This is a genomic window from Caballeronia hypogeia (genome assembly GCF_001544875.2).
GTDB lineage: Bacteria > Pseudomonadota > Gammaproteobacteria > Burkholderiales > Burkholderiaceae > Caballeronia > Caballeronia hypogeia.
Genome location: NZ_FCOA02000003.1, coordinates 1 through 113,506 on the forward strand (window position 1 = coordinate 1; position 113,506 = coordinate 113,506).

Sequence of the window (113,506 nt, forward strand, 5' to 3'; positions counted from 1 at the left end):
GACATCAAGGACCCGACGCAGAACATCGTGTGGGTCACGCCGGAAGGCGGCGGCGGGCCGAACTATCCGAATATGTAATTTCTGCTTCGCCAAATAAAACGGGCGCCGGGTTTCAAACCGGCGCCCGCTTTTTTATGGGTCGATTTACTTCGTGGGCGCCTGCGCCGCGATCTTCGGCGTGCCGACCACCACGTCGCCGCATTGCGCGCGATGACGCAGCGCGTGATCCATCAGCACGAGCGCAAGCAGCGCTTCGGCGATCGGCGTGGCGCGGATGCCCACGCACGGATCGTGACGGCCGAAGGTTTCGACGGTGGCGGCAATGCCTTCCTTGTCGATCGACTGACGCGGGGTGCGAATGCTCGACGTCGGTTTGATCGCGATGGACACCGTGATGTCCTGCCCGCTCGAAATGCCGCCGAGAATGCCGCCGGCGTTGTTCGTCGCGAAGCCTTCGGGCGTCATCTCGTCGCCGTGCTGCGAGCCGCGCTGCGCGACGCTTGCGAAACCCGCGCCGATCTCGACGGCCTTCACGGCGTTGAGTCCCATCATCGCGTGGGCGATGTCGGCGTCGAGCCGGTCGTACAGCGGTTCGCCCAGGCCGACAGGCACGCCCGTCGCGGTCACTTCGATGCGCGCGCCGACCGAATCGCCGTCGCGGCGCAGATTGTCCATGTATTCCTCGAGCTGCGGCACGATCTCCGCGTTCGGCGAGAAAAACGGGTTCTCACGCACGTGCGACCAGTCGATGAACGGAATCTCGACTTCGCCAAGCGCGCCCATGCAGCCGCGCGTTTCGAGCCCGAACTTCTCGCGCAGCCATTTCTTCGCGACCGCGCCGGCAGCGACGGTCGGCGCGGTCAGACGCGCCGACGAACGGCCTCCGCCGCGGTAATCGCGCACACCGTACTTTTGCCAATAGGTGTAGTCCGCGTGACCCGGACGGAACGTCTGCGCGATGTTGCCGTAATCCTTGCTGCGCTGATCCGTGTTGCGGATCAGGAGCGCGATGGGCGTGCCGGTCGTCACGCCTTCGAAGACACCGGAGAGAATTTCGACCTGATCCGGTTCCTGCCGCTGCGTTACGTGGCGCGAGGTGCCGGGGCGGCGGCGGTCCAGTTCGATCTGGATGTCGGCTTCCGTGAGCGCCATGCCCGGCGGGCAGCCGTCGATCACGCAGCCGATCGCCGGACCATGCGACTCGCCGAAATTCGTGACGGTGAAGAGCGTGCCAAGGGTATTGCCGGACATGAGCGTCGACCTGAAAAAAGTGTCGGGGGAAACCGTTATTATGCCAGCGGCATCGTACTCAGCGCCGCGCGCCGCGTAGTTCGGCCACCACTTGCTGCAGATGCTCGGGCGTCGCATCGGCGGGCGCGATCGGCTGGCCAACCGCGAGCGTGAGGCGCGTCATCGCGCCGCGCCGGATCGGACGCGGCCATTGCGCGTCTTCCTGATGCGAGAACACGCTGCCCCACAGGCCGCGCAGCGCCATGGGCACGACGGGCGCGGGATGGCGCCGCAGAATCTCCTCGATGCCGTGGCGGAACGGATTGATGTCGCCGGTGCGCGTCAGCTTGCCTTCGGGAAAGATGCAGACCAGATCGCCTTCTTCCAGCGCCCGCCCGCATGCGACGTAAGCGCGTTCGAGCATGCCGGCGTCCTCGTGCGCGGGCGCGATCGGAATCGCCTTCCCATGCCTGAACATCCAGCCGATGAACGGCGTGCGAAAGATACGGTGATCCATCACGAAGCGGATCGGGCGCGGGCTCTCGGCCATGATGACGAGCGCATCGACGAAACTCACGTGATTGCACACGAGCACGGCCGCGCCGTGCGCCGGAATACGCTCCGCGTCGACGAGACGAATGCGATAGAACGTGTGCACCAGAATCCACGCGATGAAACGCAGCAGAAATTCCGGCACGAGCGAATAGATATACGCGGCGACGACGACATTGAGCAGCGCCGTCGTGAGAAACAATCCCGGAATGCCGACGCCGAACGACGTGAGCGCGAGCGCCATGACCGCCGAGACGATCATGAAGAACGAGTTGAGGATGTTGTTCGCCGCAATGATGCGCGCGCGATGCGTCGGCTGACTGCGCGCCTGGATCAGCGCGTAGAGCGGCACACTGTAGAAGCCGCCGAACATCGCGAGCAGGAACAGGTCCGCGAGAATGCGCCAGTGCGGCAGCGCGATCAGGAATTCGCCCACATTGAGCAAGTGCCCCGCCGGCGCGATGCGATGACTCGCGAAGAACAGATCGATCGCAAACACGCTGATGCCGATCGAGCCCAGCGGCACGAGTCCGATCTCGACGCGCCGTTTCGACAGGCGCTCGCACAACAGCGATCCCGTGCCGATGCCGATGGAAAACGTCGCGAGCAGAATGGTCACGACATCGGGATCGGCTGACAACACATCCTTGGCGAAATTGAAGAACGACGTGAGAAAGGTCGCGCCGACGAACCACAGCCACGAGATGCCGAGCAGGCTCAGAAACACTGTGCGGTCGCCTTTCGCGAGCCTGAGATTGCGCCACGTCTCCGAGACCGGATTCCAGTTGATGCGCAGATCCGGTTGCGACGCCTCCGACTTCGGCACGAACGCGGACGCGATTCGCCCGATGATCGCGAACCCGATGCACGAGACCGCGAGCAGCATCGCGCCGTGTTCGGATGCGCCCGCCGCCGCCCCGCCGATGATCGTGCCGATGAGAATCGCGACGAACGTGCCCATCTCGACGAGCCCGTTACCGCCCACGAGCTCATGCGAATCGAGATGCTGGGGCAGGTACGCGTACTTCACCGGCCCGAAGACGGTCGAATGCACGCCCATCAGGAAAGTGCACGCGTAGAGCAAAGGCGCGCTGTGCAGCAGAAAACCCGCGCCGCCGATCAGCATCACGACGATCTCGAAGCTCTTCACGAGGCGCGCGAGCACGGCCTTGTCGTACTTGTCGGCAATCTGGCCGGAAGTCGCGGAGAACAGCACGAACGGGACGATGAAAATCGCGGAGATCAGGAACGCGGCGGTCTTCGGATCGACGCCGGAGAAGCGCGCGGCCTGAAACGTGACGAGAGACGTGAAGCCGACCTTGAACACATTGTCGTTCATCGCGCCGAGAAACTGCGTCCAGAAGAACGGCGCAAAACGCCGCTCGCGCAGCAGGCGGAACTGGCTTTCGCTTTCTGTGGGGGCGCGTCGGGAGGCGCGCGACTGTGCGCGCAGCGGATTGTCACTCATGTCGTTCGGGATTGTGATGTCCGGTGTTGACCGCTTGATGAAGGCGCATCGAATGCGCGCTGCGATCGAATCCGGATGAAACGGAAACCGTGCCTTCTGTGCCGGACGAGGCCAGACGAAAAAAAGCGCGCCGATCGGGCGCGCTTCGGATGATGTGTAGCGGTCGGATTCAAACCTGGACGGAACTCAGGCGCCGGCCGCATAACGACAACGGCGTTGCGGCGAATCTCAGCGCGCCTCTTCCGGCTGCTCGGGCCAGTCGCGAATGTAGGCCTTCAGCATGCGGTTCTCGAAACCCTGCTCTTCCACGACGGCCTTGGCCACGTCGTAAAAGGAGATGACGCCCATCAACTGACGCTTCTCCATGACCGGCAGATAGCGCACGTGATGCTCGAGCATCATGCGGCGCACTTCGTTGACGTCCGTTTCCGGCGTGCACGTGAGCGGATGGTCGTCCATGATCTTGCGGATGGTGGTGGTGCCGACCGAGCCGCCGTTGTCGCGCAAGGTCAGAATGATCTCGCGGAACGTCATCATGCCGACCAGGTCGCCGTACTCCATGACGACGAGCGAGCCGATGTCGTGCGCGGCCATCGTGTCGATCGCGTCGGAGAGCGGCGTATCGGGTGTCACGGTGAACAGCGTATTGCCCTTCACCTTAAGAATGTCGCTGACTCGCATGACTGTCTCCTCGCGAAATGCCCGGCACTGATGCCTTACGTAGATGAAACCACTATTCGATGCTATCGGAAAGGCCCATAAAAGGAAAGTCAGCACGCCCGGATCGGCCGGTCGGACAAGCCTCTGCGCGATTTTTGACAAGCGTTCGCCCTAGGTTTGGGCCCGCGCATCCGATGTTACGATGATTGACCCTCATTTCCGCCGCATGCCGGCGCTCAGGCGCCGGCCGTCAACGATGCCAGCCAACCGTTTCGACACGCTCGCGCTGCACGCGGGCGCCGCGCCCGATCCCGCCACCGGCGCCCGGGCGACGCCGATTTATCAGACCACCTCGTTCACCTTCCGCGACTCGGATCACGCGGCCGCGCTCTTCAACATGGAGCGCTCCGGGCATGTGTATTCGCGCATCTCGAATCCGACCGTCGCGGTGTTCGAGGAGCGCGTGGCGGCGCTCGAAGGCGGCGCGGGCGCGATCGGCACGGCGAGCGGCCAGGCCGCGCTGCATCTCGCGATCGCCACGCTGATGGGCGCGGGTTCTCACATCGTGGCATCGAGCGCGCTCTACGGCGGCTCGCACAATCTGCTGCATTACACGCTCAGACGTTTCGGCATCGAAACCACCTTCGTGCCGCCGCACGATCTCGACGCCTGGCGCGCCGCCGCGCGACCCGACACGCGGCTGTTCTTCGGCGAGACGCTCGGCAATCCTGGCCTCGACGTGCTCGACATCGCGGGCGTCGCGGAAATCGCGCACGAGCACGGCGCGCCTTTGCTGGTCGATTCCACCTTCACGACGCCCTATCTGCTGCGTCCGTTCGAACATGGCGCGGACCTCGTCTATCACTCCGCGACCAAGTTTCTGGGCGGACACGGGACGACAATCGGCGGCGTGCTCGTCGATGGCGGCACGTTCGACTTCGCGAGCGGGCGTTATCCGGAATTCACCGAGCCCTACAATGGTTTCCACGGCATGGTGTTCGCCGAGGAAAGCACGGTCGCGCCGTTCCTGCTGCGCGCGCGACGCGAAGGTCTGCGCGATTTTGGCGCATGCCTGCATCCGCAGGCCGCCTGGCAACTGCTGCAAGGCATCGAAACCTTGCCGCTGCGCATGGATCGGCATGTCGCGAATACGCGCAAGGTGATCGAGTTCCTGCTCAAGTCGCCAATGGTCGAAAGCGTCGCCTATCCCGAATTGCCGACGCACCGCGATCACGCGCTGGCCGAGCGCCTCCTGCCGCGCGGCGCGGGCGCGGTATTCAGCTTCGACCTGAAGGGCGGCGTGCCGGCCGCGCGTATGTTCATCGAATCGCTCGCGCTGTTTTCGCATCTGGCGAATGTCGGCGACGCCCGCTCGCTCGTGATCCATCCCGCGTCGACGACCCATTTCCGCATGGACGCCGCCGCGCTCGCCGCGGCGGGCATCGGGCCGGGACGCATCCGCCTGTCGATCGGGCTGGAAGATCCGGATGATCTCATCGACGATCTGAAGCGCGGGCTGAAGGCCGCGCAGAAGGCCATCGAACGCGGCCAGGACGCGAGCGGCGCCGCGCCGCTCGGGAGCCGCACATGATCCTCGACCTCGATGGCCGCGCCGCTTACGCGTACACCGGCGGCAAGCCCTTCGACGCGGCGCGTCCCGCCGTCGTGTTCCTTCACGGCGCGGAGCACGATCACAGCGTCTGGGCCTTGCAGACGCGCTATTTCGCGCATCACGGCTTCAGCGTGCTGGCGCTCGACCTGCCGGGCCACGGGCGCAGCGACGGGCCCGCGCTCTCGAGCATCGGCGCACTCGCGGACTGGGTCATCGCCGTGCTCGACGCGGCGAAGGTGCAAAAGGCGATCTTCGTCGGCCACAGCATGGGTTCACTGATCGCGCTCGACGCTGCATCGCGCCATTCCGCGCGATCGATCGGCCTCGCCCTGCTCGCCACCGCCGCGCCGATGACGGTCTCCGACACGCTGCTCGACGCCGCCCGCGAGCACGAGCCCGAGGCGATCGACATGGTCAACCAGTGGTCGCATTCGACGCTCGCCGCGAAGCCGTCGAGCCCCGCGCCGGGCTTCTGGCTGCAAGGCGTGAATCAGCGGCTGATGGAACGCGTGAGCCTGCTCGGCGAAGCGCAGCTTTTCCACACCGATTTCAGCGCGTGTAATAACTACGCGGATGCGGTGGAGCGCGCCAGCGCCGTGCGCTGCCCGGTGTGCTTGATGAGCGGCAAGCGCGACGTGATGACGCCGCCGCGCGCCGCCCGTCCGCTGGTCGATGCGTTCAGGAAAGCAGGAGCTTCCGTGCAGACGGTGGAACTGGAAGCCGGTCACGCGCTGATGTCCGAACAGCCCGACGCGACGCTCGACGCGCTTTTCGGCTTCGCGCTCGCCTGCGCGAAGCCACCAGCAAAACCGGTCTGAAAGCGCGCGTGCGGCAGGCCGCGCACGCCCTTCTCGCGCGCTTGCGTGGCGCCGGTTGCGGTCGCAGAATGATTCTTGCTGCGTGATTGTCAGGAAGCGTCAGGCATCGACGGGCAGCGTCAGGCAGGCGTCACACAGGGAGGCCGTCATGGCTCATACCGCACACGGAGAACATTTCGCGAACTTCGCCGAGTTCTACCCCTTTTACCTCGGAGAGCACAGCAATCTGGTCTCGCGCCGGCTGCATTTCGTGGGCTCGCTCGGCGTGATCGGGTGCCTCGCGATGGCGCTCGCGACGGGCGACTGGCTCTGGCTGCCCGCGGCCGTGGTCTGCGGCTACGGGTTCGCGTGGGTCGGCCATTTCTTCTTCGAGAAAAATCGCCCAGCTACGTTTCGCCATCCGATTTACAGCCTGATGGGCGACTGGGTGATGTTCAAGGACATCTGCATCGGCAAGGTTTCGCTCTGACCCGAAGCGAGCGCTTTCAGGCCGGCTGCTCCGGCATCGACGGACGCGGCGCATCGCGCAACCGCGCGCTCGTGAGCGCCGACGCCCGCGCCGCGATCAGCGAGCCGAGCGTGATCTCCAGCTTCTCGTTATCGAGCGCGTCCATGAGCGCGACGCAATCCACCTGCGCCATGTCCAGCTTCAGTTGATACGTCAGTTCCGCCCGGTCGATGACGAACTGCTCGAAAAGCATCGTCACCGTGATCTGATTCGGATTGGCGATCAGCACATAGCGCGGCATGCGCGAATCCTCCAGTCTGCCGATCCAGCCGAGCGCGTCGAGCCGCGCGATCAGGCGCGTGGAGGTGTCGAGATCGCAGCGCGCCATGCGCGAAAGCTCCATTGCCGTGTAGCCGGGCTTGCCCTCCTCGCGCGCCTCGACGAGCCGCGCGAGAATTTCCAGCGCATCGAGCAGATCGCTGCCGGGAAAGTCGCGGCGATGATACTGCCCGGTGCGGATCGCGGGCAGCGCGGAGGTCACCATCGCGCCGACGAGCGCGATCATCCAGCACAGATACACCCACAACAGGAACACGGGCAGCGCCGCGAACGCGCCATACACGGCGGTGTAAGTGGGAATGCGCCGCACGTAATAACCGAAGCCACGCTTGCCGAGTTCGAACGCGACCGCCGCGATCAGGCCGCCGACGAACGCATCGCGCCACTCGACCTTGCAGTTGGGCATGTACACATAAAGGATCGTGAAGGCGATGACCGTCAGCGGCAACGAGACGCCCGTGAGCGCCCATTCGACGATCGGCGGCATCAGGTTGTGCGACCCTGCGAACGCGACCGAATGCGCGAACACATAGGAGGAGATGGACAGACTGCAGCCGAAGAGAATCGGCCCGAGCGTGATGATCGACCAGTACACGAGCACGCGCTGCGCGAACGGGCGCGGCTTCTTCACCCGCCAGATCACGTTGAACGCGGATTCGACCGTCATCATGGTCATGACGGAGGTCACGAACAGGATGATGAGGCCGACGGTGGTAAGCCCCTTCGCCTTCGACGCGAACTGGTTCAGATATTTGAAGATCTGGTCGTTGATCTGCGGCGGCATCAGATGCACGGCGAGGAAATCCTGCAGTGACGCCTGGAACGAGCCGAAGATCGGGAACGCCGTGAAGAGCGCAAACGCGACCGTGGCGAGCGGCACGATCGACAGCACACTCGTGAACGTGAGGCTGCCCGCCACTTGCGCGACGCGGTCCTCGCCGCTGCGCCGCGCGACGAATCCGGCGAGACGCCGGACCGCCGCGAAATCGATGGAAAGGTGCTGCAAACGCTTCTCCCGTCGTCGCGGTCCGGCACACGTCGAGGTGCGCGCCGCCACGATAATCACTCAATACCTATAATAGCCGTTCACTGAAAAAGCCTTATGAACGACATCCTCGTGCTCTATTACAGCCGTCATGGCGCGACCCGCGAACTGGCGCTCGCAATCGCCCAGGGCGTCGACAGCGTGCCCGGCATGCAGGCGCGCGTGCGCACCGTGCCGCCCGTTTCCACCGTCTGCGAATCGACGCAGCCCGACATTCCCGCGGACGGCCCGCCCTACGCCGAACTGCGCGACCTCGAAGAATGCGCGGGCCTTGCGCTCGGCTCGCCCACGCGCTTCGGCAACATGGCCGCGCCGCTCAAGTATTTCCTCGATGGCACCACGCCCCAATGGCTCTCGGGCGCGCTCGCCGGCAAGCCCGCCAGCGTATTCACCTCGACCGGCAGCCTGCACGGCGGCCAGGAAAGCACCCTTCTCTCGATGATGCTGCCGCTGCTGCACCACGGCATGATGATCGTCGGCATTCCGTACACGGAGTCGCGCCTCACTACGACGCAAAGCGGCGGCACGCCCTACGGCGCGTCGCATCATGCGCGCATGGGCGATGACAGCCAGCGCCACGGCATCTCCGCCGATGAAAAAGCGCTCGCGATCGCGCTCGGCGCACGGCTCGCGCGCACCGCGCTCAATCTCGTGCGCGGCGCCCGCGCGGCGTGAACCAGCCGATGAACGCCCCCGCCACCTCGGACTCGCAGCCCAACGCGGCGTTCGCATTCGCCGCGCTCGCGAGCCTGCTCGCGCTGATCGCGCTGTCGCTCTTGTGGGAGCTCTGGCTCGCGCCGGTGCGCCCCGGTGCGTGGGCGCTCGCGCTGAAAGCGCTGCCGCTCGCCTGCGCGTTGCCGGGCGTCGCACGCAAGAGCCTGTACACGCTGCAATGGGCGTCGATGCTCGTACTGCTCTACTTCGCGGAAGGCATCGTGCGCGGCATGAGCGATGCGGGTCTTTCAGCAACGCTCGCGTGGCTCGAGGCACTGCTGGCGCTCACGTTCTTCGTCTGCGCGCTCGTCTACGTGGCGCCATTCAAGCGCGCGGCCCGCATGAACGCCCGTGCGAAAAAAAGCTGACTCGCTCGCTTTTTTGACGTCTGCGTGCTCCAGACCTGATGCTTTTTAGCACGGAATGCCATACAGCGCGCGTGCCTATGCCATTCGGACGAGGTTCGCGCGCCAGCGCGCTGCGCGATACTGTCGACTATGCCGCACCTGAATCTCAAGCCCTAGCCCATGACCGCATCTCAAGCATTCATCGCTGCCTGCATCGACCTGCTCGGCGCGCCGCACGTTCTGACCGACGATCACGACGCCGCGCCCTATGTCACCGACTGGCGCAAGCGCTATCGAGGTAGCGCCTGCGCCGTGCTGCTGCCCGCCGACACCGGGCAGGTCGCCGCCGTCGTGCGGCTCGCGCGCGAGCATCGCGTAGCGCTCGTGCCGCAGGGCGGCAACACCGGCCTCGCCGGCGGCGCGACGCCGGATGAGAGCGGCGCGCAGGCGCTCATCAGCCTGAAGCGGCTCAATCGCGTGCGCGGCATCGACCCGCACAACAACACCATCACGGTCGAAGCGGGCGTCGTGCTTGCCGAGATTCACGCGCACGCAGCGAGCGCGCAGCGGCTCTTTCCGCTGAGTCTCGCCGCAGAAGGCAGTTGCACGATCGGCGGCAATCTTTCGACCAACGCGGGCGGCACCGGCGTGCTGCGTTACGGCAATACGCGCGAGTTGTGCCTCGGCCTCGAAGTCGTGACGCCGCAAGGCGAAATCTGGGACGGGTTGCGGGGCTTGCGCAAGGACAACACCGGCTACGATCTGCGCGATCTGTTCATCGGCGCTGAAGGCACGCTCGGCATCATCACGGCGGCGGTCATGAAGCTGCATCCCGCGCCGGTCGCGAAAGTCACGGCGCTCGCCGGACTCGCGTCGCCGCACGCCGCGCTCGATTTCCTTTCACTCGCGCAGGATCACGCGGGCGCGCTCCTCACCGGCTTCGAGCTGATGTCCGATTTCTCGATGCGCCTCGTCGGCCGGCATTTCCCGCAGTTGCGTTATCCGTTCGGTGAGCCGCACGGACAGACCGTGCTGCTCGAACTCTCCGACAGCGAAAGCGAAGCGCACGCGCGCGCCCTCTTCGAACGGCTTATGGAAGAGGCGCTGGAGAAAGGCATCGTGGAGGATGCGGTCGTCGCGGAAAGCCTCGCACAATCGCGGGCGTTCTGGGACTTGCGCGAACACATCCCGCTCGCGCAGGCGGAGGAAGGACTGAACATCAAGCATGACATCGCAGTGCCCATTTCGAGCATCGGCCGCTTCATCGACGAAACCGATGCGATCATCGCGAAGGCTGTGCCCGGCGCGCGCATGGTGACCTTCGGCCATCTCGGCGACGGCAATCTGCACTACAACGTGCAGGCGCCGGAAGGCGTCGATCAGAAGCAGTTTCTCGAACAATGTCAGACGCCGATCAACGCGCTCGTATACGACCAGGTGCACCGGCATCGTGGCAGCATCAGCGCCGAGCATGGTCTCGGCCAGTTGAAGGTGGATGAAGCGATGCACTACAAGTCGCCGGTGGAAGTGCGCCTGATGCAGACCATCAAGGCCGCGCTCGATCCGGACAACCTGATGAACCCGGGCAAGGTCGTGCGCTGGAACGCGCCTCAGGCCGAGGAGAACGCAGCATGAAGATTCGCGTGCTGTCGGACCTGCATCTCGAATGCGACGAGCCGCTGGCGATTCCCTATGCCGAAGCCGATCTCGTCGTGCTCGCGGGCGACATTCATAACCACGCAGAAGGCCTGCGCTGGGCAGCCGAGAATTTCGATTCCGATGTGCCTGTCATCTACGTGCCCGGCAATCACGAGTACTACGACGCGGAATTCGGCGCGATGGAAGCGGCGATGCATGACGCCGCGCGCAGCGTCGACAACGTGCACTATCTGAACAACGCGTCGCTGGTGGATCGGCGTGGCGCGTGGCGCGTGCTCGGCACGACGCTCTGGACCGACTTTGCGCTGTTCGGCCCGGACGACGAGGCGATCGAAAAGGCCAAGCAGGCCTGCACGAAAGTGATGCTCGACTACAAGGGCCTCATTCAACTCGCGTGGCCCGAACCTGACGGCGAGCCGCGCGAATTCGCACCCGACGACTCGCTTGCGCTGCACGAACAGTCGCGCGCGTGGCTCGAAAGCGAGCTCGCAAAGCCCTTCGCGGGACAGACGATCGTCGTTACGCACCATGCACCGATGCGCCAGAGCCTCGCGCCGAAATACGCGGAAGATCTCGTGTCGGCGGGCTTCGTCAATCATCTGCCGACGCTCGCGCGCGCGCCCGCATCGCTCTGGATTCACGGACACACGCATACATCGTTCGATTACGAAGTGAACGGCACGCGCGTGGTGTGCAATCCGCGCGGATACTTCAGCCGGCGCGAACAGCGCTGGGAGAATCCGGACTTCGCGTGGGACAAGGTCGTCGAAATCTGAAGTAGCAGATCATAGGCATCATCCCGAGGTTGGACTTTGCGGAGGAACGCCATGTGCGGCCGAATCAGCCAGTACCGACTGCCGATGCATTATGCGCAACGCCTGCATCTGAAAAATCCGTTCGTGCTCGTGGATGCCGCAGACCGGCGGCCCGGCTATAACCTGTCGCCCGGCACGCATCCGCTCGCCGTTTATCCGGACGAAACCATCCGCGCGGTGCATTGGGGCTACTGCCCGCCGTGGGCCATCCAGAAGAAGCTGCCGCAGACGATCAACGCGCGCGTCGAGACCGCAGCGACGAGCGCGTACTTCAAGCATTTGTGGAAAAAAGCGCGCATTCTCGTGCCGGCCGACGGCTGGTTCGAATGGCGCACCGAGCCGCAGCCGGGCGATGCGCCTTCGAAGCCCTTCAAGCAGCCCTACTTCATTCAACGCGCCGACGGCGAGCCGATGTACCTGGCGGCGCTCACCAGCATCATGCGCGACGAAGATGCCGCAGCAGCGGGCGCGGGCTTCGTGATCGTGACGGCCGCCGCCGACGAAGGTCTGATCGACGTGCACGACCGCCGCCCGCTCGTGTTCTCACCGGCCGTCGCGCGGCGCTGGCTCGATCCGGGCGCATCGCTCGACGATCTCGCGGGCCTCGTCAAATCGGACGGTGTGCCGGCGTCGCACTTCGTCTGGCATCGCGTGTCGAGCGACGTGAATCGCGCGACCAACGACGAGCCGCGTCTTATCGAGCCGCTCGAAACGCTGCTGTAAACCCGGTCAGCGGTTGTACGGATCGCGCATGCGGCGCGCCCGAGCGTCGCGGTCGTCGTCGATTCGAATCGGCATGAGACGCCGTTTCGCGTCGCGTTCGGACTGGGCGCGCATGGCGTTGAAGAGATCGCGTGACGCCGGAACGGCGATCAGCACCAAGAGCGCGGCAAGGGCGAGCAAGAGTGGCGTACTCATGTGACTTATCCCGGTAAAAGATGCGAATGTTCGAGTGCTGAAAGTATCAAGCTGCGGACAATCTGTGAGTAAGCAAGTGTTGCGCCGCGCCTTTTTTCGTAACCGAACGCTCCTCGCGTCTTCTTGCGCACATTACGTGACGACGAATTCCTTCAGCGATTCCTCGTCGGCGGCCAGCGTGTCGGGCAGCGCCTCGCGCAGAAACTCCACCCATGTGCGAATTTTCGCGTCGAGATACTGGCGCGACGGATAGAGCGCGTACACGTTCAGCTCCTGCATCGTGTATTGCGGCAGCACGCGCACCAGCGTGCCCGCGCGCAGGCCCGGCAGCGCCGATGAAGTCGGCAGCACGCCGATCCCCATGCCCTCGCGGATCGCGACCACCATCGCCTCGGCGACATTCACCGTAAACGTCGACGGGCCGAGGCTCACGGTTTCCTGGCCGTTCGGGCCGTCGAAGATCCAGCGGTCCGGCGGAAACACCGGTGTCATCAGATGCAGGCACGTGTGGCGCACCAGATCCGACAGCACGTGCGGCGCGCCATGCTGTTCGATATACGCCGGCGACGCGCAGGCGATGCTGAAGATCGAGCCGAGGCGCGCGGAGACGAGTCCGGAATCCGGCAGATCGGAGGCGAGCACCACCGACACGTCATAGCCTTCGTCGAGCAGATCCGGCACGCGCTGCGCGAGCGTCAGATCGACCTGCACCGACGGATGACGCTGCTGGTAGCGCGAGATCATCGGCACGACGTAGTGCTGGCCGAAGCTCGTCATCGAGTGGACTTTGAGCTTGCCCGACGGGCGCGCGTGGGCGTCGCCCGCCTCGGCTTCGGCCTGATCGACATAAGCGAGGATCTGCTCGCAGCGCTGCAAGTAGCGCTCGCCCGCCTCGGTGAGCGCGATGCGGCGCGTCGTGCGGTTGAGCAGGCGTGCGCGTAGATGCGCCTCCAGATCCGACACGGCCCGCGATGCGTAGGCCGTCGTGGTGTTGAGATGCTGTGCGGCTGCCGTGAAGCTGCCCGCTTCGACGACCCGCACGAATACGCGCATGTTTTGGAGCGTGTCCATGGCGCTTTCCCGGCTTCAAGAACTGTTCGTGGGTCGAATTGTTGCACGTCTGGCAACAACGATTATCACAGCCACTGTAAAAATGCTTTGCATTCTTACCGGTTATTCGACAATCTCCGCAAAAATATAATCACTTCCTTGAATCTAATTCGTTTTTGGGAGTGAATCGTGCGAGGGCGAGTGATCAGTAAGACTGCTTCAGCCACGGTTCTTACAGCAATCTTAACAATTGCCGGGTGTGCCAGCACGGGCCAGGTCGCGCCGCAGGATTCGCTCAAGGAAGCATCGACGCTAGACGTGGGCAGCGCCATCCGCGCCGCCAATGCCGACGCGCAATGGCCCGCCGAACAATGGTGGCAGGCCTATCGCGATCCGCAGCTCGATCAGTGGATCGCGCGTGCGACCGCCGGCAGCCCGACGCTCAAGATGGCCGCGGCGCGCGTGCGCGAAGCGCAGCAGCAGGCGGGCGTCGCGCATTCGGCGCTGCTGCCGCATGTCGATGCCGGCATGAGCATCGCGCGCAAGAACTGGCCCAACAACGATTTCTACGGCCCTGGCCCCTACGCCGACACGACGACCTGGGACAGCACCGCCGCCCTCACGCTCTCCTACGACCTCGATCTCTGGCATCGCGACGACAACGCCGCCGAAAGCGCGCTCGATGTCGCCCACGTGCGCGCCGCCGATGCGCGCGCCGCGCAGCTCGAACTGGAGACGAACATCGTGCGCGCGTACATCGGCTTTTCGCAGGGATTCGCGCTGCTCGACATCGCGCAGGACACGCTCGCGCAACAGGAACGCATCGCGGATCTCGCACGGCGGCGTCTGAAGGGCGGCCTCGGCACGCAGCTCGAAGTGAGCCAGGCGGAAGCGCCGTTGCCCGAATACGAGCGTCAGGTCGATATCTACAAGGAAGAGATCGCGCTCGCCCGCAATCAGCTTGCCGCGCTCGCGGGCGAAGGCCCGGGCGCGGGCGAAGCGCTCACGCGTCCGGCCTTGTCGCTCGCGACTCCGCTGCCCTTGCCTTCCGCCCTGCCCGCCGAACTGGTCGGCCATCGCCCGGATATCGTCGCGGCGCGCTGGATGGTGGCGGCGCAGGCGCGCGGCATCGATGTCGCGAAGGCCGGCTTCTATCCGAACATCAATCTCGCGGCTTCGCTCACGCAGGCGTTCGCCGGCGGCGCGCTGCTCAGCTTTCTGACGAGCAAGGCGTCGGGTTACAGCTTCGGCCCGGCGATTTCGCTGCCGATCTTCGAGGGCGGGCGTCTGCGCGCGCAACTCGGCGCGGCCTCGGCGCAATACGATCAGGCCGTCGATCACTACAACGCGACGCTCGTCGCCGCGCTCAAGGATATCGCCGATCAGGTCGTGCGCGTGCATTCGCTCGACACGCAGCTCGAAGCTTCCGGCCGCTCGGTCGCCGCCGCGCGCAAGAGCTACGATCTCGCCAACGAAGGCTACAAGCGCGGCCTCACCGATTACCTGAACGTGCTCATCGCGCAGGCGCAGTTGCTCAAGGCGCAGGACGGACAGGCTCGCGTGCGCGCGCAACGACTCGCTTCGTACGCGACGCTCACATCGGCGCTCGGCGGCGGCATCGACGATCCGTCGAACGGGCCGGATGAAATCGCGCTCGCGCCGTCGCAGCACATCGGACCGTTCAGCCGCCTGGGCCAGGCCAAGAACGACGCGAAGCAGAAGTAAGGCGGCGCTCATGTCCACCACTTCTTTCGATCGATCACAACGCGCCTCGCTCATCGACGCGTTCGCCGACTGGGCCCGCACCGACGGGCTCGCGTGGGTCTATATCTTCAAGGCCGTGCTCGCGGCGCTGCTGTCGCTGTGGATCGCGATGCGCCTCGACATGCAGCAGCCGCGCACCGCGATGACCACCGTGTTCGTCGTGATGCAGCCGCAAAGCGGCATGGTGCTCGCGAAGAGTTTCTATCGTTTCTGCGGCACGATGGTCGGCCTCGTCGTGATGATGATCTTCATCAGCCTGTTCGCGCAGCAGCCGGTGCTGTTTCTCAGCGCGACGGCGCTGTGGGTCGGCATATGCACGGCGGGCGCGGCCCGCAATCGCAACTTCCGTTCCTACGGCTTCGTGCTCGCGGGTTATACGGCCGCGCTGATCGGCATTCCGGCGGCGCAGCATCCGGATGGCGCGTATCTGTCGGCGCTCACGCGGGTCGGCGAAGTGACGCTCGGCATCGTCTGTTCGGGCGCGGTGAGCGCGCTGATCTTTCCGCAGCACGCGGGCGAACAGGTGCGGACCACGGTGCGGCGGCGCTTCACGGAATTCGTCGACTACGTGTGCCGCGCGCTGTCGGGCAGCATGGAGCGCGTGCAGATCGAGCGCACCAATCTCGCGTTCGTGTCGGATATCGTCGGCTTCGAGGCCGCGCGCAGTGTCGCCGTGTTCGAGAACCCCGAATCGCGCATGCGCGGCGGACGGCTCGCACGCCTGAACAGCGAGTTCATGAGCGCATCGACCCGCTTCCACGCGCTGCATCAGTTGATGAACCGGCTGCGCGAAAGCGCCTCCGATACGACCATCGCCGCGCTCGAACCGTTCTTTCGCGAAGTGCCCCCGCTGCTGCTGGTGTCGGGCGAACCGGTGCGCAATGCCGCCGACGCGGCACACGCGGCCGCTCAACTGCGCGACTACAAGACGACGTTGCCCAAGCGCGTGCGCGCCGCCCGCACGATGCTCGAAGCGAATCCCGGCTTCGTGCAACTGGAATTCGATACCGCGTCCGAACTGTTGTATCGCTTCGTCGATGACATGCTCGCGTATGCGGAAACCTATGCGTCGCTGAGCGCGCCGTCGCACGAACGCGAGCGCTGGGTCGCGCGCTATGTGCCGAAAACCAACATGTTCGCCGCGGCCATCTCCGGACTGCGCGGCGCGGTCGTGATGTTCATCCTGTCGGCGTTCTGGATCGAGACCGCGTGGCCGAGCGGCGGCACGATGGTGCTCAACGCCGCCGCCGTGTGCGCGCTCGCGTCGTCGTCGCCGCGTCCGGCGCTGATGTCGGCGCAAATGGCCATCGGCACGATGCTCGCGTCCGCCGTCGGCATGATCGTGGTGTTCGGCGTGTTTCCGCATATGGACGGCTTCGCGCTGATGTGCGCCGCGCTCGCGCCCGCTCTGCTGCTCGGCGCGTATCTGAGCACGCGGCGTGCGCTCGCGGGCGTGGGCATCGGCTTTTGCATTTTCTTCTGCTTTCTCGCGGGGCCGGACAACCTCGTGCATTACGATCCGACCAGCTTCATGAACGATGCGCTCGCGCTCGTGCTGTCGATGATCGTCGCCGCGATCGCCTTCGCCGTGCTCCTGCCGACCGATGCGCCGTGGCTGCGCCGCTTGCTGCTCGCCGATCTGCGCCGCGAAGTCATCAACGCGCGGCGCGGCAGGCTCGCGTCGCTCACGACGCACTTCGAAAGCCGCACGCGCGACTTGCTCGCGCAAATCAACGCGCTCGCCGCCGGCCGCCCCGACCTGCAGCGCGACGCCTTGCAGTGGCTTTTCGCGGTGCTCGAATTCGGCAACGCGGTGATCGACCTGCGGGGCGAGATCGCGGGCGTGCCGCGCGAACCGCACTACGGCGCATCGATGCCGTGGCGGCGCTCCGTCGATGCGACGCTCGATGCCGTCGCGCGCCTCTTCGATCGCCCGAAAGCGAAGCGCTTCGACGCCGCGCTCGCCGCGACCGAGCGCGCGATCGCCGACACGCGCGACCTGCTTGCCCTGCTCGATCCGCCGCGCGAGGAACGGCACAGGCTGCAGCGCATCGCGAGTCATCTGCATTTCATCCGTACCGCGCTGCTCGATCACGCGTCGCCGTTCGCACAGTTCGCGCCTGCCCAGAAACACACGCCCGAAGGAGCGCCCGATGTTCCCGCGTAATGTCGCGATCCTCGAAGCCTATGTGCCGACGATCCTCCTGCTCTTCATCGCCGGCGCGATGATCACCTGGATCGTCGATCGCGTGCTCGCGCTGACCGGTCTATATCGCGTGGTCTGGCATCCGGCGCTGTTTCGCGCCAGCCTGCTCGTGTGCATCTGCGGCACGCTCGGGCTGGTGGCGTATCGCTGAACGGCGTCCCTCTCATACAAGCTGAAAGAGTTGCATCATGCTTATTAGAAAAATCATCGGTCTGATTCTGACCATCGCGATCTTCGCCACAGCGCTCGTCATCGGGCGCGTCCTGTGGGTGCACTACATGGACGAGCCCTGGACGCGCGATGGCCGCGTGCGCGCGGATGTCGTCAACGTCGCGCCGGACGTGTCGGGCGCGGTCGTTCAGTTGCCGGTCCGCGACAACCAGCTCGTGAAGAAAGGCGATCTGCTGATGGAAATCGATCCGTCGCACTATCAGATCGCGGTCGAGCAGGCGCAGGCCAATGTCGCCGCGCGCGCCGCCGAGCTGCGCATGCGCCGTGCGGACGCCGCGCGCCGCGCCGACATGGACAGCCAGGTCGTGTCGAAGGAAGCGCGCGAGAACGCGATGCAGACCGCATCGGGCGCCGAAGCGCAGTTGCAGCAGGCCAACGCCGCGCTGGACGCCGCCAAGCTCAATCTGGAGCGCACCAGGGTGTATTCGCCGGTGGACGGCTATGTGACGAACCTGAACGTGTTCCGCGGCGACTACGCGACGGCGGGCGCGGCGAAGCTCGCGATCGTCGACAGTCATTCGTTCTGGGTCTATGGCTACTTCGAGGAAACCAAGCTGCCGCACGTGCGTGTCGGCGACAAGGCTGCCGTGCGGCTGATGAGCGGCGGCGAGCTGAAGGGTCACGTGGAGAGCATTTCGCGCGGCATCTATGACCGCGACAATCCGCAAAGCCGCGAACTGCTCGCGGATGTGAACCCGACCTTCAACTGGGTGCGGCTCGCGCAGCGCGTGCCGGTGCGCGTGCATATCGACGAGGTGCCGGAGGGCGTGCTGCTGAGCGCGGGGACGACGTGTACGGTGGTGATTGCGCCGTCGAGTTGAGCGCTTGCCACAAGACGCAAAAAAGCCCGCTGTGGATCGCTCCGAGCGGGCTTTTTCACATCCATCGACGCGAGCGGCTTACTTCAACACCACCTTCACATCGAAGTACTTCGCGGCGAAGCGGTCGATGGTGCCGTCGTCCTTCAGCTCCTTCAGCGCGCGATTGAGCGCTTCCTTGAGCGCGCGGTCGTTCTTGCGCACGCCGAAGCCCACGCCGGAACCGAGCAGCTTGTCATCGGTCACGGCCGGTCCCGCGAACGCGAAGCCCGCGCCCTGCGGCTGCTTCAGAAAGCCCTTCGACGCCGCCTCGGCATCCTGGAACGCCGCGTCCAGCCGGCCCGACGCCAGATCCGCATAGATCTGATCCTGCGCCTGATACGACTCGACATCGATGCCCGCCGTCGCCCACTTCGCCTTCGCGTAGGTTTCCTGAATCGAGCCCTGCAGCACGCCGACGCGCTTTCCTTTGAGACCTTCAACGGTCGGCTGGATCGTGCTGCCCTTCTTCGCGATCAACTGGTTCGGGATCGTGTAGATGGGATCGGTGAAATCGATCGCGACCTTGCGCTTGTCGGTGATCGTCATGTCCGAGTTGATGCCGTCGAACTTGCGCGCCTGCAACGCGGGGATCAGACCATCGAACGAATTCTCGACCCAAACGCACTTCACCTTGAGCTTCGCGCACACCGCATTGCCGATGTCGATATCGAAGCCCTGCAATTCGCCGCTCGGCGACTTCGACTCGAACGGCGCATACGACGCCTCGACGCCGAAGCGCAGTTCCTTCATGTCACTCGCGGCCTGCGCGTTCAGCGTGGCGACGCCCGTGGCGACCGTTGCGCCCAGAAGCGCGAACGCGGCGAGCTTGCGACCGATCAGATGCTTGTTTCTCAACTTCCATCTCCTTCCATTGCAATTCGATTCAAGTGCTTGAAATGCAGGCTCTTTCGCAGCCTGCGAAGCATCGCGGCACAAAAATCCACGTTCGAACGTGGGACCGCGAAGTGATGCGTCGCATCAAACACAGGGGCGCGATTGTAGCGCGCGCGAACCGGCGAGGCGGCGATTCGCGCGACTCAGACGAGAGAAGCCAGCGTGGCGTCGGTCGTATCGACGACCATCAAACCGGCGCGCAAGCCCGGCTTCACTTTCGCATTCGGAAACACGATGCGCTCTTCATCGTGCGACACGCGATAGCGATACTCGCCATCGTGCGCGAGCTCGGTGCCCGCGGCGAACGCGGTGAAGTTCGGCACATTGGCTGCGACGTTCAGCACGAAGTGCTCGCTCTTCTTGTCGATTTGCGCGACCACGGTGAACACGCGCAACGGCGCGCGCTCCGCCGCCGCCACGCCCGCTACGAGACGACGCAACGCCGCATCCGACGCCGCAAAGCGCGCGAGATCGTTCTGGCCGAACGGCCGCACCTTGCCGAGTTCGAGCGTGCACGCGAGCGCGTCAGCGTGCGCCGCCGTGAAGTGCGTGAACGTGTTGCCCTTTTCGCGATGCAGAAGCACCGCCTGCAGCCGCGCGTCGCGCAGCCAGTCGAACATCGCGCGGGACAGCGGCGCGCCGGTATGCGGCAGAAGCGCGAACTGCTCGAACACCGAAGCGCGGATCGCCGTATGCATGTCGATGTGCCATTTCGCGTGCATGACACCATCGAAAAAATGCAGCGCGGCACGTTCCAGAACGGCTGCGCGCGGCGCTTCACGGCTCGTGTCGAAGCGCGCATGACGGCCGCTGAAGAGACGATTCAGGTCGTCATCCATGTAGCGTTCGCCCGCGCGCATTGCGTCGATATTGCCGAGGATCACCAGCATGCGCGCGGCAAGCGGAGCGCGGCCGCTTGCGATATCCGAGACGAGACGCGACAGGATTTCGATGGGCGCGGTTTCATCGCCATGAATGCCCGCCGAGGCGAGCACGCTCAGCGCGGGCGCGTGCGCGGGTTCGAGCAACAGCATGCCCTCGCCCTGCCACGTCCAGCGCACGCCCGAACGAGCGGTGCCGTTCCGCGCTTCGGGGCGGTTGCCCGCGAGCGTGAACGCGACGAAATCGTCGAGCAGAGATGAATCAGCGCTGGAAGTCATAGACCGCACCGAGTCCGAGAATCGTGGTCAGTTCATCGAGCGCCGCGCGCGACTCGGCGAGCAGCTTCGGGTCCGCGAGATCGGCGGGCGCAATACGGTCGCGGTAATGCGTGTCGATCCACGCATCGAGCCGCGTGAAGAGCGCGTCGTTCATCCACGCGCGCGGGTTGACCGCCGCGCGCTCCGCCTCGTTCAGCACGACGCGCAGACGCAGACACGCCGGACCGCCGCCGTTCTTCATGCTTTCGCGCAGATCGAAGACGAGCACTTCGTCGATCGGCGTCTTGCGCGAGGTCAGCGAGTCGAGATAGGCCGCCACGCGCGCATTCTCGCGGCACTCTTGCGGCACGACGAGCAACTGACGCCCATCAGCGCTCGACAACAACTGACTGTTGAACAGATACGACGAAACCGCGTCCTCCACGCTCACTTCGCTTTCCGGCACTTCGAGCGCGTCGAACTTCGAGCCGTGCGCGTCGAGCTTCGTGCGCAGTTCGTCGTAAACCTTTTGCTGATCGACGAACGCGCGCTGGTGACAAAACAGCGTCGTGCGGTTGCCGACCGCGATCACGTCGTTGTGGAACACGCCGGCGTCGATCACTTCGGGCGTTTGTTGCGCGAACACCGTGGCGTCGTCCGAAAGCCCGTGCAGACGCGCGACCGCGCGGCTCGCCTCCAGGGTCTGACGCGCGGGATAGCGCTGCGGCTGCGGTCCCTGACCGTACTCGCTGCGCCCGTACACGAAGAATTCGACGCCGCGCTCGCCATACTCGCGCGCGAAACGCGTGTGATTCGCCGCGCCCTCGTCGCCGAGCGCGGGCGTGCCGGGCAGCGCGTGATGAATGCGAAAGCGCGCTTCATCGGCGAAGATCGCGCCGAGGGTGCGGCGCGTTTCGCCATGCTCGATCGCGCGATGCAGCTTCGCGGCGAGGTTAGCGGGCGTGAAGTGCACACGTCCGTCGGCCGTGTCCGACGATGGACTCACGGTTGCTGCATTCGCGGTCCACATCGCCGATGCGGAGCTCGCCGCCGCCAGCAACTCGGGCGCTTCGCGCGCGGCGCGAGCGATCACCGAGGCGTCGTCGCCGGTGAAACCGACGTCGCGCAACAGCCTGACCGAGGGCCTCTCGAGCGGCGGCAGCACGCCCTGATGGAAGCCCAGGTCGGCAAGCCGCTTCATCTTGCGCAAGCCCTGCTTCGCGGCGGCCTTCGGATTCGCCACCGACTTCTCGTTGCTGCGCGACGCGACATTGCCGAACGAGAGTCCCGCGTAGTTGTGCGTCGGGCCGACCAGCCCGTCGAAATTCGCTTCGGTTGCAAGCATGTTCGTTTCCCGCTGCTCAGAACGTAAGTCCCGGCGAAACGCTCGCCGGCATCTGCAGTTGCGCGCTCTCCACCGACGCCATCGGATACGAGCAATAGTCGGCTGCGTAGTACGCGCTCGGACGCTGATTGCCCGAGCGCCCGACGCCGCCGAACGGCGCCGCCGACGACGCACCGTTCGTCGGCCGGTTCCAGTTGACGATGCCCGCGCGAATCGTGCGCTGGAAATGCTTCCACGAGGCTTCGTCGTCGGCGAGCAGGCCGGCGGAAAGGCCATAGGCGGTGTCGTTGGCGCGCGCGATGGCGTCATCGAATGTCTTGTAGCGCGTGAGTTGCACCATCGGGCCGAAGTGTTCTTCGTCGGGCACGTCGCGAGCGTTCGTCACGTCGAGGATCGCGGGCGAGACGAAGCCGAGATGCGCCGCGCGCTGCTTCATTTCGAGCAAAGGCCGCGCTCCGCGCCCGATCAGATCCGTCTGCGCCTGCACGAGACGCGCCGCCGCGCGCGCTGAAATCACCGCGCCCATGTAGGGCTGCGGCTCTTCATCGAACGTGCCGACGCGAATCTTCGCGCTCACCTCGACGAAGCGCTGCACGAAGCGCTCGCCGTTGGCGTCGTCGGGAACGAAGAGGCGCCGCGCGCAAGTGCAGCGCTGCCCCGCCGACAGAAACGCCGACTGGATCGCGTGATGCACGGCGGCATCGATGTCTTCCACTTGCGCCACGACCAGCGGATTGTTGCCGCCCATCTCCAGCGCCAGCACGATCTCCGGCCGGCCGCCGAACTGCTTGTGCAACAGCGTGCCCGTATCGGAGCTGCCGGTGAAGAACAGGCCGTCGATCTGACGATGATTCGCGAGCGAAACGCCCGTATCTTTCTCGCCTTGCACGAGATTGAGCACGCCTGCGGGCAGCCCCGCCTGATTCCACAGCGCGATGGTCGCTGCCGCGACGCCGGGCGCCAGCTCCGATGGCTTGAACACCACCGCGTTACCCGCGATCAGCGCCGGCACGATATGCCCGTTGGGCAGATGTCCCGGAAAGTTGTACGGCCCGAACACGGCAACGACGCCATGCGGACGATGCCGCAGCACCGCGACGCCATCTGCCATTGGCGCACGCTTCTCGCCGGTGCGTTCGTGATACGCCTGCACGGAGATATCGACCTTCGCGGCCATCGACGCCACTTCGGTGCGCGCTTCCCACAGCGGCTTGCCGGTCTCGCGGCCGATCTGCGCCGCGAGCGTGTCCTTGTGTTCGTTGAGCAGCGCGGCGAAGCGTTTAGCGATCGCGACGCGTTCATCGAACGAAAGCGCGGACCACGAAGCGAACGCGCGCCGCGCCGAACTCACCGCGCGATCCACGTCTTGCGCCGATGCGCTCTTGCCTTGCCATACGGTCTCATCGGTGCCCGGATTGCGCGATGCGAACGCCGCGCCCTTTCCTTCCTGCCAGTCACCGTTGATATACAACTGGTTCGAGATGTCCATGTCGTTTCTCTTTTATTTCGCGTGCGGATGAGAAGTCAGCACGCGCACGTCATCGCCCGCCTTCACGCGCAAGGCGGCGGCTTCATCGGGTGTCAGCAGGAACGCGCCGCTTTCCACCGCGCCCGTCGTCGCGCCGCAGCGGAAATCCTCGAGCAGCGTGTTCGATACGAGGCTCTTCACGTCGCTGTCCGTTTCCATGCGCTCGCCGATACGCACCTTCGCCAGCACGCTCTCGCGCACCGTGCGCAAATCCGCGATGTGGCATTCGAGCACCGGACCGGCGTCGAAGATATCGACGTGATTCTCATAGCGCAGCCCTTCCGCTTCGAGCATCTTGCGCGCGGGCGCAGTGTCCTTGTGCGTGACGCCGACCACATGTTGCGCGGTGTCGGGCAAGAGGTCGAGATACACCGGATAGCGCGGCATCAGTTCGGCGACGAACGACTTCTTGCCGTGCGAGCTCAGGTAATCCGCTTCGTTGAAGTCGATCTGATAGAAATGCGAGCCGACCGCGTTCCAGAAAGGAGATTCGCCGTTGTCATCGAAATGGCCGCGCAATTCCGCGCACAAGCGCTGCGGAAAGCGGTCCGTGAACTGCGCGATGAACATGAAACGCGAACGCGACAACAAACCGCCCACGCCCGCCGTGCGATAACGCGGGCTCAGGAACAGCGAGCACACTTCCGCGTAACCCGTCAGATCGTGCGAGATGTTGAGCAGCGACATGCGCGTCCACACGCCCATGTCCTGGCTCGCGTGCACGACCGTCGATACGCGATAGTTGTAGAACGGCTGCTCCAGCCCGACTTCCGTTTCGATGCCGCATACGCCCGCGACATCGCCGGTCGCGGTGTCTTCCATCACGAAGAGATAGCCCGCTTCGAAGGCTTGCGCGTCGCCGGCGAGCGTGCGGCGCACGCGTTCGACACGCGCGGCGAGCGCGCCGCGATCCGGCTTGAACGTGGTGAGCCCCGGGCCCGTTTCTTGGGCGAGCGCGACGAGCGCGTCGACATCTCCCGGCTGCGTGCAACGCACGACGATCATTGCAATTCTCCCGAAGCCTGATGCAGCGGCATGCAGCGCACCGTGTCCTTTTCCTCGACCCCCAGCGCCTCGCGCGCGGCCATGCTCAACGCGGCGCCATCGGAGCGCGTGCCGGCCAGCCCCGCTACGATGCAGCGAAACTCGTGCGCGCCGCCGGCCGCGACGAGATACGGCGCACCGCTCTCGGTTGCGATTTCCCGCACCGCGCGCAATTCGCTCGAACTCGCCGACGCGCTCTTGTCGACGGCGATCGTGAGCACCGGGCCCGCATCGAAGATATCGACGTAACGGTCCGGCTCGAAACCTTCTTCGAGATGAATGTCGTAGGCAAGCAGCGTGCTTTCGTTAGGCTCGCCGAGCACGCGTTGCGCTTCGCCGGGAAGCAGCGGCACGTACAACGGATAACTCGGCATTACCTCCGCGATGAACGTGCGGCTGCGTCCGCCCGATTCCATTTCCACCTGCTCGAAGTCGCGTCCGAAGAACTTGCGCCCGACCGCATCCCAGAACGGCGATGCGCCGTTCTCATCGGTGACGCCGAGCATCAGCGAGAACACTTCGCTGGAAAAGCGCTTGCGGTTCGCGGCGATGTAGATCATGCGCGCGCGCGACAGCAGGTGCGCGGCCGCTTCATTCCGCTCATCGCGCAACGACGGGTCGATATAGAAGCCCGTCAGCCGGCTCTTGCCCGTGAGCTCATGCGCCATGGTCAGCGCGTGAATCTTGCGATTCACCTTGAGCTCGCGCGATGCGTGAATCAGCGCGTCGTTGCGAAACGCGTAGAACGGCTCGGAATAGCCCGCCGAGGCGACGATGCTCGACGTGCCGAGCAGCTTGCCCGTTTGCGCATCTTCGAGCACGAACAGATAGAACTCCTCACCGGGAAATTCGACTTCGGCGCGAAACGAGTCTTCCGACAGCGCGACGCGCGGTTCGAGCGCGCGCCGGTCGGGCGGCAGCGAATGCAGCACGGGGTGCGCCGCGCGCGCCATGCGTTCGAGCTCGTCGAGATCGGCGAGTCTTGCGGGACGGACGAATAGCATCATCGGGTCCTGATCTTTTTTCTGTTCGTCACTTGACGGCCGTGGCGCCGACGACCTCTTCGATCGCCTTTTCGATGCGCGCAAAGCCTTCGTCGAGATCGGCCATCGGCATGATGAGCGAGGGCGCGAAGCGCAGCACGTTCGGTCCCGCTATCAGCATGATCACGCCGTTCGCCGCCGCCGCGTTGAGCACGTCCTTCGCGCGGTCCTTGTAGCTATCGTTGAGCTCCGCGCCGATCAAAAGGCCGCGTCCGCGAATCTCCCTGAACATGCCGAAGCGCTCGTTGATGCGCTCCAGATGCGTCTTGATCGCGCGGCTGCGTTCGTTCACGCCTTCGAGCAGCTTCGGATCGCTGATCAACTCCACGACCTTCTCCGCAATCGACGCGCCCAGCGGATTGCCGCCGTACGTCGTACCGTGCACGCCGACCTTGAAGTGCGCTGCGATCTCGTTCGTCGTGAGCATCACGCCAATGGGGAAGCCGTTGCCCAGCGCCTTCGCGCTCGTGAGGATGTCGGGTGTCACGCCATACTGCATGTACGCGTAGAACGTGCCCGTGCGGCCGACGCCGGTCTGCACTTCGTCGAAGATCAGCAGCGCATCGTGCTTGTCGCACGCTTCGCGCAAGCCCTTGAGGAACGCGGGATCGGCGGGCAGCACGCCGCCTTCGCCCTGCACCGGCTCGACGATCACCGCGCACGTCTTCGGACCGATGGCGTCCAGCGCGCCCGGCAGATCGTTGTACGGCAGATGGCGGATGCCCTGCGGCTGCGGGCCGAAACCTTCCGCATACTTCGGCTGACCGCCGACGCTCACCGTGAAGAACGTGCGGCCATGGAACGATTGCGTAAACGAGATGATCTCGATCTTGTCGTCGCCGTGATTGTCGATGGCGTAGCGGCGCGCGAGCTTGAGCGCCGCTTCGTTCGCTTCCGCGCCCGAGTTCGCGAAGAACGCGCGGTCGGCGAAGGTTAGATCGGTCAGGCGTTTTGCGAGGCGCAACACCGGCGCGTTGGTGTAGCCGTTGCCGATGTGCCAGAGCTTCTCGCCCTGTTCGTGCAGCACCTTCAGCAGTTCGGGGTGGCCATGACCCAGCGCCGTCACCGCGATGCCGCCGGCGAAATCGACATAATCGCGGCCTTCGGTATCCCACACGCGCGAGCCGCGGCCCCGGTCGGGCACGAAACTGGCCGGTGCGAACACCGGAACCATTACCTCGTCGAATGTACCGCGATTCACATTGATGTCGGTCATGAGCGACTCCTGGGTTTTGATCATTAAGTTCGATATTAGGCAATCGCGCGCGTTCCGTCTTGCGCGTTCGCGACATGCTTCGACGGGCTTTTTCGCAGCTTTCAGGCCGAGGGTTTCAGGCCAGACCCGGCGGTTCGATCAGCGCGCCGCCGCGAGGCTCGTCGATGGCGCCGCCGCGCTGCTTCTCGATCCAGTTGCGGCGTTCCTCGCGCGGCGTCACGCCGAAGCGGTCGCGGTACGCATTGGAGAAATGCGCCGCCGATGAAAACCCGCACGCGAGGCTGATCTGCACCACGGACTTGCTCGTGCGCTGCAACTGCGAGCGCGCTTTGGTCAGACGCAGATTGAGGTAGTACTTCGACGGCATCGCACCGAGATATTGTCGAAACAGGCGCTCGAGCTGGCGGCGCGAAATGCCGACAAGATTCGCGATTTCATCGGTGGCGAGTGGATCTTCGATGTTCGCTTCCATCAGTTGCAGCGCGTCGTTCAGGCGCGGATGGCGCTCGCCGGGCGCGGTCACGAACGGAATGCGCTGACGCTCCGTGCCCGCGCGCAACACGCCGATGCCGAGCGAATCCGCGATGCGCTCCGCGAGATCGGGACCGTGATCGCGCGCGATCATCGCGAGCATGAAGTCGATGCTGGCCTGGCCGCCCGAACACGTCGCGCGGTCGCGGTCGATTTCGAAGATTTGCTGCGAGACGATCGCGCGCTCGAACTGCTCGGTGAATTGCTGATACGTCTCCCAGTTCACCGCGACGCGATATTGCGAGAGTTGTCCCGCCATCGCGAGCCACCACACGCCGTGATGAATGCCGCTGACGAGCGCCGTGCGCGGAGCGACGCGCGCGAGGCTCGCGAGAAAGAGACGGTAATCGGCGAACTGCTGATAGCGCTCCGACACGACGATGAGCCAGTCGCAGCGCACCGCGTCGTTGAACGCACAATCGGCGGGGATTTGCGCACCGCCCGACAGCGGCACCGGGCGGCCGTCCCAGGAACAGATGCGCCAGTCGTAGAGGCGATGCCCGTCGATTTCATTGGCGAGCGCGAGACTGTCGATGATCGGCGCGATGCCGCTCATCGACACCGGCGGGAGCGCGACGATCGCAACCTGTAACGGCAAACCCGTCACGTTATTTAAGGCTGCCCGAGAGGAACTGACGCAGACGCTCGCTCTTCGGCGCGCTCAGCACATCGGCGGGCGCGCCCTCTTCTTCCGTGCGTCCCTGATGCAGGAACATCACGTGGTTCGAGACGTTGCGCGCGAAGCCCATCTCGTGCGTGACGACGATCATCGTGCGGCCTTCTTCCGCGAGACGCTGCATCACCTTCAGCACTTCGCCGACGAGTTCGGGATCGAGGGCGGACGTGGGTTCGTCGAACAGCATGACATCGGGATGCATGGCGAGCGCGCGCGCAATCGCGACGCGCTGCTGCTGCCCGCCCGAAAGATGCGACGGATACTGCTTCTCAACGCGCGGCGGCAGGCCCACTTTCTCCAGATATTCGCGCGCGCGGTCCTCGGCTTCCTTCTTCGAGACGCCGAGCACATGAATGGGCGCTTCCATCACGTTCTCGATGGCCGTCATGTGCGACCAGAGATTGAAGTGCTGGAAGACCATCGCGAGCTTGGTGCGCACGCGCTGCAACTGCTTGTGATCCGCGACTTCGAGATTGCCGATCTTGTCGGTCTTGGTGCGCACGGCTTCGCCATCGACGATGATCTGCCCTGCGTTCGGCCGCTCGAGAAAGTTGATGCAGCGCAGAAACGTGCTCTTCCCCGAGCCGCTCGCGCCGATGATGCTGATCACGTCACCCGCCTTCGCGGCGAGGGAAACGCCCTTCAGCACTTCGTTGTCGCCGTAGCGCTTGTGAATGTCCTGGGCGACAAGCTTGGTCGCGACGTCTTTGGCGGTTGGCTCCAACGCGTTCTCCTCGGGTGATGACAAGGTCTCTTCCATGGGTTCGAATTCTACCGCTCGTCATGTGCGCGACGTGCGCGCCGCGCCCGCCGGCCGCAGGTACGCGAGCCAGCGCTGCTCCGCGCGACGGAAGGCCGCGACCAGCGCGAACGAGATCGCCACATACAGCAGCGCCGCGATGCCGAACGATTCGAATGACTGATAGGTCGCCGAGTTGGCGTCGCGCGCGACCTTCAGGATGTCAGGCACGGTCGCGGTGAAGGCGACCGTCGTCGCGTGCAGCATCAGGATCACTTCGTTGCTGTACAAAGGCAAGGCGCGGCGCAGCGCGGACGGCAGTATCAGGCGGCGATACATCGTGAAGGTGCTCATGCCGTAGGCGCGCGCGGCTTCCACTTCGCCGTGGGAAATGCCGCGGATCGCGCCGGCGAAGATTTCCGTCGTGTAAGCGCAGGTGTTCAGCGCGAACGCGAGGATCGCGCAATTGAAGCCGCTCTTGAAGAACGCTTCGAGCAGCGATTGCGTGCGCACGACTTCGAGGCTGTACATGCCGGTGTAGAGCAGCAGCAGTTGCACATACAAGGGCGTGCCGCGAAACACGTAGGTGTACACGCGCACGGGCGTCGAGAGCCAGCGGTTGCGCGACACGCGCCCGCACGCCAGCGGCACCGCAGCGCAGAAGCCGAGCGCGATGGAGGCCGCGAGCAGCCACAACGTGACGACGAGACCCGACGCTCGCATGCCGTCGGAATACAGGAACGGGCGCCAGTATTCGGCGAAGATCTGGATCATGGCTTGTCTCTCGCTGGGTGTCAGAGTTCTGCGTGACGCACGCCGATCGAATAGCGCTTCTCCAGCGCCATCAACACGAGATTCGATGCGCTCGTGATCGCCAGATAGATGAGCGCCGCGATCAGGATGAAGAAGAACATGTTGAAGGTGCTCTTGCCCGCGTCCTGCGCGGCCTTCACGACATCCGCGAGACCGATGATCGACACCAGCGCGGTCGCCTTCACGAGCACCTGCCAGTTGTTGCCGATGCCCGGCAGCGCGAAGCGCATCATCTGCGGAAACAGAATGCGGCCGAACACGCGCATGCCGCCCATGCCGTACGCGCTGCCCGCTTCCAGTTGCCCGCGCGGCACGGCGAGAAACGCGCCGCGAAAGGTCTCGGTGAAGTACGCGCCGTAAATGAAGCCGAGCGTCAGCACGCCGGCGGTGAAGGGATCGATGTCGAACTGATCCCAGCCGAAGGAATCGGTGAAGTGGTTCACCGCGATCTGGATGCTGTAGAAGAGCAGCAGCATCAGGACGAGATCGGGCACCGAGCGGATCAGCGTCGTGTAAGCGGTCGCGATGCCGCGCAACGCGCCGTGACGCGAGAGTTTCGCCGAAGCGCCCAGCAATCCGAGCAGCACCGATACCGCGAGAGACAGCACCGCGAGCGCGAGCGTCTCCTTTGCGCCCGCCCAAAGTAGCGGACCGAAGCCGTGCAGGAACAAGTGGCGCCTCCCATGTCTTTCGTTGATCGGAAAGATGCGGAGCGCGTTTTCAGGTCAGCCGCGCTCCGTCGATTGGCGGCGATACTCGCAAGCGGAAATCAATCGCTCAAATGTAATGACACATTTTTGCTGCGTCGCAGCATTCAGCGCGGACGAGCGAAGTCACGGGCAAGGGCTCGCCGTGCAAAGCGGCCCGCGCGCGACAGACAGGAAAACCCGCACGCGCGCGGCGGGCGAAACTTGCATTTTTCTGGTCGCATTTTCGATATACCGCGCGCGCCGGTTTTGCCGCTTCCCCGCGTTTACTCGCTCGCCGTGCCGCGCACGAGCTGCGAGACCTGCCCGTTGGCCATCGCGATTTCCGGGCTTTCCTGCAGCAAGGGCAGGAACTGCTCGGCGAAGGCCGGATCGCGCGTGCCGGCGCTGAACATGTCGACGACTGCCTGCGCGTGGCCGATGCGCGCGTCGGGGGTGGCTTCCTCGTCGTCGAGGACATCGTCGATGGCCGCGATCAGGGTGGAGAACGGCGACAGCCAGCGATACGCCGAACCGTTGATCACGATCTGCAGGAATTCGCCCGGCGACACCGGTCCGAACTCGGCCTCGTGACGCGCGCGCAAATGCGCGAGCACGCTGCGATGAAGCGCCAGCAGCGGATGGCGCGCGTCGCGCAGGAAAGTGGTGGCGGCCTGATCGGTGATCGTCTTCATGGTCGTGCCTCGTCTGGAAACATCCTAAATGAGGACGATTCCGGCCCGATCAAGCGCCGCGCGTCGTGCCCGCGTAGCGGATGAATTCGGCGGCCGTGAGCGGCGCGGAGAACAGCCAGCCTTGCCCGAACTGCGCGCCGCGCGCGTGCAGATACGCGGCCTGCTCCTCGCGCTCGATGCCCTCGGCGATCACCTGGACGTCGAGCGTCGCCGCCATGTCGATGATATGCGAGGCCACGCTGCTCGACGCCGCGTCCTGCCCGATCGTGTCGATGAACGACTTGTCGATCTTCAGCCCGTCGATCTGAAAGTTCTGCAGATGCGACAGACTCGAATAGCCCGTGCCGAAATCGTCGAGATAGACGGCGTGGCCCGCGCGACGGAACGCGCTGATGACCTCCTTGGCGGCGTCGGCGTCGAGAAAGCTGCGCTCGGTCGCCTCGATGCGGATCTGCGCCGGGCGCACACCCTGCCGCGCGAGCGCGGGCCCGAGCACGTCGAGAAAGCGGTGCGTCGTCAGATCGGGAGCGGACAGGTTCACGGACACGTAGTAATCGCCGTAGCGCCTGAGGAAATCGCCGAGTTCCAGAAGCACGGTGTCGAGCACCTGATCGGTGATCGCCTGGATCAGTCCGCGATGCTCCGCGAGCGGAATGAAATGATCGGGCCGCACGATACGGTCGTGATATTTCCAGCGCACCAGCGCTTCGGCGCCGATGCATCGGCGCGTGTCGAGGTCGACGATCGGCTGATACGCGACGATGAACTGATGCCGGCGCACGGCGTCGCTCAACTGGCCGCGCGGCGACAGTCTGCGCACGATGAAGAACGCCGCCCAGCCCGCGAACAGCAGTCCCGCCGCGACGCCGCCGAGCAGCCATCCCCACGGCAGCGCGCGCAAGCGTTGCCGCACGGTCTGATGGGGCGCGCTCACGACGACCGCGAGCGGCATCGACACGGAGCGGCGCACCACGTACGGCGAGCAGTCGCGCACAGGCGGCGCGGTGCGGTAGACGGCGAGGACGGCGGCGGCGTCGGTGGCGGGCGAGGTCGCGATCACGCGGCTCACGTCGGTGTTGATGACGGTGACGGCGCTCGCGGGATCGCTCTCGGCGTCGGTGGCGTCCACATACAACGCGGGGTCGGCTGCGACATAGAAGCCGTCGCGGCCCATGACGAGCGAGAGCTTGCCGCCCGGCAGACGCGCAAGCCCGTACCAGGCCATGACGCCATCGTGCGAGCGCCAGTCGGGCGTGGGCAGCGTGAGGCCGTCGAGCGGGCCGGCGGAGACCGCGCCCAGCAGCGACGAACATTGCCAGCGGCCGTCGCTGTCGTAGGCGCCTGCGTCGCGCACCTGTTCGTGCGTCAGCGCAATGCGCCGCAACGCGCGCAGATACGGCGGCGAGCAGGGCGCCGCTTCCACCTTGCCGATTTCCCCGAGCGCGCCCGACAGGCGCCGCGTGACATCTTCGGCGCGCACGAGCGCGGCATCGGCTACGGTATTGAGGCGTTCGGTCTCGTCATGGAGCTGGTTGCGCTGCGCGAACAAAAAGCCGATCCCCGCCGGCGCCAGCGCAGCAATCACCACGATGACGATCAGAAGCGCCGCCAGCGCCCCACGTTGGTATTTGTTCATTGCGTGTTATGGTCCGCGGCGCGAGGCAGGCTGCTCGCGCGCGCGGTTTTTCTTGCTCCGTGCTTCATGCTGCATGCCCTGCCCGGCGCCCTCGGCCGGCGCCCTCGGCCGGCGCTTTTTTACGGCCTTTTTGCAGGTTCGGACAAACGACTTAGTGTAGGGGGCGCGCATTGCCCGATTCAACGATTTCTTTGACCGAAAACATTGCCTTTTGGTGGTCTTCCGCACGGCCGGCTGGCGGTTTTTTTGCCGGGGGCGCGGCGTGCGAGAATCGGCGCTCCGCAAAGTGCAATTTCCGCCGACCATGACTTCATCGAACCTGAATCGCCCGATCGTGCGCGACGCCGCTCCCGGCGACTTCGACGCCATCGCGCGCATCTATGCGCATTACGTCGAAAACGCGCTCGCGACCTTCGAGGAAATCGCGCCGAGTGTCTCCGAACTGCGCGCACGGCACGCGGCGATCGCGGCGCAGGGACTGCCCTACCTCGTGGCCGAAGTCGACGGCGCGGTGGCGGGCTACACCTATGCATCGACTTACAGGCCGCGCTCGGCTTACCGCCATACGATCGAGGATTCGGTCTATGTCGCCGATGGCTTCGGTGGACGCGGCATCGGCGCAGCGCTCTTGACGGCGCTCATCGACCGATGCGAACGCGGCCCGTGGCGGCAGATGATCGCGGTGATCGGCAACAGCGGCAACGCGGGATCGATCGCGCTGCATGCGCGGCTCGGCTTCGAGCATGTGGGCGTGCTGCGCGACGTCGGTTTCAAGCATGGCCGCTGGGTCGACTCCGTGCTGATGCAGCGCGCGCTCGGCGCGGCTTGCGACATCACGGCGTGACCGCATCCGCTTAACGGCTAAGATTCGACATTTGCCTCTCGCACGACCCAAGCCTTGCCGACTTATACCCTCGCCTCTCCCGTCAGCGCCGAAATCGACATCCGCAAGAGCCGGTTCATCGCGTGGGCGCTACCCGTCGCCGATCGCGATGAAGCCATGCGCGAGCTGGAGCGCCTGCGCGCCGAGCATCCGGGCGCCACCCACGTGTGCTGGGCGCTGCTCGCGGGCGGCCAGTCCGGCATGTCCGACGACGGCGAGCCGTCCGGCACCGCCGGGCGCCCGATTCTCGAAGTGCTGCGGCATCACGAAGTCGACGGGGTGCTGGCGGCGGTCGCGCGCTACTACGGCGGCATCAAGCTGGGCGCGGGCGGACTCGTGCGCGCCTATACCGACGCGATCGCGAGCGCGATGCAACTGGCCGAGCGCGTCGAGCGCATCGAACAGGGGCTGATCGGCGTCGAGGTCGATTACGCCGACGAGGCGCGCGTGCGCCGCTGGATCGAGCAGCACGAGTGCGAACTCGTGCAGAGCGAATACGGCATGACGGTGCGGCTCGTCGTGCGGATGGCCGCCGGCGCACGCGACGCAGCGGCCGCCGAGTTGCGCGATCTCACGAACGGTCGCGCGCGCGTCGAGGTGCGGACGTGACCAACGAGACGCGCGCGTTCGCGATGGTCATCGAACCCGGCGGGCATTTCGTCGCCGTGCGCGAAGGCGCGAGCCTGCTCGAAGCCGCGTTGCAGGCGGGGTTGTCGCTGCCGCGCTCGTGCCGCAACGGCACCTGCCGTGCGTGCATGTGCCGGCTCGTCGATGGCGAGATCGACTATCGCATCGAATGGCCAGGGCTCACAGCCGAGGAAAAGGCCGAAGGCTGGATTTTGCCGTGCGTGGCGCTGGCGCTATCGGACGTGACCATCGAGCAGCCGGAAGCGCGCGAGGCCGAGCCTGCGCCGCGCCCCACGCGATCGCGCGGCTTCTGATCGCGGGTATTCCGGGATTGTCGTCTCGATTCAACGACCTACGATTTGATTCCCGGGTCCGCATACGCACGCTTTCGTACAAAGAGGGTGCAGAGCGGCTCTCAAAAAGTGTACAATTGCGTTTTGCCCTAAATTCTGGCAGGGCCAGATCAACCGAGATTTCAATGACTAAAGTACTGTTGAAAGAGAACGAGCCTTTCGACGTCGCCATGCGTCGTTTTCGCCGTACCGTCGAACGCACGGGCCTGATTCAAGAACTCAAGTCGCGCATGGCTTATGAAAAGCCGACCACCGAGCGCAAGCGCAAGAAAGCTGCTGCTGTTGCTCGCCTGCGCAAGCAGATTCGTCGCGCGCAATTGCCGAAGAAGTTTTATTGATCGATCGCCGGGCCCTGCCCGCGTCGGTTTGAGTCGTTTCGGCATCGCAACCTGAATCCGATCGGGTCGCGGTTTCACGCGGAAGTCGCGTGAAAGCTCGCGGATTCGCGCATATTCGAATGCGCCCCGCCCGGTGATGGCTGGCAAGATCGCACAAAGCCTGCATGAGTGAACGCTCATGCAGGCTTTTCGTGCTTGGAGAGATGAATCGGACTGGATATTTTCGCCGCACATTATCCTCGCATTACAGTTTCGGGAATTCGGACGAGAGCGATGAACGGAAAAGAAGAACCGCGAGCAGAAAAGCAAAAAGCCCGGATATACCGGGCTTTTTGCTTGAAAACTTGGTTGCGGGGGTAGGATTTGAACCTACGACCTTCGGGTTATGAGCCCGACGAGCTGCCAGACTGCTCCACCCCGCGTCTGAAGAATTCAATTATAGATCGGACTATATCCCGGCGTCAAACATTCTTTGCAGTAAATGTCGTGGCCGCCGGCATCCGCTCCGTCACGACGGGTTTGCTCGCCTCCGCCACCGCACGCTGGTGTGCCCGCGACAGTTTCCCGAGCAGCGGCAGCAACACCACGGCGACGGCCGCACCGCCAGCCGCGAGCCAGCCAAGCCCGAAGAACAGTTGCGTGTACAGCGGCAGCGACTGCACCGGGTCGAGATTGCCGGCCGGCATGCGCGCGAAATTGGCGACGACGCTGCCGAGATACTGCGAGACGCCCGTGGCCACGAAATACGCGCCCATCATGAAACCGCTCATGCGGGCGGGCACATAGCGCGCGATCATCGCGAGGCCGAGTCCGGACACGAGCAGCTCGCCAAGCGAATACAGGCCGTAACCCGCCACCATGAACCACGACGACACGCGCCCGTCCACCGCATAACGGCCGCTCAGTCCGAACACGAAGAAGCCGATCGCCACCACGACGAATCCCAGCGCGTATTTCCCCGCCACCGGGATATCGCGTCCGCGTCGCGCCTGTCGCGTGTAGAGCATCGCGAGCAACGGGCTCAGCAGCATGATCCAGATCGGATTGAGCGCCTGGAACTGCGCCGCGCTCCACGTGAACAACGTGGCGCCGCCGATCGAGAACGAAGGATCCACGTTGCGCAGCGCGAACAGCGTGAGGGAGGTCGACATCTGCTGGTAGAACACGAAGAACAGAATGACCTGCAGCGTGAGGATCAGCGCGGCCAGAAGACCGGCGCGTTCGCTGCGATCGCACTTCGTGAGCATGTAGCCGAAGATCGCGAGAATCGCCACGCCCGCCGCGTAGACGCACGCCACGGCCACCGTCTTGTGCTGGAGGATGAAGACCGTCGCCGCCGCCAGCGCCACACTGCCCGCCGCAACCGCGAACGCGAGATTCCAGCGGATCGGCGCATCGTCCGGCGCCGATCCGATATGCGCGAGCGTGCGGCGCATCAGCGCGAAGTTGATCAGCCCGAGCACCATGCCGCCACAACACACGGCGAACGCGGCGTGCCACCCCCAGTGATCCTTGATCCACGGCGTCGCCAGCATCGAGATCGTGGAGCCGATGTTCACGGCCATGTAGTAGATCGTGAAGGCGCTGTCGATGCGCGCGTCGTCGCCCTCGTAGATGCGCCGCACGAGATTCGCCGCGTTCGACTTGAACAGCCCGTTGCCGACGACGATCACGCCGAGCGATGCATACATGAAGCCGAGCGTGTCGACCGGCAGCGCGAGCATCAGATAGCCGAACGCGAGCACCACCGCGCCTGCGGTCATGGTGCGGCGCGCGCCGAGCACCTTGTCGCCGATCCAGCCGCCGATCGACGGCGCCGAGAATACGAGCGCCGTGAACGCGCCCCAGGTGAGATTGGCGTGGTCGTCGGCGAAACCGATCTGGTCGACCATGAACAGCACCAGCAGCGCGGCCATGCCGTAATAGCCAAACCGCTCCCACATTTCGATCAGAAAGACGGTTGTGAACGAGCGCGTCTGCGAGTGGCCGGACGATTGAGTAAGCATCGGAGAAGGTCCTTCAAACAGCGAAACGGTAATCGGCGATTTTCATCTCGCCGATGAAACTCACGGGCGAAATAAACGCGACGCGGATTTCTCGGCGCGTATTCATCGGCAAATTTGTCGGATACGTGCGCGGACGATTATTCGCGAGCAAACCGATGATTATCGCAGATCGGAGACGCGCATCCGCCCAGGCATGCCGGAGGGAATGAAGAAGCGTTGGGAAAACAGCGCGGAGCAGACGCGCGACGCAATGTCGCCGGGCGTGCGGAGAATTGAGCTTTCATCGACCTTCCGTTTTCCGCGTTTCGCCGGGCGTGCGTAACGCGCCTGCGATCGTTGCGGACTTCGATACGCACATCGGGATCGCCAATGCGCGTGACAGTTGATTTAAGCGAATCGCAAGGTTTTTGAGATTCGCGGGTAGCGCATTTTGTTGTTATTTGTATTCGGGGTCACTCGGGAATAGCCCTAAGGACTTAATACGCCGTTATTCGTCATGACGTAATGTGATAATCCGCGCGATTAATTCGCTTTCAACGTCGCGCCGTTACCGTTTCAATTCGCGGGGCGGCGCACGAAAGCCAGCATGACGCCAAAGCCGATCATCAAGGCTCCGCTGACGCGATTGAACCAGGTAAAACCGCGCGCGCCGCGCGAAAGCGAGCCGAGCCGCGCGCCCAGCGCGGCGTAAATGACGATCGCCACGAGTTCGAGCAGCAGAAAGGTCGCGCCGAGAATGGCGAAGCTCGTCGCATAGGCGTCCCGGTCGACGAATTGCGGAAAAAAGGCGGTGAACACGAGAATCGCCTTCGGATTGCCGGCCGCAACCCAGAACTCCTGCTTGGTGAGCCGCGCGAGACTGACGGGCCCGCGCAGCGCGCCCTCTTCCTTCACGACGAGCGATGGCCCGGAGCGGATCAGCTTTACTCCGATCCAGACGAGATACGCGGCGCCCGCCAGCTTGATGACCGTGAACAGCGTCTGCGACGCGAGCAGCAACGCGCCGAGCCCAAGGCCCGCAATGGCGATCATGATCGCGAACGCGACGATCCTGCCCAAGGAAGCCAGCACCGACGCGCGCACGCCGTCGCGCGCGCCGTTCGAAAGAGACAGCACGTTGTTCGGTCCGAACGCCATGTTGATGGCGAAGCACGCAGGAAGGAAAAGCGAGAAGGTCTGGAGCGACATGGGACACCTGCGAGGCGGGCTACGATCAGACCGTCAAAGTTAGCACGTGCGCGGCGTCCCAAGAAGTATCCAAAACCGTATCGGACGATGGCTCAGAAGCGATGCCGGATGCCGGTGCTCAACATCAGCTGGTTGCGTCCGCTCGATGGATCGTTGGTGTTGATCACCGCGGGCGCGCCCGACGAAGCGCGCTGATAGATCGATTCCAGATAGACATCGGTGCGCTTGGAGAGCAGATAGTCGACCTGCAGCGCGCCTTCATGCCAGTGCGCGCCGCCGCCGTTGGTGTAGACGTACATGCCCGATAGCTGAATGGCCGGCGTCAGCTTGTAGATGCCGTTGATTTCGTAGTTGTTGAGCGCGAGCGACGGCATCAGCTCGCCGGTATCGGCATCCGAGACGCCGGTGTTGATCGCCCGCGAGAACGCGCCGCTCAAGGTGAATTCGCCGATCTCGTAGCTCATGCCGACGCCGAACGTGTCCTGCTTCTGCACGTTCGCGTTGAACACCGTGTTGCCGGGACCCGGCAGCACGAGCGCATCGTAGGCGCCGCTGGTCGTGTTGCCGCGTCCGTTGTTGTGCAGATATGCCGCGCCCGCGTTGAAGGAGCCGAGCGAATAGTTCGCGCCGACGCTGTACGCGCGGTTGTTCGAGAACGCGCCTGCCTGATTGGAGAACGCGTATAGGCCGCCGAAGCTGAAGCCGCCATAGTTTCCGCTCGTGTACTTGATCGAGTTCGAGGCAAGAAACGAGTTGTTGGCGTTGTCGTTGTCGAGCAAGTGCGCGAACGCGGTGCCGCCGGCGTTGCCGGTCAGCGTGAAAGTCTGAAAGTAGTCATGGATCGAATCGTACTGCCGGCCGAGCGTGATCGTGCCGAGCGTCTCGGTGCCGATGCCGACGTACATCGGATGATCGTTGAGCCCCTCTCCCGTCGCGACCGACAAACCGCGTTCGAGCCGGAAGATCGCCCGCGCGCCGCCGCCCAGATCTTCGGTGCCCTGCAAGCCCCAGTAGCTGCCATCGATCGTGCCGCTCGTCAGGCGATATTGAGAATGCCCGCCGACGTTGTTGACATACGCGACGCCCGTGTCGAGTTCGCCATAGAGCTGCACCGAGCTTTGCGCCCAGGCCGTCGCGGGCAGGCCGACGAGCGCCACGCATGCCATGCAGAACGATAGCGGACGCGCTGCCGGCGCGCTGGCCAATGCGGTTTCGGAGACCGATGCGGTGCGGACGGATTTCGGGCGACGCGGCATGAAGGCCTCTCCTGTTGTTATTCGACTTGGGCAAGATTGTCAGTTTTGCGAACGCGCTTGTCAGTCGAAAATACGCACACGCGCGCTTCTGTGTCCTGGAACCAACGAACGACCGTTTTTCATTTGCGCTCATCTTGCCGGAGCCGCGCGTTTGAGCGTAGCCGACGCGCCGCCGGCCTTGCCGCTAAAATCGAGACGACTTCAGCCACCCCGATTCGATCCCATGTCAGACAACATTCGCGCCATCGTGACCGGCCATACACGCGGGCTCGGCGCCGCGCTCGCGACGAGCCTGCTCGACCACGGCGCCGAAGTGCTCGCGATCTCGCGCCAGCGCAACGCCAGTCTCGTGGCGCGCCATCCGAACCTGCAACAAGTGGAACTCGATCTCGCCGATCTGCCCGGCCTCGGCGAATGGCTGTCCGGCGACACGCTGACGCGCTTCATCGGCGGCGCGCGGCGCGTCATGCTCATCAACAACGCGGGCGTGCTCGCGCCGGTGGGCTCGCTGGCGGATCAGGAACCGGGAGCCATCGCGCGCGCGGTCAGCGTCAATGTCGCCGCGCCGCTGATGCTGTCGGCCGCCGTCGCCGTCGCCGTCGCCGCCGCCGGTGCGAACGCGACGGATACGCGCATCGTCCATATTTCGAGCGGCGCGGCGCGCAACGCGTATCCCGGATGGAGTCTCTACTGTGCGACCAAGGCTGCGCTCGATCAGCACGCCCGCGCGGTCGCGCTCGACGGCAATCGCGGATTGCGCATCTGCAGCATTGCACCGGGCGTAGTGGACACCGACATGCAGGCGGAGATTCGCGGTATCGAACTCGAGCGCTTTCCGCTACGCGAGCGCTTCGACGCGCTCAAGCGCGACGGACAGCTCGCCACGCCCGAGGAATCGGCGCGCAAGGTGATCGATCATCTGCTGAGCGATAGGTTCGGCGAGGCGCCGACCGCCGACGTCCGCGAACTGGGCTGACTGCCGAATCGCGCGTTCAGGCGGCAGCCGCATCCGCGCGCGCCGAATCGAGCGCCGCGCGCGAAAGCCCGTCTGCCCAGCCGTTGCGAGCACGCGGAATCCACTGCAGCCGCACATCTCCGATCCGCTCGATGAGCGCCCGGGCGCGCGCCGCGTGATGCGTGAGCGAGCGGATGCCCGAGCCGGCGACCGCGCTCATATCGTCGATGACGACGCGGCTGTCGCCATGAATCACGATATCTCGCGCGCCCTCGCTCAGCGCCGCCTCCAGCACCGCGATGAGCGCGGGATATTCCGCGGCGCTGCTATCACCGTGACCCACGGCCGCGCTGATCTCGACCGTCTCGCCGAGCGGCCCGGTCAACACGCCGCCAATGCCGAGCCGCCCGGGATTTGGCAGCGCTGAGCCATCGAACCAGGCGCGCCATGCGCTCGTATCGCCGGGCGTTTCTCGTCGTTTCGCTTCGCTTGCCCGTTCGGCGCGCCGGATTGTGCGCTCGCGCTGCGCTTCGGCGTGCGTCGCCTGCTTCACGCGCCGCGCCTCGACCAACGCGCGCAAGGACTGCCCGCCTGCCGCCTTTTCGAGTGTCCTGGCGAGCGCCGCGTGTTCGGAGATCGCCGCGCCTTTCGCGAGCCTGCGGCTCAGCATGCGCTCTCTTCTGGTCGCGACGGCGAGCAATTCCTCGAGAGCGATCATGGTCGGCGGATGGCGTGAACGAACTCCGAGCTTAGCAGAGGCTCGTGCCGCTTCATGGGTACGACCGTTGCTGAACGAACGGCGAAGGGAAAGACGCACGGCGCGTGTCCCTCGTCAACAGCCAAGGAGCGATCATGAGTCAATCAATGGAGCCGTCCGCGGGCGGCGCGAAGATCGTCGGCAAGGGCGCCGAAACGGCGGCGGGCCCGGGCCCCGACGTGATGGCCGCGAGCACGCTCGACGGCAATTCCGTGATGAGCAGCGACGGCCACGATGTCGGCTCGCTCAAGGAAATCATGCTCGACGTGGGTAGCGGGCGCATTGCTTACGCGGTGCTGTCGAGCGGCGGCTTTCTCGGCATCGGCGACAAGCTGCTCGCCGTGCCGTGGAGCGCGCTCACGCTGGACACGGACAACCGCTGCTTCCGCATCGACGCGAGCGCCGAGCAGGTGCGCAATTCGCCGGGATTCGACAAGGACGCGTGGCCGTCGATGGCCGATCGCGTCTGGGCCAGCACGGTGCATCAGCACTATGGCCGCGAGCCATACTGGGCGAACGACCGCGCCAGCGACGTGAGCGCGACCGGCGCGATCCCGCCCGGCGGCGTGGATGCGCCCGAGTCGGGCGGCGTCAAGCTATGACGATGTGGAATGCGGCGGCCGGACGGCGACCTGAATGTGCGCTACGCGCGGTCAATCGAACGGACGCTCGCCGACCTGAACGTCGATGCCTTCGGTCTCGCCCATCAGCGTGCGCAGCACATCGCCCGCGAATTCCTCGATGGCGAAGTGCCATTCGAGGGAGCCGACCGGGAAGTCGTTCGGACTGCACTTGCCCTGCGCGCGACGGATCGCGCCCACGGAGACGCTCAGCGCGCGAGCGTGCTGGAAGTGCGGGTCGTCCGAGTCGAGGAACGGGAATTGATCTTTATCCATGACACCTTTAACGGTCCCGGCGAACGAAACTTTAGCCCCGTGCCGGCGACGCAATCGTTTGCGTGCGCATGTGCTCGATGACATCATGCAGCCCTATCGAAATCTTGCCGGTAACTCAGGCGTCGAATCGTTCGACATCCTGCGCGACGGCATCAAGGTCCGCTTCGTGAGCGGGGGGACGTATTTATATGACTATCGCGTGACGGGGCGCACGCGAGTAGAAGCAATGAAACAGCTTGCTCGCGCCGGGCGCGGACTCAGCACGTACATTTCACAGTCCGGCGCGGCGTATGCCGAGCGAATCGACTAGCTGCTCGAGCGAGGGATTTTACGCGATATCTGAAACTTTTCTTCGGATGATTCCGCCAGTTCTGTCTAGCGCACGGATGGCAGATGCGGGACGTTCTCGCTGAAGGCCGCATTCAGTTGATGAAATTGACGCTGCAACTTGTTCAGTTGCACCTGGACGGAGACGCGCCGTCCTTCGAGTTGCGCCAATTCCTTGCGGACTTCCTGTTGCCTCGCCGCGACTTCCTGATCTTGCGAGCTGCCACGCTGAATATCGACGCGCATGCGCTCGACCTGCGCCTCCGATTCGGCCGCGGCCCGCAAGAGTTGCTCGTTCTGTGCTTCGAGATGCGCGCGACGCATCTCGCCTTCGGCCAGCCGCATCGCCTGTTCGATGAAGTGGCGGAACGCCGGCTCGGCGGTGTCCACGTCACCGGCCTTGAGCACGCGCCATACAGCGTCGTCGTGATGAAGCACCGCGTAGTAGGTCAGTTCGCGCGGATGAAACAGCAAACTCACCGAATATGCGAAGCTTTGAAACGTGCGGAAGGTGGTGAGCGCCCCCTGTTGTAGCAGCCACTCGACCTCGGCGATGGGCGCCGCCTGCAGCGCCTGCCCTCCCGCATGCGCCAGCGAAGCCGCTGCAGGACGCAGAGGCGTCACGCGCATGACGGGTCCGCGCGCAGGCCGGGTGAGGCTCGGGATGCCGGTTTCCTGGGATACGTCCTCGGAGCCGGCTTCGGCTTCTGAGGAGGCGTCCGACACGGCGAAGGCAACCGGGTTGTTTGCGTTCTGGCGCACGAGAAACGACGGGGCGCTATCGAGCAAGGTGCCCTTTCTGCTCAGCAAGCTTTTCACTGTAACTCCCTGGCGGGTATTCGTCCTGAATCAGCGATCATCCAGAAGACGTTGTGGTTATCGGAAACGGCCGTTTCGCGCAGCGCGAATTATCGGAAAAGTCAGCTTCGGTTGTTCCGGATCACGAACCACGCCAGCTCGTTCTTCCTCGAATAAGCAGTCGAATTCAGTATAGGCGAGACATCCGGCCTTTCAATCGCGCCGAAAAACAAGCAACGTGCAAATAGGGGAATAAATGGACGCGGCATAAAGGCGAAATGAAGCTGCGTTCGGATTCACGAATGGCGATAAAACGCCTGCGTGCCACTCATGCGCATCTTCTCCATTTGCGCGGAACGCGCCTTGGACATCAAGGCAACCATGCGCATGATGCGAATTCCCTGGATGCCGCACGCCAGTCCCGGCGTGGTGGAAACGCGCGATTCCAGGGTACCCATCGCGCCGTATAGATCGACGATGGGCGCGGGTAGCGCGTTTCGAATCGCTTCTGCCGGCTCCGCGCCGGGCGCAGGAATCACGCTCTCGAAATAGTCGCGAAGAATCGCCGGTGTTTCGAAACCCTGAACACCTTCGCTCCGGTTATGAAAAAAGTCATAAACCGATTCGAGATGTTCTACCGATGTCCCTTCAACATGCCGGGCAATCGCCGCGCATCTCTGCAATTTCCAGTTTTCGCGCTGGCTCATCGCGGCGATCAAATCGGCGATGCGCGCGCGCAATTCCGCTTCGCGACGCGCAAGCAGTGCGCGCACCATATGCGCTTCTTCTTCCGACTGCTCGGGAAGACGATCGCGCCACTCCAATAAATCATTCAGTGTGATCGACATGAAAAACACTCCGCAGCGTTCAGCCTGGTGAGCGGGATTCCGGAAAAATTCGGATCGTTTGGATCGCGAATCGAAATAGAACTGCCGCTCTTCACGCCCGTTGGATATGCTATCCGTTTATTGGCAATTTGGCCGCGAATAAGACATAAATAAGGACTGTCCTATCCTTGCGCCCCTCCGGCACGTTCGATGCTGACAGAGCTGTAAGCGGCGCCTGTGACGCCGGCCTCAAGGAGACGGATATGAGCATTACCACGATGATCGCGGGAGCGTTCCTCGCACTCGCCAGCACCGCAACGCTTGCGCAGGAAATGTCGCGCGATCAGATGATGCAGCATCCGCAGCAGATGCAACCGGGCCGCAACGAGCCGATGCCGAGTCCGCGCACCGGAGACTCGTCGCAGGGCGGCGTGCAGTCCGGCACGTCGGGCAGCGGCACGCTCATGCAAAAGCGGGAGCAAGGCATGGCGCCGGGGCAGTCTCAAGGTTCGCCACAGGGTTCTCAAGCAACCGGCACGATGAAACAGTGATTTCCGCGAGAATCTGCGCTGCATGAACGCCGGCCGCGCGCCGGCGTTCATGTGTTCAGCACACGCTGTTCATCGCGAACGACAATCACTTCCTCAGCACGGTGACGGACACGAATCACTCGAATGGCATTGACACTCCGAACCAGTTTTTCGTGTTCGTGGCCGGATGCAAATGGCCGCGACGATCACGAGCACGGAAAGTAACGTCGCAGTCTTGTGTGCTTGTCCACAGAATCGGTGGACAAGCATGTAGATAACCTGCGAGCCCCACGCCCATTCCGTTGATGTGCAAGACGTTTTCAAGAGCGATCACGAAACGACGAAACGCGCCCGCGCATAAACCGTATATACTGTTTTCTCCACCCACGACAGGAGAAAACGGATGAGCACCCCTCAAGTCAAGGCGCCCACCAAGAAGGCGTTCCATTTCCCGAAGAGCGCCAACGGCGAGACTCAGGCGCCCGCGAAGACCACTCCGAAGACCACCCCGAAGAACGGCGCGAAAAAGACGGAAGCGCGCACGGCCACCACGTCAGCAACGAAGACGAAGGCGCCCGCCACGACGCCGAAAAACACGAAGAAGACATCGCCGAAAGCTCCGGGCGCAAAGCTCGCCGCCAAGGCGCCCGCCGTGGAAGCCACCGCCACGGACGTCAAAAGCACAGTGAAGCCCGACACGAAAGCCGCAGCCAAGCCCGACACGAAGGCCAGGCGCGCGAAGAAGGAAAGCCCGAAGAAGGAAAAGGTCGTGCGCGACAGCTTCACGATGCCCAAATCGGATTACGCTAAGATCGCGTCGCTCAAGGACAAATGTCAGAAGAGCGGCCTGCGCGTGAAGAAGAGCGAGCTGCTGCGCGCCGCCCTGACGATGCTCGATGCCGCGCCGGAAAAGCGTCTCGTCGAAGCGATCAAGGCGTTGGAAACGGTCAAGACCGGCCGTCCGGCGAACGCCTGAGCGTCAGCTGAACCTCCCGTCGCATGCGCTCAGAAGGAGTTGCGGAAGACCCAGTAGAGTGCGGCTGCCAGCGCGATCGACGCGGGTAACGTCAGCACCCATGCGAGCACGAGGCTGCGCACGGTGTTCCACTGCAGCCCCGAGCCGTTGGCCGCCATCGTTCCGGCGACGCCCGATGACAGCACGTGCGTCGTCGAAACCGGCAGGCCGTAGGCATCGGCCGCGCCGATCGTCACCATCGCGACCAGCTCCGCCGAGGCGCCCTGCCCGTACGTCAGATGCTGCTTGCCGATCTTCTCGCCCACCGTCACGACGATGCGCTTCCAGCCGACCATCGTGCCGAGCCCGAGCGCGATCGCCACGGCTACCTTCACCCATGTCGGGATGAACTTGGTCGCGTGGTCGAGCTGCTTCTTGTAGTTGTCGATCACCGCGCGGTCCGCAGGCGCGAAGACCGGCGCGTTCGCCTTCTCCATCAGACGGATCGCTTCCGAGACGAGGTACATGTTGTTGCGCACGTTGTCGACGAGATTCTGCGGCACCGCCGCGAGCGATCCCGACGCGCTCACCTGGTTTCCGATCAGGTCGGTCAGTTGTTTCACGGCGGGCAAGGTCGCGGTCGAAAGCTGGCGCGTGCGCACATAGGACTGCGTGTCCTCGCGCGGATCGGCCGATGGTGGCGCGTTATTCGTGTATTTCGCGAACACGCCCGACGCCTCATGCGCGACCGCGATAAAGTTCTGCGACTCGGCCGGAGTGACCGCCTTGTTCAGCGCATAGGCGGTGGGCACGGTGCCGATCAGGATCAGCATGATGAGGCCCATGCCCTTCTGCCCGTCGTTCGAGCCGTGAGCGAACGACACGCCCGTGCATGTGAGGATCAGCAGCGCACGAATCCAGAACGGCGGCGGATGATTCTTCTTCGGTTCCCTGTAAAGCGCGGGCACGCGCACGAGCGCCTTCAGCAGCAGCAACAGCAGCCCGGCGAAGATGAAGCCGACGATCGGCGAGAACAGCAGGGACTTGCCCACACCGGCCGCCTGCGACCAGTCGACCCCGCTCGTGCCGTTCGGCCCGCGCATCAGCTGGTTCATCAGGCCGACGCCGATGATCGAGCCGATCAGCGTATGCGAGCTCGACGACGGCAAGCTGAAGTACCACGTCGCGAGATTCCAGATGATCGCGGCGATCAGCAGTGCAAAGACCATCGCGAAGCCCGCGCTGGTGCCCACTTGCAGGATCAGTTCGACGGGCAGCAATTGCAGGATGCCGAACGCCACCGCGCCGCTCGACACCAGCACGCCGAGGAAATTCCACGCGCCGGACCACATCACCGCCATGTTCGGCGTGAGCGAGTGCGTGTAGATGACCGTGGCCACCGCGTTCGCGGTGTCGTGGAAGCCGTTGACGAATTCGAAGCCGAGCGCGATCAGCAGCGCGAGGCCGAGCAGAAAGTAAGGGAGTGCTGAACTCAGGCGGACGGATTCCAGATCGGATGCGAGATGCAGTCCGACATAACCGGCGCCGCCGAGAATGATGAGCAAGAAAACGAGGAGCCTGGTGCGGCGAGTGCGCTCGCTTACGCCGCTCTGCTGGGGAAATGCAATATCCGGCATGATCGCCTCGCGCGCTTACCGTGGCGCTGCCAGCATACGTTTCGCCGATGGGGTCGATTGTGAATCTTTTGTGTCAATCGAACCCTGTTTTTCCGACGCCGCGCGCCTTGCGACGCATGTGAAAGCGGCAAGAACGTTTTCATCGAATTTTCCCTGCATTGTCACGGCCGTGACATTTGCGCTGTCTATTTTTCCGCCAGCAGCCATTCGACCACCGGACGAGACCGCCGGCGCGACACGCAGCCCTGAACGACAAAAAGTCGTGCGTTATAGGCACATACCGAGACGATGACACTGAACTTCGATCCGGCGCTCGTACGCAAGAGCCTCGGCAGTTCGCTCAGCCGGCAGTTCGCCGCGACGCGCACGCGCGTCTCCGATCCCTTCTCGCTTCGCGATCAGCCGGTCGCGGATGCATTCGTCATGCTGACGGCTCCGCTCGCGATCGAAGCGTTCGCGCACGCCGAGCAGATGGCCGGACGGGCCGACGCCGGATCGCTCGAACAGTTGCGCTCGACGCTGTGTCGTCTGCGCGCGCTGTGGTGGGCTTTCGAACCGCTGCTCGACGAGAAAGAGGCGCGCGTCGTGCGCAAGCGCTTCAAGCGTCTCGCGAATATCGCCGGCGAGCCGCATGAAATCGACGCCGCCTGCGACCTGCTTACGCGCGCGCCCGAGGACCGCGCGGGCCTCGCGCTGGTCGTGCGTACGCTTCGGCAGGAACGGCGCGAGGCGTCGGCTGTCAGTTGCGTGACGATCCGCAAGGCGCACATCGACGTGCTGCTGCGTCGCGCCCTCGCCGACGCGCGCCGCCGGCTCGAAGCGCGCGGCAAGGAGTGCACCGTCGAAGAACTGGCGCACCAGCGCGTCTCGCTCGCCGACGATCTGCTCAGCAAGCGGGAACATCGCGCCGCGAGATTGAAGCGCGTGGACATGAAGACATTGCGCGGCCTCGATGAAGCGGCAACCAGGCTGCAATGTCTGCTCGAATTTTTCGCGCCGGTTCTGGAGCGCGGGCACACGCATTCGATCGCCCATCTGTGCGCGGCGCAGGCGGTGCTCGGCCGGCTCGGCGACGTGCTCGCCAGCGAGGCCGCCCTGCGGCGCGTGGCGCCGGCGCTCGACGACAAGCACGCGATCGATGAAGCGGTGCGTTGGCTCAACAAGGAAAAGCGCGACGAATCGCGTGAGGCGCTCAGGCATTTGCGTTCGCTGCCTCACGCCATCTGACGCGTTCGCGGCGTCGTGCGGCGGCCCCCTTTTGTCCATCTCCGTGCAGCGGTCCCGCTCCCTGCGTCGGGTGGGCACATTCGTGCGGGTTTCATGGACGACGACCCGCCGGCATCCTGAGCGCATGGAAGTCGCACACCGCGACGCCTTCATCGATACCCGCAAAGGGAGTTCGCCATGTACTTCGGGGCGCTCGTCACACAGACGCTCAATGATCAGGAAAACGCCACTTGGCAACGCGACATGGAGGCATCGTGCGTCACCACGACGGGACGCTGGCGCGCGTTCTGGCGCGGTCTCGCGAAACTGTTCGCATGAACGCAGCGGGAATTGAACGGAGTTGTGCGGCGCGGAATTCGGATTTATCCGTGAACCGACCGGTAGACGAGCGCGCATATCGCGACTAATCCGATTCCCTTTCCGTGCTCATCGACTATTCTTGTGAATGTCGTAAGAGGTGGGTTGCATGGGCCGCTGAGCCCTGCCATGTGCGCGAGTTTATCGAGCATTATTAGAGGCGCAGACAAACCGTGGCGCCCACTACTCTTACGACATCTCCCCCCCTCCCTCGGCAGTTTCCCTTTTTTGTTCATCCAGACGGCGCGCATCGATTTGCGTAGCAATCCAAACTTGATTCTTTGCGGGAAACTGGCGAATCGCTGAACGAATCGGCGATGCGTTTTGGACCTTAGGAAAAGGACGAAAACGCTGCCGTTGCAATCCGGTCCAAGCGTTATTCGACATTTGAGACACGCAGCTTTCGCGTGTCCCTGGAGGCCAGCGCGAATTCGACCACCGCGTGCACGACGCTTGCGCGAAAAAGAAAAAGCCCTTGAAGATCAAGGGCTTGAAATTCTGGCGGAGAGAGGGTCCGCCAACAAAGCACAAAAGCGAACAATCGCGAACTATGAGCAAGCTATTTATCAAAAGGAGTTGGGGAATTTTGTTGTTTGAATTCATTCGTTCATGTACGCTCCAATTCACGAATCTATGGCGGGTTCAATGGCGGGTTATGGAGGGTATGTGCCGAAAGTAGCGAAAGAGCTTGGCGCACTGGCCGTATCGCGCCTGAAAGAGCTGGGAACCTATCCGGTTGGCAAAGTGGCGGGGCTTTATCTGCAAGTCTCTTCGCCAACGGCGCGTTCATGGATCCTGCGTGTGAAGATTGGTGACAAGCGTCGCGAGATCGGGCTAGGTGCGTACCCAGCGATTAGCCTGAAGGAGGCCCACGAACGCGCGCAGGCTGAGCGCGACAAGATCCGGGCTGGCGTCGATCCTATCCTTGAGCGCAAGGCGGCTGAGAGCGCGCTACGCGCCGCACAGATCTCCGAGATCACATTCGCAGAAGCAGCGAAGCAGTTCATCGGCTCCCGCGCGCACGGCTGGAAGAACGCAAAGCACGGCGATCAATGGCGCAACACCATCGCGGAATACGCCGAGCCGGTCCTCGGCAAGATCCTCGTTCGCCATATCACGCGCGAGCACGTGCTCCAAGTGCTTGAGCCGATTTGGACGACGAAGACCGAAACAGCTTCCCGAGTGCGTGGCCGCATCGAGAATATCCTCGACTGGGCTCGCGTTAAGGGCTATCGCTCAGGCGAGAATCCAGCGCTGTGGCGCGGTAATCTGGATCACTTGTTGGCGAAACCTTCGACGGTGGCGACCGTGCGCCATCACCTTGCACTGCCCTATCAGGAAATGGGCGTCTTCATGAAGGCGCTGCGCGCGATTGATGCGACCGGCTCGCGATGCCTTGAGTTCACCATCCTGACCTCGGCGCGCTCAGGAGAGGCCCGCGCCGCACGCTGGTCGGAATTTGATTTGGATGCCGGTATCTGGCGCGTCCCTGCCGAGCGCATGAAGTTGAAGAAGGAGCATCGCGTTCCTCTACCCAAGACGGCGATCGACCTACTGCGCGCCCTACCACAACCCGCAGACGATGACCGAACTGGACTGGTTTTCCCGAGTCCACGCGGCAAAGTGCTCAGCGACATGACGTTGCTGATGATTGTGCGCCGTCTTGGCGTCGCAGCCACGCCCCACGGTATGCGCTCGACGTTTAAGGATTGGGCAACCGAACTCACCAATCATCCGCGCGAACTCATCGAGGTCGCGCTCGCGCACGTTCCAGGGGACGCAAGTGAAATGGCTTACTGGCGTGGCGATGTTCTCGAACGGCGTCGCCAACTTATGACCGATTGGGCCACGTACATAGGTGTTGTCCGGACGTCCAACAGTGAGTTGCCTTTCGCCGCGAATCGCGGCTGATACCACCACAATATTCAGACAAATGGATGAACTTGACCTGTTCCGGATCGCCGATACATATACGCTGACCGTCGCGGCGGCACTGATAGTCGGAGTAAAGCCGAGTCGTATTCGTCGGCCCAACCGACAGACGATACGGCGTTTCCATCTTGCGCGCCTAGAACGGAAAGATGCGGGTGCTGACGAGATCGATGACGCGCCGGACGCCTTCAATGCGGCGCTACAGTCACTCACGCATGCGGTTGAACGTGGTTCGCTTCCCGCAACAAAGTGCTATCGGGGTGTCGATCCCGACATACTCATCGAATTGTCTCTTATACACGAGCACAAAGATGGAGTCGAGATCGTCGGCGAGATCGATCTGAGCAAAACGACTGTAGCCGCCGACGACCTGAAGAGTTGGCTCTCGTCGCGCGGAGTGAAGTCTGGATTTTTCTTCCCGGAGTCGAGCCAGACGCCCGCATATCTCGACCGGAACCATGCGCGTTTCTCCCCAAAACTCGCCGCCGCAGTAAAGGTCTGGCTCGCGATGGAGGACGAGAATCTGCGTCGATCGCGAGGCGTAGTCGCGGCGATCAAGAGCTGGCTCAAATCGCGGTACGACGAACTTGAACTATTCCACGAACAGGACTCTACGAAGAACGGCGTCAAGGTCAAGGCCAGAGAAATGAACAATACGGCGATCGAAGAAATTTCAAAGGTGGCGAATTGGCGACCGAAGGGAGGGGCGGTTAGAACCCCCGGCGAATAAGCCACCCACCCAACCGAACAAGCCACCCATCCCACCTGAGCCTTGCTGGACTTGGGTCTTGCGCGTCTGGTAGACCTATCCGCCCGTCTGCCTACCTTCCGGGGTGGGTGAGTTTTTTGCAAGCCACCCACCTGTCAAACGTGCACCGACATTGTGATCATCCGCTCAACGATCAATTTCGAACGGAGAAGAACAATGTCGATGAAATCAATGGCGATAGTTCGTGGAGGAACGAAGCGCCCGGCATCAGCAGCAGAATACATCGGCGTCGGCATGACCAAGCTCTGGGATTTGGTAAAGAACGACCCGGACTTCCCGACGCCCTTCAAACTTGGCGAGCGCACGACACTCTTTTACACGACCGAACTCGATGAATACCTGGCGAGCAAGGCCAATGCGCAGCGGAAGGTTGCATGAACGCACGCACGATCGGCAACCTCATGACGCCCTGGATGGCTGACCTTGTGTCCCGTCGCGCCGATTTCGCTCGCGCGATCCGTGCTTTGAACGATGCCCTAGCCGCAGACGACTCGCGCGGCAAAGACGTTGCGGCGGACGCGAACAGCAACGGTATTGCAGACGATGTGCGCCAGTCCACGTTCGACGGCGATGAAGTTCACGTGGAAGTCGTCATTCATGATCCGCGTGTTTGTGCGCTCATCACCCGTCTTAATGAGGCGCTCTATCAAGACTTCCTGAATCAGGAGATTCCGTTCACGTCGAATCAGGCCGACAAGGATGAACTGACGCGCCCTTTGTGCCACTCGCTTAAGGTCTTCATCCAGATCGCAAGTGCTGGCAAGGTGAAAGCATCGTGATTGTCGCACCTGACTTCCCGGACCACTGGAAGACGCGCATGCTGGTAGACCTTCTCGGTGGCGATGAGGTAGCGCCTGTGTACGTCATTCGTCTCTGGGCGCATTGTCAGCAGCGCCGCACTTCCGTTTTCGATTCTCTTCCGACTGCAGCGCTGCGTGCGATCTGCCGCTATGTCGGTGACGCACAGGCGTTCGAGAACGCGCTCTTAGACGCCGGATTCATTTCGCGCATCGATTCCAAGCTCACGGTGACAGGATGGGACGAATACAACGCTTCGTTGCTCGCGAACTGGGCAAACGGGGCCAAGGGTGGACGCCCCAAGAAGGCCGACCCGGAGCCGACGGACAACCCGCCGGAAACCCATGGGTTACCCATGGGCAAGCCGTCGCAAACCCATGGAAAACCCACGGCAAATCCGCGTGAAACCCATCGCGAACCGATAAGAGAGGATAAGACTAGAGAAGAATCTAAAACCTTAACCAACACTGACGTGTTGGTTGTCGCCAGCAATGCTGACGACCAACTCGCCGCCGACTCTCCTGCTCGTCCGAAGGATGCCCTTCCCGACTGCCCGCACCAGAAACTCATCGGCTTGTACGCGGAGCGTTTGGCCGAACTTCCCCAGCCGCGCATCTGGGAAGGCGAACGCCAGAAGTCGATGCGCGCACGCTGGCGGTGGGTCCTGACGGCGAAGAAGCCTGACGGCACGCGGTACGCGACCGATGAGCAGTCGGCGCTGGATTACTTCAGCCGCTTCTTCTGGTACGTCAGCGAGAGCGACTTCCTGACGGGACGTAACGGTAAGTGGACTGGCTGTGACCTTGCCTGGCTCATGAAGTCCGAAAACTTTAACAAGGTGATTCAAGGCAATTACCAAAACAAGAGTGCCGCCTGATTCAAAATGGCGCAGCAAGGCAGGAAATCGGGCGCTGGCTGGTCTGGAATTGGTCGGGCAATGGGTAGGTGTGGTTCCGAGGGTTCATCAAGGCCGCAGCGGGCTCTTAGACAGATTCAAGAAAGTTCATGGTTCAGTATAACTAATCTATTTCCAAGGAAAAACAATGGACATGCAACGCGCTGTGCCTCATGCGGTCGAGGCCGAACAATCTGTCATCGGCGGGCTACTGCTCGACGGCGACGCGATCGACCGCATCGGCGATCTGCGCGCTGAGCATTTTTTCCGCGCCGACCATCGCGCGATCTTCGCCCAGGTGGTCGAGTTGATCTCGTCCGGCGCTGGCGCGGATACGATCACCGTCTTTGAGCGCCTGCAAGCGCAAGGCCGCGCTGCAGACGTCGGCGGACTGGCGTACCTGAACGAACTCGTGCAGAACACGCCGAGTTCGGCGAACATCGCGCGCTACGCCGAGATCGTCCGCGACCGCGCGCAGAAGCGTGGCCTGCTGTCGGTGGCATCGGAAATTCGGGATTCCGTCGGGGCAGCGCCGGAAAGCGCCGATGTGCTGATCGACCGGGCATCCGCAAAGCTTGAGGCGCTCGGCGAAGCCACGGTCAAGCGTGAGCCGAAGCTTGCCGCCAAAGGGTTGGCTGACCACATCAACGTGATCGACAAGCGGTCGCGAGGTGCTGAACGAGTGATTAGCACCGGGCTGGACGCAATCGACAAGCAACTGAACGGCGGGCTTCGGCCCGGATGGCTGGTGATTCTCGCCGCGCGCCCGGGCATGGGGAAGACTGCCTTGGCGCTCAACGTCGCGACGCACGTTGCCGCCGACCACAGCGCGCTCTTCCTGTCGATGGAAATGCCGGAATCGGAAATCCACGACCGGAACATCGCCTCGCTCGGTCGGCTTCCGCTTGATACGGTGATGTTGGCTCCGGAAGACGACAAAGAGTTTTGGAACCGCGTCACTGCGGCGGCGATGAAGGTCAAGGATCTGAACTTGCACATCGACGACCAAGCGGCCCTGCGGATGCTCGACGTGCGCTCGAAAGCGCGCCTCGTGAAGCGAAAGGCCGGACTCGACTTGATCGTGATCGATTACCTTCAGCTGATGACCGGCGACGGCGCGAACCGCAACGCCGAGATCGAAGGCATCTCGCGCGGCCTCAAGGCGTTGGCGAAGGAATTGAACGTTGCGATCATCGCACTCGCGCAGCTCAACCGGAAGGTCGAGGAACGTGCAAATCGCCTGCCGATGCTTTCCGATCTTCGCGATTCGGGATCTATCGAACAGGACGCGGATGCAGTGCTTTTTATCCACCGCGAAGAAATCTCGAACCCGAATTGCGAAGCGCAGTTTCACGGCTTCGCGCAACTGCGCGTCGCCAAGTTCCGCCATGGACGCATCGGCGACATTCCGCTGACGTATCGCGGCGAGTTCATGCGTTTCGAGAACCACGCGGGCGCATGGCCTACGGCAATTGTTACGAAGACATCCCGCAAGCGGGGTTTTGATTGAACCGCAGCATACCTCCAACCAAGAAAAAAACAGGGACACGCAACACGACATAAGTGCAAAAGGTCATCCAATTCCCGTCGCCCGAACGTTCGCCGAGGCAACCGCGGCCAGCGCAACGATTTCGCGGGTTGCCACCCGCGCCGAACCACAACGAAAGAGGCTCAACTATGAAGTTTTTCGCATACCAATCCCTGCCGACCGACCCGAAGGCCCGCCAAGATGCGCTCTGCGTAGCAATGTCACATTACATTGAAATCCTCAATGAAAATTGCAGCAAGATCGACGCCCTTGCGCAGGCGGGCATGTTCTATCTACGTGGCAATGAGGCGCGCGGGAACGACGGTGATGCAGTCTCGCATGGCCTGTTTTCGACCATCAGCGATTGCACGGCAGACGGCACGCTTGACGAGTTGCGCAAAACGATCGAAGTGATGAAGGGCGAGTTCAAGGCAATCCAAAACCAGACTCCCAGCGACCAGGTTGCCTCGCGCGCCAAGTAGCTGCAACCGTCGCCCCGCCGTCATGGAACACGGGCGGCGTGGCAGGAAATTTCGCGCTGGATGTCGTCGGCGCGCTGCATGGAACCAATCAAATGCCAGACGAATCGATCGGATCAATCCGTCCGCCGCGATCTGCGCAGCGTGTGTATCCATGAGCATGGGCACGCTGCCGTTGCGTGGCATTTCGGCATTCCGGGTCGAGTGACCATCTTTGAGAACGAGAACGGATCGGCGAAAGGGGAACTGTTCTTTGGGCTATTTCACGCGCTACCGGAACGGAACCTCACAATCCCATCGCATGATCGGGCTGGTAGGGATTGTCGCCGAAGCGCTTGACGATGACCCAAGCTACGAAGGCTGGTTTCTCATTGGCTCAATCGAATTTGGTATCGAGAAACTATCCGACACGGGACCCGAGATGGCGGGCGACTTCAGCGAAGCAGACATTGACGAGTGCCTGTCTCTGCTTAGAACACTATGGCCTTCGGTAGAGTTGGCGGCAACGTTGGAAGGCAAGTCTTTTCTCGCTAGCCTGGAGGGTTGAGACATGCGGAGGCGCGGTAAGGCAGAAAATCCCTCGGTGGCTGGCACAGAAAAGGACGGGAAATAGTCCGTAGCTGCTTCACTGTCGAAGCCCTCTTAAAGCCCTATAACCAGTCCTACGAGCAGTTCAAAGTTTTAGGATTACTAAATTCATTAGGAAAGCATGTCCAACACAGAAAACGCAAAGCGCGCCGCCGTGCGTGCATTAAACCGGGTACGCGGCATCCGCGCCACTGTCGAAGAGCGCGACCGCCTATATCGCGCCGCGCCGTCCGACGCGCCGGGCGATGTGCTCGAGCGCCTACGGGCGAATGCGAAGGTCCGCGCCGCCGTGCTGAAGGAGTTGAACCGATGAGCAAGAAGGAGCCCCGCAAGAGTAGTACGCTCGCCGAGCGCACGGAAGCCCGCACACGCCGCTTTTTTGCCAAGGCCGGTATCTTGCGCATTCCGGCGAGCGTCATCGCATTGAACATCGAGCGCGCAGAGCAGCGTGCCGCCCGGAAGGCCGAAGAGCGGGCCGAAGAGCTTCGCGCTCGGTATGCCAATCATATGAGCGTAACCGCCGCTGCATCGGAACTTGGCATCCCGCGTGATCGCTTGTTCACGGTCCTGCGGCGTGAAGGCTGGCTGTACCGCGACCACACCCGCAAATGGAAGGCGACGGATAAGGCTGTTTCCGATGGTTGGATCGTCATGCGCGGTCGCGAGGCTGTCGCATGGCCACAACTGACGCCAGCCGGTCGCGCGGAGATTGAGCGACGCCTTGGCACGAGCGGGAACAACGAAAGCGCTGAGTAGCGCGCCGACCATCGTGCGAGCTTCGGCCTGTTCACGCGCGACGGGGGATACAACGGACGCCTCAATCCTTGCCCGGCCCTGCGCCGGGCTTTTTGTATCGGGTCGGCAAGGCCCCGGTGCGGCCCGTCGATATCGGCGATGGCGGCGCGCACTTCGTCCGGCGTGGCGTCCGCCTGGCCCATCACCTAGGTGAGATAGTCGCGGCGCATTCTCTCATCGCGCAGGAAGTCAACCACGTCCCATAGTCGCGGCGGCCCGCCCCCGCCCCATTCAATCGGGCGCGTCACGGGTTTTCTCTTAGCACGTGTTCCGCGAGATAGGTTCACAGTGTCTCATTCATGCGGGTTTGTCAGCCGTCGCGCGGAAGCATCGCCGCAGCGTCTGTATCGGAACCTAGACGATGCTCGGCACAAAATCCATACAGCTTGAATCCCGCACGTCTGCGCCCGCATGAACGGCGACCTCGAACGCATCGTCACCGAGCGTGCTGACAAACAACCTGAAATCGCGCAAAGCCAAGCCGCTTAAGGCGCGCAAGGGAATCTGATGAAGAGCGCGACCGAATTTTCTTACGCCATACGCGCGCGGGCGCGCGCCCGCGCACGCGAGTACTTGCCTGGACACATCGCCGCATGGATTCTCGTGTGGACAAGTGGAAAACGCGAGACCGGTTGCGTCGCAACGAATGCGAGCATGAAGCCTCATTCATACACGGATAGGACGGAACCGACCCAATGAACTCGATCGCGATCACAACCCTTCTGGCCGACGACGAAGACGCGCTGCGCACGTTCTTCGATACCGCCCGCCGCCCCGACATTGCGCGCGCCGCCCGTGATCTGGCGGAAGCCCACCGCGCCGCCGCCGCCGCGCTTGAACCGGCGGTCCTGATCGCGCGCGCGTTTCAGGCTGGCCAATCGACTGACGGGCTTCTTGGGGCATTGCGCCACGCGGCTTCGCAAGTACATGAAGCCGCGAGCCTGTCGCGCGACGAAATCAGGGCGCTCAAGGAGTTCACCGCGCAACATCGCGAGAAGCACTCTGAAGCCTTGCGCCAATCTAGTTCCGCGATGTTGGGTCTCGAAGCTTCCGCGATTCCGCGTCTTGAGAAACGGATCGCCCGCTACGAAGCGGACCGCAAGGAACATCGCGAACGCCTTATCGAGGCTGGCATTCATTCGTCAGATGTTGATCGCGCCGGGCTGATTCGCCCGCGCCCCGAAGACCGCGACGAATGGATTGCCGAGTTTGACGCGGCCCGCGCGCGCGTCGAACGCCTTCGCGCGTTCTCGGCGTCCGGACCGTTGTATGACGCGAGCCATCTACTAGACGGCGACTTGCACCAAGTCGTCTAGGAGGGCGTCGAATGTCGCGACACTTGACGCCCGTCGAATGGCTGGGGATCGAGGAGCGCTACCGCAGTGGCGCACCCGCGAAGACTTTGGCGTTCGAATACGGCGTCGCCCCAAACACGATCCGCAAGCGGGCGTCCCGTGAATCGTGGCGTACGCGCGACGGCAGCAAGCCCGCGTCCGCGCTTGACCGACTTGAACATCTGACGGCGCGGCTCGAACGCCTTGCCGTCGCACTTGAGGAAGTCCGCAAAACGATATGAGCGAGAAACAGACCAAGGCCATCGAAGGCAATGAACGGGGCTTGACCGATGCACAGCGCGAAATCGCTTTGCGAAAGCCGCTTACGCGCTTCAAGCGCAACCGCAGCGAGCCCGCCGAACTCGAAGCCCTGCGCCACAAGTTGATACAGGCCCGCGTCATGCAAGGCATAACGGCTATCGAAGCGGCGGAAAAATTCGGCTACGCGAACTCGTCGCAGCTCTCGCAGATCGAGTCCGGCGTACGTCCGACGCCGAGCGATTGGAAGTTTCTTCGCCAAGCTGCGGAAGTCTACGCCGTCTCGACTGACTGGCTGTTGGGCCTGAGCCCGAACATGGAACAGGACGCGCGGGTTATCCGCGAACACGCCTTGCTGCGCGGGTCGGAAAGCATCGTTCGCGGATTCATCGCACAGATGGCCGAGGCCATCATTCAGACGGCCCGGCAAACGAACGTGGTCGAAGAGGAACTGGTCCGCGTGCTGGAAGACGTGGAAACGGTGACCGCGCGGTTCGAAACGTTCGCCGCGCGCTCCGATTTCGAAGACATGCCGGGCGGCGCGCCGATTCTCGCCGCCGTCAAGCGCCTTGCGGCCGGCGTCGCGCCGTTGCGCGCGAAGCTGGAAAAGCTACAGGCAATCGAAGCCGCCATCAACGAACTGAAGACCGGAAACGCGATCGCGCCGCAGCGCTTCGTCGAATTCTTCGAACAACGCGACGAGGAATCGCCCCGCGCCGTGGCAGCTTGCTTCGCGGATACGTAATTTGTGTCACTGCCGTCGCTCGTGTCCATCAAGCACGCCGCACATGCGTCGAGGGAGGCGGAATCCTGAGTCAGAAGGGTAACTTGGCCGCGCGGCGCGCATTCGCTGAGCCATCGTGGACCCGTCGCGTCCGTTGGACGGTCATGAGTTGGGGAGGCCGTTCATTCGCCCGCCTTAGCGCGGGCTTTTTCGAGTCGCGAAACCGCGCCGCGATGCAAACGGCGAATTGTGAAGGCCATCCAACGATGTGCAGCAGCTTCTGCACTGACGAGCGCCTAACGCCCTGAGTTGCAGATCTTCAGCGCGAGACACCCCGAACTCGACTACTTCGGAGCATAAACGCGGATGCGCGTGGCCTACCTCGGCCTGATGGCCATCGGCCGCACGCGACCCCGGAGCCGCCGTTCGCTCAGTCGAAGAGCGAGGGGCGGTTATCCGGGGGATTTCCGCCATCCCCGCCCTTGCCAGGAACATAGAATTCTCTTGGGCGATCGCTTAATCGGTTCGCGCCTGTAGTGACAGATCCAGTCTGAACCATGGCGTCACTTCGGATCGTCGCCGTAGTTGTTGCTGCCTTTTTGACCGTCTTGCGCCAGGAAAACGAGATTCACGAGAGGCAAAAGAAGCCACCAGCCGGAACGGCCCGTATCGTGAAGGCGGCGGACACCGACCGCGATACTCGGTAGCAGCAGAGCAAGGCTGTAGAGCGTGCTCGGTCCGTCGCCCAGTCGCAAAAGCCCTTCGACGAAGCCCACCACGAACGCGAGCAGGATGTAGAACAATGTGAAGAACCAATACTCCTTGCGTCGCGCGCGACCGGCGAACACGGCGTACTTCTTGATCGCGATGACGAACCAGCCGAAGCCGCTCGTCTGGGTCACCGTGTTCTTCGTCACCTGAGTCGACAGTTGTGGCGCGCCACAGCCCGGGCAGCTAGGTGCGCTCGTGTGAAGCTGCTTGCCGCAGCCGAAACAACTCATCATGCTCATGATTAACCTCGTTCGAAATTATTCAACGCTTCTATTAATCGTTTGCTGCATAGCCGCAGATACAATCGATATCGGCACTCATCGCCAAGGGCTTTAGGCAACGCTTCGGACATTTCCGCTTGCATCCCTGAAGGGTCGGTAGAAACGATGAACCGCCGCGCGCAGCATCTCGGCGTCTCCCTCGCTATCGCCGTAGGCGTGTGTCACGAAGTCCGCAAGCGGCTTACCGAGAAGCGCTTCGATGCGATGCACCTTTTCGGCCGCCCGGCAGTTCGCCCCTTGCATGCGGCCCGTGGTATGCGCGCCGGCGCGTTCGATACGCGTGCAAAGCAGATCGTCGAAACCGAGATCGCGAGCAATGTGCTCCAGATACAGATCGAGCGATGCACTCACCATGATCAGCCGATGCCCGCGCTCGCGATGCCAGCGAATGCGCTCGAGCGCGGCAGGCCGATACCACTTCGGCACCGTCTTCGCATACGCGCGTCCGACGGCTTCGAGACGCGCACAGTCCGCGCCGGTGAACAGCCGTGCAAGCAGGCGCGCCTTGAAGCGGTCGCGGCTGGACAACCCGGCGTAGACCACCAGCGCATGCGCGCCCAACGACGCGAACGCGGCGCTCACGCGCGTCGTCCCAAAGGCTTCGAACAGGTAAGGCGCGAAGGTGTCTTTCGTCGTGATGGTGCCGTCGAAATCGAAAAGTGCGAGGGTCTTCGTCGTCATCAGGCCTCGACCATCTGAACGATTGCAAGACGTCCGCCGTCGCCTCGGGCAAAGAGAATCTGCTGGTCGTGCTTGAGTTCGATCTTTCCACCGATCGGAATGTCCGTCTTGTTCGCGACATCGCGAAGATCGGCCAGACGCTCGTTCACGAGCCACCATTTGTTCTCGTGAAACACGAAGTAACCCACGCGCGATTTCTGATCGCCGCTCAGGCGCTCGTTCGGCACGATCAGGTTGTTCGCGTGCCACCAGAACAGCGACTGCCCGGTCCAGACCATCAGGCGATGGTTGTCACTACGGAAGCTGCCTTCCTTGCGCGAGGAGTACAGGTTCAGCACCGGCAGCTTGCCTTTGAAAGCCGTATTGCAGAACGGACATTTGGGCTTCGTCGAACTGTCGAACACGTACCACTTTTGTTCGCACGCGGCGTTCTGGCACGGCTGAACCAGATCGACGGTTTTGACGAGCGCGGTTTCCCAGTCGCTGGCGGACGGCCGCTTCGACGGATCATGAAGACCGTCGACGAATGCCTCCTTGAAGCACTTGGCGAGATACGGGCCGGTGATCATGTAGGGCAGCTTGTCGGTGTCGGCCCACGGCAACTCGGAAGGCTTCGCGTTCTTCGTGCGGATGCGATTGCTCGCGTCGGTCGGATTCTCGACGAACAGCGCGCGTTCGCCCATCATGAGCGCTTCGTCGCGCTGCTCGTCCTGCATATCGTGCACCTTGCCGCCGCGCAACGGATGCCGGTACAGCAGATACATGTAGATCAACACGGCGAGCGCGTGCAAATCGGTCTCGCGCCGCGGCAGTGAACGCTGCGGATCGTTCTTCGCCAGATGCGTGGTCTTCACGACTTCCGGCGCGATGAAGTCCGGCGTTCCCACGACATCAGGCGGATATTTTCCGGGCACGACGAGGCCGTCGAGATCGATCACGCACGCACCGCCGCGCGATGGATTCACCAGCACGTTCTTATAGGAAAGGTCGGAATGCGCGAGCCCGGCGAAATGGAGCCGGCGCGTCGCGCGAGCCAGCAGGACGCACATTTTCAGATGCGTGAGCCAGTCGCCGAGTTCGCGCGGATCGACGAAGCGATTGCGCAGACTCGACGCCGCGAACCACTTGCCTTCTTTCTCCTTGCCCTTGATGCCGAGGCTGTCGTTGTTCTTCGAGCCGTGCTCGAAAAAGAATTCCTTGGCATAGACCGGAACCACGACGCCGAGCCGTCCTTCGTGTTCGAGCATGCCGCTCGGCCAGCAAAGCAGGTTCTTCCAGTAGTCGCCGCCGACGTTGTTGAAGATGCTCTCCCGGTATTTGCCGGTGATCATCTGCAAGCGGTCTTTGGCCTGCGCGTCTTGCTTGTCACGATAGAAGCCCACGACGTACGACTTGTCCGGCGCGAAGTACACGTCCTTCATCCCGCCTTGCGCGATGATCTCGTCGACGAACTCAACATCCTTTCCGTCGATCGTTTTGCATTTGACGACTTTGCTCATGCCAATCCCCACAATGTTCTCTCAGCGTGCCAGCGTGTGCGCGCAAAGCGCCCGCACCGCCGGACTCGCGTAAGTCGCGGCCGCTCACGCGATCACCACAGTAGGGTGATCGTTCGGTCGTCGTGATGTCCCTGCCTGAAAAAGTGCAGCCAATCGACCAGTGCGACCGCCGGATCGTCCGACTTGAGCGACGGCTCAATGTCCTGCCACAGCGCACCCCATTTGGCCGGATCGGCGAGACCATTGTCCGTTTCGAAGTAAGGGTCCGACACGCCATCGGTCATCAGGACGATCGCGGGCAGATCGCCGTATCGTCCGATGCTCACGCGCTTGGCGAAGCTCTCGGCCAGCGTGGCGCGATCCAGGAAGCGCGTCTGACCGGCGAACTCGCCGCCATCGGGCGTGCCCATCAGCTTGACGGTGCCGGTCGACCAATACGCCGCGATCGCGCCATCGCCCATCCAGAACGTCGCCAGGAAGGTGTTCCCGCCGTCCCGTTTGATGGCGGCGGCAAGCAGCGTGGTCGCATAGCTGCGGACCGGCGCGCCGCGCTCGCCCGCGGCCTGCTCGATGCCCTGAACGGCCAGCGTCGCCATGCGGTGGAAGCAGTAATGAAACTCCGTGCCGAAGGCGATGGCCGAATTGGCGTCCCACGTCGCGATCAGGCCATTTACCTTCGCGCCGAATTCGCCTTCGAGGTCATCGACCAGCGCGCGGCCCGCCGTCTGGACCGCGATGCGCGAGCCTTCGCGCGAAAACTCCGCGCTGCCCGCGCCGTCCGCGACGATGAGCACGTTCCAGCCGTTGTTCAGTGTCGACGCCATGAAGAAATCGTCGTCGCGAAACGTGCCGCCGTGCTCGTGCGATCGGCCGCGCCGGCTTGCCGCGACCATCCTGAAGCCATCGCCTTCGATGAGCTGTTGCGCCAGATGCGGCTTCTGATAAGGCAACGCCGGGTCCGGCTCGACGACCTTCCACAGCGAGCGCGGATCGGGATTCGACGTGAGACGGCACTCGCCGGTTTGACGCGACGCGTGCCCCGGATAACGCCACTGCAGCGGCAGAACGAAATCGCCCGCCAGGGCCGGCACACCGGTGACGTGTTGGGTCGCCATCTCGAAACTAAGGCCGAAACCTTGAGGGACCGCAATGTCGAGCACTTCCAATTCGCGCCCCGCGCTGTCCTTGCCTTCGATCTTCGCGGTGTAATACGTGCCGACCTTGCAGTTCGCGAGCACGAAGCGCGTGTGCGGAGTCGTAGCCGGGATCGCAGATGCGGACGGCGCGACGCGATCGGGCGGCGTTGCAGGCTTGTTTATCGATACCTGCATCGGCGATGGCGCAGGCGAAACCGGCGTGGTCGGCACGGCGACAGGCGCAGCGGGCATGGGCGCTGCAGGTGTTATGACTTGCTCCGGCGCGGGTGTTTGCGCTTCGGGCGCGGCCGGGCATTCGGGCTTCGCTTCGGCCTGCTGTACGGGTTGCGCTGCTTCAGGTTGCACGACGTCGCGCGGTGCGGTGTCTGCCGGGCCGGTCGTCGCCGCGCCGGAATCGTTCGGGGAAGGTTGCATCGGGTCGAGTTTGGTTATCGACGGCAGAGCGAAAGGCGTTGCGGTCGGCTCCGCTTTCGGCTCGATTGAAAGGGGGCTGGCCTGAGCTTTTTCGGCGATTTCGCCGGCTTGCACGGCAGGAATGTCGCTCGCGCACGGGCGATGAACTTTCGCCCTTCTATAAAGCTCCATCGCGAAGTTCAGCACAAGGTCACAGGCTTCGTCGGATTTGGCAAAGCTTTGGATATGAGCCTTCGCGAAGGTTGGCATGCGCAACGAGCCGAAAGTGCCGTTGCCACTCAGAATGCCATCGACCAGCAATTCCACTGCCGGGGCGGTGCGCGCTCTCAGGTCCGCGTTAGCGGACCACTTCGATTTCTCGCTCACCGTATCACCCCTGTCCACGCCGCACATCGAAGCCGCCATCACCGTCCGACGATCCATAGCCGAAGAAGACATCCTTCGCGCACCACGGACAACGCACCTCGCCCGGCGCACCCAGGCACATCAACTTGCCGCACGCACAGGCGGCGAATGCCGTCGTGTTGCCGCAATGCGGGCAGCTCGGCGAGCCGTACAGCATCGACGTGTTGACCGTGGCATCGGCCGCGTTCGGATCGGTCCATTCGAAGTAATCCGCGCCGATGGGATAGCAGCCCGTCAGCCGATAGCCGGATACTTCGAAAGCGAAGTCGCGCGTGTTGACGGCGCTGGATTCACGGTCGTACTTGATCAGATAGGGCTCGCTGCTATTCTGGCAGCGACCCACCAGCGTCACGCACGTTTCGTCGCCCGCAGGCACGGCCTCCTTGACGACGTGGAGAATTTTGTCGTCAAGGATGGGCAAGGCATCGGCCTTCGCGCCGTCGCCGACACTCTTGCTCTGCGCGACGACGGACGACGACACCCATCGCACGAATTTCGTGAACGCTTCTTCCTGCGTGTCATCGAAGACGAGCGCGTGGCCGGTCAATTCCTTCAGCACCGACAGGTCCGCGTTGCCGCCGATTCCCACCGCGATCAGCGTCGCGCGATGCGCGTAATCCGCGTTCCAGCGCGAAATTGCCGCGCGATAGCGGTCGGTGGGACGACCATCGGTAAAGAGATAGACGATGGGCTTCCAGTCGCCCTTCCTATCGGCTGTCGTCCGCACGACGGAGCGGTCCATCGTGTCCATGAGCGTGATCAGCGCGGCGCCGAGCGCCGTGCCGCCGCCGAGCGGCAGCTTCGGCGGATAAAACGACACAACTTCCACCAGCGGCACGATGGTCTTCGCGATACCGGCGAACGCCACCACCGACACATGCACGGTTTCGAGCGCGTGCGGATCGGTCCGCAGCGCGCGCACGATCGACTGTAGCCCGGCTTCCATTTTTCTGATCTTGTCCCCCGCCATCGATTCCGAGCAATCCAGAACGAAGAACACAGGCAATCTGCGCATCGAGTCTCTCCTGATGCTTTGCGCTATTCGAGAAGCTGACCACGGATACGGGCCGCGCCGTTGCGCGCCGCCGCCGATGCCTCCGTGGACGGATTTAGAGAACCAGCTGGACCTCGGGCGGAGGCGGCGGCAACGACACTTGTCCGTTCATGCCCGCACTGCTCGAACCGACCGCGACCGACGCCGACACCCACTTGAAGAAACCGGAGAATGCCGATGCATCCATCGTGTCGAGCACGATGACGCGATCCGTCAGTTCCCGAAGCACATCATGTTTTGCCTTGGGACCAGCCGCGCAAGCAATGATGGAACCGAAGTTGCGCGCCTTGACCTCGGTGACCGCCTCGCGGAAAGCGTGGAGATCGGAAGGGCTGCCGTCCGTCATGACGAACAGCAGCGGTCGCCAGTCGCCCTTGCTGGCGGCCGTCGTCTTCCTGACGTCGCGATCGACGCGTTCGATCAGCAGCTCCAGCGCCGCGCCCATGAACGTGGCGCCCGCGTCCGGTGCGGTGATCTCGCCGAGACTCACGTCGTCGAGCGGGGTCAGCGGCAGATACTCGCGTGCCTCGATATCGAACGTGATGATGGAAAGATGCACACTCTCCAGCGCGTAAGGGTCTTGCCGAAGCGCACCGATCATCGCCTGCAAACCCACGTTCACCGAGATGATGGGTTCGCCGCGCATGGAACCGGACGTGTCGAGAAGAATGTAGACAGGAAGTCGCCTGCTCATGGATTCGCTTTTCTCCGGTCGATCTCAGAGGTAACGCTTGAGCCAGGTCACGAACGTGTCAGACTGCTCCGGGCTGCCGATGGCGTTGAACTTCCAGCCGTTCGACTCGCGCACCAGTTCGGCGAACAGCATCGAACGGCAATCGGTGAAGGCCGCGCCGCCCGACAGATCGAAGCGAACCATTTCCTTGCTCTTGCCGTCTTCCGCTCGAATGTAGGCATTCGCGACCTTGCCGAAGTTCTGCTCGCGCTTTTCGCCTTCGTAGATCTGCACGACGAACACGATCTTGCTGAACGTGTCCGGCAGATCGTTGAGCTTGACGATGATCTGCTCGTCGTCGCCGTCGCCCGCGCCCGTACGGTTGTCGCCCGTGAGCCAAATGGTGCCCGACGTGTGACGCATATTGTTGAAGAACACGACATCGCCGCCGACGAGCGTCGGGCGCCCGTTCTTCTGATCGCCGAGGTGATGGATCTTACCGTCGTCGTAGCATAGGAACGCGACGACATCGAGGTCGTACTCTTCCGGCTTCTTGCCGAACAGACCGCCGAGAAAGCCGCCTTTCTGTTCGTTGATATCCCAGCCGAGCCCGATGGTGACCATCGACAGGTCATACTCGTTCTTCTTCAGGCTGACGCCTTGGCCTTTTTTAAGGGTGATCGCCATTGTCTTGACCTCTTTACAGCACCACGTTGACTTCGGGCGGCGGCGGCGGGAGATCGCCGAGACCGCTGACTTCTTTCTGTTGATCGATCTTCTGGCTGCCCGTCGACACCGACGCGGACACCCACTTGAAGAACGCCTTGATCGTGCTCGAATCCGCCGTGTCGAGCGACACGACGACTTCCGTGATCTGCTTGAGCACGTTGGTGTCCGCGCCGTGACCCGCCGCGCACGCGACGATCACGCCGGTGCGAACCTTGCGAAGCTTGTCGAGGCCGCGCGACCAGTCGTCTGTCGGCACGCCATCGGTCATGATGAACACGAGCGGCTTCCAGTCGCCCTTGACTTCCGCCGTGGTCTTGTTCACTTCGGCTTCGATGCGCGTGGCCAGAAGGCCGAGCGCTTCGCCGAGCGCGGTCGTGCCACTGGCCGCGATGTTCGGCGTCTGGAACGCCGAAAGTTCCGTCAGCGGCACGGCCTGACGCGCGGAACTGTCGAACGTGATCACGGACAGGTATGCCGTTTCGAGCGCATATGGGTCCTGGCGCAACGTCGACACGAGAATCTGCACGCCGTTCTTCAGCGCCTCGATGGGCTCGCCGCTCATCGAACCGGAGACGTCGAGCAGCAAATAAACCGGAAGTCTTCTCATTTTTATGCCTCTATATATTCAATGTTTCCAAGGACGCCGCCGCTCAGGCGACCTGCACGCCAAAATGGCCGCACAGGGACTCGAGACCGCCCGCGTAGCCCTGGCCGACCGCCTTGAATTTCCATTCGTCGTTGTGGCGATAGACCTCCCCGAAGATCATCGCGGTTTCGGTGCTGTAGTCTTCCGACAGATCGAAGCGCGCGATTTCCACGTCGTTGTCGAGGTTCACGATGCGCATGAACGCGCCCGACACCTGACCGAAGTTCTGACGGCGCGCTTCCGCATCGTCGATGGTCACGCACACCACGACGCGCTTGACGTGATTCGGCACGAGCGTCAGATCGATCTTCAGCGCCTCGTCGTCGCCCTCGCCCGCGCCCGTGCGGTTGTCGCCCGTGTGTTCAACCGAGCCGCACCGCGAGCTGAGCTGGTTGTAGAAGATGAAGTCTTCATCGCCGCGCACCTTGCCGTTCTCGCCGACCATGAATGCGCTGGCGTCGAGATCGTAGTCTTCGCCGTCCGTCGCACGGGCTTCCCAGCCCAGACCGACGAGGATGCGAGTCAGCGAAGGCGCGGTCTTCGACAGCGAGACGTTGCCGCCTTTCGATAGAGAAACTGCCATGAGTCTTCCTTGCAACAATGTGAGAATTGGACGGAAAGCGGGTTAGCCTGCTTCCGCGTTTGAGTCGCGGTGGTTCTTGCGATGGATGAGCGACGACGCCATAGCCGCGACGATGAAACCGACGCCGATCAGGCCGGTCACCACTTCGCTGACGTGCCACACGATGCTCCCGAGCATGATCAGGGCGAGCGCGCCGATTGCGTAATGCGCGCCGTGCTCCAAAAAGACGTATTCGTCGAGCGTGCCCTTTTCGACCAGATACACGGTCAGGGAACGAACGAACATGGCGCCGATGGCGAGGCCGAGCATGATGATGACGACATCGCGCGTAATGGCGAACGCGCCGATGACGCCATCGAACGAGAACGACGCATCCAGCACTTCGAGGTACAGAAAGCCCATCACGCCGGCGCGTTTTGCCACACGGCCCACGGCTTCGCCCTCTTCGTCGTCTTCGAAGAAATTACCCAAACTGTCGACCAGCGCATACAGAAAAATGCCGCCCACGCCGCCTACCAGCACGGTGACGCGCGTCGCCGCATCGATGGGGAAAAATGCCTGGATGAGAAGCAGAATGGCCAGCGCGCAGATCGTGCCCGCCGAGCCGAACTTGCCGAGACAGGTGAGTTTCGCCTCCAGCGCGCCGAGCCAGTGCAGGTCCTTCTCGTCATCGAACAGGAAGGACGCGAACACCAGAAACAGAAAGATGCCCCCGAAGGCCGCGATGCCTGCATGCGCGCCGCTCAGATACGCCGCGTATTGCTCAGGCGCCAGCAGCGCCATGCTCGCAACATCGACGAGACCCTGACCGGTGGCCACGGCAACGACAAGAATCGGGAACAGCAAACGCATGCCGAACACGGCGACGAATATGCCGACGGTCAGAAAGAGCCGGCGCCATTTGGCGTCCATATCCTTGAGGATGGACGCGTTGACCACGGCATTGTCGAACGAAAGGCTGATTTCCATCACGCCGAGCAAAAGAACAAGTGCGATGGCCGGAATTCCGTTACCCGTTGATGTCTGCCCCCAAAAAAACGCAAGGCAAACGCAAGCAATGGTGAAGAAGAGTGAGTAGCGAAAGTGACGCATCAGAAGCACCAGAAATGGATCAGTAAGGTCGACACATTGCCCGCCGACCGCCCGTTGACGCCCATACAGCTATCGGCGCCGTTTTAATTGGACGCTGAAATCGGGGCGCACTCAGTAGCGTTATCGGCTAGGAAAGGGAAATCTTTAGCTGCAAGTAAGCAGAATGTGTCAGTTGTGTAATCGCAACACTTTTGAGGTGCCTGCGCGAGCACCAAAGCAAGCGGTATTCAACGAACTCGGAGACTCAATGAATTCAACTAGAAGTCTCCAAAGGCGATTGAAGGCCCACGCCATCGGAAGCGGGAGAGGCGATCGCACTGTGCCTTTACGACGATCGGGGAGCGAGTGCAGCGAGATCGGTCTTGCTTCGCATATTTGCCGTGGGAGCAACACGCGAACCTACGATTGGATGCACGCACATACACTCTCCCACAACCTTGCGAACCGACAACCTTGGTTCTTGGCCGTGGCATTGAATCCGACAAACAGATGGATGATCGTTGCTTCCAACTGACGCTAGTATCCGACGGGAGGTCGCGAGGCATCGAGGGACCGCTCATGAAGCGAAGAGGAAGCTGAGCTTTTCAACACAATCAACGCCACGCAGAAGAAACTCCCGAAGGCGCTCATCGAAACAAACAGGGGCGACATCATTAACGCTGGCGAGGTCTCATATCTGCAAATGATCAGGCGGGGAGCTTTTAATCTGTGCCGGGACTCAGTTTGGGGGCAGCCAGTTGACGGAAAGGAGCAAGTCAATATGACGGGGGTCTTGGAGCATATGAAGGATTACGTCGCTCCACGTCGAATATTTTCCCTGAAACACTGCTGAACCGGCTGCGACAGTGCGGGACGGGAACATGCGCCCGACGCCGATGCCGCGAAGCGCGTTCTAAGCAGGCCGGGCGCGCGCATCGTCACCGCACAAGCCGCTGGGACGACACCTTCATCGTGGGCCCCTCGAGGCCGACCCATGCGGTCGGTTGGGCGCCGAATCAAGCTGAAGGCGCATAGTCGTAGGATGCGAACTCCTCTGGCGCGAAGACGGTAAATCCCCCAGTTCGGGTAATGTGGAACGGTTGACTTCCTCCGGTCAGCCCAGCAAGTGCGAGGTACGGCGTTCCTAGCTGTTCGAGCCTTGCTTTTTGCTGCTCGCCCGCTCGCATCGCTTCTACCCATAATTTGCGCATGGGCTTCGGCCACATGCGGTTTACTGGAAAACAAAGTCCACGGTCCAATCTTATGAAAGCGAATCCCGCCTTTTCACACCATTGTCCGGAATCAAACTGAAACTGAAAGTGCAGTCGTTCGTTATCGGATTCAATGTGCCGCCAGCAGATGTATAGCCCCTTCAATTGGCAATCGTTAATGAAAAGACCGTCTGGCCCAGTGAAGGCATCGATAATAGGTTTCAAGCAATTGTCGATATCTGCTTTCGCGTCAGTCTCATAACGACTCTTCGCAGGCGTAAGCCATGTGACATCCAGCACAAGTTGACCTGTCAAGATGAAATGAAACCTAGACAATGGTCTTTTAATTGTTGCAATGTACGCGTCGCGAACACTTTGCTTCGATTGAACCGAAACTGGGGCACCTGGAATCTCGATCTCCATCTTGCCGAATGGTGACGGTGCCTCGCCAGTGTTTGCTGCATTAATTGCGTCAATCAGTTCCTCATGCATATGTGGTTCAAGCCAGCCTATTGTTCGAGTGACGATAACGCCGGCATCAGTGCAAACGAGTCGGAAGCGTCGGATGGTGACTTTTATTATGCTGCCGCTTCTTATGCACAAGGATTGTAGCTTCCCCGGATAACTCGGCCAAGTCGGTCAACCATGCGATGCCGATATCCTAGCACCCCCAATCCGCCAGGGGCAAAGGACTGCCCTTGGCCGCCTATCGTCTGATGTGGTCGGCCGTACCCGACCCATTTGAGCCGCTCGGTCCAACGTCCCCGCAACGGAAGTTTCCCAGGGTGCGCTTGTCTTTAAACGCTATGGTCGCTGGTCTTGAACGCTCGCCGGGGTGAATCTGCCGCTCAATAAGCTCATCCGGGGATAGTAGGCCGTTATCGCCCCCGGATTTAACTTACGGAGTCGACAGCGGACAGCCAATTGTTAAGTCCGCTAATCACAGCCTCTGCAACTCTACCTGGCTGGGCCCCCGGACCAATAGGCCACCCGATTCGAGTGGCTTCTACTCGGCCGACGTTGACAACACTTGGTCGTGGAAAGCCCGATTCCGAAATGAAGCCCAAAAGGGCGCATCGTTCGCAGTCGAAGGCTGTCGCAAACGCGACGATCTGATTAAAGTCGTTGCGATTCCAGTCTGGACCAAAGAGTTTATATTTGACGTCGGCAATAGCAATACGGTCTCCGAAGACGATATCAGGGTTGATCGAAATCCCTGAATCTCCGAGTAACTGACGGCGTTTCTCCACGCTGATCGACGGCATTCCTTCGGCGATGATGGTTCGCAACCCGTCCTCAATGATCTCAGGGGTTCGGATCAGGAATGACGTGCCTTGCGTGTGTCCGTCTGATAGAGAAACTCCGCAACCATCGAGAATCAGACGGGCTAATCCGAGCGGACGGATATAAGTTTTCAATAAGCGGTCCGGCTTAAGTCGACGATCAGCCTGGCGTAGCGCTCCCACGCCATCCATTCGATATACGAGGCGCCGGGAGCGCTTCGCGACCTCAGCGGATACTTTATCGAGGCGTGCGACTCGTTCGCAAGTTGCTCGAATAATCCGGTTAAATGGGGTGTCGATCGATAGATCGTCGAAACGGCACGAAGCAATCGGACGTCCCTTCATGACTTCGATGGCGGTGAGAAGCGGTATAAGTTGACCCCGAACTTCTCCGCATTCCTCGAAAACCTCTAGGTAGTCGCAACGTAATCCTAGAGAGAGGAGACGTTCAGTCGCATCGAGGTACCACCGGCATAGGATTTCCAAGAACTCAAATCCTGGTTCAAGCGATGCGGTCTCGATTGATAATCGGGGAGCGAATTCGGATCTTGATGCGATGAAGATGAAGTGCTCCCAGGGGATCTTCGGTCGCACATGGATTTGGCGTTGGCCGATCTGAACAACCCCGATGACCTCCCGAAAGGTCACTTCATATCTATCATCCATCGCTCGTCGAACATCGACGACAGAGCGCGTCTCCGGTGGTTGCCTATCTCCCCACCAAGGTTGGGTCGACGCCAGTTCTCGCCCAATTTCGGAGAGCAGCGCTGCTTCGACTTCGCTGATCTTCAAAATCGATGGCTTGGACTCAACGAGTTCCAGTTTATGCAGCATTTGCGTCCGGCCAGAAGCGCTCCAGGCTGAACTCTCGGGCGAGTTCGGGTTGATCAAAGAAAAACTCTTCGATCAAGGGAAAAACGCGGCGTGTCCAGATTTTCCGAAGAGTTTCAATCCCCATCTCCGACCGCATGAAGAACGCGTGACCAATTGTATGATGCCTATCCAACTCAGTGGTCAACATCTGGTTGAGCCGCACGAACCCATCGACCAGACCCGATATCGATGAGCGGCCATTTTCATAGTGTTTGCGTAGGATCTCTGGATCTGGACCCAGCTCAAAGACATCAAATCGGCGGCGTAAGGCGACATCGATCGATCGGATGCTGCGGTCAGCGGTGTTCATCGTGGCGATAAATCGCAGGTTGGCCGGAAGACGGAAGTCTCCAGAGTATTGAAGGCGAACCGGTTGTTGGCGATACTCGAACAGAAACATCAGCTCGCCGAGGACTTTGGGCAGATTGGCTCGGTTCGCTTCATCGATTAGGATCACGTAGTCTTGAGCGGAGTCGTCTATGTCGCCGCAGTTTCTCATCTCCTCGACACAATCGAGGACCAGACCATTTGTAACTTCAAACGAAATGTTGCCTCCTCGTGTTACGGGCCGAAGTCCTTCCATGAAGGATTCGTACGTATAGCTCGGATGAAATTGAATGAAGCGAATCTGTTGCTGATTGCCACGGGTCAGGTAGTGCGCAAGCGCGCGGGCAACCCACGTCTTGCTAGTTCCCGGAGGGCCAGCGAGGACGATCTGCGGCGTGTCACCTCGTAACGCTGTGATCATTTCTTGTAGAACTTGGCTCGACAAGCCGGTCTGCTGTACCAGCCACGCCAGGGAAGGTTCGGGCAATGGGTCAGGATTCGAAGACGTAGTTGTTTTCTCCTCGCGATCGCACACGTAGCCAAACGTATTTTGGTTTAATAGGCTCTCTGGTGTTGAGAGGCCTGGTGAAATATCAAAACTTGATACGTTTGCCGGAGGATCAAGAATTTCGAGACTGTCGATCCGCAGCCACGTCTTAAAGATTTTGGATTGCTCTTCGCCAAGACGGGTTTTGCCACACCAGGTTTCATCGGTGAGCTCTGGCCAAGGGGATTCGATCCCGATGTTTCCGCGGCTAGTTTTGAATTCAGCGACGCGGATTCGGGCGCCCAGGCGGCCGTTTCCAACATAAGCATACAAATTGAAGGGTACCGACAACCTAGGTAGCGCCTCATCTTTGATCGGGAAACTCCACCAAGATGCCCAGCCTCCGTTAGCTTCGATCTTCTGTTTGATCCCTGCGGCTTCAGCGCGCACTTGACGCCAGGTTCCAACAAGCGCCAAAGGCTGTCGATCTCGCTTCGGTTGCGTATCCGGTTCTCGCGTCATTACATACGCGTCGTAGCTTTCCAGAAGTATGCTGAGATCGGCTAGCAGCTCGGCTTCAGCAGGCATCGAATCGAAATCGTAATGCTTCGCGGCGATTGTTGAAGCTTCGTAGAGCTTCCCAAGTTTGCTTTCGGTATGCAGGTTAGTTTTACCCGAGAGATCGAAGCCTTGGGCAGTGAGCCCAGCACACTGAAGGCGGATTTTCCCGGCCTGCTGCTCAAGGACTTCCTCCGCCTGGGCGCCGAAGTCCTTTTGAGCTTGAGTTACACCTTGAGCAAGTTTCAGGTAGAGGCCCTTTCCGCCTTCTTCAAACAAATAGACGATGTAGGTGCCAGCCTGAGTGGTTTCTGTCTCGCGCTTATCGAGCAACGAGATCCAGGGGATCGTTGCCCAGTTACCTTTCCCGTATGATGCCACCACCCTGATGTTCGGATGATCGCTGACCGCCGAAGATGACTGAAGGATGCGGCGGGCTTCACCGAAGAATTCCTTGATCTCATGGTTGCCGGCAAACTCTATCGACTTACGAGCGTCTTCATACCGTTCGAGGATCAGCCTGAATGCCGAATCCAGGGTGATCTGCCGAAACCGGATAACCTCGAAGTCACGCTGGTTTAGATACGCGTTGCTTTCAGGGCCGCCTGAGAATTTATTGACAGGTAGTCCAGTCGCGAGCGAAATTATCTTCTTTGGCGGGTAGAGCCTTCCTTCGTGCCTGAGCGCCCAGACTTGTGCGCCGTTGTTCTGCCAATCGCGCCACTCCTCGGAAGGAAGAAGCGTAGCGTCGAACTCGTTAATTGCCTCGAGAAGCTTGCTTCTTTCGACCTGCGGTATTGCCATTTCAAGACTCTCTTGTTCTTGTCGGGTCCCCATGGGATCCGCTCGAGCGATCATTATGTAACTGAGTTCGTTGGCTGAAAAGGTCAGCGCGCGAAAAACTCTGCCTTGGCCGAGATTAACGGCCGAACTCACAGAAACTTGACACCGAATGAGCCAACCAGGAGAGGCGACGTTCGGTTCAACTTGCCCACCGGCTCCGTGGTCTCATGCCGTCTTGAAGGCAGTGAAATTTATTACCCTGCTGGAAGTTGGAAGATCAGATACACGAATTTCTCGGCGGGACTAATGAGCTCAAGGCGACCGATCTGACGTCGTCGCTCATCAAAGTGCTCGCGCCGGGTCATCAGTCACCATACAAACATACGGAAACTAACCGCACGAGGTTAGCGTCCGGAGATACATTGAGTGTCGCGGCGAATAGCGGGCCGTTTTCCGGGCAAAGCCGTCATTTGTAAGTCCGATTGATAATGTGCGTCAACCGGCCGCACTTGGCCGGACCCTGTAGATCGCGAGGTATGCGCGCAAGACCCCTTGGTGCGGCCGCGCCGTATCCGCTTCTGAGTGAAAGCAAAATGCGAGCAGATTCGACGCCGCGCGGGCTGTTGCGCCCGGCCTGCTACCCTATAGCCGATACCCCGCACTTTGCAGCGTTCTAACTGCCCGTACCACCTAAACGGAGCCGAAGTGCGTTTACCAGAGCGTTGCAGGTGCGCAGCAGCCATGCGAGCTGCTCGGCATCTCGCGCAGCCCCTTCTCCTTGCGCTTCGAACTGAACGACGAGACGCCCTGCCTCCCTTTCCGCATCATGCCCTCCGCTGACGTTGAATCGAATCGGCTGCCCGACTTCCTGTTCTAGGGCCGCCTGGTCCTCAACGAGTGCTTGCAACGCTTCTCGCCCGTCTGCGCCAAGGAACTTGACGAAGAGGCCCGCCGTCGACGGCTGCTCCCGGTAGGCGACGAGCCCTTGGACGGGGCCAGGAAGGTCTAGTCGCACGAAGTTGTTCGTGCCGTGGCGAGGCGGCGTCTGATCCGGATGGTCGAACTTCACCTGCTCGATAAATTTGTCCCAGAACGCGCGATTGAGGAGCTTCGACGCGCTAACGGCCTTCGGTTGAGGCGTGGATTCCTGCGCCGGCGCCACTTCATCAACCGGAGCTGCGCGCTCAAGCGGCACGCCGTCAGGACGCACAAGAACTTCCCGTTGCACGACTTCAGTGCGTAACGGCACGGACGGCACGAGCAGCGTGCGCCCATCAGCATCGCGATACGTGCGGATTTCAACGAGCGCGAGTTGGGACAGCACGCCGCCGTGTGTGGCGAGCAGGCGACGCAAGGCCTGCAAGTCGCTACGAACGCCGTCACCGGCGATCGCGCAAAGGAAGTCACCGCGCTCGAGCGAGCGGTTGACAGAGTCGACGAATGCTCCCTCGTCCAGTTCCGGATGCGCGGCCTTGACCGCGGCGAACATCGGATTCTCGCCGGTCAGGCCGCGGGCCGTCTTCAGACGCGCCTCCAGGTCGGAGTATGTCCACTCGGAAAGCAACGACGCGTATTCGAACAGTTGCGCAATGACCTCGCGGCGCGCTTCGGGGTTGCGCCACAACTTGCACTCGATGAGCACCAGTCGGCCGGTCGCCGAAACGCCCAGGATGTCGAGGAAGACGCTCGAGGAACCATAACGCAGGGGAAGCTCGCGGCAGACCGGTACGAAGCTTTCGCCGTGGCCGAACATCTCGGTCATGGGCAGCAACGAGGGAAGCTCAAAAATCCGCTCTTGCAGCCAACGCTCGTTGTGACCGTTCCCGGCGGTCAACGCGACTGGCTGAAATGCTGCGGGCGGGTTGAAGGTCTGCTCGTCGTAAAGGTAAATGGTCATGCGCGGGTCTCGTGGTTCGAAGCCGCCCTGCGTCCAGGCCTGCGCGGGCGGATGTTATAGACGCCGCGATTGTACGATTCCGCCGTTACGTCTTCTTGCGCGTCGTGCTGCTGTCCGAATTCCGACCCATTGAGACGGTCGACATGTTGCGGCCGTGCGGCGAGTTTCGGAGTACAGCGGCCGTTCGCGTGGCGAATTCGCTGGCAAGTTCTCGGCAAATTATTCACTGGCTCACGAAAGTCCCTGGGGAAGCAATGATCCCCAGATCACCGGCGGGCCGCCGGCTACAACACGAAAGCGCCAGCGATGACACGAATTTCACTGCTGCGGCTAACTCAAGTTTCCCAACGCCCCGCCGTAAAAACAAGGAGGAAAGCTATCTAGAACGGTGGCTCATTCTCCGATGGGCCTTGCAAGTTTAGAAATAACGTCCAATGAGGCGAGGCGAATGTTTTTCTAACGACGACTCAATTGAATTCAACGATAATCATCAAACAGTAGCGGTAGTAGCCACGCCAAGGCTCAAACGACAACCACAAGAGCATTCACAAAAATATGAAATTCAAAGTCATTTCCCGTTCATCGGGGCCTATTCAAACAGACAAAGACACCGTCTATCTCGAGATAGACAACTGGAACGACTACTCGTTTGTTACGATGTTCCATATGTATTATCGCGACTTAGCTGGAGCAAGAGTCGAAGTGGGCGCGGTGAAGATAGGGTTCAAAGGACAAACGACCGAACAGTCCACACACTCCAAATTACTCTCCGAGTTTCCGGCCCTTGACGAAAATTATTTTTCATTGGGTCAGGATGTAGATTTCTATCGCAGGTTGGGCAGTCTTCCCGATGGATACGGCATCCAAATTCTGAAGGCCCTACGGGACATAGTGTGCCATCCCGAAATAATCGACGAGATTCGGGATGAAAGCGTATTTAGAATTTCACTTTTGCGCGAGGTCACCCTCTCTCTTGTCAGGGGGCAGTATTTGCGCGCCTTCACTGGGGCTGCGGAACTTACGGATTTTGACTTCCGATTTACTAGGCCCGAGTCCGAAGAAATGGGCAGCATCTCTCTGGAATTCTCAGTGAGCGTCGGCTCGATTCCGAGCACCAATATCCACGCTGTAATCGGAAGAAACGGCGTCGGCAAAACGACATTGCTAAATGGGATGATCGACGCAATTACTAAGCGCCCGAATGCCTCTAAGTTCATCAATCTGAGGTCCGCTTTCGATAGCGAGATCGAAGTTGACTATTTCAGCAGCCTCGTTTCTGTTTCATTCAGTGCGTTTGACCCGTTCACCCCTCCTGAAGAGCAACCAGATCCGTCAAAAGGTACTTGCTATTTTTATATCGGGTTGAAGGACCGCACATCCCCTGACCAGCATCGCACTATTTCCGATCTTCGGGCAGACTGCGTGAAATCGCTCGCCGGATGCTTTAGAAACGAGGGAAAAACCAAACGTTGGCTCAAAGCCATCGAAAAACTTGGGTCCGATGAGAATTTTGACGCTATGAAGTTAGCGCAACTTCAGTCTGCCTATCTAAGTGTACGGGAAAGGAGGAATAGCGAGCAATCTGACTCCTTGAGTTTCCTGGAACAATATTCCGACGAAGTAGACAAATATTTATCCCGCATGAGCTCCGGTCATGCAATCGTTTTGCTCACGATTACACGTCTTGTTGAAACGGTCCAAGAAAAGACGTTGGTCCTCCTCGACGAGCCTGAAAGCCATCTTCACCCCCCACTACTATCGGCATTCGTGCGCGCCCTCTCCGACCTGCTTCATGATCAGAACGGCGTCGCAATCATCGCTACACATTCACCAGTCGTTTTGCAGGAAATCCCGCGCTCGTGCGCTTGGAAAATCTATAGAGTTCGTAAGGAAGTATCAGTGGCTCGCCCGAAAATTGAGACGTTCGCAGAGAACGTAGGAATGTTAACGAGTGAGATCTTCAGTCTAGAAGTGGCGCGATCTGGATTCCACGCCATGCTCGAGGCATCCGTCCGAGGGGGATTTTCATTCGACGAGATACTCAAGCAATATGACAATCAACTCGGCTTGGAAGGCAGAGCGATCCTCGCGGCTCTCATTGCGGAACGTGACGGGGGATCCACGAAATGATGCGTTTGAATAAGCCGCAGCGCGACTTCGGAGCGACTTTAGACGAATGCATTGCGGGAATCACCGGAAACAATGCATTCAAGAAGAAGATGATCGCTTCCAAGCCTGACTTGGTTCATGCAGGAACTGCCTACATCGCGGCCGGCAGCGCCGGAGAACTCTACGCCATTGCACCAATCTCAACCGCGATCAAGGATCCAATTGTCGTCGGAACCTTGGTCAAATCGGAACTTGTGAACTTATACGAATACTACTTTCGCAATGAAGAGAAGGAATCGAGAGCAACCTACGACAAGTTATTAAATTCGGCACACGAACAGTGTCCGTTTTGCGGAGGAATTGGGACGCCTAGAAATTTAGATCATTTCTTACCGAAGGCGCATTTCCCCCAATTCTCCACCTTTCCTCAGAATCTGGTTCCGTCGTGCCGCGATTGTAATATGGACGGCAAAGCGGTAGCTTTCGCCACGCGAGCGGAAGATCAGCTTATCCAGCCTTATGTCGATCATGATCGATTCTTCACGACACAATGGATTTTCGCCAAGTGCGTTCTTGACTCCTCTAACAGACCAGTTTCAATTCACTATTACGTCAACCCTCCACAGGAATGGGACCAAGTTCACAAGGATAGAGTCCAAAAACACTTTGATGACTTCGGGTTAGCAAAACGCTTTTCTGTCAAAGCCGCGCAGTTGCTGGCAACAACATTAGCCCAAATCGCTAGCCTGACGAATTTGAGGCTTTCCAACTCAGCGATCCGTACTGCATTGCTGATTCCCGGCATCAACAATGCGCCCTTCATCAACCATTGGCAGAGAGGCATGTTCGAAGCACTGCACGACTATCTTCATTAGAGCCTCCGACACGACCAAGAACGGACATTGCTGTTCCAACGCGCCGGATGTTCATTTCCTTCGATTTCCCAAGCTTTAGTCCAGTCTGTTTGCCCCTTCACGAAGAGTCACGGACGACATTTTCGCCAATGTGCGAAAAACAAGCAGTCGCGGATCAAGGGTAGGTAGTCGGGCCTGAATAATTCGTTTTGCGTGGTACCGGTACTCATGCGGCGAAGGGCTGTGCAGCTGAGCGTTCGAGTAAAGCGAGAAGCACAAGGGCGCAATAAAGCCGCAGCTTTCTGAGGATCATGCGCAGGTTGTGGCCCGCGCCGCACAGCACCGCGTGAATTGCGTCGCCGACTGCGCCTTTGAGCCAATTCCGGTCGAGTTTTCCATCCGCCTTCATGTGGCCGATGGCGGGCTCGATCGCACTGCGCCTTCGGATCATCGCTCGCAGCCCGCGCGTGATACCGCGCCTCAATCCCGGGTGATAGATCTTTACGCCGTCGACAGCCACTCCCTTGTAGCCACGATCAACGATGGCGACTTCCGGCTTCACGTCGCTCAGGATCGCTGCCTGCTCCAATGCCTCGGCCAGCGTGTGGCCGTCGTAGGGATTTCCGGGCATCGAGCGAGCGCCGACCACGAGCCCCTCCTTGTGGGTCGTCGTGATCGACACTTTCACGCCGAACTCGTAGGGCTTGCGTGCCTTACCTTTGGCCAGACATTCGACTTCCGGGGCGTGCAGTGCGTACAGCTTGTTCTTGTCCTTCTGCTGTTGCGACAGAATTCGTTTGGTGCGGCCAATCAACTCTTGCAACGCGCCTTGGCTGCTATCGCTTGTCGAACTGAGTTGGCGTTCGACGTCACGCATGACGCGGCCAACGCGCGAACGCAACGTGCGCAACGCCTTCTTGATGCGCTTGTATTGCTTGGCGTGTGCGTAACGGCTGATTTGGCTCGCCAGGTGTGGCGCTTCGCGGTTGTAGTTCTGCCGCAACTTCAGACCGTGGCGGGCCGCAGCTTTCACCAGATGTTCACGACACCGCTCGAGCAGACGCGAATCGGTTGGATGGGCAATCGCTTTTTCCATCACCGTCGTGTCGACGATCACCCGTTTCGTGCTCGAGGCTTTGATCACGCCCGCGCGCTTGGCTGCCTCGATCGTTTCGGCCAGCAATTCTTCGACACCGGCTTCGCCCAGGCGCTTCCTCCAGCGCGTAAGGCTCGACGGGTCGATCGGCGGCTCAGTCTGCAGATACGTCTCGCCCGTGAAGACCTGCCAATACGGGTTCTCCACCCATTGCCACACGACCTCTTCGTCCGACAGGTCAAACGCATGTTGAAGATACAACAGACCAGCGATCAGTCGAGGTGAGGTGGCTGGGCGTCCTCTGCTCGAAACGAAGCTCTCACTCATCGACGTGCCTAAGCGGTCCCAGTTGATCAGATCAGCCAGGCCGACTAGCGGATGCTTCAGGTTGATCTGCTCACGCAGCGGATGCCGGAAAAAATCCCCTTCCGTCACTGGCGTCTTTGGACCCATCCGCACCTCGTCAAAAAATGCAGGAATCAAGCGGTAATATGCCTGCTTCCTGCAATTCGCTCAACATGGTTTGCGGCGCAACGCCTTATCGCGTAGGGCTTTGAGGATTGTTCAGGGTCGACTAGGTATCGGACCAACCCGCCGCAGGAATGAGCGCTTTGTCTTGCAACTATTGGCCCGAACCCGGTCCGACAGCGAAAGCTGGTCGCGGTTGGCTTTTGATCGTCCGCCTCAGGCAGCAGACGACCCACTCCGGACAGACGTCTTTCTCCAGACCGGTCAGTCAGCGAAAGTCGAGTTTCGCGAACTGGAGGGCCAGTTAGCGGCCATTGGCGACCTCACCCGATCGGCCATGAGGGGCCAGATGTAGGCGCCCGGACTCGGCGTTCCTTCGTCCGGATCGCGGTCTCAAAACCGGCCTCTCGGAGATTGCTGGAACGTACCGACTAGCGTTTCAGCACTACAATCGCTCTGCAGTTGCATTCTGTGCTTTAAGTGGCGCGAAGCAGCACAGAAAAATGCAACGACGTTCGACAGAACGCCTAATATCAAAGCTGATTCGAGCCCGGGTCACGGGCCTGATCCGAGATTCTTTTGCATCGGACTCCAGTCCAGACAACGTGCCAGATCGGGAGGTTTCGAAAAAAAATGAAGCGCTTTTCTTTTGTGGCTGCCATTGCTGTGGGAACTCTCGTCTGTAATGTATCCACGCGCGCGGACGTACAAAAATCGCTCGATTTGATTAGAGACTTCGCGTCTTCGCTTTGTGGATCGGTCGAAACAAAAGGAAAGGCGGAAGCATGGGACACATCGGCAGAAGCAAAGGCCAGTCTAAACGGTGTTGTCAAAAAACTGGCTGACCTAGGCGCGACCGCTGCAACGAAATACACACATAGCTCTTATGAGGGGCTGCTTCAAACAGATATTGGAAAAATAATTGAGAAACAAGGTGACTGTCGTCTTGAGGTTTTTCGAGAACTAAAAGACAAACTTCTACCCGGAGCGCCGATTCAATCGACTACGACCGAAATGTCTGCGTCAAATGCTCGTAACGGGTCCAGTGAAGAAACACATAGCGCGTCGCGATTAGTGCTAGGTGGATTCGGAAGATCAATAGACGCTTTGCAGAGTCAAGGTATCGATTTCAAAATTCGGAAAGAGCAAAGCACTAACGGCAAGTTTGTCACCTATACTCAGTCCATCTACGGCCGACAATTTGAAGTCACTCAGAACCTGGACTCGGCAGGGAATACTGGACTGGCTCTAGCCAAGTCGACTTTGGTCCAATCCACCAAGAGAAAAGACCTTATTGGCGAAACAATGTCCACTGCAGGCGACAGTGACAATGCGATCTACAATTTGTGTTCACAAGATTCGCTCGACCGATATTTGAAGCTGTTTACGAAAGACTATGGATTACCAAATGATGTCAAGGAGTGGGCGCGAACGGAACACGAGAGTGATGATTCAAGTTCCCGGAAGGCCTATGAGGGCGGTGCTAGCTGGAGGTTCACGGATAATAGTCGGCTTGTTCTCCGCATACGTGAGCTTTCGACATTCAAGGACGACGGGAATTACGAGAGGTGGGGACACTCCTGTTCCGTACAAATATGTGCGGTCCCGATCGGGCAGGCCGCGTGTTTTACGGTTCCGGGCTTGGCGTTGTGAAAAACTAGAGATTCAATGAGACGTTTTACTTCGCGATACAGGTGGTGTGGTCCCCATGCGACCGCTCGACTCTGATCCCGGCCCTTGCATCTCGCCGACCGGCAGGTGCGGGTCACCATGAATAGGTTTACATAGCAACCCATTGTGGTCTGTCGGCTTTCGCGAGAGCCGCCGCTCGCAATCGTCAACAGATGGCCTGCCCCGATGCGGCAACAGCGATAATACGGCCAGTGACGTACGCCCGTGCGAATCGGGCGCCCGACTCAATGTATTAAGGCGCGGAAGTCTTTCTGTGATTGAAACTGCGAAAACTGCTTGTCATTAGCAATGGTGGTTTTGAAGCTTGGGTCGATATCGATGAGGTGCTTTAGGACGTCGATCGATTCCTGACGACTGCCGGCTGCCCAAAGGGCAAGTGCTAGATTGTAATAACCCCAGACGTACTTCGGGTCAATCCGTACTGACTCTCTAAGGTTATTCACCGCCTCTGTGGTATTCCCCTTCTTCAACATCGCATACCCAAGGAAGTTGTAAACCGCGGCGTCTTTGGGGCCTGACCGGAGCGCCAAGCTGTAGGCCTCTATTGCATCGTCGATCCTTCCGGCTTGTGCGCTTGCAATCCCAGATCGAACATATTGTTCGGGGGGCAGCACTGCTACAGCCTGTGGGGAATTCTCCACGGCATGGCGTAGCTTCCCTTCCTTGTCTTCGATCAGATGCGTATTGATGAGGAACTCGAGATTCTTGACAGCGTCGTCTTGGTTGCCTGTCGCCACCGCCTTCAGAATTAGCGATGATTCTAGCTTTGATTTCTCGAGTGCTAGATTGGAAAAGCCTTGGAGGAGCGCTCCAATAACGGCTCCGACGATTGCAGTCGCACTTGCGATAACGGCTGCCCTTATTGGTGTCAGGTTTGCGGCGCGATGTGTTGCGATTTCGCTTTCCTGGACGATTAATTCGCGCTCCTTTAGATCGAGTTCGCGCTTTCGCGCATCCATTTCCGCACGAAGTCGGTCACGTTCGATATCGAGTTTCAGCAACTCGACGTCCGAATTTAGCTTCGACGGACTCGGGCCAACCTCAGGAGTTGTCATGCTCTAATACCCCTTAGATGTATCCAGAAGCGCTTTACGCGTCCGTCACGAATCCTGCAACCCGCCAACTTTTCGGGTTAGACGAGTTAGCCGAACTTGTAATGTGGCAGACCGATCTAGACTCCGCAACTGTCGACGATCCGAACCGCAGTGTCTAACGGCCGATGGTGACCGGGTTGAGGCAGTGCCACCGGTAATTTGCTCCCCGGAAACCGGCCATTGAGCGGAGGCGAAACGTGACCTTGGCTATTCAAATTGGATGGCGACCTCGACCGGCGGCTCGTGGCCGACCTCTGTCCGACGATTTTCGACGGCGCTTATCACCCGGCGTATGGATGAGTAATGGATGCTCGGTAGACAAACGACCGCAACGCCGCGAAAACCGATGGAAATCGCCCGTAACGAGAGTGGGCCAAGCGACTTCTGGAGGCGCACACATTGCAGTCGCGCCCTGCCCGTTTCGTGGACGATAGGGTCGTTTAGACGCAAATAGGCTTAAGCGCTGGCGAGGTCTCAGGCGAGTGCGGGTTAAGACGAGTCTGGCGAATCGCCGGCAGGACGACCTGCTTCGCGACACTCACGATTAAGGCGGGGTGTTTGGCGGGTAACCGGGCTACGCGTGGCCAGAAGCCTTGTTACATAACGCTCCATGGCGGAGAGAGGGGGATTCGAACCCCCGATAGGTTTTACCCTATACACGCTTTCCAGGCGTGCGACTTAAACCGCTCATCCATCTCTCCGGAAGACCGCGATTATACCAAGTTCCCGCGACTGCGCCAGCCCCTACGGATGACGTATGTAATCGACCAGCGCGCGCGTATACGCATCGGGCTTGCGATCGAAAAGACTCACCGCGATCGCCACCGCGAATCCCGCCGGCACGCCGAACACGCCCGAGCTGATCGGCTCGATGCCGAACCAGCGCGCACCCGCGAAGCCTGTCAGTTGCATGAAAAACGGATACGTCGAAACGATGTAGTACACGCACACGACCAGCCCCGCGATCATTCCCGCCACGACGCCCCGCTTCGTCGTGCGTTTCCAGAACACGCCCAGAACGAGCGCCGGGAACAGACTCGAGGCCGCCAGCGAAAAAGCCGCGCCCACCAGAAACAGAATGTTCCCCGCGTTGAGCGACGCCACGTACGAGGCGAGCAGCGCCACGCCGAGCAGCAGAATCTTCGAGATGGTCACGCGCCGCTGGCTGGTCGCGCGGCGATCGACCATGCAGTAATAGACATCGTGCGACAGCGCATTGGCGATCGTGAGCAGCAGGCCATCCGCCGTCGAGAGCGCCGCCGCCAGCGCCCCCGCCGCGATCAGTCCTGAAATCACGTAGGGCAGTCCGGCGATCTCGGGCGCCGCGAGCACGACCATGTCAGGCTGCATCTGGATGCCGGCCCAGCGCACGATGCCATCGCCATTCACGTCGCTGATGCGGATCAGATACGGCTCCACGCGCCGCCATTGCATGACCCACTGCGGCAGATCCGCGAAGCGATGGCCGACCAGCCCCGTCAGAATCTCGTGCTTGATCAGCACCGCGAGCACCGGCACCGTCAGGTAGAACAGCGCGACGAAGAACAGCGTCCAGCCGACCGAGCGCCGCGCCGAGGCCACGGAGGTCGTCGTGTTATAGCGCGTGAGGATGTGCGGCAGGCTCGCCGTGCCGATGGAAAGACACAATAGCAGCGACAGAAAATTCAACTGATGCACGCGCGGACTCTCGTCGCCTTCCGAGCCGGGCGCGAAGGCTTCGGTCATCGGCACGGGCGGGGCGACGCGTTCGGTCAGCACATCGCGTTCGCGCGTCCATTTGACCTGCGCATCGGCGGGATCGCGCGGGAATGCGGCGAGTTCGCGCTCGCGCTCGTTGATCTCGCGCAGCGGCCCGTTATGACGCCGCAATTCGGCGATCTCGTCGACGAGACGCGCGTGTTCGTCGCGGAACGACTGCGGCAAGGCATCGATGCGCTGCTGCATGCGCGCTGCCTGACGCTGATAATCGGCGCGCACGCGCGCTTCGTCGGGCGACACGGCGACCGCGCGCTCGAGCGCTTCGACCCGCTCCATCACGCGGCCGTAGTTGAGTTGCGGAAACCAGCCGAGCCCTTCGCGATGCGCGATCATCGACACGGGAATCAGCATCGCGCTGATCAGGATGATGTACTGCGCGACCTGCGTCCATGTGACCGCGCGCATGCCGCCGAGGAACGAACACACGAGAATGCCCGCGAGTCCGCAAAAGATGCCGATCGAAAACTCGATGCCGATGAACCTCGACGCGATCAGCCCGATGCCCTGGATCTGCGCGACCAGATACACGAACGAGCAGAGAATCGCCGCGATGGCCGCGAGTGCGCGCACCAGATTGCTGGAGAAGCGCGTGCCGAGAAAGTCGGGAATCGTGTAGCGCGCGAGCTTGCGCACGTAAGGCGCAAGCAGGAAGGCGACGAGACAGTAGCCGCCCGTCCAGCCCATCACGTAGGCGAGGCCGTCGTAGCCGCTCGCGTAAATGGAGCCCGCGAGACCGATGAACGACGCGGCCGAGAGCCAGTCTGCGGCGGTCGCCATGCCGTTGAACGCGGACGGCACGCGCCGCCCCGCAACGTAGTATTCGACGAGATCCGATGTGCGCGACAACAGGCCGATGACCGCGTACACCGCGATCGGCACGAACAGGAACACGTAGCCGATCCACATGCCCGGCCCGGTGGTGCGCTCGATGCGTTCCATCAGAAAGATGAACAGCAGGAAGCCCAACGTATAGAGCGCGTACGAGAGGATCAGCCGGTTGGTGAGTTTCATTGCGCGTCGAACATGCGAACGTCCTGCTGCTGCGACTCGTCGGCGCTCACGCTCGCGGCGGCGCGCGACAGGCGCGCATCGGCGAACTGCATCAGCACGATATAGACGAGGATCAGCGCGACGTAGACCAGAATCGCACCCTGCGCGCCGAAGTAGAACGGCAGCGGAAAGCCCGCGACGCGCACGTGCTCGAAGCGCTGCGCGAACAGCGGCAGGCCGAACGAGACGACGAAGCCGATCGTCATCAGCACGGCGATGAGCGCGAGATTGAAGCGCCAGTAGCGCGAATGCGCGCGCGCCATCGCCGCCGGAACGGGCGGTGGCGCGCGCGGTGTCGAGGTGGAAGAATCGGCCGATGAAGACATGCGGTCTTTTAACAAAACCGCGTGGCATCGGCAATCAGGAAAGACCGCCGCCTTTTGCGGGCGGCGGCTAATCGAGGCTCAGCGCGCCTCGCCGAGCTGATCGAGAATCGCGGGATTCTCCAGCGTGGAGACGTCCTGTGTGATCTCTTCGCCCTTCGCGAGGGAGCGCAACAGGCGGCGCATGATCTTGCCCGAGCGCGTCTTCGGCAGATTTTCGCCGAAGCGGATGTCCTTCGGCTTCGCGATCGGGCCGATTTCCTTGCCGACCCAGTTGCGCAGTTCGGTGGCGATTTGCTTGGCCTCATCGCCTTCGGGACGCGCGCGCTTCAGCACGACGAACGCGACCACGGCTTCACCGGTGGTGTCGTCCGGACGGCCGACCACCGCCGCTTCCGCGACCATCGGATTCGAGACGAGCGCCGACTCGATTTCCATCGTGCCGAGGCGGTGGCCCGAGACGTTCAGCACGTCGTCGATGCGGCCCATGATCGTGAAGTAGCCGGTTTCCTTGTCGCGCACAGCGCCATCGCCGGCGAGATACAGCTTGCCGCCGAGTTCTTCCGGGAAATAGCTGGTCTGATAGCGCTTCGGGTCGCCCCACACATTGCGCAGCATCGACGGCCAAGGGCGCTTGACGACCAGAATGCCGCCCTGCCCGTTCGGCACGTCCTGGCCGGTTTCATCGACGACCGCGGCCATGATGCCCGGCAGCGGCAACGTGCAGGAACCCGGCACCAGCGGCGTCGCGCCCGGCAGCGGCGTGATCATGTGACCGCCGGTTTCGGTCTGCCACCAGGTATCGACGATCGGGCACTGACCACGGCCGACGTTCTCGTGATACCACATCCACGCTTCCGGATTGATCGGCTCGCCGACCGTGCCGAGAATGCGCAGCGTGGAGAGATCGAAGCTCTTCGGATGCACTTTCGCATCCGCTTCCGATGCCTTGATGAGCGAGCGGATGGCCGTCGGCGCGGTGTAGAAAATCGTGACCTTGTGACGGTCGATCATCTCCCAGAAACGGCCCGCGTGCGGGAACGTGGGCACACCTTCGAACACCACCTGCGTCGCGCCGATGGCCAGCGGACCATACGCGATATAGCTATGCCCCGTGATCCAGCCGATATCCGCCGTGCACCAGAAGATGTCGCCGGGCTTCATGTCGAAGGTCCACTTCATGGTCTGCGCGGCCCACAACAGCGTGCCCGCCGTGCTGTGCTGCACGCCCTTCGGCTTGCCCGTCGAACCGGACGTATACAAAATGAACAGCGGATGCTCCGCGCTCACCCACTCCGGCTCGCATTGGTTCGACTCGTTCTCGACGATCTCGTGAAGCCACAGATCGCGGCCTTCGGTCCACGCGACCTTGCCGCCCGTGCGCTGGTAGACGATCACGTCCTTGACCTTCTCGCAGCCGCCCGCGGCGAGCGCGTCGTCGGCGATGCTCTTCAACGGCAGCGCCTTGCCGCCGCGCATTTGCTCGTCGGCGGTGATGAGCGCGACCGCGCCGACATCGACCAGACGTTCATTGAGCGACTTCGACGAGAAGCCGCCGAACACGACCGAGTGCGTCGCGCCAATGCGCACGCAGGCCTGCATCGCGACCACGCCTTCCACCGACATCGGCAGATAGATGACGACGCGATCGCCCTTCTTCACGCCGCGCTTCTTGAGAGCGTTGGCGAGGCGGCTGACTCGGTCGAGCAAGTCCTGATAAGTGACGTTGGTGACGGTGCCGTCGTCGGCTTCGAAGATGATCGCGTTGTCGTTGCCGCGTCCCGCTTCGACGTGACGGTCCAGACAGTTGTACGAGGCGTTGAGCTCGCCGTCCTCGAACCAGGTATAGAACGGCGCCTTCGATTCATCCAGCACCTTGCTGAACGGCTTGTGCCAGGAGAGCATTTCCCGGGCGATGCGCGCCCAAAAACCTTCGTAGTCGCTTTCCGCTTCCGCGACGAGCGCCTTGTAGGCTTCCATGCCGGAGATTGCCGCACCCGCCGAGGCCTTGGCTTGCGGCGGGAACACACGTTTTTCCTGAAGAACCGATTCGATCGCAGACATCGACAACCTCTCCTGATGGTGTTTCCGAAATCCGGCGGCGCGCGCGTCGCTGAGTGGGCCGCGCGCGCCGCATGTTATGTGATTCGAGCGCGTGGAACGCGTGGCGTTCCCTGGCCCGAACTTGTCTCCATAGTGACCGCGCCGTAGCGGCGCGGAAGATGTCACGGCACATTCTCCTGCCGGTGACATCCCGCATCGAGTTCAAGATAAGCCGCCCAACTTACCCGCTTCTTACGTACCCGCGTCAACTGGCACGGGGTATACACGGAGTCCATGTGGCTTCTACAATGCGACCCCACAATCGTAACTGAACTCGTCGGGCCTCGTCGGACCGTTTCCCAGCTTGAATCGCTACGCCTGTCTTTTGATCGCGGCCATGTTGCTCGTCGGGAGCAACGTCGGCATCGGCAAATCGATCGTCGCCTCCGTTCCCGTGCCGCTCTTCGCGCTGTCGCGCTTCGTCATCGCGCTCGTGGTGCTGGGTCCGCTGCTGCGTCCGTCGAAAATGCGGCGCGTGGCGCGCGGCGAATGGCTCAATCTCTTTCTGCAGGCGTTCTTCGGCACCTTCGGCTTCACGCTGTTGATGCTGAACGGCGTCGCGCGCACGAGCGCAGTCGCGGCCGGCGTCATCACGAGCACGATTCCGGCGACCGTCGCCCTGTTCGCGTGGATCTTCCTGAAGGAGAAGCCGGGCGGGCGCGCGCTCGCGTCGATCGGCCTCGCGATCGCGGGCGTATTGGTCATCAATGTCGCGCAGAGCGGCGGCGAAGGCGGCATGGGCTCGCTCACGGGCAACCTGATGGTGCTCGGCGCGGTGTGCTGCGAATCGCTCTATGTGATTCTCTCGCGCCGGCTCACGCGGACGCTCTCCGCCATCGATATCTGCGCGTACACGCACGGCATCGGTTTTCTGCTGATGCTTCCGCTCGGCGCGGGTTCGCTGACAGGCTTCGATTGGGCCAGCGTCGACGCCGGCACCTGGACGCTGCTCGTCTGGTACGGACTTTCGGCGAGCATCTTTTCGTTCTGGCTGTGGATGAAAGGCATTCGCCACGTCGACGGCAGTCTCGCCGGCGTGTTCTGCGCCGTGCTGCCGGTCGCGGCCGCCGTCTATGGCATCGCATTTCTCGGCGAGCGGCCGACGCTCGCGCATGGCGTCGCGCTCGCCTGCGTGGTGGCGGGAATCGCGCTCGCGAGCCTGCGTCCGCGCGCCGCGGGCACGGTGTCGGGCGAAAGCGGTGCTTAGGGACCACCTTAGGATCGGCTGAGAATTGCGTCAGTGCTTTCCGAAAGCTTTCGGCAAGACTGCCGGGCGACGCGCTACAATACCGGGCTTTCCCTGACCGCGAACGCGCGCCGACGCGCGTTCGCCGGCGCATCGCAGTGTGGTTCGTCATATTCGCCCGCCATCATCTCCGGTCCGATTCGCTCGACTGAAAAGCCGCCCATGTCCGCTCCGAAGCCCATCCCCTCGCCCGCTCAGCCCCGCACGATGAAAGCGCTGCCCAGACTCATCTTCATGAGCCGCTGGCTGCAGGTGCCGCTCTATCTCGGTCTGATCGTCGCGCAAGGCGTTTATGTGGTGCTGTTCCTGAAGGAAGTCTGGCACCTCGTCACGCACTCGATGACGCTCGACGAAACCAACATCATGCTCGTCGTGCTCGGCCTGATCGATGTGGTGATGATCTCGAACCTGCTCATCATGGTGATCGTCGGCGGCTATGAGACCTTCGTGTCGCGCCTGGGCGTGGAAGGCCATCCCGACGAGCCCGAATGGCTCGATCACGTCAACGCGGGCGTGCTGAAAGTGAAGCTTTCGATGGCGCTGATCAGCATCTCCTCGATCCATCTGCTGAAAACCTTCATCAACCCCGACCAGCACACGTTCCACGCCGTGCTGTGGCAGGTGATCATCCACGTTGCGTTCCTCGTCTCCGCGCTGATCATGGCGTTCGTCGACCGGCTGACCACGCATACGCATCCGAAGCATTTTCATAGCGAAACCCTCGCGCCCCGCAGCGCGCTGGACTGAAGCGTCGCCCAGAACGCCCACACCTAATTTCGTCCCCCAGAGCCTCAAGCCATGACCGTCATCAAGCAGGAAGATCTGATTCAGAGCATCGCGGATTCGCTGCAATACATCAGCTATTACCATCCGCTCGACTATATCCAGGCGCTCGGCCGCGCTTACGAGCTCGAAGAGAGCCCGGCGGCGAAAGACGCGATCGCACAGATTCTGACCAACAGCCGCATGTGCGCCGAAGGCAAGCGTCCGATCTGCCAGGACACCGGCATCGTCACGGTATTCGTGAAGGTCGGCATGGACGTGCGCTGGGACGGTGCAACGATGTCCGTCACCGACATGATCAACGAAGGCGTGCGTCGCGGTTACCTGAACCCGGACAACGTACTGCGCGCGTCGATCGTGAGCCCGCCCGAAGGCGGCCGCAAGAACACCAAGGACAATACGCCGGCCGTGATCCACTACGAGATCGTGCCGGGCGACAAGGTCGATGTTCAGGTCGCGGCGAAGGGCGGCGGCTCGGAGAACAAGTCGAAGTTCGCGATGCTGAACCCGTCCGATTCGATCGTCGACTGGATTCTCAAGACCGTGCCGACGATGGGCGCGGGCTGGTGCCCGCCGGGCATGCTCGGCATCGGCATCGGCGGCACGGCTGAAAAGGCGATGGTCATGGCGAAGGAATCGCTGATGGACCCGATCGACATTCAGGACGTCATCGCGCGCGGCCCGCAGGACTGGATCGAGGAACTGCGCGTCGAGCTGCACGAGAAGGTGAACGCGCTCGGCATCGGCGCGCAAGGTCTCGGCGGTCTGGCGACCGTGCTCGACGTGAAGATCATGGCGGCGCCCACGCACGCGGCGTCGAAGCCGATCGCGATCATCCCGAACTGCGCGGCCACGCGCCACGCGCACTTCACGCTCGACGGCTCGGGCGCCGCGAAGCTCGAAGCGCCGCCGCTCGACGCATGGCCCAAGGTCACATGGCAGCCGAACACGGAGACGAGCAAGCGGGTCGATCTGAACACGCTGACGCCGGAAGAAGTCGCATCGTGGAAGCCGGGCCAGACGCTGCTGCTCTCCGGCAAGATGCTCACGGGCCGCGACGCCGCGCACAAGCGCATCGCCGACATGCTGGCCAAGGGCGAAAAGCTGCCGGTCGATTTCACTAACCGCGTGATTTACTATGTCGGCCCGGTCGATCCGGTGCGCGACGAAGCCGTCGGCCCGGCAGGCCCGACCACGGCCACGCGCATGGACAAGTTCACCGAGATGATGCTCGCTCAAACCGGCCTGATCTCGATGATCGGCAAGGCCGAACGCGGTCCGGTCGCGATCGAGGCGATCAAGAATCACAAGGCCGCCTATCTGATGGCAGTGGGCGGAGCAGCGTATCTCGTGTCGAAGGCGATCCGCGAAGCGAAGGTGCTCGCATTCGAGGACCTCGGGATGGAAGCCATCTACGAGTTCGACGTCCAGGACATGCCTGTGACGGTCGCCGTCGATTCGAGCGGCATTTCGGTCCACAAGACGGGCCCCGCCGAATGGCAGGCGAAGATCGGCAAAATTCCGGTCGCGACGGTCTGATAGCCGATCGGCGGCGGATTCGTGCCGCCGACGTATGACGGGAGCCGGGCATTTCGCCCGGCTCTTTTCATTGAAACGCCGCCAACGCGAAAGGTTTTCATTCTCAGTTTTGTCTGAAACAAAAAATTTCTTCTCAACCTTGGCATAGGCATGTCAACGGTTTATCTTTGCTCAGTGCCCCACGTTACAAAAAAGGAACAACCATGCAAGGCGACGCAAAAGTCATCGAATACCTGAACGCGCAGTTGAAGAACGAGCTGACCGCGATCAATCAATACTTCCTGCACGCCCGGATGTATCAGCATTGGGGCCTCGAAAAGCTCAACAAGCACGAGTACGACGAATCGATCGGCGAAATGAAGCACGCCGACTGGCTGATCCAGCGCGTGTTCATGCTCGACGGCCTGCCGAATCTGCAGGACCTGCACAAGCTGCTGATCGGCGAGGAAACCAAGGAAATCCTCGAGTGCGATCTGAAGCTCGAGCAGATTTCGCAGTCCACCTGCAAGGAAGCGATCGCTTATTGCGAGACCGTGCGCGATTACGTCTCGCGCGAGATCTTCGAGAAGATTCTCCACGACACCGAAGAGCACATCGACTGGCTGGAAACGCAACTGGATCTGATCGACAAGGTCGGCATCCAGAACTACCAGCAAACCATGATGGGCGATCACGAGTAACTGGATGTCCGCAGGCTTGTCGCCTTCCCTCGTGCCGAACGAGCGTGCCGCGTCGAACGCGAGCGCGCCGGTCGGCATTTTCGATTCCGGTCTCGGCGGTCTGTCGGTGCTGCGCGCCGTGCGCGCGCTGTTGCCGCGCGAGCGCCTGATCTACGTCGCCGACTCGCTGCACGCGCCCTACGGCGAGCGCGACGACGACTTTATCGTCGACCGGACGATGGCGATCGGCGAATGGCTGGTCGGACAGGGTGCGAAGGCGCTCGTCGTCGCGTGCAATACGGCGACTGCGCAGTCCATCGCGCTCGTGCGCGAGCGCCTGCCGATTCCGCTCGTCGGCGTCGAGCCAGGCGTGAAGCCGGCGGCGGCCGTGTCGAGGTCGCGCGTGGTCGGCGTGCTCGCCACGGCGGTCACGCTGCGCTCCGCGCGCTTCCAGTCGCTGCTCGAACGCTACGCGGGCGATTGCCGCTTCATCTGTCAGGCGGGGCACGGGCTGGTGCAGGCGGTCGAGCGCTGCGACACGTCCTCGCCCGCGCTGATGGCGCTGCTCGAAAGCTACCTCGCGCCGATGCTAGGCGCCGGCGCCGACACGCTCGTGCTCGGCTGCACGCACTACCCTTTCCTCGACCGCGCAATCCGCGACATCGCCGGCGAACGACTGCAGATCGTCGATACGAGTGTCGCCATCGCGCGGCAGCTCTACCGTCTGCTGGATGCGCATGCGCTAAAAAACGACAGCGCGCCGCCCGAAAACCTCCCGCGCTTCTGCTCCACCGCCGACGGCGAATCGCAACGCCAGCTCGCCGCGTCGCTCCTTCAACTCGATGCGCCTGTCGAGCACGTCGACATCCCCTCACGCCGCACGCGCCTCGCGGAACCCGACATCGTCTGAGGGTTTCTCTCGCAAAAGCCGCTGGGCGGCGCGCGCTTTCCCCCGCCAGACAAGGCTCCTAGCAATAAACCCGCTAACTTGCGTGCTCTGTTACAAAAAACACGGAGCCCCGCTTGCAAACGCGGCAATGTCGAATGATAATAATTCGCATTAACGCTAACTATCGCGAACGATCATGATTGTCTGTGTCTGCAAATCAGTGTCCGACCGAAAGATCCGAGCCGCCATTGCCGAAGGAGCGGATTCCTTCGACGAACTGCAATTCGAGCTCGGCGTCGCGCTGTGCTGCGGCAAATGTGAAGAAAGCGTTCGCGACGTCATGGCGCAAAGCGGCGTGTGTGCGTCGCGCTGCGGGGTCCAGCAGCACGAACACGTGGCGCCGCTTACGTTCTACGAGCGTCAGGCTGCCTGAAGCAGTCCGCGCGGCCTTCGCGCCGCGCTAAACCGGCGGCATGCGCTGTATCCGGCCGCGCCGCCCGGTCGCATGATCGCCCCCCCGCAAGCCAGGTTACCTTCGAACTTCCGGTCACTCTAGCCAGCCGCCAACCCTTGATCCCAGGAGGGAAAAATGGAATTGCTGATTGGTTTCGTGACCACCCTGTTTATCTCCCTGCTTATCTTCCGAAAATGACGTCGTCTGGTTTTCTTCTTGTCGAGTCCGCGCAGTCGTTTAAGCTGGGAAGATGCCTGGTCAGCGGGCAACCACGCAGCGTCGCAAGCAGCCAATAACAATGCAGTCTCCGACCACCACTCCCGCCGCTTTCCGAACGGCGCCGCCATCGAACGCGAATCCGCGCGTAATCGCGGCCTGCGCCGCCGTCGTCGTTCTTCATGCCGTGTTGCTCGGCGTCGCGATGAACATGCGCCACGAGCCGCCGCCGCGCCCGATCGAAGCCAAGTCGATCACTGCTCAGTTGATCAGCGAGACGCCGCAGCCCGCGCCGCAACCGGTCTCGGTCGAAACGCCGCCGCAGCCCAAGCCGGTGCCACAGCCGGTTCCGAAGCCGCAGCCCAAGCCGAAGGTGAAACCCAAGGTCGAGCCGAAGCCCACGCCGATGCCGGTGACCGAAGCGCCGTCGCAGATCGCCGCGCCCGCGCCGGAACCGACGCCGCCTGCTCCGGCGCAGCCCGCTCCGCCGCCCGCCGCCGCGCCTGCGATCGGCAAGCCGAGCATGGATCTGGCCGCGCCGAAGAATGTCGCGCACCTCAGCTGCAACATTGCGCAGCCAGACTATCCGGCAATGGCCAAGCGACGAGGCGAAACGGGCACGTCCATCGTGCGGCTGACCGTCGGGCTGTCCGGCAAGATCGAAAACGTCACGCTGCAGAAGAGCAGCGGCTCGTCGCGCCTGGATGACGCGGCGCTCGACGCGGTGCGCGGCAGCGCTTGCAGCCCGTACAAGGAAAATGGCGAAGCGATTCGTGCGACCGCCACGGTGCCATTCGTATTCAGTCTGAACGACTGACCGGTTTATCTAGATACAAGGAAGGAAAGAGAAATGGAAAACTACGGGATCGCGCACGTCTGGGCGCAAGGCGACTTCGTCACACGGGGCATCGCGCTCGCGCTCGTCATCATGTCGGTGCTTTCATGGACCGTGATCATCGTGAAGGCGTGGAATGTCGTGCGCCTGAAGCGCCTGACCAAGAACGCCGAACAAGCCTTCTGGCATTCGGACGATTTCAACGACGGCATCAAGAAGCTCGGCAGCCAGTCGTCGAGTCCGGCCGACAACCCGTTTCTCGCGCTCGCGCTCGCGGGCCAGGAAGCCGCCGACCATCATCACCAGACGCAACCGCATCTGCACGACCGCATGGACGTGTCGGACTGGATCACGCGCTGCCTGAAAGACGTCATGGACGAAGGCGTCGGCCGCATGCAGTCGGGTCTCGCGATCCTCGCATCGATCGGTTCGACCTCGCCGTTCGTCGGCCTGTTCGGCACGGTATGGGGCATTTATCACGCGCTGCTGACCATTGGCGCGACGGGCCAGACGTCGATCGATCAGGTCGCGGGCCCGGTCGGCGAGTCGCTGATCATGACCGCGTTCGGCCTGTTCGTCGCGATTCCGGCGGTGCTCGGCTACAACGCGCTCACCCGTGCGAACAAGGGCATCGTCACGAAGCTGAACCGCTTCGCGCACGGCCTGCACGCGTTCTTCGTCACGGGTTCGAAGCTCTCGTCGACCAAGCGCGCCTCGAACGGCTCCACCGATAGCCTGCGTCTCGCGACGCGCGCGTCGTAAGTCCGGGAGGTTCGCAATGGCCATGAGCCCATTCGCCGGCGATGAAGACGACGGCATGATGAGCGAAATCAACATGACGCCGCTGGTCGACGTCATGCTGGTGCTGCTGATCATCTTCCTCGTCACGATTCCGGCAATGCATCACGCGGTGAAGATCGACCTGCCCCACGCGAGCAGCGCGCCGCAGGACGAAAAGCCCGCGCACGTCAACATCGCGATTCAGGCTGACGGCACCACTCTCTGGGACGATCAGCCCGTCGATGAAGCGACGCTCAATGCGCGCATCGCGCAGGCCGCGCAGCAGAATCCGCAGCCGGAGATTCATCTGCGCGCCGATCGCAAGGTGGCGTACGAGAAAGTCGCCGATCTGATGTCGGCGGCGCAGTCGGGCGGATTGACGAAGATCGGTTTCGTCACCGAGCCGAAGAGCGGGAAGTAATCAGCGTTTCACGAACAGAAAAAGCGCCGCCAAAGTAAAAGGCCTTCATCGTCAGATGAAGGCCTTTTTTCGTGCGCACTCGGCGCATTCGGGTGAGACGGTCACTGCGGATTCGAATAGCCAGAATCAGAAGTTCCGCCACATGCAGCAGCCGTGGTCGACACGGACAGTGCAATCAACCCTATCAGGCTAACTATCAGAGCAGCCGTCAGTTTTCGCATAAGGAGCTCCTTAGCGAAGGAGACTTCAATATACCGCCGCGAATTTCGGCGATCAATTGAATCTGTCCATCGCAAACGCGCGCTTCAATGTCATAAACCAATGACAAACGAAAAAGCGTTCAAACCGTTTCGCGTTCGGGCTTTTCGTGAACAGGACATTCTCCGGGAAAGCGCTGGCCGCTACCGATCGACTCGACGAGAAAATCGACGAAAGCGCGCACTGCAGGGACCATGCCTTGACGCGAAAGAAAAACCGCATAGAGTTGCGGCGACGGAAACGTCCAGCCCGGCATGACCGGCGACAACTGTCCGCTACGCAAGGGCGCGCCGTACATCATCTCGGGCAGCGCCGCTATGCCGACGCCGCGCATCACGGCCTCGCGGATCATCGAGAGGTCGGCCGTGACGAGGCGTGGCTCGTGTTCGAACTCGTGGCGCGTGCCGTCCGGCGCGATCAGCCGATAAACGTGACGCCCGTCCGATGACGGCATGTCGATGGTGTCGTATTGCTTGAGGTCGGCGGGCGTCATCGGCGGCGCGTTCGACTTGAGCAGCGAGGGCGCCGCCACCAGCATCTGCTCCGTGCGCCACAGCGGCCGCGCGACCACGTTCGAGCTCGCGGGCGGCTCCGAGCGCACGCGCAGCGCGACATCGATCGCGTCCTCGAACAGGTCGACGACCCGATTCGTCACGCGCAGCACCACGCGCACTTCGGGATAACGATCCATGAAATCGGGCATCACGGCGGACAGAAACGTCTGCGCAATGGTGACCGGCACGCTCACGCGCACCGTGCCGCGCGGCGAGTCGCGCAGACTCTGCACGACGTTGACGGCGGCCTGAGCTTCGGCGAGCATCGCCTGGCAATGATGGTAGAAGAGCTGGCCCGCCTCGGTCAGCGCGAGCTTGCGCGTGGAGCGTTGCAGCAGGCGCACGCCGAGCGACGCCTCCAGCTCCGACACGCGCCGCGACAGCCGCGACTTCGAAATGCCGAGCACGCGCTCGGCGGCCGAAAATCCGCCGTGTTCGACGACGTGCGAGAAATACATCAGATCGTTCAGGTCATGCGAGTCGGCTTTCATGTCGTCGTGAGACTCGGAAGTGCGCGTTGATGTGTTCGTTATCGCCAGCGGGACAATCCATTGCGCCGGGACGTCTTTTATCGCCAAAATCGGTCCATATAATAGCTCTGTGTTTCAGATTTATCGCTATTCCCTTATTTTTCGCATCCGCAACGCGAGGCAAAAATGGCCACCAGCCGCAGTATCGAACGCATCATTCCGGCGACCCGCACCGTCGAAGGCGGCGGTTTCGTCGTGCATCGTCCGTTTCCGACCCGTCTTCTGATGGATTTCGACCCGTTTCTTCTACTCGATGAAATGGGTCCCGCCGACTACGCGCCCGGCGAGGCGAAAGGCGCGCCCGATCATCCGCATCGCGGCTTCGAGACCGTCACTTACATGCTCGAAGGCGAGTTCGGTCACAAGGATTCGGCGGGTCATTCGGGCACGCTGCGCCCTGGCGACGTGCAATGGATGACCGCCGGCGCGGGCGTCGTGCATAGCGAAATGCCGGCGGAGGAATTCACGCGCCGTGGCGGCCGCGTGCACGGGCTCCAGTTGTGGGTGAATCTGCCGCAGCGCGACAAGATGATCGCGCCGCACTATCAGGAGATTCCGTCGGCGCAGATTCCGGTCGCGACGAGCGAAGACGGCAAGGTGAGCGTGAAGGTCATCGCGGGCGAAGCGCTCGGCGTGAAGGCCGCGATCGAGACGCGCACGCCGATCCTGTATCAGCACTTTTCGCTCAAGCCGGGCGCGAAGATCGAGTTGAACGTGCCGCGTGATTATCGGGTGTTCGCGTATCCGCTGTCGGGCGCGGCGCTGTACGGGCCGCAAAACCAGCCGGTGCGCGCCCAGCAAATGGTGATTTTCCGCGACGACAGTGACACGATCTCGCTCGCCGCCGGCGATGAGCCAGTCGAACTGCTGTTGATCGGTGGCGTGCCGTTGAAGGAGCCGGTGGTGCGTTACGGCCCGTTCGTCATGAACACCGAGGAGGAGATCCGCCAGGCCGTGGTCGATTATCAGGCGGGCCGCATGGGCGCGATCACGCACTAGCGCCTTACCCATCGGCGCTCTCGCTTGCGGGGGCGGCCGGCGAATCCGGTGAAACGGCGCGGCGAGAATGGTCACATTGAGTCACAATGACCGTTCCGTCCGCGCCGTTTTGGCATTCTCCCGCATCCAATCACAGGAGCAGCGCATGGCAGCACCCAACGTGACCGCCCAGATCGGCAGTCTCGAATATCAGGCCCGTCTCAGCGACGGTACGCACACCTGGCTCGCGGACGAACCCGCCAGCGTCGGCGGTGGCGACACCGGGCCGGAGCCCGCGTCGCTGTTGTTGTCGAGCCTCGGCGCTTGCACCTCGATCACGCTCAAGATGTATGCGAAGCGCAAGGAGTGGCCGTTGGAAGGCGTGCACGTCGAACTGTCGATGACAAGCACGGCCGGAGGCACGAACATCGAGCGCCGCATCACGCTCGAAGGCGCTCTCTCCACCGAGCAGCGGGAACGGCTCTTGCAAATTGCCAATGCCTGCCCGATGCACAAGGTCCTGTCCGGCGCGATTCACATCGATTCCGGGCTCACGCCGCAGTAATGCATCGCGGGCACCCCGAACGTCCAAGGAAACAGTCGTCTTGAATTTCGAACACCTGATCCAGATCAACGATCCGCTCAATCCGCTCGTCGAGTCGCTGACCCGCGAGGAGCTTTGGGAAGGACTCGTCCTGCGCGCCGAGCAGCCGCAATTGTTCGTGCTGGGCCTGGATAGCTGCAACATCCTCTCGCGCGACGGCGACACGATGGAGCGCGAGCTCCACTACGGCCAGGCCACCGTGCGCGATCGCGTGACGCTCACGCCGGGCGCGAGCGTGCGCTACGACATACTGCCGACCGCCGAGTATGTCGGCGGTTCGCTCACGATGGCGATCGAGCAGCCCGACGCGTTGCAGCTCTTCCTGCGCTTCACCTACAGCACCACACTGCCGGAAAACGCCAATCCGACGCCCGATGAGCATCAGACGCAGGAGATCGTGAAGTCGGCCTATCGCGAGTCGGATATCGATACTGTGCGGCTGATCCGCCAGTTCGTGCACGGCCGCAAGGACCAAAGTCCGCTGCACTGAGCTTCCCCGCGATGCGGTAGCGGATGCTTTGCCGCCGCATCGAGCACGGCTATCAAAAGTTTTGTTTCAATCGAAAAGTCTGTTTGCAAATAGGAATAATTATCATTTACTATAGACCCATCGAATCAACGAACGCACACTTTCCGACATGACCGACACGCTGCGATCCTCCACGCTCAGGCTGCGCCGCCCGGCTGTCCGCGACGCCGCAATCACCCGGCCCAAGGCGACCACCGTCACGACGGTGCATGTCGCGCAAGCGGCGGAAAGCAGCGGCGAGCGTTCGCTGCGAAGCGATGCGCTGCTTCAAGGCCGCAGCCACGTGAGCATCGTGCATAACGGGGAGACCTATCAGTTGCGCGCGACGCGTCTGGGCAAGCTGATCCTGACGAAGTAAGCGGCAAGCAGCAGCAAGAACAGCAGCACGTACCGGGTATTGTGGGGACCACCTCGCCAAGAGGTGTTTGGCCTTAGCCAGCGAGGACGACTTGCACGCGAGAATTTAGACCCCTTCGTGCAAACACCAGCCAGTCGTCGATAGCAAGCGAAGCCGCTTTTTTTGGTTCCCGCGTTTTGCAGTGTGCTTGACGGGCAAGCCACGCAAATGAAGACAAAAGAGAACGGCACGCTTTCGAACGAAGGCGTGCCGTTTTTGTTTCGCTGCGACGAACGATCAGACGTTCTCGATACCCAGCGCCGCGATGCCCGCTTTCGCGATCTGCGCGTCCTGCTCCGACTTCACACCCGATACGCCTACCGCCCCGACGATATCCGCGCCGACGAAGATCGGCACGCCGCCTTCGAGCATCGCGGTCATGGGCGCAGAGAGGAAGGCCGTGCGGCCCTGCTTGATGATGTCTTCATAGACCTTGGTCTCGCGGCGGCCGAGCACGGCGGTGCGCGCCTTGCCCGTGGCCATTTCGGCGGTGCTCGCGCCCGCTCCTTCCAGGCGATGCAGATGCAGCAGGTGTCCGCCATCGTCGACGATCGCGATCGTCACGTTCCAGCTGTGTTCCTTCGCATGCGCTTCCGCGGCGGCCGCCACGGCCTTGACGTCGTCGTCGGTCAATACGGGTTTGGTTCTCACATCAGCTCTCGTTGAACGGTTTATCGGGTGAAACCCCAGAACATCAGGTACCACGCGCTGTCCGCGACGGCCAGCGCAGCGACAAACCATACCATCGTGAGCAAGCGCGGAACAAGCGCCGATGCATAGCGGCTCGTCACGCGCCACGCCAGCCACGCGCTCCACAGATTCGCGGCCGCGAGCAGACCGAGACGCAGACCAGGCACCCACCACAGCGGCAACTGCTCGGCGCGCAGCAGCGAAACCGTCGTTGCCGAAAGCCCCAGGAACACGCCGACGCCCGCGATCGGAATCAGCGCGAGCGTGAGGTGATGCAGACGCGTCGTATCGAACTTGCCGAGCATGCGCGCGCCCGTGGCGAGCAGCGCGAGCAGTGCCGTGCCATAGACGATCCCGGTCACGACGATGTAGCCGATCACCATGGTGCCATCGAGCCACGAGAACACGTCGTTCTGCTCGGGGTAATGCGTGAACAGGAACCACGGCGCGGTGGTATCGAGCGGCCAGAGAATGTTTTGGTCGATCAGCCAGCCGGCCAGATACTGCTTGAGGTCGACGAACCAGGTGCTCACGGTCCAGTGGAACGCGCCGATGGCGATGCCGAGCAGCCCGTACAGGATGAGCGCGGTGTCCCACGGGTTCGCGGCCTTGTCGCCGAGCTTCACGACCTCTTCCGACGGCGAGCGCCACGTGAGCGCGATGGCGTCGCGATGGCCGCTGCATCGGCCGCACATGTGGCAGTCCTGCGCGCCCTTCATGTTGCGCAGCGGCACGAGCGGCGCGCAATTGATCGGAATCACGCGATGGCCGTGCTCGCCCTTGGTATAGGAACGGCGCCAGGCGTCTTCATTGACCTTGAAGTGGAACGGCGCGAGCCGCGCGAGCAGCGAGAACACACCATTCACCGGGCACAGATACTTGCACCACACACGCTTCTCGCGGCCATACAGCACGCCGATGATCATCGCGCCGACGGTCGATCCGCCGAGCACGAGCAGCACCGCCTTCGGATACTGATAGACGCTGACCATCTGGCCGTAGATGGTCGTGAGACCGAAGGCGACGAACGGCCATCCGCCCCAGCGCATCCAGCGCGGAATCGCCCAGCCGCGGCCGAACTTGCTGGCGAACTCCGAGAGCGCGCCTTCGGGACACAGCACGCCGCACCAGACGCGGCCGAGCATGACCATCGAGAGCAGCACGAAGGGCCACCATATGCCCCAGAACACGAACTGCGCCGCGAGCGTGAGGTTGTTCCACAGATGCGCGGAGCCATCGGGCAGCGGCATCACGGCGGGGACGATGATCAGAAACGCATACACGGCAACGACGACCCACTGAATCATGCGGATCGCGCTGCCGTGCCGTTGCATCCATTGACCGGCTTGCTGAAGCCGGCCAGGTCGGGCGAGGACAGAACTCATGCTGGACGGCTTGCGGCCTTTTGTTTTTGCGCCATCTGATGATTCGAACGACGCAGCAGAAGATAAATGAAGATCCAGTACACCGCGTAGGCCACGAGATTCATGCCCGCCGGATGCGCGCGATAACCCGTGAGTGTAGCGACGAGGGAGCCGAAGGTGCTCGAATCATCCAGCAGCCACGACGAATTCCAGACCTGATTCACGATGACCGGCAGCACTTCCATGTCGATCAGCTTGTCGACGCCGGTTTCGAACAGACCCGCCGCGAGGAACAGCAGCATGATTTCGGTGACGCGGAAGAACGAGCGCCACGAGAAAATCTTGCCGCCGAGTTGCAGGATGTAGAACGTCAGCAGCGCCAGACCGAAGCCGAGAATGATCGCGACGTACTGCGACGCGTCCACGTGCCCCGACTGGCCGAAGCCGACGCCGTAAAGGAACACGGCCGTCTCGCTGCCTTCACGCGCGATCGCCAGCGCGACCAGCACCGCGATGCCCCACCAGTGTCCGTCCTGCGTGCTCTTCTGCAGCGAGGTTTCCATGTCGCGCTTGAGCGTGCGGCCGTGACGCTTCATCCACAGGACCATCTGCACGATCAGCACGCAGGCGATCAGCACCATCGCGGTCTGGAAGTAATCCTGCGCGTTGCCCGAGAGCACTTCGGTGAAGCCGATCAGCGCGGCGCCCAGCGCCACCGCCGCGAGCAGGCCGATGCCGACGCCGGCCCACAGATAAGGCAGGCCGCGGCGCGCCTGATGATCTCCGTTCTTCAGCCACGCGTAGAGAATGCCGACGACGAGCAACGCCTCGACGCTCTCCCGCCACACGATGAAAAGTACCTGCCCCATACCAAACCTCCAGCAATTCCACTTCCACAGGCCGCGCGCGATGCGAACCGCCACGCGGCGCGTCCGTTACTTCGCGACGATCACGCCCTGCGCGCTCTGATGAAAGTCGTCGAAGAACTTGTATTCACCCGGATCGAGCGGCGCGATCACGACGAACGAATCGGCGCCGGGAGCCAGCACCTTCTCCTTGCGCAACTGCACGCTTTCGAACTCGGCGGCGCCCTTGCCGATGTTGTGCACCTCGATCTTGATGCGCTGCCCCGCCGGCACTTCGATGCGCGCGGGGTTGAGCTTGCCGTCGTTCATTTCCAGCTTGAACGTCGGCAGGTCGGCAGCGTGTGCGATCCCGGAGGCGAACACGGCGAGCGCGAGCGCGGCCACCTGCTTATTCAGTTTCATGCGAACGTCCTGAGAAAAACGCGCCCGGTCCGGGATGCCGGGCGCGATACACCATCACGCGCGCGGTCAGTAACCGCCCTTCTTGCCGATGCCCGCGAACGGGAAGTCGTATTCGATCGTGAACGGCTTGAACCACGGACCCACGCCCGTTTCCTTGTCGGTGTGACGGCCGAACGCCATGTGGCCTTCCTGCGTCGGCGGCGAGATGTGCAGCTTCAGGTGATATTTGCCCGGGCCGAACAGCTTCACGTTGTCGCCATAGTGCGGGCCGTCGTTCGCGACCATCGGCATCAGGTCGCCCTTGACGGTCTGCGTCGTGCCGACCTTCGAGAGCTCGTACGTGATGTTCAGATACGGCATCCAGTCGCCTTCGGCGAAACCGGTCGGGTTGTTCTTGACAGCGTGGATGTCTGCCTCGAGGTGGATATCCGAATCCGACGCCTTGCGCATCATGCCTTCCGGCGCCATCGTGATCGGCTGGAGATAGACCGCGCCGGTTTCCATGCCGCCCTCGATATGCTGCTTGCCGATCGGATATTCCGCGGCGGAGGCTGCCATCATCGCCGTCAGACCGGCAGCGGCGACGAGGCCGCGCATCAACGTTGAACCCATACGAACTCCTTGTTGTTATCGACTGGCGCGCGTGCCACGCGAGCCTTGCCACTGGATTGCCACTGAAGTGCCGAACCGGCGCAGCCGGGGGCGAAACCCTCTCATCGGAATGACCGGACCCGCGTTCTGGCGAAGCAGCGTTTGCACGACACCGTGAACGTTAATACGAACCATTCTCAATGTTCGTCAGTTTAGCATCGATCGAAACCCGGAACAATTTGAGCGAGCTTACAAACCTAGGTGCGGTAAGGGTTTTCGCTGGATAGGCGCATGCCGCGCCCGAACAAAAAAGCGCGGCAAACCATGCGATTCGCCGCGCCTTTCGAATAAATCCTTCTAAATTTATTACATAAATCTTACTTACCGCCGATGCCGCTCACGTGATCGCCGACGTTCGCGCCGAACACGCGCTGTCGCAAAAGCGCCAATTGGTCGCGGGTCTGAGCCGCCTTTTCGAATTCGAGATTCTTGGCGTGGTCCATCATCTGCTTTTCGAGGCGCTTGATTTCCTTGGCGATCTGCTTCTCGGACATATCCTCGAACTTCGCGCGCGCCTGCGCTTCCTTCAGTTCGGCGCGGGCCTCGTCGGCGTTGTACACGCCGTCGATGATGTCCTTGATGCGCTTCTCCACCCCGCGCGGCGTGATGCCCATCTTCTCGTTGTGCGCGATCTGCTTGTCGCGGCGCCGCTCGGTTTCGCCGATGGCGCGCTTCATCGAGTCGGTCATGTTGTCGGCGTAGAGAATCGCCTTGCCGTTCACGTTACGCGCCGCCCGTCCGATGGTCTGAATCAGCGAGCGCTCCGCGCGCAGGAAGCCTTCCTTGTCGGCGTCGAGAATGGCTACGAGCGAGACTTCCGGAATGTCCAGACCCTCGCGCAGCAGGTTGATGCCGACGAGCACGTCGAAAGTGCCGAGCCGCAGGTCGCGGATGATTTCCACGCGCTCGACCGTGTCGATGTCGCTATGCAGATAGCGCACCTTCACGCCGTGGTCCGCAAGGAACTCGGTCAGCTGCTCGGCCATGCGCTTGGTGAGCGTGGTGACAAGCACGCGCTCGTGCACCGCCACGCGCGCGTTGATTTCCGAAAGCACGTCGTCCACCTGAGAGCGCGCCGGGCGCACCTCGATCTCAGGATCGACGAGACCGGTCGGACGCACGAGCTGCTCGGCGACCTGCCCCGCTTTGCCCTTCTCGTAGTCGGCGGGCGTCGCGGAGACGAATACGGCCTGGCGCATCTTGCGCTCGAATTCGTTGAACTTGAGCGGCCGGTTATCCAGCGCGCACGGCAGGCGGAAACCGTAATCGACGAGATTTTCCTTGCGCGCACGGTCGCCGTTGTACATGCCGTTCAACTGTCCGATCAGCACGTGCGATTCGTCCAGCAGCATGATCGCGTCGGGCGGCAGATAGTCGACGAGCGTCGGCGGCGGCTCGCCGGGCATTGCGCCCGAGAAGTGCCGCGAATAATTCTCGATGCCCTTGCAGAAGCCGAGCTCCTGAAGCATTTCCAGATCGAAGCGGGTGCGCTGCTCCAGCCGCTGCGCTTCGACCAGCTTGCCTTCCGCGTAGAAGAATTCGAGCCGGTCGCGCAGTTCGGTCTTGATCGCCTCGACGGCGCGCATCACGGTGTCGCGCGGCGTCACGTAATGCGACGACGGATACACGGTGAAGCGCGGAATCTTGTTGCGCACGCGGCCGGTGAGCGGGTCGAACAGATGCATGGCTTCGACTTCGTCGTCGAACAGCTCGACGCGCACCGCCATTTCCGCGTGCTCCGCCGGAAAAATGTCGATGGTGTCGCCGCGCACACGGAACGTGCCGCGCGAAAAATCGGCTTCGTTGCGCGTGTACTGCATGGCGATCAGCCGCGCGATGACGTCGCGCTGGCCGAGCTTGTCTCCGGTGCGCAGCGTGAGAATCATGCGGTGATATTCGGACGGGTTACCGATACCGTAGATCGCGGAAACCGTCGCGACGATCACCACGTCGCGGCGCTCCAGCAGGCTCTTGGTGGCCGAAAGCCGCATCTGCTCGATGTGATCGTTGATCGACGAATCCTTCTCGATGAACAGATCGCGCTGCGGCACGTACGCTTCCGGCTGGTAGTAGTCGTAGTACGAGACGAAGTACTCGACCGCGTTGCGCGGAAAGAACTCGCGAAACTCGGCGTAGAGCTGCGCGGCGAGCGTCTTGTTCGGCGCGAAGACGATCGCCGGGCGGCCGAGACGGGCGATCACGTTGGCCATCGTGAAGGTCTTGCCCGAGCCGGTCACCCCGAGCAGCGTCTGGAACGACAGACCGTCCTCGACGCCGTCGACGAGCTTGGCGATGGCTTCGGGCTGATCGCCCGCTGGCGCATACGGCTGATAGAGCTGGAACGGCGAGCCTTCGAACGTGGCGAATTTCGATTCGTCCAGTTCTTCGGTGGATTCGATGAGAGTATCGGACATGAGAACCTGAAGACCTGAGTCAACGCCTGCGCAAACAGTTATTCTAGCGGCTGCCGAAAAACGCGCGCGGCTCGGCGGATGGACGCGGCTGGCCGCGCGAAGAGCGTCGCCCACGCGCCGCTTCGATTCGAGATTGGGACCGCCCGGCCGATCTCAAGCGCGCGTCTTGCGGCCCTTTTTGCGTTCGCCGCGCAGTATCGGTCGAAATGACGCCTGCACGAAAAACACGCATCTTCGCCCGGCGGCGGCGAAAAAGCCCGCCCGGATTCGCTACAATGTGCGACTGGGCTCGACGGCGGGCCGCGCATGTCCGCGAACCGGTGCGCATCGGATCAAAAGTCCGCACCCCAAACCGCCGAAACGCCACGCTCCGCACTTCCCGCCGCTTCACAGCGCAACTCCGCCGCACCGTCTTTTTCTCACTGCCGATAGATCATGTCTCTTTTCTCTGCCGTCGAACTCGCTCCCCGCGACCCGATCCTGGGCCTGAACGAAGCCTTCAACGCCGATACGCGCACGACCAAAGTCAATCTGGGCGTCGGTGTGTACACCAACGAGGAAGGCAAGATTCCGCTCCTGCGCGCCGTGCGCGAGGCCGAGAAGGCACGCGTCGACGCCGCCCTGCCGCGCGGTTATCTGCCGATCGACGGCATCGCCGCGTATGACTCCGCCGTGCAAAAACTCCTGCTCGGCGACGACTCGCCGCTCATCGCCGCGGGCCGCGTGGTGACGGCGCAGGCGCTCGGCGGCACCGGCGCGCTCAAGATCGGCGCGGATTTCCTGAAGCGCGTGAATCCCGACGCGAAGGTCGCGATCAGCGATCCGAGCTGGGAAAACCATCGCGCGCTCTTCGAAGGCGCCGGTTTCGAAGTCGTCAACTACCCGTATTACGACGCCGCCACGCACGGCGTGAACTTCGACGGCATGCTCGCGGCGCTCAACAGCTATGCGGCGGGCACGATCGTCGTGCTGCACGCTTGCTGCCACAACCCGACCGGCGTCGACCTGTCGGACGAACAATGGAAGCAGATCGTCGAGGTGGTCAAGGCGCGCAATCTGGTGCCGTTCCTCGACATGGCGTATCAGGGCTTCGCGGAAAACATCGATGCGGATTCGGCTGCCGTGCGCCTGTTCGCGGCATCGGAACTCAACGTGTTCGTGTCGTCGTCGTTCTCGAAGTCGTTCTCGCTGTACGGCGAGCGCGTCGGCGCGCTGTCGATCATCACGACGAACAAGGAAGAGTCGGGCCGCGTGCTGTCGCAACTGAAGCGCGTGATCCGCACCAACTACTCCAACCCGCCGACGCATGGCGGCTCGATCGTCGCGGCCGTGCTGGCGTCGCCGGAACTGCGCGCGACCTGGGAGCAGGAACTCGGCGAAATGCGCGACCGCATCCGCGCGATGCGCAATGGTCTGGTCGAGCGCCTGAAGGCGAGCGGCGTCGACCGCGATTTCTCGTTCGTCAACAAGCAGCGCGGCATGTTCTCGTACTCGGGGCTGACGGCGGCGCAAGTGGACCGTCTGCGCGAAGAGTTCGGCATCTACGCCGTGAGCACCGGCCGCATCTGCGTGGCCGCGCTCAACACGCGCAACCTCGACGTGGTCGCCAACGCGGTCGCGGCTGTGCTGAAGTAAGCCGTCCCGGCCCGCCGGCCAAACAAAAATGGCGCCCTTGCGGGGCGCCATTTTTTTGCGCGTCGAACGACGCTCAGACGCTCACTCAGCGTGTTTGTAACTGCTCAGAGCGTCTTTTGCGCAGGGATGGCAGCGGGCGCCGCTTCGTCGTTATCGACGAAGCCGAGCGAGATGGCGCGCGCCAGTTCCGCGCTCACGCCCGCCACGCCAGCCGGCTCGCGACGCACAGCGGAATTGCCGCCCTCGCCCGCGTGCATGCAGAACGCCAGAGCGATCGGCAACAGGATGGCGACGGGCCAGTAGGTCGATATTGTCTTTTTCATCGGACTGCCTTCGGTTCGGTATGCCGTTGCGGGTTACAGAACGTTAAACCCACTGACGGACAGTTCGAATCTTACGGAATCGTCCCGATCTTAAAAAGCCGTTGAAAAGCAAAGGATTGTTGCATCCGCGACAACATGAGTCATCTGCACCGATGGCTCGGGATGTGTCGAAACGGCGCCTTCCCGTCATAAAGCCTTACAAAGTTGTCGGGGACATCACGCCTGCATTGTTGTCTTATTCAATATCGATTCAACTGTTCTTTTCACGATCATGAAATCCGCAGTCGCTGGTCTGTTCATCGCATCGTCCGCCGCGTTGCTCGGCGGCTGTGCCGCTTATCCTGATGGCTCCGCCTATGGCGGCGGCTATCCGGCCGTCTATGACGATCCAGGTTACGGATATTACGGTGGTCCGCCGGTCGTTCAGCCGGGCGTCGTCATCGGGGGCGGCTACTACGGCGGCGGCCCTGCCTACTATGGCGGCCCCGGCCGATATTGGGATGACGGTCCCGGCTGGCGTCGCCCGCCTCCGGGCGGATGGCACAACGGCCCGCCTCCGGGGGGCTGGCACGGCGGGCAGCAGAACGGGGGACATGGCGGACCGCCGCCGCAGGCCGGTGGTGGTGGGGGGCGTCCGGGAGGCCCGCCGCCGCAGGCTGGCGGCGGTCATCCGCCTGCGCAGGCGGGCGGCGGCGCACCTTTGCCGCGTGCCGTGGGCGGTCAGCCGCCGGGACCGAATCGCGCACCGCCGCCATCCGCTAACGGTGGAAACGGCGGCAACCGCGGCGGCGGCGATTCGCGCGGCTTCATCGGCCGTTATGGCGGTTGAGACAAGCGGTCGGGGATCGCAACCAGAAAAAGGCCGTGCCGGAGTCGAATCCGGCACGGCCTTTTGACATTCCACTGATGCGACTCAACCCAGATGCGAGTGCTGCGCCTTGTACAACTCCCTGAAGGTGCGTCCGACCGGCGCGGGCATGTCGCGCGTGCCCGTCCAGCCAGCACCGAACGGCAGCCGCGAGATCGCCCTCCTGTCGCCGCCCATGCGTTCGAGCACACGCACGGCGAGCTTCGTGAACAGCGCATACGCGACCGGCCGCTTCGCCAGATAGCCCCAGAAAGCGAGCGCGATGCGCTCCCCGCGCGGACGCAGACGCCGCTCCACCTGTTTTTCGCGCAGCTTGCGCAGCAGATCCGACAGCGGAATGCCAACCGGGCACACGCTGTTGCATTCACCGCAGAGCGTCGCGGCCTGCGGCAGATCCAGCGCCCGGTCGATGCCCACATAAGCCGGCGTGAGCACCGACCCCATCGGCCCCGGATATACCCAGCCATACGCATGCCCGCCGATCTTCTGATAGACCGGGCAATGATTCATGCACGCCCCGCAGCGGATACAGCGCAGCATCTCCTGAAACTCGCCGCCGATGAGTCCGGTGCGCCCGCCATCGACCAGCACGAAATACATGTGCTCGGGGCCGTCCGTTTCGTCCGGCGCACGCGGCCCGGTCAGCAGCGAAAAATAGTTCGAGATGGTCTGCCCCGTGGCCGAGCGCGGCAGCAGGCGCATCGCGGTCGCGAGGTCTTCCAGCGTCGGCAGCACCTTTTCGATGCCCGTCACCGCAACATGCACGCGCGGCATGACCGTGCACATGCCTTCGTTGCCCTCGTTGGTCACGACGGCGACCGATCCCGTCTCCGCGATGATGAAGTTGCCGCCCGTCACGCCCATGTCCGCCGACATGAAATGCGGTCGCAGCATCTCGCGCGCCTCGTGCGTCATTTCGGGGATGTCGGTCAGGCGCGGCCGGTTGTGCGTCTTCGCGAAGAGATCGGCGATCTCGTCCTTATCCTTGTGCACGACCGGCGCGATGATGTGGCTCGGCGGCTCGTTGTCGTTGATCTGCAGGATGTATTCGCCGAGATCGGTCTCGATGGACTGCACGCCCATCTCGCCGAGCACGCGGTTCAGTTGCATCTCCTCCGACACCATGGACTTGGTCTTGATGACCTTTTTGACATCGTGCTTGCGCGCGATGTCGGCCACGAGCCGCGCCGCGTCCTGCGTCGATTCCGCGTAGAGCACGGTGGCGCCGCGCCGCGTCGCTTCGCGCTCGAAGGTTTCGAGCCAGACATCGAGATTCTCGAGCGCGCGGTTGCGGCGCTCCTTGAGCGCGGCGCGCGTCGCCTCGAAGTCGATGTCGCGCACCGCGCTCGCCCGCGCGCTCACGAACTTGGTCGAGAGCTTCGTGAGGTTCCGCTGCAGGCGCTCGTCGGCGAGCTTGTTGCCCGCGCGCGCCTTGAAGTGCATCGTCTGGACTTGCATGTGATCGCCCTCCTTACGATGCCGTGCGCGGCACGTCGCCCGCGAGCACCTGCGCGATATGCAGAACGCGTGTCGTCGTGTCGCCGGTGCGGCGCAAGCGGCCTTCGATGTTCAGCATGCAGCCAAGATCACCGAGCACGACCGTGTCCGACCCGCTCGCCTTGATGTTGGCGCACTTCTCGTCGACGATCGCGGTCGAGATATCCCCGTACTTCACCGCGAAAGTGCCGCCGAAGCCGCAGCAATGCTCGCAGCCGGCCATCTCGGTCACCGCCACGCCGGCTTGCGACAGCAACTCGCGCGGCTGCGATTTCACACCGAGCTCGCGCAGGCCCGAGCAGGAATCGTGATACGTCACCATGCCGTCGAACGCGCCGGGCTCCATGCGCGCCTTCGCGACCGTCACGAGGAAATCGGTCAGTTCGAATACGCGCGGCTGCAGGCGCGCGAAGCGGTTCATCAACTGGGGATCGTCACGAAAGAGATCGCCGTAGTGCGCGCGGATCATGCCGCCGCAGGAACCCGAGGGCACGACCACGTAATCGAACTCCTCGAACTCGCGCAGCGTTTTTTCGGCGAGATCGCGGGCGAGCGGCCGGTCGCCCGAGTTGTAGGCTGGCTGGCCGCAGCAGGTCTGCGAAGGCGGCACGACGACTTCAAAGCCGGCGCGCTCGATCAGCTTGATGACCGAGAAGCCGATCTCGGGGCGCATCATGTCGACGAGACACGTGACGAATAGTCCGACTCGCATGTGGAGCGTTTCCTGTTTTGTAGAAGTGATTGAACGCAGGCCGATTATCCGCGAAAACGCCCGGCGCACAGCGCGCGAGCGAAACGCATGCGTTCTCTGCTTCTAAGCAGCGTTCGCTTTTTCACGATACGAGATACAATGGCCGTTCCGCTGTTTGACGCATCAACCGATTTTTCACGATGAGCGACACGAACCCGGAATCCAAAACGTCCATTCAGGTTATCGAGCGCATGATGCGTCTCCTCGACGCCCTTGCCGACCACACCGACCCTGTCAGCCTGAAAGAGCTCGCCCAGAGCACGGACCTGCATCCGTCCACGGCGCATCGCATCCTGAACGACATGGTGCTGTGCCGTGTCGTGGACCGGTCCGATCCCGGCACCTATCGGCTGGGCATGCGGTTGCTCGAACTCGGCAATCTCGTGAAGGCGCGCCTTTCCGTGCGCGAAGCCGCGATGCCGCCAATGCGCGAGCTGCATCGTCAGACCGGGCAGACCGTCAACCTCTCCGTGCGGCAAGGCGATGAGATCGTCTATATCGAGCGCGCGTATTCGGAGCGTTCGGGCATGCAGGTCGTGCGCGCGATAGGCGGACGGGCGCCCTTGCATCTGACTTCGGTCGGCAAGCTCTTTCTCGCCGCCGACGAAGCGTCGCGGGTGCGCGCGTACGCCATGCGCACGGGTCTTTCGGGCCACACGCAGAACAGCATCACCGATCTCGCCAAGCTCGAGCGTGAGTTGTCGCTGGTTCGTCAGCAGGCCTGCGCGCGCGACAACGAGGAACTCGAACTCGGCGTGCGCTGTATCGCGGCAGGCATTTATGACGACACCGGACGGCTGGTGGCCGGCCTGTCGCTTTCCGCGCCGGCAGACCGCCTGCAGGACGCCTGGCTCAAGCAACTGAGCCACACGGCGCTCGAAATCTCGCAATCGCTGGGCTATCACCCGGAACAGGCAGCCGCCGACGCGCAGCCGGCACAGCACGCGCATCGCTGAAATCGCGCGGCAAAAACTAAAAAGGGATTCGTCTTTCGACGAATCCCTTTTTTCTGCTGGCTACGGAATCAGCGCTTACGGATTCGCGCCGCCGCCCATGTCGGCGCTCATGATGTGCGGCTCGCCCAGCGTGTCGAGATACGAACGCAGACGGCCGGCATCGGCGAAGCGCGAGTACTTGCCGTAGGAGTCGAGCAGGACGATCACGACCGGACGGCCATTCACGTTGGCCTGCATGACGAGGCATTCGCCCGCTTCGTTGATGAAGCCCGTCTTCTGCAGACCGATGTCCCACGACGCGTTGCGGATCAGCGCATTCGTGCTGTTGTAGGCCAGATTGCGCTTGCCGGTGAAGACATCGTAGCTGCGATCGGTCGAGAACTTGCGGATCAGCGGATATTGATACGCCGCGTTGACCATCTTCACGAGGTCCCGCGCGCTCGACACGTTCTGGCTCGTCAGGCCGGTGGAATTCTCGAAGTGCGTGTCGGACATGCCGAGCGACTTCGCCTTCGCGTTCATCGCGGCGATGAACGCCGGGCGACCGCCCGGGTAATAACGCGACAGTGCCGCCGCCGCGCGATTTTCCGAAGCCATCAGCGCGATATGCAGCATGTCCTCGCGATTCAGCGTCGAGCCGACCGCCAGACGCGAGCCGGTGAACTTCTCGTAGTCGCGATCTTCGTCGGTGACGGTGAGCTCGTCGGTGAGCGGCATGTGCGAATCGAGCGCGACCATGGCCGTCATCA

Annotated in this window: 114 protein-coding genes and 2 tRNA genes (1 of these 116 cut by a window edge); 57 read left to right on the forward strand and 59 right to left on the reverse strand. The window is 62.1% G+C overall.

Annotation, left to right across the window (positions count from 1 at the left end):
* On the forward strand, positions 1-78 hold a 78-nt coding region (locus AWB79_RS40995; protein ID WP_148092509.1), incomplete at its 5' end, for a 4Fe-4S dicluster domain-containing protein.
* Positions 79-144: 66 nt separating this feature from the next.
* Here the strand turns inward: AWB79_RS40995 and aroC are convergent.
* The 3 genes from aroC to AWB79_RS06070 form a co-directional block, all read right to left on the reverse strand.
* Positions 145-1,251, reverse strand: coding sequence for a chorismate synthase (gene aroC, locus AWB79_RS06060; RefSeq protein WP_061166517.1), 1,107 nt, complete (start codon positions 1,249-1,251; stop codon positions 145-147).
* Positions 1,252-1,309: 58 nt separating this feature from the next.
* Positions 1,310-3,250 carry an MFS transporter gene (locus tag AWB79_RS06065; RefSeq protein ID WP_061166518.1) on the reverse strand — a complete coding sequence of 647 codons (1,941 nt, stop codon included), beginning with the start codon at positions 3,248-3,250 and terminating at the stop codon, positions 1,310-1,312.
* A 228-nt stretch (positions 3,251-3,478) separates the two neighbouring features.
* On the reverse strand, positions 3,479-3,931 hold the full coding sequence (locus AWB79_RS06070; protein WP_061166519.1) for a CBS domain-containing protein: 453 nt from the start codon (positions 3,929-3,931) through the stop codon (positions 3,479-3,481).
* A 235-nt stretch (positions 3,932-4,166) separates the two neighbouring features.
* Here AWB79_RS06070 and AWB79_RS06075 point away from each other — a divergent pair, with 235 nt between their 5' ends.
* From AWB79_RS06075 to AWB79_RS06085, 3 genes are all read left to right on the forward strand, one after another.
* Complete coding sequence (locus AWB79_RS06075; RefSeq protein WP_061166978.1) at positions 4,167-5,501, forward strand: O-acetylhomoserine aminocarboxypropyltransferase; 1,335 nt, start codon at positions 4,167-4,169, stop codon at positions 5,499-5,501.
* Positions 5,498-6,340, forward strand: coding sequence for an alpha/beta fold hydrolase (locus tag AWB79_RS06080; protein WP_061166520.1), 843 nt, complete (start codon positions 5,498-5,500; stop codon positions 6,338-6,340). Before AWB79_RS06075 ends, AWB79_RS06080 begins: the two co-directional genes overlap by 4 nt.
* Positions 6,341-6,488: 148 nt before the next feature.
* Complete coding sequence (locus AWB79_RS06085; protein WP_061166521.1) at positions 6,489-6,809, forward strand: Mpo1-like protein; 321 nt, start codon at positions 6,489-6,491, stop codon at positions 6,807-6,809.
* A 16-nt stretch (positions 6,810-6,825) separates the two neighbouring features.
* Here the strand turns inward: AWB79_RS06085 and AWB79_RS06090 are convergent, their stop codons facing one another.
* Complete coding sequence (locus AWB79_RS06090) at positions 6,826-8,133, reverse strand: YihY family inner membrane protein (RefSeq protein ID WP_061166522.1); 1,308 nt, start codon at positions 8,131-8,133, stop codon at positions 6,826-6,828.
* 96 nt (positions 8,134-8,229) lie between these two features.
* Between AWB79_RS06090 and wrbA the strand changes: the two genes are divergently transcribed.
* From wrbA to AWB79_RS06115, 5 genes are all read left to right on the forward strand, one after another.
* A complete protein-coding gene (gene wrbA, locus AWB79_RS06095; protein ID WP_061166523.1) occupies positions 8,230-8,847 on the forward strand; it encodes an NAD(P)H:quinone oxidoreductase in 618 nt (205 codons plus the stop codon).
* An 8-nt stretch (positions 8,848-8,855) separates the two neighbouring features.
* Positions 8,856-9,254 carry a DUF2069 domain-containing protein gene (locus AWB79_RS06100; RefSeq protein WP_061166979.1) on the forward strand — a complete coding sequence of 133 codons (399 nt, stop codon included), beginning with the start codon at positions 8,856-8,858 and terminating at the stop codon, positions 9,252-9,254.
* Positions 9,255-9,413: 159 nt separating this feature from the next.
* Entirely contained in the window at positions 9,414-10,868 is a 1,455-nt protein-coding gene (locus AWB79_RS06105; protein ID WP_061166524.1) for an FAD-binding oxidoreductase, read from the forward strand.
* Positions 10,865-11,668: a metallophosphoesterase gene (locus AWB79_RS06110; protein WP_061166525.1), complete on the forward strand. Its 804-nt coding sequence runs from the start codon at positions 10,865-10,867 to the stop codon at positions 11,666-11,668. The genes AWB79_RS06105 and AWB79_RS06110 overlap by 4 nt, the downstream gene beginning before the upstream one ends.
* A gap of 51 nt (positions 11,669-11,719) precedes the next feature.
* On the forward strand, positions 11,720-12,430 hold the full coding sequence (locus tag AWB79_RS06115; protein WP_061166526.1) for an SOS response-associated peptidase: 711 nt from the start codon (positions 11,720-11,722) through the stop codon (positions 12,428-12,430).
* Positions 12,431-12,436: 6 nt separating this feature from the next.
* Here AWB79_RS06115 and AWB79_RS06120 read toward each other — a convergent pair whose 3' ends face one another.
* On the reverse strand, positions 12,437-12,625 hold the full coding sequence (locus AWB79_RS06120; protein ID WP_061166527.1) for a hypothetical protein: 189 nt from the start codon (positions 12,623-12,625) through the stop codon (positions 12,437-12,439).
* Positions 12,626-12,757: 132 nt separating this feature from the next.
* Complete coding sequence (locus AWB79_RS06125) at positions 12,758-13,696, reverse strand: LysR family transcriptional regulator (protein ID WP_061166528.1); 939 nt, start codon at positions 13,694-13,696, stop codon at positions 12,758-12,760.
* 168 nt (positions 13,697-13,864) lie between these two features.
* Between AWB79_RS06125 and AWB79_RS06130 the strand changes: the two genes are divergently transcribed.
* Genes AWB79_RS06130 through AWB79_RS06145 form a run of 4 tightly spaced genes read left to right on the forward strand, consistent with a single transcriptional unit; the run spans position 13,865 to position 18,697 of the window.
* The gene (locus AWB79_RS06130; RefSeq protein ID WP_061166529.1) at positions 13,865-15,400 is read left to right on the forward strand and encodes an efflux transporter outer membrane subunit; all 1,536 of its coding nucleotides are present in this window, start codon (positions 13,865-13,867) and stop codon (positions 15,398-15,400) included.
* Positions 15,401-15,410: 10 nt separating this feature from the next.
* Positions 15,411-17,606 (forward strand): FUSC family protein, encoded by a 2,196-nt coding sequence (locus AWB79_RS06135; protein WP_061166530.1) that lies wholly within the window; start codon positions 15,411-15,413, stop codon positions 17,604-17,606.
* The gene (locus AWB79_RS06140; RefSeq protein ID WP_061134667.1) at positions 17,593-17,796 is read left to right on the forward strand and encodes a DUF1656 domain-containing protein; all 204 of its coding nucleotides are present in this window, start codon (positions 17,593-17,595) and stop codon (positions 17,794-17,796) included. Before AWB79_RS06135 ends, AWB79_RS06140 begins: the two co-directional genes overlap by 14 nt.
* A gap of 37 nt (positions 17,797-17,833) precedes the next feature.
* On the forward strand, positions 17,834-18,697 hold the full coding sequence (locus AWB79_RS06145) for an efflux RND transporter periplasmic adaptor subunit (RefSeq protein WP_061166531.1): 864 nt from the start codon (positions 17,834-17,836) through the stop codon (positions 18,695-18,697).
* A 78-nt stretch (positions 18,698-18,775) separates the two neighbouring features.
* Here AWB79_RS06145 and AWB79_RS06150 read toward each other — a convergent pair whose 3' ends face one another.
* The 13 genes from AWB79_RS06150 to AWB79_RS06210 form a co-directional block, all read right to left on the reverse strand.
* Positions 18,776-19,591 (reverse strand): ABC transporter substrate-binding protein, encoded by an 816-nt coding sequence (locus AWB79_RS06150; RefSeq protein ID WP_374728527.1) that lies wholly within the window; start codon positions 19,589-19,591, stop codon positions 18,776-18,778.
* Positions 19,592-19,773: 182 nt separating this feature from the next.
* Entirely contained in the window at positions 19,774-20,790 is a 1,017-nt protein-coding gene (gene astE / locus AWB79_RS06155; protein WP_061166532.1) for a succinylglutamate desuccinylase, read from the reverse strand.
* On the reverse strand, positions 20,774-22,114 hold the full coding sequence (gene astB, locus AWB79_RS06160) for an N-succinylarginine dihydrolase (RefSeq protein ID WP_061166533.1): 1,341 nt from the start codon (positions 22,112-22,114) through the stop codon (positions 20,774-20,776). Before astB ends, astE begins: the two co-directional genes overlap by 17 nt.
* 16 nt (positions 22,115-22,130) lie before the next feature.
* The gene (gene astD / locus AWB79_RS06165; protein WP_061166534.1) at positions 22,131-23,603 is read right to left on the reverse strand and encodes a succinylglutamate-semialdehyde dehydrogenase; all 1,473 of its coding nucleotides are present in this window, start codon (positions 23,601-23,603) and stop codon (positions 22,131-22,133) included.
* 12 nt (positions 23,604-23,615) lie between these two features.
* Positions 23,616-24,647, reverse strand: a complete 1,032-nt coding sequence (gene astA / locus AWB79_RS06170) for an arginine N-succinyltransferase (RefSeq protein WP_061166535.1) — start codon at positions 24,645-24,647, stop codon at positions 23,616-23,618.
* Positions 24,644-25,690: an arginine/ornithine succinyltransferase subunit alpha gene (gene aruF / locus AWB79_RS06175; protein WP_061166981.1), complete on the reverse strand. Its 1,047-nt coding sequence runs from the start codon at positions 25,688-25,690 to the stop codon at positions 24,644-24,646. Before aruF ends, astA begins: the two co-directional genes overlap by 4 nt.
* Positions 25,691-25,718: 28 nt before the next feature.
* A complete protein-coding gene (locus AWB79_RS06180) occupies positions 25,719-26,945 on the reverse strand; it encodes an aspartate aminotransferase family protein (RefSeq protein ID WP_061166982.1) in 1,227 nt (408 codons plus the stop codon).
* Positions 26,946-27,060: 115 nt separating this feature from the next.
* A complete protein-coding gene (locus AWB79_RS06185) occupies positions 27,061-28,032 on the reverse strand; it encodes a GlxA family transcriptional regulator (protein ID WP_232470846.1) in 972 nt (323 codons plus the stop codon).
* A 52-nt stretch (positions 28,033-28,084) separates the two neighbouring features.
* Positions 28,085-28,912 (reverse strand): ABC transporter ATP-binding protein, encoded by an 828-nt coding sequence (locus AWB79_RS06190; RefSeq protein ID WP_061166536.1) that lies wholly within the window; start codon positions 28,910-28,912, stop codon positions 28,085-28,087.
* A gap of 21 nt (positions 28,913-28,933) precedes the next feature.
* The gene (locus tag AWB79_RS06195; protein WP_061166537.1) at positions 28,934-29,665 is read right to left on the reverse strand and encodes an ABC transporter permease; all 732 of its coding nucleotides are present in this window, start codon (positions 29,663-29,665) and stop codon (positions 28,934-28,936) included.
* Between the two features lie 20 nt (positions 29,666-29,685).
* On the reverse strand, positions 29,686-30,375 hold the full coding sequence (locus AWB79_RS06200) for an ABC transporter permease (protein WP_061166538.1): 690 nt from the start codon (positions 30,373-30,375) through the stop codon (positions 29,686-29,688).
* Between the two features lie 302 nt (positions 30,376-30,677).
* Positions 30,678-31,076, reverse strand: coding sequence for a hypothetical protein (locus AWB79_RS06205; protein WP_374728529.1), 399 nt, complete (start codon positions 31,074-31,076; stop codon positions 30,678-30,680).
* Between the two features lie 58 nt (positions 31,077-31,134).
* On the reverse strand, positions 31,135-32,721 hold the full coding sequence (locus AWB79_RS06210; RefSeq protein WP_061166540.1) for an EAL domain-containing protein: 1,587 nt from the start codon (positions 32,719-32,721) through the stop codon (positions 31,135-31,137).
* 304 nt (positions 32,722-33,025) lie between these two features.
* Here AWB79_RS06210 and AWB79_RS06215 point away from each other — a divergent pair, with 304 nt between their 5' ends.
* The 4 genes from AWB79_RS06215 to rpsU all read left to right on the forward strand — a co-directional run bounded on the left by AWB79_RS06215 (position 33,026) and on the right by rpsU (position 34,922).
* Positions 33,026-33,565: a GNAT family N-acetyltransferase gene (locus AWB79_RS06215; RefSeq protein WP_061166984.1), complete on the forward strand. Its 540-nt coding sequence runs from the start codon at positions 33,026-33,028 to the stop codon at positions 33,563-33,565.
* Between the two features lie 54 nt (positions 33,566-33,619).
* Complete coding sequence (locus AWB79_RS06220; RefSeq protein ID WP_061166541.1) at positions 33,620-34,213, forward strand: IMPACT family protein; 594 nt, start codon at positions 33,620-33,622, stop codon at positions 34,211-34,213.
* Between the two features lie 23 nt (positions 34,214-34,236).
* Positions 34,237-34,545 (forward strand): 2Fe-2S iron-sulfur cluster-binding protein, encoded by a 309-nt coding sequence (locus AWB79_RS06225; protein ID WP_061166985.1) that lies wholly within the window; start codon positions 34,237-34,239, stop codon positions 34,543-34,545.
* A 164-nt stretch (positions 34,546-34,709) separates the two neighbouring features.
* The gene (gene rpsU, locus AWB79_RS06230) at positions 34,710-34,922 is read left to right on the forward strand and encodes a 30S ribosomal protein S21 (protein ID WP_006999077.1); all 213 of its coding nucleotides are present in this window, start codon (positions 34,710-34,712) and stop codon (positions 34,920-34,922) included.
* Between the two features lie 345 nt (positions 34,923-35,267).
* Here rpsU and AWB79_RS06235 read toward each other — a convergent pair.
* The 4 genes from AWB79_RS06235 to AWB79_RS06250 form a co-directional block, all read right to left on the reverse strand.
* A tRNA-Met gene (locus tag AWB79_RS06235) sits at positions 35,268-35,344 on the reverse strand.
* Positions 35,345-35,383: 39 nt separating this feature from the next.
* A complete protein-coding gene (locus AWB79_RS06240) occupies positions 35,384-36,928 on the reverse strand; it encodes a peptide MFS transporter (RefSeq protein WP_061166542.1) in 1,545 nt (514 codons plus the stop codon).
* A 555-nt stretch (positions 36,929-37,483) separates the two neighbouring features.
* Positions 37,484-38,116 (reverse strand): LysE family translocator, encoded by a 633-nt coding sequence (locus AWB79_RS06245; protein ID WP_061166543.1) that lies wholly within the window; start codon positions 38,114-38,116, stop codon positions 37,484-37,486.
* A 92-nt stretch (positions 38,117-38,208) separates the two neighbouring features.
* A complete protein-coding gene (locus AWB79_RS06250; protein WP_061166986.1) occupies positions 38,209-39,282 on the reverse strand; it encodes a porin in 1,074 nt (357 codons plus the stop codon).
* 313 nt (positions 39,283-39,595) lie between these two features.
* Between AWB79_RS06250 and AWB79_RS06255 the strand changes: the two genes are divergently transcribed.
* On the forward strand, positions 39,596-40,348 hold the full coding sequence (locus AWB79_RS06255) for an SDR family oxidoreductase (RefSeq protein ID WP_061166544.1): 753 nt from the start codon (positions 39,596-39,598) through the stop codon (positions 40,346-40,348).
* A gap of 16 nt (positions 40,349-40,364) precedes the next feature.
* Here AWB79_RS06255 and AWB79_RS06260 read toward each other — a convergent pair whose 3' ends face one another.
* Entirely contained in the window at positions 40,365-41,045 is a 681-nt protein-coding gene (locus AWB79_RS06260) for a ribonuclease HI family protein (protein WP_061166545.1), read from the reverse strand.
* Between the two features lie 134 nt (positions 41,046-41,179).
* Here AWB79_RS06260 and AWB79_RS06265 point away from each other — a divergent pair, with 134 nt between their 5' ends.
* On the forward strand, positions 41,180-41,686 hold the full coding sequence (locus tag AWB79_RS06265) for a PRC-barrel domain-containing protein (protein WP_061166546.1): 507 nt from the start codon (positions 41,180-41,182) through the stop codon (positions 41,684-41,686).
* 51 nt (positions 41,687-41,737) lie between these two features.
* On the opposite strand, the gene AWB79_RS06270 is transcribed toward AWB79_RS06265, so the two are convergent.
* Positions 41,738-41,980, reverse strand: coding sequence for a hypothetical protein (locus AWB79_RS06270; protein WP_061166547.1), 243 nt, complete (start codon positions 41,978-41,980; stop codon positions 41,738-41,740).
* 70 nt (positions 41,981-42,050) lie between these two features.
* Between AWB79_RS06270 and AWB79_RS06275 the strand changes: the two genes are divergently transcribed.
* Positions 42,051-42,290 carry a hypothetical protein gene (locus AWB79_RS06275; RefSeq protein WP_374728528.1) on the forward strand — a complete coding sequence of 80 codons (240 nt, stop codon included), beginning with the start codon at positions 42,051-42,053 and terminating at the stop codon, positions 42,288-42,290.
* A 65-nt stretch (positions 42,291-42,355) separates the two neighbouring features.
* On the opposite strand, the gene AWB79_RS06280 is transcribed toward AWB79_RS06275, so the two are convergent.
* Positions 42,356-43,126, reverse strand: coding sequence for a DUF2968 domain-containing protein (locus tag AWB79_RS06280; RefSeq protein WP_063963451.1), 771 nt, complete (start codon positions 43,124-43,126; stop codon positions 42,356-42,358).
* A gap of 275 nt (positions 43,127-43,401) precedes the next feature.
* On the reverse strand, positions 43,402-43,953 hold the full coding sequence (locus AWB79_RS06285; protein WP_061166548.1) for a hypothetical protein: 552 nt from the start codon (positions 43,951-43,953) through the stop codon (positions 43,402-43,404).
* 242 nt (positions 43,954-44,195) lie between these two features.
* On the opposite strand from AWB79_RS06285, the gene AWB79_RS06290 reads away from it, so the two are divergent.
* Together AWB79_RS06290 and AWB79_RS06295 are read left to right on the forward strand one after the other, a co-directional pair.
* A complete protein-coding gene (locus AWB79_RS06290; RefSeq protein ID WP_061166549.1) occupies positions 44,196-44,483 on the forward strand; it encodes a hypothetical protein in 288 nt (95 codons plus the stop codon).
* 382 nt (positions 44,484-44,865) lie between these two features.
* Entirely contained in the window at positions 44,866-45,438 is a 573-nt protein-coding gene (locus AWB79_RS06295; RefSeq protein WP_061166550.1) for a hypothetical protein, read from the forward strand.
* Positions 45,439-45,467: 29 nt separating this feature from the next.
* Here the strand turns inward: AWB79_RS06295 and AWB79_RS06300 are convergent, their stop codons facing one another.
* A complete protein-coding gene (locus AWB79_RS06300) occupies positions 45,468-47,054 on the reverse strand; it encodes an inorganic phosphate transporter (protein ID WP_061166551.1) in 1,587 nt (528 codons plus the stop codon).
* A 288-nt stretch (positions 47,055-47,342) separates the two neighbouring features.
* On the opposite strand from AWB79_RS06300, the gene AWB79_RS06305 reads away from it, so the two are divergent.
* The 16 genes from AWB79_RS06305 (at position 47,343) to AWB79_RS06370 (ending at position 58,759) form a co-directional block, all read left to right on the forward strand.
* A complete protein-coding gene (locus AWB79_RS06305; protein WP_061166552.1) occupies positions 47,343-48,281 on the forward strand; it encodes a CHAD domain-containing protein in 939 nt (312 codons plus the stop codon).
* A gap of 177 nt (positions 48,282-48,458) precedes the next feature.
* The gene (locus tag AWB79_RS39350; protein ID WP_157695700.1) at positions 48,459-48,599 is read left to right on the forward strand and encodes a hypothetical protein; all 141 of its coding nucleotides are present in this window, start codon (positions 48,459-48,461) and stop codon (positions 48,597-48,599) included.
* Between the two features lie 492 nt (positions 48,600-49,091).
* Positions 49,092-49,235: a hypothetical protein gene (locus tag AWB79_RS39355; RefSeq protein WP_157695701.1), complete on the forward strand. Its 144-nt coding sequence runs from the start codon at positions 49,092-49,094 to the stop codon at positions 49,233-49,235.
* 12 nt (positions 49,236-49,247) lie between these two features.
* A complete protein-coding gene (locus AWB79_RS06310) occupies positions 49,248-50,549 on the forward strand; it encodes a tyrosine-type recombinase/integrase (RefSeq protein ID WP_332459656.1) in 1,302 nt (433 codons plus the stop codon).
* A 22-nt stretch (positions 50,550-50,571) separates the two neighbouring features.
* A complete protein-coding gene (locus AWB79_RS06315) occupies positions 50,572-51,300 on the forward strand; it encodes a hypothetical protein (RefSeq protein ID WP_061166553.1) in 729 nt (242 codons plus the stop codon).
* A gap of 195 nt (positions 51,301-51,495) precedes the next feature.
* On the forward strand, positions 51,496-51,717 hold the full coding sequence (locus AWB79_RS06320; RefSeq protein WP_061166554.1) for a helix-turn-helix transcriptional regulator: 222 nt from the start codon (positions 51,496-51,498) through the stop codon (positions 51,715-51,717).
* Positions 51,714-52,118: a hypothetical protein gene (locus AWB79_RS06325; protein WP_061166555.1), complete on the forward strand. Its 405-nt coding sequence runs from the start codon at positions 51,714-51,716 to the stop codon at positions 52,116-52,118. The genes AWB79_RS06320 and AWB79_RS06325 overlap by 4 nt, the downstream gene beginning before the upstream one ends.
* Before the next feature lie 38 nt (positions 52,119-52,156).
* Positions 52,157-53,014, forward strand: a complete 858-nt coding sequence (locus AWB79_RS06330) for a hypothetical protein (protein WP_232470836.1) — start codon at positions 52,157-52,159, stop codon at positions 53,012-53,014.
* A gap of 166 nt (positions 53,015-53,180) precedes the next feature.
* Complete coding sequence (gene dnaB / locus AWB79_RS06335) at positions 53,181-54,542, forward strand: replicative DNA helicase (RefSeq protein ID WP_061166557.1); 1,362 nt, start codon at positions 53,181-53,183, stop codon at positions 54,540-54,542.
* A 167-nt stretch (positions 54,543-54,709) separates the two neighbouring features.
* On the forward strand, positions 54,710-55,042 hold the full coding sequence (locus tag AWB79_RS06340; protein ID WP_061166558.1) for a hypothetical protein: 333 nt from the start codon (positions 54,710-54,712) through the stop codon (positions 55,040-55,042).
* 250 nt (positions 55,043-55,292) lie between these two features.
* Positions 55,293-55,586: a hypothetical protein gene (locus tag AWB79_RS06345; protein WP_157695702.1), complete on the forward strand. Its 294-nt coding sequence runs from the start codon at positions 55,293-55,295 to the stop codon at positions 55,584-55,586.
* 162 nt (positions 55,587-55,748) lie between these two features.
* Entirely contained in the window at positions 55,749-55,940 is a 192-nt protein-coding gene (locus AWB79_RS06350) for a hypothetical protein (RefSeq protein WP_061166560.1), read from the forward strand.
* Complete coding sequence (locus AWB79_RS06355; protein ID WP_061166561.1) at positions 55,937-56,383, forward strand: phage antirepressor KilAC domain-containing protein; 447 nt, start codon at positions 55,937-55,939, stop codon at positions 56,381-56,383. Before AWB79_RS06350 ends, AWB79_RS06355 begins: the two co-directional genes overlap by 4 nt.
* A 734-nt stretch (positions 56,384-57,117) precedes the next feature.
* Positions 57,118-57,738, forward strand: a complete 621-nt coding sequence (locus tag AWB79_RS06360; RefSeq protein WP_061166562.1) for a hypothetical protein — start codon at positions 57,118-57,120, stop codon at positions 57,736-57,738.
* A gap of 11 nt (positions 57,739-57,749) precedes the next feature.
* A complete protein-coding gene (locus tag AWB79_RS06365) occupies positions 57,750-57,998 on the forward strand; it encodes a hypothetical protein (protein ID WP_061166563.1) in 249 nt (82 codons plus the stop codon).
* Positions 57,995-58,759 (forward strand): helix-turn-helix domain-containing protein, encoded by a 765-nt coding sequence (locus AWB79_RS06370; protein WP_061166564.1) that lies wholly within the window; start codon positions 57,995-57,997, stop codon positions 58,757-58,759. Before AWB79_RS06365 ends, AWB79_RS06370 begins: the two co-directional genes overlap by 4 nt.
* A 542-nt stretch (positions 58,760-59,301) precedes the next feature.
* Here the strand turns inward: AWB79_RS06370 and AWB79_RS06375 are convergent.
* From AWB79_RS06375 to AWB79_RS06440, 14 genes are all read right to left on the reverse strand, one after another.
* Entirely contained in the window at positions 59,302-59,748 is a 447-nt protein-coding gene (locus AWB79_RS06375) for a DUF805 domain-containing protein (RefSeq protein WP_063963452.1), read from the reverse strand.
* Between the two features lie 93 nt (positions 59,749-59,841).
* Positions 59,842-60,471, reverse strand: coding sequence for an HAD-IB family hydrolase (locus tag AWB79_RS06380; RefSeq protein ID WP_061166565.1), 630 nt, complete (start codon positions 60,469-60,471; stop codon positions 59,842-59,844).
* Complete coding sequence (locus AWB79_RS06385) at positions 60,471-61,970, reverse strand: helix-hairpin-helix domain-containing protein (protein ID WP_061166566.1); 1,500 nt, start codon at positions 61,968-61,970, stop codon at positions 60,471-60,473. Before AWB79_RS06385 ends, AWB79_RS06380 begins: the two co-directional genes overlap by 1 nt.
* Positions 61,971-62,062: 92 nt before the next feature.
* A complete protein-coding gene (locus AWB79_RS06390) occupies positions 62,063-63,541 on the reverse strand; it encodes a PP2C family serine/threonine-protein phosphatase (protein ID WP_198398982.1) in 1,479 nt (492 codons plus the stop codon).
* Between the two features lie 370 nt (positions 63,542-63,911).
* The gene (locus AWB79_RS06395) at positions 63,912-64,961 is read right to left on the reverse strand and encodes a TerY-C metal binding domain-containing protein (RefSeq protein WP_061166567.1); all 1,050 of its coding nucleotides are present in this window, start codon (positions 64,959-64,961) and stop codon (positions 63,912-63,914) included.
* A gap of 94 nt (positions 64,962-65,055) precedes the next feature.
* Positions 65,056-65,694: a VWA domain-containing protein gene (locus AWB79_RS06400; RefSeq protein ID WP_061166568.1), complete on the reverse strand. Its 639-nt coding sequence runs from the start codon at positions 65,692-65,694 to the stop codon at positions 65,056-65,058.
* Between the two features lie 24 nt (positions 65,695-65,718).
* Positions 65,719-66,360, reverse strand: a complete 642-nt coding sequence (locus AWB79_RS06405) for a TerD family protein (RefSeq protein ID WP_061166569.1) — start codon at positions 66,358-66,360, stop codon at positions 65,719-65,721.
* 13 nt (positions 66,361-66,373) lie between these two features.
* On the reverse strand, positions 66,374-67,009 hold the full coding sequence (locus tag AWB79_RS06410; RefSeq protein WP_061166570.1) for a vWA domain-containing protein: 636 nt from the start codon (positions 67,007-67,009) through the stop codon (positions 66,374-66,376).
* A gap of 43 nt (positions 67,010-67,052) precedes the next feature.
* Positions 67,053-67,631 carry a TerD family protein gene (locus AWB79_RS06415; RefSeq protein ID WP_061166571.1) on the reverse strand — a complete coding sequence of 193 codons (579 nt, stop codon included), beginning with the start codon at positions 67,629-67,631 and terminating at the stop codon, positions 67,053-67,055.
* 42 nt (positions 67,632-67,673) lie between these two features.
* Positions 67,674-68,723: a DUF475 domain-containing protein gene (locus AWB79_RS06420; RefSeq protein ID WP_061166992.1), complete on the reverse strand. Its 1,050-nt coding sequence runs from the start codon at positions 68,721-68,723 to the stop codon at positions 67,674-67,676.
* A gap of 995 nt (positions 68,724-69,718) precedes the next feature.
* Positions 69,719-70,405 (reverse strand): RusA family crossover junction endodeoxyribonuclease, encoded by a 687-nt coding sequence (locus AWB79_RS06425; RefSeq protein WP_061166572.1) that lies wholly within the window; start codon positions 70,403-70,405, stop codon positions 69,719-69,721.
* Positions 70,406-70,806: 401 nt separating this feature from the next.
* Positions 70,807-72,030, reverse strand: coding sequence for an McrC family protein (locus AWB79_RS06430; RefSeq protein WP_061166573.1), 1,224 nt, complete (start codon positions 72,028-72,030; stop codon positions 70,807-70,809).
* On the reverse strand, positions 72,020-74,278 hold the full coding sequence (locus tag AWB79_RS06435) for an MrcB family domain-containing protein (RefSeq protein ID WP_198398983.1): 2,259 nt from the start codon (positions 74,276-74,278) through the stop codon (positions 72,020-72,022). Before AWB79_RS06435 ends, AWB79_RS06430 begins: the two co-directional genes overlap by 11 nt.
* 619 nt (positions 74,279-74,897) lie before the next feature.
* The gene (locus tag AWB79_RS06440) at positions 74,898-76,121 is read right to left on the reverse strand and encodes a PDDEXK family nuclease (RefSeq protein WP_061166575.1); all 1,224 of its coding nucleotides are present in this window, start codon (positions 76,119-76,121) and stop codon (positions 74,898-74,900) included.
* 555 nt (positions 76,122-76,676) lie between these two features.
* Here AWB79_RS06440 and AWB79_RS06445 point away from each other — a divergent pair.
* Positions 76,677-78,251, forward strand: coding sequence for an AAA family ATPase (locus AWB79_RS06445; protein ID WP_061166576.1), 1,575 nt, complete (start codon positions 76,677-76,679; stop codon positions 78,249-78,251).
* On the forward strand, positions 78,248-79,105 hold the full coding sequence (locus AWB79_RS06450; RefSeq protein WP_061166577.1) for an HNH endonuclease: 858 nt from the start codon (positions 78,248-78,250) through the stop codon (positions 79,103-79,105). The genes AWB79_RS06445 and AWB79_RS06450 overlap by 4 nt, the downstream gene beginning before the upstream one ends.
* A gap of 205 nt (positions 79,106-79,310) precedes the next feature.
* On the opposite strand, the gene AWB79_RS06455 is transcribed toward AWB79_RS06450, so the two are convergent.
* Entirely contained in the window at positions 79,311-80,633 is a 1,323-nt protein-coding gene (locus AWB79_RS06455) for an IS5 family transposase (RefSeq protein WP_061166578.1), read from the reverse strand.
* Between the two features lie 648 nt (positions 80,634-81,281).
* Between AWB79_RS06455 and AWB79_RS39360 the strand changes: the two genes are divergently transcribed.
* Entirely contained in the window at positions 81,282-82,301 is a 1,020-nt protein-coding gene (locus tag AWB79_RS39360; protein ID WP_157695704.1) for a hypothetical protein, read from the forward strand.
* A 263-nt stretch (positions 82,302-82,564) separates the two neighbouring features.
* On the opposite strand, the gene AWB79_RS06470 is transcribed toward AWB79_RS39360, so the two are convergent.
* From AWB79_RS06470 to acs, 5 genes are all read right to left on the reverse strand, one after another.
* Positions 82,565-83,395, reverse strand: a complete 831-nt coding sequence (locus tag AWB79_RS06470) for a tetratricopeptide repeat protein (protein ID WP_082862289.1) — start codon at positions 83,393-83,395, stop codon at positions 82,565-82,567.
* A 650-nt stretch (positions 83,396-84,045) separates the two neighbouring features.
* Positions 84,046-84,135 (reverse strand) — tRNA-Ser (locus AWB79_RS06475).
* Between the two features lie 43 nt (positions 84,136-84,178).
* Complete coding sequence (locus AWB79_RS06480) at positions 84,179-86,203, reverse strand: sodium:solute symporter family protein (protein ID WP_061166582.1); 2,025 nt, start codon at positions 86,201-86,203, stop codon at positions 84,179-84,181.
* Positions 86,200-86,568, reverse strand: coding sequence for a DUF4212 domain-containing protein (locus tag AWB79_RS06485; protein WP_061166583.1), 369 nt, complete (start codon positions 86,566-86,568; stop codon positions 86,200-86,202). Before AWB79_RS06485 ends, AWB79_RS06480 begins: the two co-directional genes overlap by 4 nt.
* A gap of 78 nt (positions 86,569-86,646) precedes the next feature.
* Positions 86,647-88,629, reverse strand: a complete 1,983-nt coding sequence (gene acs, locus AWB79_RS06490; protein WP_061166584.1) for an acetate--CoA ligase — start codon at positions 88,627-88,629, stop codon at positions 86,647-86,649.
* A 343-nt stretch (positions 88,630-88,972) separates the two neighbouring features.
* On the opposite strand from acs, the gene AWB79_RS06495 reads away from it, so the two are divergent.
* The 9 genes from AWB79_RS06495 to AWB79_RS06535 all read left to right on the forward strand — a co-directional run bounded on the left by AWB79_RS06495 (position 88,973) and on the right by AWB79_RS06535 (position 96,490).
* Entirely contained in the window at positions 88,973-89,875 is a 903-nt protein-coding gene (locus tag AWB79_RS06495; protein WP_061166585.1) for a DMT family transporter, read from the forward strand.
* A gap of 201 nt (positions 89,876-90,076) precedes the next feature.
* On the forward strand, positions 90,077-90,661 hold the full coding sequence (locus AWB79_RS06500) for a TIGR00645 family protein (protein ID WP_061166993.1): 585 nt from the start codon (positions 90,077-90,079) through the stop codon (positions 90,659-90,661).
* Positions 90,662-90,712: 51 nt separating this feature from the next.
* Positions 90,713-92,236, forward strand: coding sequence for a fumarate hydratase (locus AWB79_RS06505; RefSeq protein WP_061166586.1), 1,524 nt, complete (start codon positions 90,713-90,715; stop codon positions 92,234-92,236).
* 203 nt (positions 92,237-92,439) lie between these two features.
* On the forward strand, positions 92,440-92,916 hold the full coding sequence (bfr, locus tag AWB79_RS06510) for a bacterioferritin (protein WP_061166587.1): 477 nt from the start codon (positions 92,440-92,442) through the stop codon (positions 92,914-92,916).
* 4 nt (positions 92,917-92,920) lie between these two features.
* On the forward strand, positions 92,921-93,805 hold the full coding sequence (gene murI, locus AWB79_RS06515; protein WP_061166588.1) for a glutamate racemase: 885 nt from the start codon (positions 92,921-92,923) through the stop codon (positions 93,803-93,805).
* 175 nt (positions 93,806-93,980) lie between these two features.
* On the forward strand, positions 93,981-94,217 hold the full coding sequence (locus AWB79_RS06520) for a (2Fe-2S)-binding protein (RefSeq protein ID WP_061166589.1): 237 nt from the start codon (positions 93,981-93,983) through the stop codon (positions 94,215-94,217).
* A 319-nt stretch (positions 94,218-94,536) separates the two neighbouring features.
* Positions 94,537-95,271, forward strand: a complete 735-nt coding sequence (locus AWB79_RS06525; RefSeq protein WP_061166590.1) for an energy transducer TonB — start codon at positions 94,537-94,539, stop codon at positions 95,269-95,271.
* A 33-nt stretch (positions 95,272-95,304) separates the two neighbouring features.
* Positions 95,305-96,051: a MotA/TolQ/ExbB proton channel family protein gene (locus AWB79_RS06530; RefSeq protein WP_061166591.1), complete on the forward strand. Its 747-nt coding sequence runs from the start codon at positions 95,305-95,307 to the stop codon at positions 96,049-96,051.
* A 16-nt stretch (positions 96,052-96,067) separates the two neighbouring features.
* Positions 96,068-96,490: an ExbD/TolR family protein gene (locus AWB79_RS06535; RefSeq protein ID WP_061166592.1), complete on the forward strand. Its 423-nt coding sequence runs from the start codon at positions 96,068-96,070 to the stop codon at positions 96,488-96,490.
* A gap of 340 nt (positions 96,491-96,830) precedes the next feature.
* On the opposite strand, the gene AWB79_RS06540 is transcribed toward AWB79_RS06535, so the two are convergent.
* The gene (locus tag AWB79_RS06540; RefSeq protein WP_061166593.1) at positions 96,831-97,793 is read right to left on the reverse strand and encodes a LysR family transcriptional regulator; all 963 of its coding nucleotides are present in this window, start codon (positions 97,791-97,793) and stop codon (positions 96,831-96,833) included.
* 165 nt (positions 97,794-97,958) lie between these two features.
* On the opposite strand from AWB79_RS06540, the gene AWB79_RS06545 reads away from it, so the two are divergent.
* The 4 genes from AWB79_RS06545 to hemP all read left to right on the forward strand — a co-directional run bounded on the left by AWB79_RS06545 (position 97,959) and on the right by hemP (position 100,301).
* Positions 97,959-98,831 (forward strand): pirin family protein, encoded by an 873-nt coding sequence (locus AWB79_RS06545; RefSeq protein ID WP_061166594.1) that lies wholly within the window; start codon positions 97,959-97,961, stop codon positions 98,829-98,831.
* Between the two features lie 145 nt (positions 98,832-98,976).
* Positions 98,977-99,375 (forward strand): OsmC family protein, encoded by a 399-nt coding sequence (locus tag AWB79_RS06550; RefSeq protein WP_061166595.1) that lies wholly within the window; start codon positions 98,977-98,979, stop codon positions 99,373-99,375.
* Positions 99,376-99,415: 40 nt separating this feature from the next.
* A complete protein-coding gene (locus AWB79_RS06555) occupies positions 99,416-99,904 on the forward strand; it encodes an SRPBCC family protein (RefSeq protein WP_061166596.1) in 489 nt (162 codons plus the stop codon).
* 148 nt (positions 99,905-100,052) lie between these two features.
* Complete coding sequence (gene hemP / locus AWB79_RS06560; protein WP_061166597.1) at positions 100,053-100,301, forward strand: hemin uptake protein HemP; 249 nt, start codon at positions 100,053-100,055, stop codon at positions 100,299-100,301.
* A 276-nt stretch (positions 100,302-100,577) separates the two neighbouring features.
* Here hemP and AWB79_RS06565 read toward each other — a convergent pair whose 3' ends face one another.
* The 6 genes from AWB79_RS06565 to uvrB form a co-directional block, all read right to left on the reverse strand.
* Positions 100,578-100,991, reverse strand: coding sequence for a GlcG/HbpS family heme-binding protein (locus AWB79_RS06565; RefSeq protein WP_061166598.1), 414 nt, complete (start codon positions 100,989-100,991; stop codon positions 100,578-100,580).
* Positions 100,992-101,011: 20 nt separating this feature from the next.
* Positions 101,012-102,415 (reverse strand): 4Fe-4S binding protein, encoded by a 1,404-nt coding sequence (locus AWB79_RS06570; RefSeq protein ID WP_198398984.1) that lies wholly within the window; start codon positions 102,413-102,415, stop codon positions 101,012-101,014.
* The gene (locus tag AWB79_RS06575; RefSeq protein ID WP_061166600.1) at positions 102,412-103,263 is read right to left on the reverse strand and encodes an FTR1 family iron permease; all 852 of its coding nucleotides are present in this window, start codon (positions 103,261-103,263) and stop codon (positions 102,412-102,414) included. The genes AWB79_RS06570 and AWB79_RS06575 overlap by 4 nt, the downstream gene beginning before the upstream one ends.
* Before the next feature lie 66 nt (positions 103,264-103,329).
* On the reverse strand, positions 103,330-103,662 hold the full coding sequence (locus AWB79_RS06580; protein WP_061166601.1) for a cupredoxin domain-containing protein: 333 nt from the start codon (positions 103,660-103,662) through the stop codon (positions 103,330-103,332).
* A gap of 66 nt (positions 103,663-103,728) precedes the next feature.
* The gene (locus tag AWB79_RS06585) at positions 103,729-104,274 is read right to left on the reverse strand and encodes an iron transporter (RefSeq protein ID WP_061166602.1); all 546 of its coding nucleotides are present in this window, start codon (positions 104,272-104,274) and stop codon (positions 103,729-103,731) included.
* 356 nt (positions 104,275-104,630) lie between these two features.
* Entirely contained in the window at positions 104,631-106,727 is a 2,097-nt protein-coding gene (uvrB, locus tag AWB79_RS06590; RefSeq protein WP_061166603.1) for an excinuclease ABC subunit UvrB, read from the reverse strand.
* A 435-nt stretch (positions 106,728-107,162) separates the two neighbouring features.
* On the opposite strand from uvrB, the gene AWB79_RS06595 reads away from it, so the two are divergent.
* Entirely contained in the window at positions 107,163-108,362 is a 1,200-nt protein-coding gene (locus AWB79_RS06595) for an amino acid aminotransferase (RefSeq protein WP_061166604.1), read from the forward strand.
* A 104-nt stretch (positions 108,363-108,466) separates the two neighbouring features.
* Here the strand turns inward: AWB79_RS06595 and AWB79_RS06600 are convergent, their stop codons facing one another.
* The gene (locus tag AWB79_RS06600; RefSeq protein WP_061166605.1) at positions 108,467-108,685 is read right to left on the reverse strand and encodes a hypothetical protein; all 219 of its coding nucleotides are present in this window, start codon (positions 108,683-108,685) and stop codon (positions 108,467-108,469) included.
* Between the two features lie 271 nt (positions 108,686-108,956).
* On the opposite strand from AWB79_RS06600, the gene AWB79_RS06605 reads away from it, so the two are divergent.
* Positions 108,957-109,514 (forward strand): hypothetical protein, encoded by a 558-nt coding sequence (locus AWB79_RS06605; RefSeq protein WP_061166606.1) that lies wholly within the window; start codon positions 108,957-108,959, stop codon positions 109,512-109,514.
* Between the two features lie 84 nt (positions 109,515-109,598).
* Here AWB79_RS06605 and AWB79_RS06610 read toward each other — a convergent pair whose 3' ends face one another.
* Both AWB79_RS06610 and AWB79_RS06615 read right to left on the reverse strand, forming a co-directional pair.
* The gene (locus AWB79_RS06610; RefSeq protein ID WP_061166607.1) at positions 109,599-111,011 is read right to left on the reverse strand and encodes a lactate utilization protein B; all 1,413 of its coding nucleotides are present in this window, start codon (positions 111,009-111,011) and stop codon (positions 109,599-109,601) included.
* A gap of 13 nt (positions 111,012-111,024) precedes the next feature.
* Entirely contained in the window at positions 111,025-111,762 is a 738-nt protein-coding gene (locus AWB79_RS06615; protein WP_061166608.1) for a (Fe-S)-binding protein, read from the reverse strand.
* 179 nt (positions 111,763-111,941) lie between these two features.
* Here AWB79_RS06615 and AWB79_RS06620 point away from each other — a divergent pair, with 179 nt between their 5' ends.
* Positions 111,942-112,757, forward strand: coding sequence for an IclR family transcriptional regulator (locus AWB79_RS06620; protein WP_061166609.1), 816 nt, complete (start codon positions 111,942-111,944; stop codon positions 112,755-112,757).
* A gap of 75 nt (positions 112,758-112,832) precedes the next feature.
* Here AWB79_RS06620 and pbpG read toward each other — a convergent pair whose 3' ends face one another.
* Positions 112,833-113,506 carry the 3' portion of a D-alanyl-D-alanine endopeptidase gene (gene pbpG / locus AWB79_RS06625; protein ID WP_061166610.1) on the reverse strand. 520 nt of this gene lie beyond the right edge of the window, so the window shows 674 of its 1,194 coding nt (coding positions 521-1,194); the start codon falls outside the window, past its right edge — the gene reads right to left on this strand; the stop codon is at positions 112,833-112,835.

Excerpts from the sequence above, each read along its gene's own strand:
- aroC (WP_061166517.1), bottom strand. The coding sequence starts at position 1,251 with ATGTCCGGCAATACCCTTGGCACGCTCTTCACCGTCACGAATTTCGGC.
- AWB79_RS06065 (WP_061166518.1), bottom strand. The coding sequence starts at position 3,250 with ATGAGTGACAATCCGCTGCGCGCACAGTCGCGCGCCTCCCGACGCGCC.
- AWB79_RS06070 (WP_061166519.1), bottom strand. The coding sequence starts at position 3,931 with ATGCGAGTCAGCGACATTCTTAAGGTGAAGGGCAATACGCTGTTCACC.
- AWB79_RS06075 (WP_061166978.1), top strand. The coding sequence starts at position 4,167 with ATGCCAGCCAACCGTTTCGACACGCTCGCGCTGCACGCGGGCGCCGCG.
- AWB79_RS06080 (WP_061166520.1), top strand. The coding sequence starts at position 5,498 with ATGATCCTCGACCTCGATGGCCGCGCCGCTTACGCGTACACCGGCGGC.
- AWB79_RS06085 (WP_061166521.1), top strand. The coding sequence starts at position 6,489 with ATGGCTCATACCGCACACGGAGAACATTTCGCGAACTTCGCCGAGTTC.
- wrbA (WP_061166523.1), top strand. The coding sequence starts at position 8,230 with ATGAACGACATCCTCGTGCTCTATTACAGCCGTCATGGCGCGACCCGC.
- AWB79_RS06100 (WP_061166979.1), top strand. The coding sequence starts at position 8,856 with ATGAACGCCCCCGCCACCTCGGACTCGCAGCCCAACGCGGCGTTCGCA.
- AWB79_RS06105 (WP_061166524.1), top strand. The coding sequence starts at position 9,414 with ATGACCGCATCTCAAGCATTCATCGCTGCCTGCATCGACCTGCTCGGC.
- AWB79_RS06110 (WP_061166525.1), top strand. The coding sequence starts at position 10,865 with ATGAAGATTCGCGTGCTGTCGGACCTGCATCTCGAATGCGACGAGCCG.
- AWB79_RS06115 (WP_061166526.1), top strand. The coding sequence starts at position 11,720 with ATGTGCGGCCGAATCAGCCAGTACCGACTGCCGATGCATTATGCGCAA.
- AWB79_RS06120 (WP_061166527.1), bottom strand. The coding sequence starts at position 12,625 with ATGAGTACGCCACTCTTGCTCGCCCTTGCCGCGCTCTTGGTGCTGATC.
- AWB79_RS06125 (WP_061166528.1), bottom strand. The coding sequence starts at position 13,696 with ATGGACACGCTCCAAAACATGCGCGTATTCGTGCGGGTCGTCGAAGCG.
- AWB79_RS06135 (WP_061166530.1), top strand. The coding sequence starts at position 15,411 with ATGTCCACCACTTCTTTCGATCGATCACAACGCGCCTCGCTCATCGAC.
- AWB79_RS06140 (WP_061134667.1), top strand. The coding sequence starts at position 17,593 with ATGTTCCCGCGTAATGTCGCGATCCTCGAAGCCTATGTGCCGACGATC.
- AWB79_RS06145 (WP_061166531.1), top strand. The coding sequence starts at position 17,834 with ATGCTTATTAGAAAAATCATCGGTCTGATTCTGACCATCGCGATCTTC.
- astE (WP_061166532.1), bottom strand. The coding sequence starts at position 20,790 with ATGACTTCCAGCGCTGATTCATCTCTGCTCGACGATTTCGTCGCGTTC.
- astB (WP_061166533.1), bottom strand. The coding sequence starts at position 22,114 with ATGCTTGCAACCGAAGCGAATTTCGACGGGCTGGTCGGCCCGACGCAC.
- astD (WP_061166534.1), bottom strand. The coding sequence starts at position 23,603 with ATGGACATCTCGAACCAGTTGTATATCAACGGTGACTGGCAGGAAGGA.
- astA (WP_061166535.1), bottom strand. The coding sequence starts at position 24,647 with ATGATCGTCGTGCGTTGCACGCAGCCGGGAGATGTCGACGCGCTCGTC.
- aruF (WP_061166981.1), bottom strand. The coding sequence starts at position 25,690 with ATGCTATTCGTCCGTCCCGCAAGACTCGCCGATCTCGACGAGCTCGAA.
- AWB79_RS06180 (WP_061166982.1), bottom strand. The coding sequence starts at position 26,945 with ATGACCGACATCAATGTGAATCGCGGTACATTCGACGAGGTAATGGTT.
- AWB79_RS06185 (WP_232470846.1), bottom strand. The coding sequence starts at position 28,032 with ATGAGCGGCATCGCGCCGATCATCGACAGTCTCGCGCTCGCCAATGAA.
- AWB79_RS06190 (WP_061166536.1), bottom strand. The coding sequence starts at position 28,912 with ATGGAAGAGACCTTGTCATCACCCGAGGAGAACGCGTTGGAGCCAACC.
- AWB79_RS06195 (WP_061166537.1), bottom strand. The coding sequence starts at position 29,665 with ATGATCCAGATCTTCGCCGAATACTGGCGCCCGTTCCTGTATTCCGAC.
- AWB79_RS06210 (WP_061166540.1), bottom strand. The coding sequence starts at position 32,721 with ATGAACAAATACCAACGTGGGGCGCTGGCGGCGCTTCTGATCGTCATC.
- AWB79_RS06215 (WP_061166984.1), top strand. The coding sequence starts at position 33,026 with ATGACTTCATCGAACCTGAATCGCCCGATCGTGCGCGACGCCGCTCCC.
- AWB79_RS06225 (WP_061166985.1), top strand. The coding sequence starts at position 34,237 with ATGGTCATCGAACCCGGCGGGCATTTCGTCGCCGTGCGCGAAGGCGCG.
- rpsU (WP_006999077.1), top strand. The coding sequence starts at position 34,710 with ATGACTAAAGTACTGTTGAAAGAGAACGAGCCTTTCGACGTCGCCATG.
- AWB79_RS06240 (WP_061166542.1), bottom strand. The coding sequence starts at position 36,928 with ATGCTTACTCAATCGTCCGGCCACTCGCAGACGCGCTCGTTCACAACC.
- AWB79_RS06245 (WP_061166543.1), bottom strand. The coding sequence starts at position 38,116 with ATGTCGCTCCAGACCTTCTCGCTTTTCCTTCCTGCGTGCTTCGCCATC.
- AWB79_RS06250 (WP_061166986.1), bottom strand. The coding sequence starts at position 39,282 with ATGGCATGCGTGGCGCTCGTCGGCCTGCCCGCGACGGCCTGGGCGCAA.
- AWB79_RS06255 (WP_061166544.1), top strand. The coding sequence starts at position 39,596 with ATGTCAGACAACATTCGCGCCATCGTGACCGGCCATACACGCGGGCTC.
- AWB79_RS06260 (WP_061166545.1), bottom strand. The coding sequence starts at position 41,045 with ATGATCGCTCTCGAGGAATTGCTCGCCGTCGCGACCAGAAGAGAGCGC.
- AWB79_RS06265 (WP_061166546.1), top strand. The coding sequence starts at position 41,180 with ATGAGTCAATCAATGGAGCCGTCCGCGGGCGGCGCGAAGATCGTCGGC.
- AWB79_RS06270 (WP_061166547.1), bottom strand. The coding sequence starts at position 41,980 with ATGGATAAAGATCAATTCCCGTTCCTCGACTCGGACGACCCGCACTTC.
- AWB79_RS06285 (WP_061166548.1), bottom strand. The coding sequence starts at position 43,953 with ATGTCGATCACACTGAATGATTTATTGGAGTGGCGCGATCGTCTTCCC.
- AWB79_RS06290 (WP_061166549.1), top strand. The coding sequence starts at position 44,196 with ATGAGCATTACCACGATGATCGCGGGAGCGTTCCTCGCACTCGCCAGC.
- AWB79_RS06295 (WP_061166550.1), top strand. The coding sequence starts at position 44,866 with ATGAGCACCCCTCAAGTCAAGGCGCCCACCAAGAAGGCGTTCCATTTC.
- AWB79_RS06300 (WP_061166551.1), bottom strand. The coding sequence starts at position 47,054 with ATGCCGGATATTGCATTTCCCCAGCAGAGCGGCGTAAGCGAGCGCACT.
- AWB79_RS06305 (WP_061166552.1), top strand. The coding sequence starts at position 47,343 with ATGACACTGAACTTCGATCCGGCGCTCGTACGCAAGAGCCTCGGCAGT.
- AWB79_RS39350 (WP_157695700.1), top strand. The coding sequence starts at position 48,459 with ATGTACTTCGGGGCGCTCGTCACACAGACGCTCAATGATCAGGAAAAC.
- AWB79_RS06310 (WP_332459656.1), top strand. The coding sequence starts at position 49,248 with ATGTACGCTCCAATTCACGAATCTATGGCGGGTTCAATGGCGGGTTAT.
- AWB79_RS06315 (WP_061166553.1), top strand. The coding sequence starts at position 50,572 with ATGGATGAACTTGACCTGTTCCGGATCGCCGATACATATACGCTGACC.
- AWB79_RS06320 (WP_061166554.1), top strand. The coding sequence starts at position 51,496 with ATGTCGATGAAATCAATGGCGATAGTTCGTGGAGGAACGAAGCGCCCG.
- AWB79_RS06325 (WP_061166555.1), top strand. The coding sequence starts at position 51,714 with ATGAACGCACGCACGATCGGCAACCTCATGACGCCCTGGATGGCTGAC.
- AWB79_RS06330 (WP_232470836.1), top strand. The coding sequence starts at position 52,157 with ATGCTGGTAGACCTTCTCGGTGGCGATGAGGTAGCGCCTGTGTACGTC.
- dnaB (WP_061166557.1), top strand. The coding sequence starts at position 53,181 with ATGGACATGCAACGCGCTGTGCCTCATGCGGTCGAGGCCGAACAATCT.
- AWB79_RS06340 (WP_061166558.1), top strand. The coding sequence starts at position 54,710 with ATGAAGTTTTTCGCATACCAATCCCTGCCGACCGACCCGAAGGCCCGC.
- AWB79_RS06350 (WP_061166560.1), top strand. The coding sequence starts at position 55,749 with ATGTCCAACACAGAAAACGCAAAGCGCGCCGCCGTGCGTGCATTAAAC.
- AWB79_RS06355 (WP_061166561.1), top strand. The coding sequence starts at position 55,937 with ATGAGCAAGAAGGAGCCCCGCAAGAGTAGTACGCTCGCCGAGCGCACG.
- AWB79_RS06360 (WP_061166562.1), top strand. The coding sequence starts at position 57,118 with ATGAACTCGATCGCGATCACAACCCTTCTGGCCGACGACGAAGACGCG.
- AWB79_RS06365 (WP_061166563.1), top strand. The coding sequence starts at position 57,750 with ATGTCGCGACACTTGACGCCCGTCGAATGGCTGGGGATCGAGGAGCGC.
- AWB79_RS06370 (WP_061166564.1), top strand. The coding sequence starts at position 57,995 with ATGAGCGAGAAACAGACCAAGGCCATCGAAGGCAATGAACGGGGCTTG.
- AWB79_RS06375 (WP_063963452.1), bottom strand. The coding sequence starts at position 59,748 with ATGAGCATGATGAGTTGTTTCGGCTGCGGCAAGCAGCTTCACACGAGC.
- AWB79_RS06380 (WP_061166565.1), bottom strand. The coding sequence starts at position 60,471 with ATGACGACGAAGACCCTCGCACTTTTCGATTTCGACGGCACCATCACG.
- AWB79_RS06385 (WP_061166566.1), bottom strand. The coding sequence starts at position 61,970 with ATGAGCAAAGTCGTCAAATGCAAAACGATCGACGGAAAGGATGTTGAG.
- AWB79_RS06390 (WP_198398982.1), bottom strand. The coding sequence starts at position 63,541 with ATGCAACCTTCCCCGAACGATTCCGGCGCGGCGACGACCGGCCCGGCA.
- AWB79_RS06395 (WP_061166567.1), bottom strand. The coding sequence starts at position 64,961 with ATGCGCAGATTGCCTGTGTTCTTCGTTCTGGATTGCTCGGAATCGATG.
- AWB79_RS06400 (WP_061166568.1), bottom strand. The coding sequence starts at position 65,694 with ATGAGCAGGCGACTTCCTGTCTACATTCTTCTCGACACGTCCGGTTCC.
- AWB79_RS06405 (WP_061166569.1), bottom strand. The coding sequence starts at position 66,360 with ATGGCGATCACCCTTAAAAAAGGCCAAGGCGTCAGCCTGAAGAAGAAC.
- AWB79_RS06410 (WP_061166570.1), bottom strand. The coding sequence starts at position 67,009 with ATGAGAAGACTTCCGGTTTATTTGCTGCTCGACGTCTCCGGTTCGATG.
- AWB79_RS06415 (WP_061166571.1), bottom strand. The coding sequence starts at position 67,631 with ATGGCAGTTTCTCTATCGAAAGGCGGCAACGTCTCGCTGTCGAAGACC.
- AWB79_RS06420 (WP_061166992.1), bottom strand. The coding sequence starts at position 68,723 with ATGCGTCACTTTCGCTACTCACTCTTCTTCACCATTGCTTGCGTTTGC.
- AWB79_RS06425 (WP_061166572.1), bottom strand. The coding sequence starts at position 70,405 with ATGCATGAGGAACTGATTGACGCAATTAATGCAGCAAACACTGGCGAG.
- AWB79_RS06430 (WP_061166573.1), bottom strand. The coding sequence starts at position 72,030 with ATGCTGCATAAACTGGAACTCGTTGAGTCCAAGCCATCGATTTTGAAG.
- AWB79_RS06435 (WP_198398983.1), bottom strand. The coding sequence starts at position 74,278 with ATGGGGACCCGACAAGAACAAGAGAGTCTTGAAATGGCAATACCGCAG.
- AWB79_RS06440 (WP_061166575.1), bottom strand. The coding sequence starts at position 76,121 with ATGACCATTTACCTTTACGACGAGCAGACCTTCAACCCGCCCGCAGCA.
- AWB79_RS06445 (WP_061166576.1), top strand. The coding sequence starts at position 76,677 with ATGAAATTCAAAGTCATTTCCCGTTCATCGGGGCCTATTCAAACAGAC.
- AWB79_RS06450 (WP_061166577.1), top strand. The coding sequence starts at position 78,248 with ATGATGCGTTTGAATAAGCCGCAGCGCGACTTCGGAGCGACTTTAGAC.
- AWB79_RS06455 (WP_061166578.1), bottom strand. The coding sequence starts at position 80,633 with ATGGGTCCAAAGACGCCAGTGACGGAAGGGGATTTTTTCCGGCATCCG.
- AWB79_RS39360 (WP_157695704.1), top strand. The coding sequence starts at position 81,282 with ATGAAGCGCTTTTCTTTTGTGGCTGCCATTGCTGTGGGAACTCTCGTC.
- AWB79_RS06470 (WP_082862289.1), bottom strand. The coding sequence starts at position 83,395 with ATGACAACTCCTGAGGTTGGCCCGAGTCCGTCGAAGCTAAATTCGGAC.
- AWB79_RS06480 (WP_061166582.1), bottom strand. The coding sequence starts at position 86,203 with ATGAAACTCACCAACCGGCTGATCCTCTCGTACGCGCTCTATACGTTG.
- AWB79_RS06485 (WP_061166583.1), bottom strand. The coding sequence starts at position 86,568 with ATGTCTTCATCGGCCGATTCTTCCACCTCGACACCGCGCGCGCCACCG.
- acs (WP_061166584.1), bottom strand. The coding sequence starts at position 88,629 with ATGTCTGCGATCGAATCGGTTCTTCAGGAAAAACGTGTGTTCCCGCCG.
- AWB79_RS06500 (WP_061166993.1), top strand. The coding sequence starts at position 90,077 with ATGTCCGCTCCGAAGCCCATCCCCTCGCCCGCTCAGCCCCGCACGATG.
- AWB79_RS06505 (WP_061166586.1), top strand. The coding sequence starts at position 90,713 with ATGACCGTCATCAAGCAGGAAGATCTGATTCAGAGCATCGCGGATTCG.
- bfr (WP_061166587.1), top strand. The coding sequence starts at position 92,440 with ATGCAAGGCGACGCAAAAGTCATCGAATACCTGAACGCGCAGTTGAAG.
- murI (WP_061166588.1), top strand. The coding sequence starts at position 92,921 with ATGTCCGCAGGCTTGTCGCCTTCCCTCGTGCCGAACGAGCGTGCCGCG.
- AWB79_RS06520 (WP_061166589.1), top strand. The coding sequence starts at position 93,981 with ATGATTGTCTGTGTCTGCAAATCAGTGTCCGACCGAAAGATCCGAGCC.
- AWB79_RS06525 (WP_061166590.1), top strand. The coding sequence starts at position 94,537 with ATGCAGTCTCCGACCACCACTCCCGCCGCTTTCCGAACGGCGCCGCCA.
- AWB79_RS06530 (WP_061166591.1), top strand. The coding sequence starts at position 95,305 with ATGGAAAACTACGGGATCGCGCACGTCTGGGCGCAAGGCGACTTCGTC.
- AWB79_RS06535 (WP_061166592.1), top strand. The coding sequence starts at position 96,068 with ATGGCCATGAGCCCATTCGCCGGCGATGAAGACGACGGCATGATGAGC.
- AWB79_RS06540 (WP_061166593.1), bottom strand. The coding sequence starts at position 97,793 with ATGAAAGCCGACTCGCATGACCTGAACGATCTGATGTATTTCTCGCAC.
- AWB79_RS06545 (WP_061166594.1), top strand. The coding sequence starts at position 97,959 with ATGGCCACCAGCCGCAGTATCGAACGCATCATTCCGGCGACCCGCACC.
- AWB79_RS06550 (WP_061166595.1), top strand. The coding sequence starts at position 98,977 with ATGGCAGCACCCAACGTGACCGCCCAGATCGGCAGTCTCGAATATCAG.
- hemP (WP_061166597.1), top strand. The coding sequence starts at position 100,053 with ATGACCGACACGCTGCGATCCTCCACGCTCAGGCTGCGCCGCCCGGCT.
- AWB79_RS06570 (WP_198398984.1), bottom strand. The coding sequence starts at position 102,415 with ATGAGTTCTGTCCTCGCCCGACCTGGCCGGCTTCAGCAAGCCGGTCAA.
- AWB79_RS06575 (WP_061166600.1), bottom strand. The coding sequence starts at position 103,263 with ATGGGGCAGGTACTTTTCATCGTGTGGCGGGAGAGCGTCGAGGCGTTG.
- AWB79_RS06580 (WP_061166601.1), bottom strand. The coding sequence starts at position 103,662 with ATGAAACTGAATAAGCAGGTGGCCGCGCTCGCGCTCGCCGTGTTCGCC.
- AWB79_RS06585 (WP_061166602.1), bottom strand. The coding sequence starts at position 104,274 with ATGGGTTCAACGTTGATGCGCGGCCTCGTCGCCGCTGCCGGTCTGACG.
- uvrB (WP_061166603.1), bottom strand. The coding sequence starts at position 106,727 with ATGTCCGATACTCTCATCGAATCCACCGAAGAACTGGACGAATCGAAA.
- AWB79_RS06595 (WP_061166604.1), top strand. The coding sequence starts at position 107,163 with ATGTCTCTTTTCTCTGCCGTCGAACTCGCTCCCCGCGACCCGATCCTG.
- AWB79_RS06600 (WP_061166605.1), bottom strand. The coding sequence starts at position 108,685 with ATGAAAAAGACAATATCGACCTACTGGCCCGTCGCCATCCTGTTGCCG.
- AWB79_RS06605 (WP_061166606.1), top strand. The coding sequence starts at position 108,957 with ATGAAATCCGCAGTCGCTGGTCTGTTCATCGCATCGTCCGCCGCGTTG.
- AWB79_RS06610 (WP_061166607.1), bottom strand. The coding sequence starts at position 111,011 with ATGCAAGTCCAGACGATGCACTTCAAGGCGCGCGCGGGCAACAAGCTC.
- AWB79_RS06615 (WP_061166608.1), bottom strand. The coding sequence starts at position 111,762 with ATGCGAGTCGGACTATTCGTCACGTGTCTCGTCGACATGATGCGCCCC.
- AWB79_RS06620 (WP_061166609.1), top strand. The coding sequence starts at position 111,942 with ATGAGCGACACGAACCCGGAATCCAAAACGTCCATTCAGGTTATCGAG.